Below are 115,343 nucleotides of genomic sequence, written 5' to 3'. Positions count from 1 at the left end.
CCTTCACTGTGCGTTATTTTTAACTTGCGCTATCCGGTGGGGACGTTTTGGAAGAAAGTCGGATGGGTCCTCGGATTTCCGACAATCATGACGTTATTGGAAGTGATCTTTGAGCGTAAAACAGAATTAATAAACTATATTCATTGGACCTGGTATTGGACGTGGATTACGTTATGGTTGACCTTTCTAATATCAAGAACCTATTTTCTTTGGATATATAGAAATAGCGGAAAGGGATACAGTTGGTAAACACCAGTAGGTTAAGCTAACGGGCCTTTAGTTGAATACATATCCTCCTTACCAAAAGGACAACATAATTTTGTGTGGTAATGGTAACATTAGGGAGGAGCTTATGGAAAACTTTAGGAATAAATTTCATAACAGACGTTACTTGGCGCACGTTAGCATACTGGGAACAACGCAACTGCATAAACGTAATCCAAATACAATCGCCTGTTGGTCAATAGCTTTTCCCGGTTTTGGACATCTGCTCTTAAATAAATATCTGCGTGGATATGCTCTGATTCTGTGGGAGATGTTTATTAACCAGAAAATACAATTAAATGCAGCCATGGTTTATACATTTAACGGTCAATTCCAGGCAGCCAGAGATGTATTGGATCCGAAATTCATGGCACTTTATATCCCAGTTTACTTATTTGCAATTTATGATAGTTATCGAACGGCGGTTGATATGAACAAAATATATCTTCTGGCCCAAAGGGAAAAAGGACGCTTTAATGAGTTTAGCATAGGAGCACTGGAGATCAATTACCTCGATAAACGTAAACCATGGTTAGCTGTTGTATGGTCGATGGGAATCCCTAGCGTTGGCCAACTGTATTTACATCGTATTGTTTTGGCTACATTTATTTTATTAAGTACAATTGTAATCGTATGGCAATCAAATATAATCCTGGCGTTACACTATCTAATCTTAGGGGATGTGGCCACCTCTTCTTCGGTCCTTGATAGGCAATGGTTTTTGTATTTCCCCTCCTATTATTTCTTTACAATATATGATTCCTATACGAACACCGTAGAAAATAACAAGCTGTTTGACGAATCTCAAAAACGATACCTTATAGAAAATTACCAGCCAGTTGGGCATCTCATCACAATTGGAGATAAATGACTATGCAAATTTTGGCCACATTTGAGTATTCAACCTTCCTTGAAATAGCCATTACAGAACTTGAGGAGAAGGGAATAACAGCCGTTTATGCAGTTCCGCTTGATTTGCGTAAAAAAGAACCGAGACTTCTTGATAGTATCCACCGAGCTGATGGACTGTCATTTATCGATAAAGGTATGATTTTTGCCTTTATGTTTTCAACCATCGGTGCTAGTAAAGGGTTCGTATGGCAAGGAGGGCCAATAATCTGGGGAATTGTCGGAGCTATTTTAGGATTTCTAATAGGAGTTGCCCTGAATTGGTTAGTTTACCTTTTGAAACGAAACAAAAAGCAACTTCAACTTAAAATGGGCAAAAAGGGAGATGTCATACTAATTGTTACGTGTGAGGACAATCAGGTATCCGTTGTAGAAGATATACTCTGGGATCATAAGGCTCTTGGCTTGGCTATAACAAGATAAGAACACCAAGACTGGCATACTCCACAGTCGGAGCAAACGATGAAGTCGACCATCTCTGCGGTCGACTTCTTATTATTCTATTGAGCGGTCAAGATCTGTGGGCCTTCAGCGGTGATGGCGATAGTATGCTCGTATTGTGCGGCAAGCTTGCGATCCAGTGTCCGTGCGGTCCAGCCATCCGCGTCGATTGTCATGTAGTAGGTGCCTTCGGTGATCATGGGCTCGATCGTGAACACCATGCCTTCCTTGATGCGAGGGCCTTTGCCGGGCTTGCCGACATGTATATAGTTCGGATCTTCGTGCAGGTCCCGGCCAATACCATGCGCGAGAAGGTCGCGCACGACACCGAAGCCGTTCGATTCGGCATGCCGCTGGATCGCGCTCGTCACGTCGCCGAGCCGATTGCCGGGCTGCGCCTGCGCGATACCGAGGTCAAGGCATTCCTTCGTGATGCGCATCAGCTTCTTGGCCGTCGGCGAGATCTCCCCGACCGCATAGCTCCAGGCCGAATCGCCGAGCCAGCCGTCAAGCACTGCGACCGTGTCGATCGTCACAATATCACCTTCCTCAAGTGGCTTATCGCTGGGGAATCCATGCGCGATCACGTCGTTGATGGAGGCGCAGGTCGCATATTCATAGCCCTTGTAGCCCTTCGTGTAGGGCTTGGCGCCGTGCTTCAAAATAATCTCTTCGAAGATGCGCTCAATCTCGTTGGTCGTGATGCCCGGCTGGATGAGCGGTGCGATCGTGCGATGGCATTCGGCCACCACTTGGCATGCCTTGCGGATGGCCTCGATTTCATGTTTGCTTTTTAAGATGATCATGTACGTATCAGGGCTCCTTTGTAATAGCTTGCGCTGCAAGTTGGGCGATTCGATCGATGTCCAGCTCAGTAGTGCCCGCGTAGTAATATAGGCCGCAGCAGCCGACCAGCACGGCAAGCATATGGTCGACGCTATCGTCATGGCGCTGGATGATCGTTTGGAGTGGAACGTACAGCCGTTCCATGAATCGTCTCTTAGCAGGGAGCCGATCCTTCTCGGACAAGCCTACATAATGTTCCGCCGCCATCTTGTAGACGAGATATGCTCGCGCATCCGACTGCCACAGCCGAAGCAGCGTCTTGCAATACGTAGTAACCTGCCTGTCATCCGGACTTACCCCGCGGATGTTTGCCCATTCTTTCAGGGCTAGCTCGCATCGTTCGAAGCCGCTATCGAGCACATCTTGTATCAATAAAAGTCGGTTGGGGTAATAATGGTACACAGTGCCGTAACCGAGCTCGGCCTCGCGGGCGACATCGCGAATATCAAAGCTGCCGCCCGTGCGGAAGTAAGCGCGCGCCGCGGCGTCTAGGATCTGTTCTCTACGCTGCGTGCGGATGAGCTCATTTTGTTCTTTGGTACGGGGACACATAGATGCGTGAACCTCCTTATTTAGACCTGCAAATTTGTCGATATTAAAATATTATCGCATGTGGCAGAGATATGCAAATTTCTCTGTTGGTGAATCTCAATTTGTGTTAAGTCAATTTAACCTATTCCATTTTGTTATAAGCACTATGAAAAACTATCATTCAATATTAGGGATATGATATAGTTATTTATATGATTCTTGTCGATTCGTAGTTGATAAATCGCAGGCGGATCAGCTTTTTCAGTATTTTCTGAATTGATGGAAGGCAATGAGTAATTACCGGGAGAAGGAAGGTAACTATATGAACCACGTTTATCAAAAAGGCAAGGATTTTGCAAAGTCCTACATAGAACCCTACACAGATCGGACAGACAAGGAGTCGAGATTTCCCGAGGAATCCTTTAAGGAGCTAGGGGAACAAGGCTTTTTGAAACTCCTTATACCGGAACAATTCGGCGGATTTGGCAAAGGACTTGAGGAGCACGCACAGGCTTGTCTGGCATTCGCGGAGACCTGCTCGACTACGGCTCTTTGCTATATGATGCATAATGTTGCAGTGATGTGCTTGGTCGCTCATGGTAGCGATGAACTGAAGAAAAAGATTTTTACCGACATTATAGAAAACGGAAAATTCATGGCTTTAGCCTACAGCGAATTCGGTTCAGGCACCCATTTCTATATAACAGAAATGACTGCTGACGTTAACGGGGACCACACAACGTTTAATGGAAAGAAGAGCATGGTAACGTCCGCATCCTATGCATCCTACTATCTCGTTCTTGCACCATCTGTTGAAGAAGGTAAGATCAACAACTGGGTATTCCCTCTGGAATCGAAAGGTCTGTCGTTCGAATTGTCCGAATGGAAAGGAATGGGGATGAGAGGTAATTCGTCATGTCCGATGAATGTTGATCATGTAACGTTGGATTCATCTTACCGCATCGGAGCGGAAGGTTCGGGCCAGGAGCAGGTATTCAATGTAGTCGCTCCATTCTTCATCACAGGGCTTGGAGCTATATACAGCGGTACGGCCATGCATATGTTCGAAATAGCCAGCGGCCATGCTGCGAACAGGAAATATCCGGATGGAAGCACTTTGTCCAATATTGAAACCATCCAAATTCATATAGCGAATATTTACAAACAGGCATCTGCCGCAAAGGCAATCACGATGGAAGCTGCCAGAGCAGGCGCAAATGGAGAGGCTGACGCACTTGCCAAGATTTTGTCGGCCAGAATCTTTGCCTCGGAAGCCGCAATCGAATGCGGAAGGCTTGCTATGAGAGTTGGTGGTGGGAAAGCTTACAATAAGGCTCTTCCGCTCGAAAGGCTGTTGAGAGACGCATTCGCAGGTCAAATTATGGCTCCAAGTGCCGACGTTCTCTCTGTATGGCTTGGAAAAGCATTAACGGGTCAGATGATTCCATAAAGAAACAAAGGAGTGAGCTCTGTTGGGTAACGATAAAATAAAAGTCGGGGCGGTTATTTACGATCCTCGGGTTACTGTAATCTGGGGGATCATTGCTGATTTTTTCAAAGAGGAAGGGCTGGAAATCGAATGTGTCTTCTATAAGGATTATGAAGATCAGGTTGACGGCTTGATGAACCGGGAAATTGACATCGCCTGGAATTCCCCTCTGGCTTGGTTGGATACTTATCTTCGAACAGACGGCAAATGCCAAATGGGTTCCATGAGAGATACGGACAGAGACAGAAAGACCATCTTCGTCGTTCGGAAAGACAGCGGCATTACCAGTCTCGATGGGCTAAAGGGTAAGACGATTGGCTTTGGAGCGATAGATTCTCCTCAAGCAAGATTGATTCCGATCAACCACTTGCACAAGAATGGACTTGAGTATGGGGCGGACTATACGGAGCAAAGGTTTGATATCGGCGTTGGCCTCCATGGAGACCATGTCGGAGGAGAGCTGGATGCCATGAAAGCCTTAATGGCGGGAACGGTTGATGCCTCTGTAACGCTGGACTTGAACTGGGAAGCCTGGAAGAAGGATGGCACCATTGATGAAAATCAGTTGGTATGCCTAGATACAACGGATTTGTTTGATCACTGCATTTTCACCGCGCATCCTGAATTTTCAACGGAAAGGTTCGCGGAATGGCAAAAGGTGCTTCACCGAATGGACTATACCAATGAAGCCCACCAGAAAATGATGGACATGGAAGGCTTGAAGGAATGGGTGGAAGGCAGAATCACGGGATTCCAGCAGCTGCGCGAAGCCAATGACTATCTGAAGTTCTTGAATAAGTAATCCCATCAAAAAAGAGAAGCGTGGATGTTTCCGCTACTTCTCTTTTCACTATTTATATCACTTTGGGAGATCAAACACATGAAAAAGCAGTTACCGTTATTTCCTACCTCCTTAATCGGAAGCATGCCAAGATCAAAAATGGTGCTAAGCGCCTTAAGAATGAAGAGAAGCGGAAGGATGGAAGCAAACGACTTCAACCAGCTTATCGAGGCGGAAACTCACAAAGCCGTCAAGCTGCAGGAGGATTTGGGGATGGATATCATCACAAGCGGCGAGCTGGGACGGGATAATTATGTGTCCTTCGTTTCCGATAAAATAGGCGGCGTTCAAATGATGAGCATGAGTGAAATGCTCGACTATGTTGATGATAAAAAGGCGTTCGAGGACATGCTGACCGCACTTGATGTTCCGGCCGTAAGTATCAAGAATGCGATTTGTACCGGTAAGCTGCAGTACAATGGGGATATAGTCGCGGGTGAGCTTTTGACCCTGAAGAAGTTCACCGACAAACCCGTTAAGGTCACATTGCCGGGTCCTTATTTGCTTACCCGATCAATGTGGCTTCCCAATCTTTCCGGCAAGGTATATGGGAGCAAGGAAGAGCTTGGTCAAGATGTGATAAGGATCTTGAAGGAAGAAATAGATAACCTTGTAAGATTGGGGGTTGATGTGATTCAATTTGATGAACCGGTGCTAACCGAGGTTGTGTTCACAGAGGGAAAGCCAAGATCATTTATGTGCGCGGCTCTCTCCGAGAGAAAGGATCCGAAAGAGGAGCTTGAATTCGCAGGTTCCTTAATTGGACAAATTATGGAGCATATTGACCGAAGCAATACTGTCGCTTCTCTACATGTCTGCAGAGGCAACTGGAGCAAGAAGGAAAGTACATTATTAACCGGACCTTATACACCGCTGCTTGAGTTATTTGCCAAGGTGAATCCGGACCTGCTAACCCTTGAATTCTCCACGCCAAGGGCAGGGGAGCTGAACTCCTTACTGGCCGATCCAAGGATTGCAGAGCATACGGCGCTAGGTTTAGGCGTAATCAACCCGCGTACGGATGAAATAGAGACAATAGACCCTATCGTTTCAAGAGTGCAAGAGGCCATGACCTATCTTCCAATGGACCGAATATGGCTGAATCCGGACTGTGGGTTTGCTACCTTCTCCAATAGTCCTGTCAATGTACTTGAAACGATTTCGGGCAAAATACGTTCGTTAACGGAAGCAGCCTCCATATTAAGGAGCAAATTTCATGAAGCGGGCAAATGAAGAAATAAACACCTTGTATGAGTCCAAAATTTTCGATCTCAACTTTAGAGGAACATCCAATGATCTCACCTCTGTGAAGATTTATACGAATAAAAACAGTGTTCAGATCGATAAGCAAATCAGTTTTGACTCGGAATACAAACCAGTCACCAGTCTTGATTACTTCGCAGGATCCGTGTTAAGCAGCATCCTATTGTCGTTTTTGGAGCAATCCAAAAAAAGGGGCTCCATTATTGAAGAAATGGAAGGCGTTTTGAACCTTTCTCTGGAGAACCCTTTATCATTGATTGGTGTAAAAGGATACGATGAAGAACCGTTTATCTCAAAAATGATAGTGACCGTTTTTTTATATGTTGATCTCGAGGACAAAGCTTTTGATGATTTTTGCTTGGGCGCGCTTGCCAATTCCCCTATTTACAATACGTTAAAAAGATCAATGGAGCTTAAGGTCCTATTTAAAAAGCTGATATGAGGTGCCGCAACGTTGGTTATACCGGGGCCGTTGCCAGTTGCACGAACGCCTCGATAAGGGCCCGGCAGGATGAGTCGCGCATAAACACCAGATAAAATTGCCGCTCGGCCGGCAATTGTTGCACGACCTTAATGCGGCCCTGTTCAATCAGGCTTTCAGCATCCAGACTGGAGACGACGGCAAGTCCCATTCCGACTTCGACTAGCTGTATGATCAGCCCGGTATCGCTAACCTCTGCGGCGCATTTCACTTTGTCCGGCAACAGCCCCATGGCGGATATGGCTTGCTCGAAAGCGGTTCGCGTGCCGGAGCCGGTTTCCCGGAGAATGAACGGACAGTCCGCTAAATCCCTATCCGACCAGTCGGGCCGATTGGAGATGACGACCAGCTTGTCTGCCGTCATAGGGATGTAATGAGCCTCGGGACGCTCGGGTTTGGTACCCACATAGGCGATATCAATCGAGCCGCGATAAAGTGAATCCAGTATTTGCTGCGAATCCGCAACGTTGACGGACAATTCCACATGCGGGTAGGTGGAGTGAACGTTCATCAGGATTCCGGGCAAGAGGTGTTTGGCCGGGATGGTGCTGGCACCGATGCGTAGAAGGCCCGACAGTTGGTTGCTTACACTGTGGCAGGCATCCGACAGCTTGTTCCATATCGCAAGTATATTTTTACCGTTTAAGTATACTTCACGTCCGGCTTCGGTCAGCTTGATCCCATTGTCTTCCCGCCGCAATAAAGTAACGCCGAGGCCCGCCTGCAGTCGCCCAATTTGCTTGCTGACGCCGGGTTGGCTGATATTCATCGCATCGGCTGCGGCCGTATAGCTCCCCAGTTCGCAAACCTTTATGAAGGTCTCCAAATATCTCATGTCCATTCCAATCACCTGCTTCCACATCTTTATAACGAATCATACCTCATTTGAACAAACCATGCCAAGGAACGTTGCACTGTTGGCGAACGTTAGTTCTACTACAACTTTTGGCCCCCCCAATACAACGTGCTTCTTTGCCCATTTGGTCCATTGTGAGACGTTCATCCGCATACTCCTATACAAAACAGCTTTATTCAGAATAAATTACACTATTGTACTAGAAATCCACTCGTACCTTAATGGTAGTACAGATTTCAGAATGGAGGAATGTTTTTTGGGAGACATCCTACCTAAAAATTTCGCGAGAAATAAAGTGTTTGGTCCGTACTCGCATGCTGAAGGATTTCAAACGATCGCAAATGGAGAAGCGTCGCATGTGGAAGGGCTAGATTCCATAGCAACTGGATTGGGTAGCCACGCAGAAGGCTTCGCAACCAACGCGTTTGGAAACTTCTCTCATGCAGAGGGCAATCTTACCAGAAGTACGGGAGTTGCCTCTCATGCTGAAGGTCAAACGACATTTGCCGTAGGCGACTATTCACATGCTGAGGGTTATGAAACGCAAGCAATTGGAGAGAACTCCCATGTGGAGGGCTTTCAAAATCGTGCATTACGCAATAGCTCACATGCCGAAGGCCATGGCAATTATGCGGAAGGTACTGCCTCACATGCAGAAGGAGGGGCTAGTAAAGCACTGGGGGACTTTTCCCATGCAGAAGGCACACTCACCACCGCAAGCGGATTTGCCGCTCACGCGGAAGGCAACCGCTCCAATGCAAACGGATTGGCAGCTCACGCGGAAGGTATTGGAACTATAGCGATAGGGGAAGCAACGCACGCCGAGGGAAAGGAAACAAAGGCTACCGGAAATTTCGCTCATGCTGAAGGGAATAGAACGATTGCAGGTGAGCTGGGGGCTCATGCTGAAGGTTTAGGAACGGAAGCAACCGGCCTTTATTCTCATGCTGAAGGATTACTTGCAAGAGCAAGCGGAGGCGCATCCCATGCGGAGGGAGAAAATACGCTGGCGTTTTCCCATTATGCTCATGCTGAAGGGAGAAATACGGCGGCTGTCCACACCGGCGCCCATATTATGGGGGATAACAGTACATCCAGATTTCCATTCTCCTGGCATTTAGCCAACGGATTGACGAATGGACCTTCACTAAACTCCGCAATCATAGAGGGAGCAACAGGAAATATGTATCTCGACGGAACCATATTCTCACCCAATGCTGCTGACTATGCGGAAATGTTTGAGACCTATGATATGAATCCTATTATGCCGGGGTATTTTGTCACGTTAGAGGGAGATAAGATACGCAAAGCAACTGCAGACGATCATTACATTCTTGGCGTGGTAAGTGCAAGGCCGGCGATTGTCGCGGATGCGAGCGATTTGAGATGGCACAACTTATTTGTTAGAGACGAATGGGGAAATATTCAATACCATGAAGTTGAAATTCAGGAACGTGTGGATCAAGAAGGAAATATTACTCAACTCGGTTATGTGAAGAGAGAGCCTATTCTCAATCCTGAATATGACCAGGCGCAGAAATATATCCCGAGAAACGAACGTCCGGAGTGGGCTGCGGTAGGCGTACTTGGGAAATTGCTGGTGAGGGATGACGGTACTTGCATGGTTGACCAGTATTGCTGGAGTAATAATGAGGGAATTGCAACCGTCTCAAATCAAGGCTATCGGGTGATGAGAAGAATAGGGCCGAATCAAATCCAAATTTTTGTTAAGTAGCCATGTAGATATAAAGATGTGAAACGACACAGCTATTCAAATAGAGAGACCTTTACCGTTACGGCAAAGGTCTCTCATTTTTTGTTATCATGAACTGTGACATGGTATAATTTGTTTGGAAGTAACGTAACTGAATGGTGTTGTACACCAAAGGAGAAAAAAATGGAAAAAAACAAATTACTAAGAATGGACAATGTTGGCATCGTTGTAGAATCCCTTGATAATGCAATCTCTTTCTTCGAGGAAATCGGCTTGAAGCTCGAAGGGCGAGCCACTATCGAAGGCGAATGGGCTGGTCGCGTAACCGGACTGGGTACACAGTGCGTAGAGATTGCTATGATGGTTACCCCTGATGGCCATAGCCGACTTGAACTTTCGCGATTTCTCACCCCAATGGCTATATCAGACCACCGGACTGCTCCTGTAAACGCCCTCGGTTATCTACGCGTCATGTTCACCGTTGAAGACATTGACGAAATGGTAACCAGACTCACTAAGCATGGAGCTCAGCTCGTTGGCGAAGTGGTTCAGTACGGGGACTCGTATCGGCTCTGCTACATTCGTGGAACCGAAGGACTTCTAATCGGTTTAGCGGAACAGCTCGGTAACAAATGAGTACTGACGTTTCCATAAACGAGTTAACACAAAATGATTAACAGACCCCGTCCGATTCCTTACAAGTAATTTAAGCCGCAATATGGATCAATCTTTAGTGATTTTAAATTTTCCATAATCAATAAATACAATTTTGCTCTTTAACTTTCCTATATTATGCCATATCGGTTTTTTTCTGAGGATATCACGGGCAATAATGCCTGCTTTTCGGAACTTCTTTTCTAGACGAGATATTTTTTTGTTATATCGTTTTTTTTTAGAAATTTCTTTTGCTTTTTTCATAATGACCCATCCAAATCCCGACTTTTTGACTTTAGCTAGATGTTTTCGAAGGGATCGAGGAGAGTTTTTATATATTTTTTTCTCTATTTGATTACTTTTTATCCCTTGCTTTGTTGTTGCTACTTTTAGAACGTAGCCATCATCCATATCATAAACAATACGGTAATTTCCGATTCCCAGTGTCTTATAAGGTAAATTCAGTTTTTTTTCCGCTCGTTTTCCGGTTTTTTTTCCTTTGGGGTAATTTTTTTTTTTCATTTTTTTGATCCACTTTCGCACCATTGATTTCGTTTCCCGATCTATTATTTTACTAGCCAAAGTCCCCCTCTCCTTTTCGAAGGATTTGTGTAATTGGTTTATTTTATGTATAAGTTCATATTTCCGACTGTACTGCTCTCACGCGCGGCGAGGATTACAAAGATTTAGGCGGCAACTTTAACAGGTGGCAGCAGGAATATGGTATAAATAATATGGATGTGAACTGTGTCCCGTAAGCCACCTCCGCCGATTATGGCCATTTTTACAAGAGAGGAAATTGATTATGAATCAGCTGGCCATCAGACAAATGAAGAGATTTAGAAACGAAGTTACCCGCTTCATGATGATCTATAAGTTTGCCTTGGATGAAATGGAAACCAAGATTGAAATTTTGCAGGAGGAATTTCAATTTTTGCACGAGTACAACCCAATTGAACATACGAAATCTCGTCTGAAATCTCCTGAAAGCATACTAAATAAGCTGCACCGCAAGAAATGCGAAATTTCTTTTGAAAGCATTCGGGAACATATCAAGGATATCGCCGGTTTGCGGATCACGTGCTCCTTTTTGTCGGATATCTATACGATTAGGGATATGCTGAAGAAACAGACGGATCTTAGAATCCTGGAAGAAAAGGATTATATCCAAAACCCCAAGCCGAACGGGTATCAAAGCCTTCATCTTCTGATTGAGGTTCCCGTATTCATGTCGGACCGAATCGAGAAGGTATGCATTGAAGTGCAGGTCCGAACCATTGCCATGGATTTCTGGGCTAGCCTGGAGCATAAAATCTTTTATAAATACAATCAAGCCGTTCCTGCGAGTTTATTGGGGGAATTGAAGGAGGCGGCTGATGCCGCGGCAGCTTTGGACCGGAAAATGGAGCGACTGCATAAGGAAATAGAGAAGCTGAAAGAAGAGCAGCCGGAATTAACCGAGTTGAACCGCATCATCATCAATAATCAGGAATTTGCGCTTCCGCCCGCTTTGCTGGAGCTGTTGGACAGTGGTAATGAGAAAGACTGACATAAGCGTTATAACGAATTAGTGCCCTGTTGGAAGCGTTTTGTTGCCCTAGAGAGTGGACTCACCCCACTCTCTTTTTGTTGTGCGCAGTCTATAATAAAACTACAGGCAACACAAACAAGCGGAAAAGGGGCAGCATAGATGATGAAAAAAATGGTTGGTCTCGGACTTGGCGTAGCATTGACGGTCAGCTTGACCGGCTGCGGAGGCGCGGACACGGATGCGGGCAAGAGCGGCGGACAAACGCCTCAGCCGGCTCAGAAGAAGATCATCAAATATTGGACGGACGACCGTCACGATCAGGAGTACATTAAGGAACTGATCAATCAGTTTAACGTTTCAAATAAGGACAATATCGAGGTGGAACTGACGGTCATGTCCGAGAACTATAATCAGAGCGTCGATATCGCCTTCTCCAGCAATCAGGCGCCGGACGTGCTTCGTCTGAAAAGCGCCAATACGGAAACCTTCTTCAAAAAAGGTTACCTGGCTCCGATCGATGCATATTTGACCGACGGCATCAAATCGAAGTTCTCGACCGTGCTGATCGACGGGGTTAACCGCTTCGACGGCAAGCTGTACTCGCTTCCGAATACGGGACTTACACTGCGGCTTGTATATAACAAGGATTTGTTCGCCAAGGCGGGCATTCAGAATCCGCCGCAATCGCTTCAGGAAATGGTGGAGGCAGCTAAGAAAATAACGGAAGCGGGTAAAAAGGACGGCGTGTACGGCTTCGCGCTCAACTTCAAAAACCCGAAGAGCGCAATGGATCGCTCCGTACGGGAAATGTTATCGCTTAGCGGTCATCAGGGATTAGGCTTTGATATCAAAACCGGCAAATTTGACTTTGCTCCGTACGCAGAGGTAATCAAATCGTTCAAGCAAATGTATGATGACGGCAGCATTTTGCCGGGGGCGGAGACGCTTGACATTGATCCGATGCGGGCACAGTTCGCGGCAGGCAAGATCGGCATGTACCTGTCCTTCTCGACGGAGCCGGGCGTATATAAAGACCAGTTCCCAACGAAAATCAACTGGGCGGGCGCGCTCCCGCCGACGCTGGACGGCAAGCGCGGCGGCACCTCCGAGATCGTCTCGGCGGGCACGTGGCTCGGGCTGAGCAACAACTCGCAGAACAAGGACGCAGCCTGGAAGTTCATGCAATTCATGTACGGCGACGAGGTATTGACGACCTACCACGAGAAGGGCTTTGGCATCGCGGTCGTACCGAGCATCGCCGAGAAGGCGAAGCAGCCTCAAATTCCGGGTATGGAGGGCTTCCTGGTAGGCAAGCTGGATTCGCTCTGGCCGGTATCGCCGAATGTGTCGCCTGAAGGTATGAATTATGCCGACGCTTTCTTCAAGTACATGCTGGCCGGCGGAGATTTGGCGAAAATCGTTCAAGATTTGAATACCCGTTACAATGCGGCTTTGGATAAAGCAGTCCAGAAGGGCGACGTGAAGGTCGCGCCGAACCCGGGCTTTGACCCGGCCAAGCTGCAGGGAAAATAAACGGCAAGGGCAAGAGTCTTCGCCCGATGGTTCGGCGAAGGCTCTTTGCTGTCCGCATAAGCCCGTATCAGGGCGGAGGCGGTCATTATTATGCAGTAGAGAATTCATGGAGGAGGAGAAGGACGTATGTCCGCATGGAGACGGCTGAGTGAAAACACGCTCTTTCTTTTTCCAAGTGTCATCCTGACCCTCGCCTTGGGCATTTACCCCTTGGTCTGGGTGCTGCGTTACATGTTCTACGAATACCCGGGCTACGGCGAGGAGCTATTCGTCGGGCTCGATAACTTCCGCAGGCTTGCGACCGACGTGCAGTTTTGGGAATCGGTTCAAAATACGTTCATTTACGCAGCAGGCAAGCTGCTCATCACGATTCCGCTTTCGCTGCTGCTCGCGGTCATTCTTAACGGAAAGCTGCGCGGGCGCGGGCTGCTTCGGGCGATTTATTTTATGCCCACGGTCATTAGTACGGCGGTCATTTCCGTCGTGTTCTATATTATTTTTAACTCCTATAACGGCATGGTGAATCAGCTGCTGCTCCAATATTCGATCATTTCTCAGCCGATCGAATGGCTCGGTCCGAAATACGCGATGCTAACAGTCATTATCGTTGCGGCATGGGGGGCGGTCGGAAACTATATGCTGCTGTTCCTGGCGGGACTGCAAAGCATTCCGAACGACCTGTACGAAAGTGCGGCGATCGATGGGGCGAACGCGGGGCAGCGCTTCCGGCACATTACGATTCCAATGCTAGGGCCGGTGATGCAGATGATCATTATGCTTGCGGTCATCGCTTCACTTAAGGGCTATGAGAGCATTATGGTCATGACGGAGGGCGGTCCGATCGGCCGTACGGAAGTGATGTATTTGTATCTCTACAAGCTGCTTTTCCCGGTATCCACGGGGGCGCCTGTCGATCAACAGATCGGCTACGGCAGTGCGGTTGGCTTCGCAACAGCGTTGATCGTCGGAGCCATTACGGCCGTGTACTATTATTTCAGTCGAAAAATGAGCAAGGTGTTCTAGCTCAAGGGGGTGTACGGACATGAACGAATTGACGTTATCGCGAGCTGAGCATCCGGCGTACCTGCGCCTCGTTAAGGTAGCGGGCAGGGTCGTCATGTGGGCGTTCCTGGTTATTACGGCGCTGCTGACGCTGTTTCCCGTGCTGATGACCGTGGCCGGCTCGTTAAAAAGCAACGCCGAGCTCATGAGCGGAGGCGGCTTGCTGCCGGAGGTATGGCAGTTCGCCAATTACGCGGAGGCATGGAGGCAGACGAAATTCGCTCAATATACATGGAACAGCGTGTTTTTGAGCGTGACGGTGACTGTCGGCACCCTGCTCGTGGCGGCGATGGCTGCGTATGTGGTCGATCGCAGAGCTTTTCCAGGGAAGGCGCTGTATGTGGGCATTCAAGCTTCAACGATGTTCATCTCCGTCGGGGCGGTAATGCTACGCCCGCAGTTCGATCTGATGGTCAAGCTGAATTTGAATACGACGCTGTGGGGCGTCATTCTCATTCTCATCAGCGCTCATGCAAGCACGTTCTTTATCTTACTCGGGTTCTTTAAGGCGATCCCGCGGGAGCTGGATGAAGCAGCTATGATTGACGGCTCCAGCTTCTCCCGCAGCTTCTTTACGATCATTCTTCCGCTGCTGACGCCGGGACTCGGGGTTTCCGGACTGTTTGCTTTCCGGCATGCGTGGAACGAGTACATTTTGCCGCTCGTGTTTACGATGACGAATCCGAAGCTGCAGACGCTGACCGTCGGGCTGGCGAATCTGCGTTACGGCTCGTCCGCCGCGATGCAGGTGCATTTGATGATGGCCGGAGCCTGCTTGTCGATTTTGCCGATGCTGCTGGTTTATATCCTAGCGAACAAATCGTTCATGCAGGTGACTGCCGGCTCCATTAAGGGGTAAGGAGACCCTGTAAGCATGTCTGATTGCATTATTAAAAGAGATCAGTCGGAATGGATCAAACGAGGTGGCTTTGTCAGGTTCGGGACATGAAATCCTTGGAACGAATGTGGTTGTACAAATAACTGGGTATCCAATACCAGCGGAGATGCAAGGTGGGATGTATATTATGGCAGATTTGAAGCGATGGCAAGGAAAAAGCTGGGGAACGCTTGGTGACAGTATTACTGAAGCGAACGGATATCAGCCGATAGTAGCAGCGAGACTCGGATTTACTCGTGTGGAGAACTATGGTAAGAGCGGCTGCCCGATGACGGCAGGGGGCGAACGTGACTACGGAGCGACTGTTAATATAGCGCCGAGCACGGATCCATTCTTGGATTGTGTGACTATTCTGGCGGGGATCAACGACTTCCGACTGAATAAGCCGATCGGTTCTATAGACTGCCGAAGTGTTGAGACATTCTACGGGGCTTATCGTGCGACGATTGAAACCATTCTAACACGAAATCCCATCACCCGCCTCAGTCTGTGGACTCCGATGCAGCGTGACAAGGATGGCTATGATAACGAATCCATCAATGCTGCGGGCCACCGACTTCGCGACTATGTTTCGGTAATTCGCACTCTTGGGGAAGAGTATGCGCTGCCGGTGCTGGATCTGTATGCGTTGAGTGGCTTCAACAAATGGACATTATCGTATTTCACATCGGACCGGCTACACCCCAACCAAGCGGGACATGAACGAATTGCCGATCTGGCATCAGCATTCCTTGCACAGATTTGATGAATGGTCAGCTGTAATAAATTCCGTACAATACAATATTATTACAAATAATGGGGACAGCGGATGGCGTGGAATACGTGTTTATCCATCGTGGGAGATACGCCAATAAGCCGTCAGGCTCAAGAAACCGTAAAATGGCTGCTAAACTCTTCTGTGAATTCCACAGATGGTTTTAGGAGCCATTTTTATGTTTGAAGACAAATAAATCAATAGCGAGCAATATCACATACTCCACGATGCCATCAACCGCAGGGCTTGGTATGGAGAATGGTACATGCGTGCGTTGAGCTCGGTGGAGAATTTCGGCTTCCATATTGTCGACATGGCTGAAGCAACAGAATTATTTGAAACAATACTGCAGTATGCAGTAGAGCTTATTCACTACATGCGACCCACCCTCGCTTGTGGTTTTTATTAGTGTTTCTGTTTCGATGAAAACAGTAAGATTCATCAAGTGAAAAAGGTAGATCCATCATTCTCGCCCCATTGGCAAGCGTTTATAATAATGCCTGTAAGCGAAATAGTGATGGGAGAGGAATAGAAATGAACCAAGAGGAACAGTATGATATTCTCATTTACGGAGGGACGGCCGCAGGCATTATGGCAGCTGTGCAGTCCAAAAAAATGGGTAAGAGCGTGGTGGTGATCGAGCCTAGTCAGCGAATCGGGGGCTTGACCACCGGAGGACTGGGAGATACGGATGTAGGGATGAAGGAAGCGATCGGGGGCTTGTCCTTGGAGTTTTACCAGCGGGTAGCCCGGAAATATTCGCAAGATGGCGCCTGTTGGCTGTTTGAACCCAAAGTAGCGCTCGAAGTTTTGCAAGATTTTGTGACGGAGAACAATATCGAGGTCGTATACGGGGAACGGCTTGAACTAAAGGACGGTGTAACCAAGCATGGATCCAAAATCATCTCGATCCGCATGGAATCCGGGAACGTCTATAACGGCAAGGTGTTTATTGACGCTACTTATGAAGGGGATCTGATGGCCAAAGCCGGCGTATCCTATTATGTCGGCCGGGAGTCGAATGCTCAATACGGGGAGACATTAAACGGCATCAGGCCTGGCAATGAGCTGCCCGGGGGAATCGATCCTTATGTGGTGAAAGGGGTGCCGTCCAGCGGCTTGCTGTTGCGTGTCAATCCGGACGCAGGCGGTAATATCGGCGATGGGGACACCAAGCTTCAGGCTTATAACTTCCGTATGTGTTTGACGAATAATCCCGACAACCGCTTGGAGATTGAAAAGCCGGAAGGATATAACGAAGCTGATTATGAAATTTTGTTCCGGGCCATCGAGCAAGGGCAAAACTCGCGTTTCTTTAAATTGAACCGAGTAACCCCGGATAAGACCGATTCCAATAACAACAGTGGCATCTCTACGGATTACAACGGAATGAACCATAGCTATGCAGAGGCGGATTACCCTATCCGGGAACAACTCTGGAATGCCCACCGTCTCTATCAGCAAGGCTATGTTTGGACCATACAGAATCATCAGCGGGTGCCCGAGGAGATACGGGCGGTATACAGACCGTGGGGCCTGCCGCTTGATGAATTTATCGAAAGCGGCCATTGGACACCCCAGTTGTACGTCAGAGAATCCCGCAGAATGATCGGCGATTATGTGGTGACGGAGCATGTAGTCAGACTGAAGGATCAGGTGCCGGATTCCATAGGTATGGCCTCCTTTGCCATGGACTCGCACCACACTCAGTACTATGTTAACGAAGACGGGCATGTAAGCACGGAGGGCGGGTTTTATGTGAAATTGACAGCGCCTTATCCCATTAGCTATCGGGCCATTGTGCCGAAAAAGGTGGAGTGTACCAATCTGATCGTACCGGTATGTGTTTCCGCCACCCATGCTGCTTACGGTTCGATCCGGATGGAGCCCGTATTTATGATCCTGGGTCAATCGGCTGCAGCAGCAGCTGCACTGGCGCTTGATGCGGACGGCATCGTTCAACATGTAGCGTATGAGCGGTTGCATTCTATACTCGTTCAAGAAAATCAGGTTTTGCATGCAGACGTCCAATACTAGAGTCAATCTAGGCTGAAACGGAATCCGAAGCTGCGCCGATATTCTCCCGGGGGATGTCCGAACCGCTCACGGAATACCCGGCAGAAATGCGGGTAGCTCGGGAAACCTGTCTTCTCGGCAACCTGCTCCAGCGTGAGATTGCTGTAGAGCACCTGCTGCTGCGCATGGTTTAGCCTGACGTCAATACAGTAGGCGAACAGCGATTGACCAAAAGCGTTTTTGAACAGATAGCTGCAGCGGGAGACGCTTAATCCGACGGAGGCCGCTATTTGTTCCAAACGGATGGGTTCATGGGCATGGTTTTCTATGAATTGCTTCATCCTGTACGCGGTATCCGATCCCCTGGTACGCTGCTTGACCTGGATCACATGCTCCAGTGTCAAACATAGCGTTCTTAGAAGATAGTCCATGATCTCATCTTGATTTTTCATCATTTTTTTCTTTTCGCTGATAATATGCTTCCATAAGGTGATGACCGTATCGTCAAAGCCGATGTTCGTTTTGGTGGGCAGGCCTTTGGGTTTCCACCACGAATCCAACCATTCTCCGCTGCCGATCAGGAAATAATCGCCGACGGGTTGAACCGCACCCGATTCCGTTGTGCTTCGAGGCTGCACGTTAAGTTCATATGGCTGATCAGGCGGATATATGAGCAGGTCACCTGGGATGATAGTTTCGTATTTCCCGTCAACCAGCGCACGGCAGGTTCCTTCGGCCTGAAGCCGGAACAGGTAGAAGGTCAGCCCGTCTTTATAAGTCACGGAGTGGGGCTTCGTGTGTGTGAAATAATTCGCATAAATGACGCTGGATCGATACGAAACGGAATTCGTCATCGGTGAGGTTCCTCCTCAAATAGCGATTATTCTCAAATTATATCGTTTCATCGGAGACATTGACAAGATTAAGGGAAACCGTAAGAGGGAAGAAGTTCATACTTTAAGATATAAACAGGAGGATCTATGAAACCCCTAAAGATCCGGACACGAATGAAAATCACATGCTTTTCCGGGCAACGGGTCCGTGGCCGCAAAAAAAGAAGAGAGGGATGTCACGATCATTATCCGATTTTTTTGGGTTATGCAAAAAGCTCTGATGACTGAATCCATTTCAGTATTTACAATACCTCTTCGAGCAACTGCCTCAACTGACAGATCCAAATGATCCCGAAGAACTAGACAAGCTGCTTCCGTGGTCGCCGATGCTACCACTCGCTTGTCGAGTATTTAAACAACAATAGCTACAGTATACGACAGCCCTCAACATGAATGCATGGTGGGGGTTGTTTGACGCTCACCTCGAAAAGGGCGATTTCCTTCGCGTTTGCCAACAATTAAGCCGGAATAATACCCAATCATATTGTCGATATCGCAAATATACTATGAGCAAACCAAGAAAAGAGGAATGCTCATGAAGAAAAATCTAACACTAAAGGCTGGAAAATATAAAGGTCTCAATGTTAAAAAAGTCAACGTAACTCCAAAAAATGCCAGAAGAACAGTCGATCTTGGAGATGGCTTTGAACGATTTGAATTTTCCAGAGAAGTTCCAGGAAATACATTTTATACGTTTACCTTTACCGCAGCAGCAAATAAAATAGTTATCAGTGCCGGATGGGGGTGGCCTTTTTCAAGAGCATTTCCAGTTTTAAGCCACCCACAAGGTAACAATAGATGGGTAATCTCGCTCCCACAGACAAATCCAAGTGCTCTCACAGTAACCTTTTATTTCATAACTAAAGCTATAAGCTAAAGCGTGTTCAAATCATGATTCAGCATAGTAAAGCCCACATCTTGATGATAAGGTGTGGGCTATTTGACGCTTACATTAATACGGCCCGCTCCAATGATACGGTTACTGTTCTTTACTGCATCGCCCGATGAATGTCCTTCCTTTTGATGGCGGGGAAAAGGTGGGTAAGCCCTCTATTTATTTAGCGGCAGCAGAATTCATAGAAGATTTTGCTTCGCCCAAAGCGACCCATAAACTATTGGCGTCTCCCGTTTTTGATTGGGAGGAGAATCGTGGGGGTGCGAGTTGGCCCCCGATATCCTTGGGGAACAAGGCATGGCGGATCCCTTATCACGCGAAGAAAAATGTACAGTTTGGATATACACAATCCTTTATGATCATCAGAGAGCAGGAGGACGATTTCCCGGTCGTTATTCACCGTTGCTCCGATCGTCTGATGTTTGCAGAGAGGGAGTAGGAAATGCCGAAGGATTATTACCACACACCTTGTCTGTTTACTACCGGAGGCGTTGTCATGGGCGAAGAATTAGTCATGTCTTATGGTGCGGCAGATCAATAAATCGGTATATCCTAGGTTAACTTCGCTGATTTATTGGTCTATATTCGGAAATATGATGCGAATGGAGCTTTTCATAACCGTTGAAAAGTGTCCTATAAAAGTGGATTTGTAGTGTCAGCAATGATGACCAGGGGACCCCCTCTAGACAAACATTGGGACAGTAATATTGTATCCCTGGAGCATGGGCTTACCCCACTCCTTTCTTAGTAGACAGGAATTATAATAAAAATATGACTCAAATGAGTGAAAATGAAAACGGTTAACCTTGGCTTGGCGGTTACTTTGGCAGTTGCTGACCAGGTGTAATCCACTAGGTTATCAAAAGGAGGAAGAATGGAAGGCGTTACTCGATCGTCAGAAAGTTGGGACAACGGTGAAAAGGAAACACAATGACGATTAAACCGGGTTACCTAGGTAAGATTACGACATTCACGGTCAGACATATCCTATTCTGTTCTCCCGGTCATAACTGGCAGATTAATGATTTTCAGGAGGTATGTATGCTATTAAAAAAAGTATTTATTTTTTCGTTATTGCTTGCCGTAATTATCACAGGAATACTACCACAGACATCGGATGCGACCGAAATCATTCAATACTCCCCTACGTCTTCAATGGATACCTCATCTCTACTACAGACAGCTAATGGAACCGCAATGATTCAGAACTATCCTATGCCATCTATTTATACCGCATCCAGTATGTACTCATTGAAAGCGGATAATGAAGCGGTTCCCGTAATTCAATATTTAGCTGACTATGACTACGCTCAATTTTCTTTTTCCGGAACGGTCAGCATTGAAGTTACGACAGACAAGCCGATTACATCTTATTCGATCAGTCCGCTGGCCAAAAACATCAAGGGCACGGTCGACGGGAACAAGCTGACATTTACGCTTTCTACCTCAACCTATGTGATTGTAGAGATCAATGGTCAGCGAAGAAAGCTCGTCATTGCGGCCGATCCGTTCGAGACGGATATTCCCGCGTCATCAGGTCCCGGAATTTACAATGTGACCGCTGCGCCGTACAATGCGGACAGCACGGGAGCGACGCTTGCATCAGGAGCGATTCAGCAGGCCATTGACGACGCCCATCAAGCCGGGGGAGGCACTGTGTTTATTCCGGCCGGAGTCTACACCTCAAGCAATCTGACTCTAAAAAGCAATGTGACCGTCTACCTGGCCGGAGGCGCAGTCATTGTCGGCACAGGCAGGGGCGAGGACTATAGGAATGACTTCCGCAAGGATTCCCGCAACGCTGACGGAACGTACTTTATCCGCACTGCCATAGACTCCAGCAATATCACGATAAGGGGACGCGGAACCATTGACGGGAAAGGCATAGAGATGCGGGAGCGCAAAATGCCGGCACCACCGGCGACACACAAGCAGGGGGAAGGATTCCTGAATAACCTGCTGGTTCCGATTGCAACCAGCAATTTTACGTTTGACGGGTTGATTTTGCGGGACGCCGGCTTCTGGATGTTCATGGTGGTACGTTCCGATAATGTGAAAATCACGAATTATAAAGGGTTCCAGGATTTATACAAAATTGAGAATGATGCCATGGATATCAATGAGAGTCAGAACGTGCTGGTTCGACATGCCATTGGCATATCGGACGACGACACATTTTCTACCAAAACCTGGCCGCAGAAAGGGATGTCCAAGGACTGGCCTGGAGCGATTGAACATTTGGAAAATGTGGTCTTTGAGGATGTCTTAGCCTGGACTCGTTGTGTGGCTTTCAAGATTGGCATGGGCATATGTACGCTGCAGAACGGCGTAACCATCCGGAATTCGTATGTGTATCAAAGCGCCCGGGCACTGCTTGTTGATCATGGTTATACAGAAAACACTCTCCCGGAGGAAGGCCAGGCCCAGAATATTACGTTTGAGAACATTGATATTGAACGAGTCGGAATTAATCAATTCGGGAATTACTGGTTTGGGGTTTCCACCAGCACGTCCGGCGACGTAAGCAATGTGTTATTCAAAAATATCAATGTTCGTGAAACGGGATCCCAGAAGTCCAGGCTCTCAGGGAATATCACCAGAGGCGGAATGGTTAACGGGGTAACGTTCACTGATATTTATGTTGGAGGCAAGCTCGCAAGAAACCTGAATGACTTGAATGCTTCCGTTGTGAATGATAATGTCAGCAGCGTAGTCATTGCCAATTCTACTCCCGTACTATTCAGCGATAATTTTAATGATGGGGATACCGCAGGGTGGACGGTTGCTACGGGCACCTGGAATGTAGTAACAGATGGTACTAACGTTTTGGCCCAGAAAGCGAACAATACAACGGGCCTTATTACGGCCGGTGATTCATGGACGGATTACGTAGTAGAAGCCAAAATGAAAATGCCAATAACCAATGCCAATGCAGGCATTCTATTCAGAGTAACGGATTCCGGTAATTACTATATGTATCGAATCAACGCAGCGGCCAAAAAGCTGGAGCTTTACAAAAGTGTCAATGGAACCTTGACCAATGTATCCAGCACCTCTTACACAGCCGTTGCGAATCAGTGGTATACGGTTAAAGCCGTCGTAAAAGGGAATACGATTAAAGGTTATGTGGATGGGGAATTGAAGACAGAATGGACGAACCCTGAAACTGAATTAACGGCAGGGAAAATCGGCTTCAGGACAACAACCCTGAGTGCAGTCTTTGATGACGTAGTCGTTACCGCTATCAATGAAGCGCCTACGGACATTGCGCTTTCACATAACATCGTGGCAGAAAATACGACTGTAGGAGGCATCGTCGGAACATTCTCAACCGCCGACCCTGATGAGCAGGATACATTTGCGTATTCGCTGGTAACAGGAGCCGGTGATATGGACAACGGAAGCTTCGCCATAGCCGTATCAGGGAATGCGCTGATTCTCCGTGACACACCGGATTACGAAACAAAAAGCAGCTACAGTATCCGGGTGAGGAGCACAGATTCAGGCGGGCTCTACTATGAGAAAAACTTTACGATCCATATAACGGATGCAGATGAAACACCTACAAATTCAAATCCAAATACCATTCTATACAGCGACGATTTTGAAGATGGAAATTTCACGGGATGGACTACTGCCGGAGGTTCCTGGAGTGTAGCAGCAGATGACACGAAAGCTTTGTTCCAGAAGGCTAGTACCACGGCCCTCATTACAGCCGGTGATTCTTGGACAGATTATGCATATGAAGCCAAAGTAAAAGTCCCGATTACCAATGCAAACGCAGGAATTGTCTTCAGAGTGCAGGACTCTAAAAATTATTATATGTATCGAATGAATTCAGCCGCCCAAAAGCTGGAGTTGTACAAATGTGTAGATGGAATCATGACCATTGTATCCAGCACCCCATACACAACTGTTGCGAAGCAGTGGTATACGCTGAAGGTTGTCGTACAAGGGAATAGGGTGATAGGTTATGTGGATGGGGAACGAAAAGTGGAATGGACAAATCCCGTAGCTGAATTAACTACAGGGAAAATCGGATTCAGGACAACATCTGCGGATGCAGTGTTCGATGATGTTTTCGTCACAGAGTTAAATAAGGCGCCTGCGGACATTTCGCTAACCAGTAACAGCGTAGCCGAAAATATGCCTGCAGGAAGCAGTGTGGGGACCTTTTCAACCACCGACCCGGATACGGGAGACGCCTTTACCTATTCTCTGGCAACAGGTGACGGAGATACCGGCAACGGAAGCTTCGCTATTTCCGGGAATATCTTGCAGACCGTGACAGCGTTCGTTTACGACACACAAGATAGCTACCGCATTCGGGTTAGAAGCACGGACACAGGCGGACTCTATGTTGAAAAGCAGTTTACCATTGCCGTTACCAAAGCCGGTGTTCATAAGGCCAATGCTGCCAACAACATAGTAACCCTCGATAGCAGCAGAGCGGCGTCAGGTGATACAGTAACATTGACCGCCGTGGGAGACAGGCAGTCAGCAAACGGTACTGCTGCAGGAGATGAAAAGTATATACCCATTACCTGGTCATCCACAGAGGAAGGCAAACACGGCAGCTTCCTATGGAACGCGGGTGTGGGAGACTATACGTCAAGCTATGCTGCTTCAGAAGCGGGAACACACGTCATAACGGCTGCTTTCCAGAAGATGAGCTGGAATGGTTCCTCCTGGGTTAGTGGAACAACCGATACAAAAACGGTAACCCTGCAGGTGTACGCTCCGGCTCAAAATGAAGGAAACCGCCTCGTCGTTAGCCCGAGCAGCGCTGTGGTGGGGCAAACCGTCATCATAACGGCGGAGGGCTACAGGCAGAACATTACACCGACCATAATCGGTGACGAAAGATATTACCCGACTACATGGAGCTCCACAGAAGCCGGCAAGTCGGGGGTATTTACGGTAAGCGGACAGGTTTATCAATCCAGCTATACCCCTGCTGCACCAGGAGTATTCACGATAACCGCGACATATCAGAAGCAGGTATGGGATGGAACGTCTTGGGTCAATGGCGTAACGGATACCAATACTGCAGCCGTCACTGTAATTCTGGCGCCTATAGCCAGTGCAGCCAACAACACGCTAGCTCTGAACGTGCCAAGCATCACAGTAGGAGGTACTGTAACTATCACAGCAGCGGGAGACCGGCAGAATGCAATGGGAACCGTTCTAGGAGAAGACCGGTATTATCCGACCACATGGAGCTCCACTGAGTCTGGTAAATCCGGAATATTTACGGTAAACGGACAGGTATATTCTGCGGGCTATAAGACGACATTAGTAGGCGATTACACCATAACGGCTACATTCCAGAAGCAAATCTGGAATGGGACGGCGTGGACCAATAGCACCACCGATACCAAAACCATAAGACTGACCGTAATTGCAGTTACAACGGGAGATAACAGCGGTTCCGACAACGGCGATTCTGACGGCAGCGGTGGAGGTACATCTTCGTCACCGGTAACAGGTAATACAGGCGCAGACATTCCCTTAAATAGTGCAACAGAACAAGTCGGCATGGCAGTAACCACTCAAGAAGGCGATAAAACCGTCACTACCGTTTCCATTGACCGGGGCAAGCTGGAACAAAGGTTATCGCAAGAAGGCAATGGTGTGATCGTGACGATTCCAGTCAATAACGAATCTGACGTGGTAGTCGCTGAATTGACCGGACAGATGATCAAGAGCATGGAAGCCAAAGAAGCAGTGCTGCAGATAAAGACCGGGAATGTAACTTATACGCTGCCCGCAGCACAGATCAATATTGATGTCGTATCGCAGCAGATTGGAGCGCAGGCGGCACTACAGGATATCAAAGTCAACATTACTGTAGCAGCGCTTCCAGCCGATACGGTAAAGGTGGTTCAAGACACTGCAACGCAAAACGGTTACAAGATTGTTGTCAATCCGGTAGAGTTCGATATTACGTGCACCATCGGCAGCAAAACAGTGGATGTTTCAAAATTCAACAGCTATGTGGAAAGGACTATAGCAATTCCGGATGGAATAGATTCGAGCAAGATTACGACAGGCATCGTTCTTAATGCTGACGGAACCTTCTCCCATGTGCCCACGATAATTTCAATCATCGACGGCAAACGCTATGCCAGAATCAATAGCTTGACCAACAGCACCTATTCGGTCATTTACAGCCCCAAAACGTTTGTAGATATTAATACGCATTGGGCAAAAGACGCGGTGAATGACTTGGGGTCCAGACTTGTTATTAATGGCAGCGGAGATGAAAGGTTTGAGCCCGACAGGGACATTACCCGTGCGGAGTTTGCTGCGATCGTAGTAAATGGCCTTGGGGTGACGCGGCCCGGTACCGGTAAGGACATTTTCGGGGATGTAACCAAAGACGACTGGTATTACGATGCCGTATCCATTGCTTATGAATATGGTATCATAGACGGATACGGAAAAAGTACATTAAGGCCGACGGATAAAATTACCCGTGAGCAGGCCATGACCATGACGGCAAGAGCGATGAAATACACCGGATTGAAAGCAGAGTTGATGGAGAATGAAGCTGAAAAGCTGCTTTCAGGGTTTGAGGATGCCGTTTATTCTGCTGACTATGCGAAAAACAGTATTGCATTAAATATTAAGACCGGAATCATTACCGGTAGGGATGGCAATTTAGTGGCGCCAAAAAATAATATTACCCGTGCGGAAGTTGCCGTAATTGTGAGAAGGCTTTTGCAAAAATCAGGATTGATTTAGAGCGCCAATGTTGCAGGTCCCGATTGAACCGGACAACAGGATCTTCACGGCGCGGGCCATCATCGTTTTGTTGCCCTAGAGAGTGGACTCACCCCACTCTCTTTTTGTTGTGCGCAGTCTATAATAAAACTACAGGCAACACAAACAAGCGGAAAAGGGGCAGCATAGATGATGAAAAAAATGGTTGGTCTCGGACTTGGCGTAGCATTGACGGTCAGCTTGACCGGCTGCGGAGGCGCGGACACGGATGCGGGCAAGAGCGGTGGACAAACGCCTCAGCCGGCTCAGAAGAAGATCATCAAATATTGGACGGACGACCGTCACGATCAGGAGTACATTAAGGAGCTGATCAATCAGTTTAACGCTTCAAATAAGGACAATATCGAGGTGGAACTGACGGTCATGTCCGAGAACTATAATCAGAGCGTCGATATCGCCTTCTCCAGCAATCAGGCACCGGACGTGCTTCGTTTGAAAAGCGCCAATACGGAAACCTTCTTCAAAAAAGGTTACCTGGCTCCGATCGATACGTATTTGACCGACAGCATCAAATCGAAGTTCTCGACCGTGCTGATCGACGGAGTCAACCGCTTCGACGGCAAGCTGTACTCGCTTCCGAATACCGGACTTACACTGCGGCTTGTATATAACAAGGATTTGTTCGCCAAGGCGGGCATTCAGAATCCGCCGCAATCGCTTCAGGAAATGGTGGATGCAGCTAAGAAAATAACGGAAGCGGGTAAAAAGGACGGCGTGTACGGCTTCGCGCTCAACTTCAAAAACCCGAAGAGCGCGATGGATCGCTCCGTACGGGAAATGTTATCGCTTAGCGGTCATCAGGGATTAGGCTTTGATATCAAAACCGGCAAATTTGACTTTGCTCCGTACGCTGAGGTAATCAAATCGTTCAAGCAAATGTATGATGACGGCAGCATTTTGCCGGGGGCGGAGACGCTTGACATTGATCCGATGCGGGCACAGTTCGCGGCGGGCAAGATCGGCATGTACCTGTCCTTCTCGACGGAGCCGGGCGTATATAAAGACCAGTTCCCGACGAAAATCAACTGGGCGGGCGCGCTCCCGCCGACGCTGGACGGCAAGCGCGGCGGCACCTCCGAGATCGTCTCGGCGGGCACGTGGCTCGGGCTGAGCAACAACTCGCAGAACAAGGACGCAGCCTGGAAGTTCATGCAATTCATGTACGGCGACGAGGTATTGACGACCTACCACGAGAAGGGCTTTGGCATCGCGGTCGTACCGAGCATCGCCGAGAAAGCGAAGCAGCCTCAAATTCCGGGGATGGAGGGCTTCCTGGTAGGCAAGCTGGATTCGCTCTGGCCGGTATCGCCGAATGTGTCGCCTGAAGGTATGAATTATGCCGACGCTTTCTTCAAGTACATGCTGGCCGGCGGAGATTTGGCGAAAATCGTTCAAGATTTGAATACCCGTTACAATGCGGCTTTGGATAAAGCAGTCCAGAAGGGCGACGTGAAGGTCGCGCCGAACCCGGGCTTTGACCCGGCCAAGCTGCAGGGAAAATAAACGGCAAGGGCAAGAGTCTTCGCCCGATGGATCGGCGAAGGCTCTTTGCCGTCCGCATAAGCCCGTATCAGGGCGGAGGCGGTCATTATTATGCAGTAGAGAATTCATGGAGGAGGAGAAGGACGTATGTCCGCATGGAGACGGCTGAGTGAAAACACGCTCTTTCTTTTTCCAAGTGTCATCCTGACCCTCGCCTTGGGCATTTACCCCTTGGTCTGGGTGCTGCGTTACATGTTCTACGAATACCCGGGCTACGGCGAGGAGCTATTCGTCGGGCTCGATAACTTCCGCAGGCTTGCGACCGACGTACAGTTTTGGGAATCGGTTCAAAATACGTTCATATACGCAGCAGGCAAGCTGCTCATCACGATTCCGCTTTCGCTGCTGCTCGCGGTCATTCTTAACGGAAAGCTGCGCGGGCGCGGGCTGCTTCGGGCGATCTATTTTATGCCCACGGTCATTAGTACCGCGGTCATTTCCGTCGTGTTCTATATTATTTTTAACTCCTATAACGGCATGGTGAATCAGCTGCTGCTCCAATATTCGATCATTTCCCAGCCGATCGAATGGCTCGGTCCGAAATACGCGATGCTGACAGTCATTATCGTTGCGGCATGGGGGGCGGTCGGAAACTATATGCTGCTGTTCCTGGCGGGACTGCAAAGCATTCCCAACGACCTGTACGAAAGTGCGGCGATCGACGGGGCGAATGCGGGGCAGCGCTTCCGGCACATTACGATTCCGATGCTAGGCCCGGTGATGCAGATGATCATTATGCTTGCGGTCATCGCTTCGCTTAAAGGCTATGAGAGCATTATGGTCATGACGGAGGGCGGTCCGATCGGCCGTACGGAAGTGATGTATTTGTATCTCTACAAGCTGCTTTTCCCGGTATCCACGGGGGCGCCTGTCGATCAACAGATCGGCTACGGCAGTGCGGTTGGCTTCGCAACAGCGTTGATCGTCGGAGCCATTACGGCCGTGTACTATTATTTCAGTCGAAAAATGAGCAAGGTGTTCTAGCTCAAGGGGGTGTACGGACATGAACGAATTGACGTTATCGCGAGCTGAGCATCCGGCGTACCTGCGCCTCGTTAAGGTAGCGGGCAGGGTCGTCATGTGGGCGTTCCTGGTTATTACGGCGCTGCTGACGCTGTTTCCCGTGCTGATGACCGTGGCCGGCTCGTTAAAAAGCAACGCCGAGCTCATGAGCGGAGGCGGCCTGCTGCCGGAGGTATGGCAGTTCGCCAATTACGCGGAGGCATGGAAGCAAACGAAGTTCGCTCAATATACATGGAACAGCGTGTTTTTGAGCGTGACGGTGACTGTCGGCACCCTGCTCGTGGCAGCGATGGCTGCGTATGTGGTCGATCGCAGAGCTTTTCGGGGTAAGGCGTTGTACGTGGGCATTCAGGCTTCGACGATGTTCATTTCCGTCGGGGCGGTAGTGCTGCGCCCGCAGTTCGATCTGATGGTCAAGCTGCATTTGAATACGACACTGTGGGGCGTCATCCTCATTTTGATCAGCGCGCATGCTAGCACGTTCTTTATCTTACTTGGATTCTTTAAGGCGATCCCGCGGGATCTGGATGAAGCAGCAATGATTGACGGCTCCAGCTTCTCCCGCAGCTTCTTTACGATCATTCTTCCGCTGCTGACGCCGGGACTCGGGGTTTCCGGACTGTTTGCTTTCCGGCATGCGTGGAACGAGTACATTTTGCCGCTCGTGTTTACAATGACGAATCCGAAGCTGCAGACGCTGACCGTCGGGCTTGCGAATCTGCGTTACGGCTCGTCCGCCGCGATGCAGGTGCATTTGATGATGGCCGGAGCCTGCTTGTCGATTTTGCCGATGCTGCTGGTTTATATCCTAGCGAACAAATCGTTCATGCAGGTGACTGCCGGCTCCATTAAGGGGTAAGGAGAGGTACTCATGACAATCCATTCGTTTCAAACAATAGGGCAGCTGCAGTCGAGTTCGGTGATCCGGAGACATCCGGCCAATCCTCTGTTGGCGCCCAAGGATGTGCCGTACGGTCCTGCGATGGTGTTCAATGCAGGGGTAACCAAGTACGAGGGTAAATACGTAATGGTATTCCGCAACGACTACGGCAACGCGGCGGAGGAGACGATCGAGCCGCACAGCACGACGAATCTCGGGCTTGCCTACAGTGACGACGGGATCAACTGGCAGGTGCAGAACGCTCCCTGCTGGAGCTGGAACGATGAAGAGGTCATTCGCGTCTATGATCCGAGACTGACTGTCATCGAGGGGCGTTGCTACATGTGCTTTGCCGTCGATACGAAGCATGGGCTGAGGGGCGGCATCGCCGTCACGGAGGATTTCAGCAGCTTCGAGGTATTGAGCCTATCGGTGCCGGATAACCGCAACATGGTGTTGTTTCCGGAGCGGATCGGCGGCAAGTACGTACGTCTGGAGCGCCCGTTCCCGGTATACAGCCGCGGCGGGATCGACCGCTTCGATATGTGGATGAGCGATTCGCCGGATCTGGCGTATTGGGGCGGCTCCAAGCTTGTGCTAGGGGTGGAGCAAGTGCCCTTCGCCAACGACAAGGTCGGTCCGGGCGCGCCGCCGGTGAAGACGGAGAAGGGCTGGCTGACGACGTTTCATGCGGTCGACCTGGATCCTTCTCGAGGTAAAAACGGCTGGGAGCCAAGCTGGAAGAAGCGTTATACGGCTGGGATTATGCTGCTTGATTTGGAGGATCCGAGCCGGATCGTCGGCATGGCGGAGTCGCCCCTGCTTGCGCCTGAAGCGGTTTATGAGACATCCGGCGGCTTCCGCAACGATGTTATTTTTCCTGGCGGGATGATTCTGGAGGATTCGGGCGAGGTCAAAATTTATTACGGCGCGGCAGATACGGTCGAATGCTTGGCGTTGGCGCATGTTGGCGATTTGGTGCGGCTGTGTTTGGAAGGACGCTAGGGCGAAAGCATTTATTCGGCGAATGAAAAGCTATAATTTATATGAGAAGTATGAAGGAGGATGGCGATGAGCTACGGTGAGATACGACTTCCGCAGCAAAGCGTGCCGGTGTCTTATGAGGCTGATGTCGTGGTGGTAGGCGGAGGCGCGGCAGGGATCGCCGCTGCCGTCAGCGCGGCAAAGAACGGTGCGCAAACGCTGCTCATCGAGCAGCGGGGATTTCTCGGAGGCATGGGAACGGTGGCACTCGTGCCGGCATTTTGCCCGTTTACGGATAAGCGGAAGCCGATCATTCGAGGAGTCGGAATTGAGCTGATGGAGCGAATGAAGGCGGCCTGCAATGCTGAATACCGCAAGGAGTACGAGCAGACACTGGATTGGGTGCCTATCGATCCCGAGGTGCTGAAGCGGGTCTATGACGACGCTGCGCTTGAAAACGGCGTTTCGCTGCTTTTCCATACGTTCGTTTATGACGTGGTACTCTCGGAGGACCGGAAAACGATCGAGGGCATTATAATCGTTAACAAGACAGGCCGATCCTTCGTGCGATGCCGGTATGTCATTGATGCGACAGGCGACGCCGATATTGCCGCACTTGCAGGGGTTCCCTTTCAGAAGGGCGGGGAGCAGGGAGAGCTGCAGCCGGGAAGTATGTGCTACATGCTGGTCAATGTGGATCGCCCGCGATTCTTGCGCTTTCTCGAGGAGACGGGCGATACCGGGCAGCTGCACAAGACGGTGGAACGGGCCATCGCAGAGGGCGCTTTGCCGGAGGGACGCAAGTCGATTTCGGGGCTCGCATGGGTGAACGACTATTTGGTCGGAGTCAACTTCGGGCATGTGTTCGGCATCGACGGTACGAAGGCCGAGGATTTGACCCGCGGCGCGATCGAAGGGCGGCGATTGGCAGAGCGGCAGACGCAGTTTTTCCGCAAATATGTGCCCGGCTTCGAGTACGCTCATCTGATCGCTAGCGGCGAGCAGGTCGGCATTCGCGAAACCCGGCGCATTCGGGGCGATTACGTGCTGACGGCGGAGGATTTCATGGAAGCTCGCTCCTTCCCTGACGACATCGCACGTAACGCTTACTATATCGATATTCATCTGGCTAACAGTAAAGGCAGTATGACATTCACCCACCTGCCTCCGGGGAAATCGCACGGCGTGCCTTACCGGGTGCTGCTTCCTGAAGGCATCGATAATTTATGGGTGCCGGGCCGCGCGGCTTCGTCGGACCGGGCCGTTCAAGGCTCGCTTCGCGTGATGCCGAACTGCTTCGCCATGGGGCAGGCATCCGGTACGGCGGCGGCGATGGCTTTGACTTGCGGTACGGGCTCGCGCGGCGTTTCGGTGCCCGGGCTGCAGCGGAGGCTTCTGGAGCAAGGGGCATGGCTCGGCGAGGAGCTTGCTGACGGCGCGAATGCAAATGAAAGTGTCGGCTGAAGGTATTGAAGCCGTGGAATCGTCTGGGTGCATCGCCGGTATTGGCGTTGCACCTTTTCGTCGCCGCCAAGAGCATAGTTCGCCTCAGGCACTTTCATCATTTGCGCTGCCTGACCTGCGGTGCGCTTGTATGAGCCATGGCATCATGACATAATCAACCTATACAGCCACCGGGCGAAGCCCGACGAACAGGGGGATTCGGCGATGCTCGACCGAAGCAAGCTATCGTTCCGTAACAAGCTGAGGTTGGCCTTTCTGATCGTCACCATTCTCGCAGTTTTGACGACAGGGGGGCTCTCCTATTCCATTACCTCCAATATTATGGAGAACAACGCGATGAAGATGACGCAGGACTCGGTCGCCCAATCGGCGCAGATTGTGGACGAGAAGCTAAACAAGCTGATGCTGGTCATGATGACGTTTATGATCAGCCAGCCCTTTCGAGCGATGCTCAAGGACGCGAATGCGGGAGATGCTTCCCGCTATTTTACCCGCTTGACCGAGATGGACAATGTATTCTCTCAGGCCCGGATCGCCGAGCCGCTCATTCATTCGATCTACGTTTCGACGCCGATCGGCGAATTTTACCCGCTGTCGATGAATCGCAACCGACAGACGGTATTTGAGAAGACCACGCTTTACGAAAATATCGTTCGGGAGAAGCGAAACGTGTGGATCGAAGGCCATGAGGATGCGCTCTTTTTGGGCGGAAGCCGGGTCGTTTCGCTCATTTTACAGCCTATTTCCGAGGATCCGGTGAAGGATGTTTACGTCGTCGTCAACATTCGCGAGGAGGGGCTCCGCCAGCTGCTGATCACGGGGGCCGAGGGAGGCGCCGCGCGCTTTCTGCTGAACGGGCAGGGGCTGCCTGTCGTTTCGGAATCGGGCACGTTGATTCAGGAAGCGGTGAACAGCGGGGTAATCGCAGCGCTCCTGAACGAGAGTCAGACCGGCTATGCACCCGATAAACTGAACGGCAAAGACTATTTGTTTAACTACGCGCGTCTGCGCCTGAATGACTGGACCGTGGTTGCCATTCAATCCAAGGATGACGTGCTGAAAGACCTTATCTACGTCAAATGGATGATCGCCGCCATTACCGCCGGCTGCTTTTTGCTGGCCTTGCTTGTGGCCGGTGCGTTTACGGGCTATTTGCTTTTACCTCTTAGAGGGCTGCAGCAGGTGATGAAGCGGGTCGAGCTGAACGACCTGACGGCCCGCTTCGAAAGCAAAAGCCAGGACGAGCTGGCCCAGATCGGCTTTCGGTTCAACCGCATGCTCGAGCAGATCGTTAGGCTGATCGAGGAGGTCAAGGAGGCGGAAACGACCAAGCGGACGACCGAGATCAAGGCGCTTTCCGCGCAGATGGATCCGCACTTTTTGTACAACACGCTCAATACAATTTACTGGAAGCTGAAACTCAAGCAGGTGGAGCCCTCGCAGAAAATGGTCGTTGCCTTGTCCCGGCTGTTCCAGCTCGGCTTGAATAAAGGGCAGGAGGTAACGACGCTTGATAAAGAGCTACAGCATGTACGTCAATATTTGGAGCTGCAAACCTTTTGCTACGAAAATTTGTTCACCTTCGAAATCGAAGTGAGCGAGCAAGAGCTGCTAGCGCTCCCCGTTCCCCGAATTATGCTGCAGCCGCTGGTGGAGAACAGCATTTTGCACGGCTTCGATCAGATGGACAGCGGGGGGACGATCGTCATTCGTGTGGAACGAACGTCCGACGGGGAGCACTGCACGATTCGTGTCCGCGATAATGGAGCGGGCCTGGATGCAGGCGGGGGTTCGACAGAAGGGGATCGGCCGAACGAGGGCGGTTACGCGATCGGCAATCTGATCAGCCGGCTGCAGCTGTATTACGGCGATCAGGCTGAGCTGCGGCTGGACAGTCCGCCGGGCCAGGGAGTATCGGCGACGATTACCTTACCGCTGAAAGGAGAGCTGCAGCATGTTAGGTCATGACGAGGTCAGCTTGTGTATCATCGACGACATCAAAAGTGTGGTCAACGGACTGACAATGATCGATTGGGCGAGCGAAGGGGTGACCGTTGCAGGCACTTCATCGAACGGGGAGGACGGGCTCGAGCTGATCCTGCGGGAAAAGCCCGACATCGTTATTACGGATATCCGGATGCCTAGAATGGACGGCTTATCGATGCTTCGGGAGCTGCTGGAAGCGAATGTCGCCTGCAAAGTCATACTGATCAGCAGCTATACCGATTTTGATTACGCGAAGGAAGCCGTTCGGCTCGGAGCCTTCGATTATGTGGTAAAGCCGTTCACCGAGGAGGACATCGTAGAGGCGGTAAGGAAGGCGAAGACGCACATTCTGCAGGAACGGGAGGAGCTGCTGAACGTCAGGGGCATGGAGTCCAAGCTGCGCGAAAGCATGCCCCTGCTCAGGCAGGAATACTTGAGGCTGCTTGTGCAGCACCGTACTTCATGGGAGCAGGCCGCCAAGCGCTGGGATTTTCTCAAGCTGAGGCTGCAGCCCCGGGGGCTGATCGTACTGCTGCTGGAAATCGACGCATTCCAGGAGCGCGCGGAGGAACTGTCCATGCACGAGGTCGAGCTGATCCGCTTCTCGCTGCAAAATATTGCGGAGGAAACTATCCGCGAGCATGCCGACGGTCTGTTGTTCCGTTTGGAGGCGGACCGGTTTGTCGCCGTCCTGAACGATCCTCCGGGCATGAGCGCAATTCAAATTGCAGAGCGCTGCTGCAAAAATATCGAAAGCTTCACCAAATTCACCGTTTCCATCGGTGTCGGCGGCAGGGCGGAGTCGGTCGCCGAGCTTCCGGATTCGTATAAGCAGGCTGATCAAGCCTTGAACTATCACCTATTTACCGGAGGCAACGGTGCGATCAGCTACGATGAGATTCCAAGAAGTAACAAGCAGGGGCCCGTATCGCTGGAGGGTAAGGAGGAGGTGCTGCTCGCGCTTCGTTCGGGCAACGGAGATCGTGCGGCCGTCCTGCTGCTTCAGCTATCGGCGGCGCTGCAGCGGATAAGCCCGCGGCCGAACCCGGAGTACTTACTCAGTCATTATGAGGAGCTCGCCGCTTCCATTATCCGGACCTTATACGAGGTTGTGTCGCCGGAGGAGCTGCAGCCGCTCGTGCAATCGTATAAAGCGAAGACAAGCGGTTCGGGCGTCGCCCTGAACGTACTTGAGCAGCAGCTGGCGGCGTTATGCCGGGATGGCGGGGAGCTCGTTAGGAGAAACACGCTGTCCGAGGGGCAGCGGATCATCTACCATTCGCTTGAATATATCAAGCAGCGGTTGGAGCGGAATGTGACCGTAGGGGAGTGTGCAGCCCACGTGCATTTGAGCGTCAGTTATTTTTCGAGCCTCTTCAAGAAGGTCATGGGCATGACGCTGATCCAGTATATCACGGCCGAGCGTATGCAAAAGGCGAAGTCGCTGCTGATCGCAGGCGTACCCGTTCAGGAGGTCGCCGCCATCGTCGGCTATGAGGAGCGACGGTATTTCAGCGAAATGTTTAAGCGGACGTCGGGTATGACGCCTTCCGAGTTCCGCGCAAGCTATCACCCGGAAACGCCGGGAGGCTAGCCTTGCCTGCGCTATAAGCGTGTCTGATTGCGAGTAAATGCCCGGACCGGTTGGTCGAGCAGACGCAAGCGGAGTACGCTAGCGAAACAAGGAGGGAGCAGACCACGATTGGTGGCTGCTCCCATATTTCATCGAAGTTACGGACAACCGGCGAAAGATTTAGATCCGTAAGGTTCTTTCACTTATATTGCGAGCTTACTATTTTGAAGCGTCTTGATCCATTCATTTGCGATCAGCTCATGTCCTGCAACCGTCGGATGAACCCCGTCATGTGCCCAAAAAGGCGCATCCGCCCTGGAACAAGCATCGTCAAGCGGCTTCTGCAATGCCACGAATAATGCCTCATATTCATCTGCCAGGTTGCGTACGATAGCCTGATATTTTGTAAGTAAGGACTTCCAGTCATTCCAACGCTCGGCTGTCGCTCCACAGTTAAGAATAAAGGGCTCGCACAGAATCAATCCCGTATCGGGCAAATATTCCTTCGTAATATCTAATAAGTGACGGTAAGCGCTCTCGAATCGGTCTGCGGCCCCTTCGGGTAATCCATTCATAATTCTCCAAGCATCATTGACTCCGATCAATATGCTAAGACGCTTGGGCTGAAGATAGATGGCATCTTCGTTCCATCGTGCATACAAATCGGATACTCTGTTCCCGCTAATACCACGATTGACGAATAACGGGGAAGCTTCCGCATTCTGGAGATATAGCTTACCGGCAATACGACTAGCATAACCGGTCCCGAGACTAGATATATCGTTTCGATTCCGTCCCGTGTCCGTAATAGAATCTCCCTGGAATAAGACGTCAATGGTTTTGTCGTACCTCACTTTATACACCGTCCTCTTTACTATATGTAGTATGGCTATGCCTTTTCTCAATTTACCTCTATTTAGAAAAATATACTACCCTTATTTTTTGTGTTTTTAAAAACCCCATTTTATGTCGCATGGATAGCGGCTTTTTTTGTTTTTTTATGAAGAGCTTGCGAGGACCTAAAGATCGTCATATATGAAAACATATCGTCGGATATTGAATTTTCCGGCAAAGGAAGAGAATTTATAATAGAAGGAGTGGAAAGCGCTTCCACAAATGAACAACAGAAGGAGTGAATTGATGTGCTTAAACCATGGATAACCGTAGGGCTTGCGGTTACACTTGCGGTCACCTCTTCGAGCGTGATCTTCCCTTCGGAGGCTGAAGCTGCGATGGCCGTCATTCGTGTGTCTGATTACGGAGCGGTACCGGGTGATGAGAACGCGGACGGACAAGCCATTCGCGCGGCTCTTGATGCCGCCGTTCGAATTGCCGGCGGTGCCGAGGTTGTGTTCGATCCGGGCCGTTATATCGTTGACCCTCCTAAGCGGGAGTGGAACTTTGATGCGGACGGAACAACGGACGGCTGGACGCTAGGCGGCAGCGCGACCGGTACGGCAGGAGGCGGCTCCTTGCAGCTGACTCTGGCGGGGGCGTCCGGTCAACTGACAACGCCCGACGGAGCCGTCACGATTGACGGCAGTCGCTTCGTCAGCTTCAAGGTGCGGATGAGCAACGCTACGACGGCAACTCAAGCAGCGCTGTGGTGGACGACGCAAGAGGATGCTTCGTGGAACACGGCGCGCAGTCAGACGTTTCCGGTTACTGCGAGCAGCACCGGTTTCACGGAATATAAGGTCGATCTGAGTCAACACCCGGAATGGAACGGCAAAATGATCAAAAATTTGCGTATCCTTCCCGCTCAAGGTGCTGCTTCAGGCTCGGTCTCGATTGACAGGATTACCGTCGATACGGCTGCCCCGATCGAATGGGCGTTTCCGACCGGCAATGCCGAAGGCTGGAACTGGTCAGGCCTAACAGGGGGAGCCTCGGGCGGGGTGCTGAAGATGACGGCGAGCGGAGCAAGCCCGAAGCCATACGTCGTATCCGCACCCAATCTGCAAATACCGACATCTCCCTACAATACCGTCACGGTACGCATGAAGAATTACACCGGCTCGACCCAAGCGGAGCTGCGTTACATAACCAATGAGGACACGGTATGGAACGACAAGAAGGCCGTTCCGTTCACCATTACGGCGAACAATGCCGACTTTCAGGAATACAAAATATCACTTAGCAGCTTGCATTACTACGGCACATTGAAGCAGCTTCGCCTGTATCCGATAGGCGAGACGAGCTCCGGGTCGGTGGACATCGATACGGTACGCTTTGAACAGCCCGATTCACTGACTTCGAATTTTTATTTCCATTACAAAGGTGCGACACAAGGTCTCACGGTGACAGGCGGCGGCGCGGAGCTTGAATTTACAGAGCCGTTCTACGGGGCGTTTAAGTTTTTCGAATCGTCGAACATATCGATTTCCGGCTTCGCAATGGATTATAAAAATCCGCCTTTCACGCAAGGTGTCATTGCCGGATGTAATGCCGCTGCCGCGACGATCGATTTCGTTCCGGACACCGGCTACGCCTATATCCTGGACGATCCGCGCACGCCCCTCATGCCGTCCAAGTGGGGTGTCATCCGCGACCCGGCCAACAGCGATCTGCAGAAGGAAAAGGTGCCGAATGTCGTTACTGTCCAATCGTGGCAGAAGCTAAGCGGTACGACGTATCGACTGCAGCTGTCTCCGCACCTTGCTTCCAAAATGTGCATACCCGGGTATATTGAAGTGAATGACAAGTTCGCTTTCAGCTACCGCTCCACGGGCTACAATATGTTCGATCTGCGTAACGATTCCAATGTAGCTTTGAGTGATATTACCGTGTACCGCGGGGCCGGCACGACCGTCACATCGCAAAACCTGGACGGCACAGCACAATTTACGAACATTAACGTTCTCCGCAGAACTCCGGGACAAGTAATGACAACGCCGGCGGACGGGCTGCACATGCAGTTTTCCGTGAACGGTCCGATCGTTCGCAATTCCACATTCGAGGGCATGCTGGACGATGCGATCAACTTCTACCAAGCGCCGACTCACTTAATCGAACCGCTAGCCCCGAACCGTATTTATGTCAAGCTCAACGGCATCTACAGTATAGGCGACACGATCCAGGTACTGGATGCAGATCTCGGCCGTATTCGCGGCACAGCCAAAATCATCGGAATGGATTCGGTCGGCACCTTCCCTTTGAAGTCTAGAGCGATCTGGACGCTTGACCGTGATATCGTCGGAATGATCGGCGGAGATGACTTGTCGACCGCGGATTCAATCTATAATCTGACGAAGAACTTCAATAATTACGAGGTTAGCGGCTCTACGTTTCGGGAGTCCAGACGAAATGGCGTGCTCGTGAGGCCTGGCAGCAACGGCGTGATCAAGAACAACCGGTTTACGGACTTAGGCGGTGCCGGCATAGCCGTGCAGAACGAGCCCGGTACGTTTGCCCACGAAGGTCCTATGGCCGAGCAGCTGCTCATTGAAGGCAATTATTTTGCCCGGAACAATTATTTAACGGACATTAACAGCGCTGCCAAGGGCGGGAAGCTGACTGCCGGCGGGATCCAGATTTTTGCACAGAAGAAGGATAAACAGGTTGCCGATTCCCGTGGTATTAAACAGATTACGCTTAGGGGCAACACGATTGAATCGCCGATTCGCAGCGGCATTCTCATTGCCGGCGTCGACGGCGTTACAATGGAAGGCACGAATACCATTACGGCTGTTTCCGGTGACCCGGTGTTGGATGGAGACATTTCAGCGGTCAGGGTGGAAAATGCGGCGAACGTCACGTTGAACGGTCTTCGCGTGGTCGACCCCCGGCCGGAGCTGAACGCTGGAGTACAATTGGGAACAAGTGTGGATGCTTTACAGCTAGGTACGGCACAATTCCAGCTTGCCGCCGGTGTGCCTGGGGTTCTGAACATGGCTCCGTCAGCCCCCACGGGACTTGTTGCCGACGCAAGCAACGGCAGCGCCGTTCACCTCAATTGGAACGATGCGCCCGGGGCGATTCGCTATAACATTTATCGTAGCACAGCACCATTCAACCCCTCATGGGAAACGAGACTTGATTGCTGCGCCAGATCAAGTGAAGTATGGGATACAGGTCTTTCGGGCAGCAAGACCTATTATTACCGGGTTACGGCGGTGAACGAACAAGGCTACGAGTCCGCTGCAACGCCTGAAGTAACGGCTGTGACGCAATACGCCGATGTTATGGACGGCTTCGACGACGGCAATGCCGCGGGATGGACGCCAAGCGGCGGGACGTGGTCGGTTGTGCAGGACGGAGGGAGTTTTGTGTACCAGCAAAGCTCATTGACAGGGGACATCGTCAACCTCGTCTCCGCTGCGCCTCAGACCGGCGGCAGCGTGGAAGCCCGCATACGTATGACAGCCGAAGGGGCAAGCAGCACAGGCGCAGGCTTGATTGTTCGCTATGTGGATGCGGACAATTACTACTGGGTAAATCTGCGTCGCTCGGCAGGTACCCTTCGATTGATGAAAAAGTCGGGCGGTGTATGGAGCCAGGTAGCCAGCGCTGCTTTGCCGCAGGAGCTGAACCGATGGTACCATCTCCGGGCGGAGCTGCAGGGAGATGCTATTCAGGTGTATGTGGACGGCGAGCTTAAGCTGAACACAAGTGATGCCTCACATCCAGGCGGCGCCTTCGGCTTTCGCGTATACAATACCGCAGTGCAATTCGATGATGTGAAAGCGGTGTACGGCATGCCTTCTCCAGGACCGAAGGCTCCGTACACGGAGACGTTCGAGGACGGGATCGCCGACGGTTGGACAACATACGGCGGTGTTTGGTCGGTGGCAGCGCAAACGGATGGCTCGAAAGCCTACAAGCAAAGTGCGACGGGCGGTGATGTAATGGCGATTCAACCGTCCACCGTCAACGACGGCGACTACACGGTAGAGGCCAAAGTACGGATGGATACATTAGGAACCGGAAGTACAGGCGCAGGGCTGGCCTTTCGGATGAAGGATACGAACAATTTTTACTGGTTGAATCTGCGTCCAAACCAGAACGATATTCGATTGATGAAGAAGGTGGGTGGCGTCTGGTCACAAGTAGGCAGCACCGCACCTCTAACGCAAGCTTTAGGCGTATGGTATACGGTCAAGGTGGCGGTATCCTGCGATGCAATCGTGGCTTACGTGAACGGAACCAAAGTGTTCGAAACAAGCGATGCATCCCTGTTGAATGGAGGCGTCGGCTTCCGGATGTACAATACGTCGGCAAGTGTGGATGACATTTCGGTTACTTACGAGCCATAAAGAAGAAAGGCTTTCAGGCATTCGTAATAGAAGAAAGCCGGGACTGTGGGAGTACCGATAGAGTAAGGAAGCGTCAACTCCAGCAATGGCTCACAGGTCTGCCTACTTACATCAAGGCAGACCTGCCAATTTCAAGCTGCGAAAGTTGAATTCATAATAAACCACGAGGTAAGGGTGCGGTGTCCGTAGGATATCGCACCATTCTGGAACCGATCAAATAAGTGGCAGCAGTTTATTGTGTTACTTTGCTTACTCCCGACGATCACAAAAAAGCGGAATGCGATTTTCGATTTGGCGGATCAAACTACTATTGGTTGTAGGTCAGGTGCAAACATGCCGCTGTTTGGATAACATTTCCATTGTATTAAGTAATAAAACATGATAAATTACTCTTCCGGCCGTTGCGATAGCGACGCGGCAGCAAGATTGAAAGATTATCTGTCCTAACGGGTTCGACCCAGGAATGGAAAAACATCATTCTTGCATCGAGCAATGAAACATGATATATTACTCTTCCACTGTTGCGATAGCGACATGGCTGCAAGTAACAGTAAGAGATTACCACTTGCAATTAAGTGATTAACATGATAAAGTAATTTCTTGTCTGCTTCTTGAGCAGGCGGGTAATACTAACAACATTGTCCTTTGAAAACTGAACAACGAGTGATTGTGCAGAATCTCATTTGAGATTCAAAAGTCAGTAACGAATTGAGCAATCAGCTCATCTATATAAAGTTTACCCTTTATTGGAGAGTTTGATCCTGGCTCAGGACGAACGCTGGCGGCGTGCCTAATACATGCAAGTCGAGCGAGGGTCTTCGGACCCTAGCGGCGGACGGGTGAGTAACACGTAGGCAACCTGCCTGTAAGACTGGGATAACTACCGGAAACGGTAGCTAAGACCGGATAGATGGCTTCTCCGCATGGAGGAACTTGGAAACACGGCGCAAGCTGTGGCTTACAGATGGGCCTGCGGCGCATTAGCTAGTTGGTGGGGTAACGGCTCACCAAGGCGACGATGCGTAGCCGACCTGAGAGGGTGATCGGCCACACTGGGACTGAGACACGGCCCAGACTCCTACGGGAGGCAGCAGTAGGGAATCTTCCGCAATGGACGAAAGTCTGACGGAGCAACGCCGCGTGAGTGATGAAGGTTTTCGGATCGTAAAGCTCTGTTGCCAGGGAAGAACGTTCCGGGGAGTAACTGCCCTGGAAATGACGGTACCTGAGAAGAAAGCCCCGGCTAACTACGTGCCAGCAGCCGCGGTAATACGTAGGGGGCAAGCGTTGTCCGGAATTATTGGGCGTAAAGCGCGCGCAGGCGGTTTCTTAAGTTTGGTGTTTAAGCCCAGGGCTCAACCCTGGTTCGCACTGAAAACTGGGAGACTTGAGTGCAGGAGAGGAAAGTGGAATTCCACGTGTAGCGGTGAAATGCGTAGAGATGTGGAGGAACACCAGTGGCGAAGGCGACTTTCTGGACTGTAACTGACGCTGAGGCGCGAAAGCGTGGGGAGCAAACAGGATTAGATACCCTGGTAGTCCACGCCGTAAACGATGAGTGCTAGGTGTTAGGGGTTTCGATACCCTTGGTGCCGAAGTAAACACAGTAAGCACTCCGCCTGGGGAGTACGCTCGCAAGAGTGAAACTCAAAGGAATTGACGGGGACCCGCACAAGCAGTGGAGTATGTGGTTTAATTCGAAGCAACGCGAAGAACCTTACCAGGTCTTGACATCCCTCTGAATGTCCTAGAGATAGGGCAGGCCTTCGGGACAGAGGAGACAGGTGGTGCATGGTTGTCGTCAGCTCGTGTCGTGAGATGTTGGGTTAAGTCCCGCAACGAGCGCAACCCTTGATTTCAGTTGCCAGCATTCAGTTGGGCACTCTGAAGTGACTGCCGGTGACAAACCGGAGGAAGGTGGGGATGACGTCAAATCATCATGCCCCTTATGACCTGGGCTACACACGTACTACAATGGCCGGTACAACGGGCAGCGAAGGAGCGATCCGGAGCAAATCCTTAGAAGCCGGTCTCAGTTCGGATTGCAGGCTGCAACTCGCCTGCATGAAGTCGGAATTGCTAGTAATCGCGGATCAGCATGCCGCGGTGAATACGTTCCCGGGTCTTGTACACACCGCCCGTCACACCACGAGAGTTTACAACACCCGAAGTCGGTGGGGTAACCGCAAGGGGCCAGCCGCCGAAGGTGGGGTAGATGATTGGGGTGAAGTCGTAACAAGGTAGCCGTATCGGAAGGTGCGGCTGGATCACCTCCTTTCTATGGAGTCCATGATGGCTGCAGGCCATCGGACATAAAAAAGCACATTTACTCGTTGTTCAGTTTTGAAAGGTGCAATGCCTTTCTGTACATAGGATGTTTTGCTTCGCTGAAGGAATAACGGACTTTCGGGACGTTATTCTAATGAAATAACAGCGAGAAGCTGGAATAACGGTTTATCAGACCGCTATTTCGGCGAAAACTAGGCAAAACCGCTCCACAATCGCGTTACAGCAGAAAATAACGGTTCGAAAGTCCGTTATCTGCCTCTGACCGATTCCAAAACCGCAAATAACGTTCTCAAAGTCCGTTATTGTGCGAGCACCCTCTGGTAAATCTTGATGCTTGCATCGAAGATTGCGGACGTGCTAAGATAGCCTTCCTGCCGCGGTAATGCGAGCAGCGAAGAACAATCCTTGTTCCTTGAAAACTGGATATCGAAACAAAGCAAAATGTCGAAACATCTATACGATGGTTTATCGAGCGAATGCGAGATGAACAATCTTTTAGCTGCTAGTGAGAATGTCTTGAGTTTGGAGTGACTTTGTGCGTAGCACAACGGAACGGAGAACCAAGATCATTCGAACGATTGGTTAAGCTAATAAGAGCACACGGAGGATGCCTAGGCACCAGGAGCCGAAGAAGGACGTGGCGAACGACGAAATGCCTCGGGGAGCCGTAAGCAGGCTTTGATCCGGGGATGTCCGAATGGGGAAACCCGCGTGAGGTAATACTCACGTACCATGTAGTGAATACATAGCTACATAGGAGGCAGACGAGGGGAACTGAAACATCTAAGTACCCTCAGGAAAAGAAAACAAAAGTGATTCCGTCAGTAGCGGCGAGCGAAAGCGGAACAGCCCAAACCAAGGGGCTTGCCCCTTGGGGTTGTAGGACGTCAATGTGAGTGCAGGTTGGTAGGCGAACAGGTCTGGAAAGGCCGGCCAAAGTGGGTAACAGCCCCGTAACCGAAAGCAACCGAGACTCTAGACGGATCCTGAGTACGGCGGGACACGTGAAACCCCGTCGGAATCCGGCAGGACCATCTGCCAAGGCTAAATACTCCCTGGTGACCGATAGTGAAGCAGTACCGTGAGGGAAAGGTGAAAAGAACCGCGGGAGCGGAGTGAAAAAGAACCTGAAACCGTGTGCTTACAAGAAGTCAGAGCTCGTTAATGAGTGATGGCGTGCCTTTTGTAGAATGAACCGGCGAGTTACGTTTACGCGCAAGGTTAAGGTGAGAAGCCGGAGCCGCAGCGAAAGCGAGTCTGAATAGGGCGACTAAGTACGTAGACGTAGACCCGAAACCGTGTGATCTACCCCTGTCCAGGGTGAAGGTGCGGTAACACGCACTGGAGGCCCGAACCCACGAATGTTGAAAAATTCGGGGATGAGGTGGGGGTAGCGGAGAAATTCCAATCGAACTCGGAGATAGCTGGTTCTCCCCGAAATAGCTTTAGGGCTAGCCTTGGGATTGAGAGTCGCGGAGGTAAAGCACTGATTGGGTGCGGGGCCCGCCAAGGGTTACCAAGTCCAGTCAAACTCTGAATGCCGCAGACTTATGCCCAGGAGTCAGACAGTGAGTGCTAAGATCCATTGTCAAGAGGGAAACAGCCCAGATCATCAGCTAAGGTCCCCAAGTGTGTGTTAAGTGGGAAAGGATGTGGAGTTGCAAAGACAACCAGGATGTTGGCTTAGAAGCAGCCACCATTGAAAGAGTGCGTAATAGCTCACTGGTCGAGTGACTCTGCGCCGAAAATGTAACGGGGCTAAACACACCACCGAAGCTATGAGTCCAATTATGGGCAGTAGGGGAGCGTTGTAACAGCAGTGAAGGTTGATCGTGAGGACAGCTGGAGCGGTTACAAGTGAGAATGCCGGTATGAGTAACGAAAAGACAAGTGAGAATCTTGTCCGCCGTAAGCCTAAGGGTTCCTGAGGAAGGTTCGTCCGCTCAGGGTAAGTCGGGACCTAAGGCGAGGCCGAAAGGCGTAGTCGAAGGACAACAGGTTGAAATTCCTGTACCACCGTGAACCGTTATGAGCAATGGGGTGACGCAGAAGGATAGTGACGCGGACTGATGGATGTCCGTCCAAGCAGCGAGGCTGGTTAGTAGGCAAATCCGCTAATCGTAAGGCTGGGCTGTGATGGGGAGCGAAATTCAAGTAGCGAAGGTCATGAGTTCAAGCTGCCAAGAAAAGCCTCTAGCCAGGGAGAAGGTGCCCGTACCGCAAACCGACACAGGTAGGCGAGCAGAGCATGCTAAGGCGCTCGGAAGAACTCTCGTTAAGGAACTCGGCAAAATGACCCCGTAACTTCGGGGAGAAGGGGTGCCTCGGTAGGGTGAATAGCCCGAGGGGGCCGCAGTGAAAAGGCCCAAGCGACTGTTTAGCAAAAACACAGGTCTGTGCGAAGCCGCAAGGCGAAGTATACGGGCTGACGCCTGCCCGGTGCTGGAAGGTTAAGGGGAGCGGTTAGGGGTAACCCGAAGCTGTGAACCGAAGCCCCAGTAAACGGCGGCCGTAACTATAACGGTCCTAAGGTAGCGAAATTCCTTGTCAGGTAAATTCTGACCCGCACGAATGGCGTAACGACTTGGGCGCTGTCTCGACGAGAGATCCGGTGAAATTTTAATACCTGTGAAGATGCAGGTTACCCGCGACAAGACGGAAAGACCCCATGGAGCTTTACTGCAGCTTGATATTGGACTTTGGTACGATCTGTACAGGATAGGTGGGAGCCTAGGAAGCCGGAGCGCCAGCTTCGGTGGAGGCGCCGTTGGGATACCACCCTGATCGTATCGGAGTTCTAACCTGGCACCCTGATCGGGTGCGGGGACAGTGTCAGGTAGGCAGTTTGACTGGGGCGGTCGCCTCCTAAAGAGTAACGGAGGCGCCCCAAGGTTCCCTCAGAATGGTTGGAAATCATTCGAAGAGTGCAAAGGCATAAGGGAGCTTGACTGCGAGACAAACAGGTCGAGCAGGGACGAAAGTCGGGCTTAGTGATCCGGTGGTACCGAATGGAAGGGCCATCGCTCAACGGATAAAAGCTACCCTGGGGATAACAGGCTTATCTCCCCCAAGAGTCCACATCGACGGGGAGGTTTGGCACCTCGATGTCGGCTCATCGCATCCTGGGGCTGAAGTAGGTCCCAAGGGTTGGGCTGTTCGCCCATTAAAGCGGTACGCGAGCTGGGTTCAGAACGTCGTGAGACAGTTCGGTCCCTATCTGTCGCGGGCGTAGGAAATTTGAGAGGAGCTGTCCTTAGTACGAGAGGACCGGGATGGACGTACCGCTGGTGTACCAGTTGTCTCGCCAGAGGCACGGCTGGATAGCCAAGTACGGAAGGGATAAGCGCTGAAAGCATCTAAGCGTGAAGCCCCCCTCAAGATGAGATTTCCCAGTATGTAAGACCCCTTGTAGACGACGAGGTAGATAGGTTCGGGGTGGAAGCGCGGCAACGTGTGGAGCTGACGAATACTAATCGGTCGAGGGCTTATCCTACATTAGACAAATTGCTAGCGAAGACATCTCGTTTGGGAGCGACTTTGTGCGAAGCACAACGGAGTGATAAAATGAGATTGTCGGAGCGTTGTTTCGAATCCAGTTTTCAAGGCGCAAGTCGCTTTGAACAACAACCTAGATGTTTCTTGGCAGAAGCATCACGTTTGGTGATGATGGCGGAAGGGAACCACGCGTACCCATACCGAACACGACTGTTAAGCCTTCCAGCGTCGATGGTACTTGGACCGAAGGGTCCTGGGAGAGTAGAACGTCGCCAAGCAAAGAGTCCTTTGGGACACCGGAGGACTCTTTATTATGCCTTACCCGAATGACTCCGGATGGAAGAATTCGGACTTGCAAAGAGAATGACAACATGATATATTATGACTCCGCCGCTTGAGAGAGCGCAGCGGAACGCAACAAACATCGTGGATCTGACCTCGCAGGAATACCTCTTGGGATGGAAAAACAAAGAGTTGCAAAACATAATGAAATGTGCTACATTCCTTAAGCAGTGAAATTGCCCTTTGAAAACTGAACAACGAGAGAGTGAAATACAACGAATCGAAAGATTCGTGCTAGCTTTGAACATGAGCAAGTCAAACTACTTTAATGGAGAGTTTGATCCTGGCTCAGGACGAACGCTGGCGGCGTGCCTAATACATGCAAGTCGAGCGAGGGTCTTCGGACCCTAGCGGCGGACGGGTGAGTAACACGTAGGCAACCTGCCTGTAAGACTGGGATAACTACCGGAAACGGTAGCTAAGACCGGATAGATGGCTTCTCCGCATGGAGAAGCTTGGAAACACGGCGCAAGCTGTGGCTTACAGATGGGCCTGCGGCGCATTAGCTAGTTGGTGAGGTAACGGCTCACCAAGGCGACGATGCGTAGCCGACCTGAGAGGGTGATCGGCCACACTGGGACTGAGACACGGCCCAGACTCCTACGGGAGGCAGCAGTAGGGAATCTTCCGCAATGGACGAAAGTCTGACGGAGCAACGCCGCGTGAGTGATGAAGGTTTTCGGATCGTAAAGCTCTGTTGCCAGGGAAGAACGTTCCGGGGAGTAACTGCCCTGGAAATGACGGTACCTGAGAAGAAAGCCCCGGCTAACTACGTGCCAGCAGCCGCGGTAATACGTAGGGGGCAAGCGTTGTCCGGAATTATTGGGCGTAAAGCGCGCGCAGGCGGTCTTTTAAGTTTGGTGTTTAAGCCCAGGGCTCAACCCTGGTTCGCACTGAAAACTGGGAGACTTGAGTGCAGGAGAGGAAAGTGGAATTCCACGTGTAGCGGTGAAATGCGTAGAGATGTGGAGGAACACCAGTGGCGAAGGCGACTTTCTGGACTGTAACTGACGCTGAGGCGCGAAAGCGTGGGGAGCAAACAGGATTAGATACCCTGGTAGTCCACGCCGTAAACGATGAGTGCTAGGTGTTAGGGGTTTCGATACCCTTGGTGCCGAAGTAAACACAGTAAGCACTCCGCCTGGGGAGTACGCTCGCAAGAGTGAAACTCAAAGGAATTGACGGGGACCCGCACAAGCAGTGGAGTATGTGGTTTAATTCGAAGCAACGCGAAGAACCTTACCAGGTCTTGACATCCCTCTGAATGTCCTAGAGATAGGGCAGGCCTTCGGGACAGAGGAGACAGGTGGTGCATGGTTGTCGTCAGCTCGTGTCGTGAGATGTTGGGTTAAGTCCCGCAACGAGCGCAACCCTTGATTTCAGTTGCCAGCATTGAGTTGGGCACTCTGAAGTGACTGCCGGTGACAAACCGGAGGAAGGTGGGGATGACGTCAAATCATCATGCCCCTTATGACCTGGGCTACACACGTACTACAATGGCCGGTACAATGGGCAGCGAAGGAGCGATCCGGAGCGAATCCTTAGAAGCCGGTCTCAGTTCGGATTGCAGGCTGCAACTCGCCTGCATGAAGTCGGAATTGCTAGTAATCGCGGATCAGCATGCCGCGGTGAATACGTTCCCGGGTCTTGTACACACCGCCCGTCACACCACGAGAGTTTACAACACCCGAAGTCGGTGGGGTAACCGCAAGGAGCCAGCCGCCGAAGGTGGGGTAGATGATTGGGGTGAAGTCGTAACAAGGTAGCCGTATCGGAAGGTGCGGCTGGATCACCTCCTTTCTATGGAGTCCATGATGGCTGCAGGCCATCGGACATAATAGCTGACAACTGACATCGTTCCACGATGTAACAGCTGCAGCGAACTCACTCTCCTCGTTGTTCAGTTTTGAAAGGTGCAATGCCTTTCAGAACTCTTGTTCCTTGAAAACTGGATATCGAAACAAAGCAAAATGTCGAAACATCTATACGATGTGATGATTGAGCGCATGCGAGATCATCAATCTTTTAGCTGAGGTTAAGCTAATAAGAGCACACGGAGGATGCCTAGGCACCAGGAGCCGAAGAAGGACGTGGCGAACGACGAAATGCCTCGGGGAGCCGTAAGCAGGCTTTGATCCGGGGATGTCCGAATGGGGAAACCCGCGTGAGGTAATACTCACGTACCATGTAGTGAATACATAGCTACATAGGAGGCAGACGAGGGGAACTGAAACATCTAAGTACCCTCAGGAAAAGAAAACAAAAGTGATTCCGTCAGTAGCGGCGAGCGAAAGCGGAACAGCCCAAACCAAGGGGCTTGCCCCTTGGGGTTGTAGGACGTCAATGTGAGTGCAGGTTGGTAGGCGAACAGGTCTGGAAAGGCCGGCCAAAGTGGGTAACAGCCCCGTAACCGAAAGCAACCGAGACTCTAGACGGATCCTGAGTACGGCGGGACACGTGAAACCCCGTCGGAATCCGGCAGGACCATCTGCCAAGGCTAAATACTCCCTGGTGACCGATAGTGAAGCAGTACCGTGAGGGAAAGGTGAAAAGAACCGCGGGAGCGGAGTGAAAAAGAACCTGAAACCGTGTGCTTACAAGAAGTCAGAGCTCGTTAATGAGTGATGGCGTGCCTTTTGTAGAATGAACCGGCGAGTTACGTTTACGCGCAAGGTTAAGGTGAGAAGCCGGAGCCGCAGCGAAAGCGAGTCTGAATAGGGCGACTAAGTACGTAGACGTAGACCCGAAACCGTGTGATCTACCCCTGTCCAGGGTGAAGGTGCGGTAACACGCACTGGAGGCCCGAACCCACGAATGTTGAAAAATTCGGGGATGAGGTGGGGGTAGCGGAGAAATTCCAATCGAACTCGGAGATAGCTGGTTCTCCCCGAAATAGCTTTAGGGCTAGCCTTGGGATTGAGAGTCGCGGAGGTAAAGCACTGATTGGGTGCGGGGCCCGCCAAGGGTTACCAAGTCCAGTCAAACTCTGAATGCCGCAGACTTATGCCCAGGAGTCAGACAGTGAGTGCTAAGATCCATTGTCAAGAGGGAAACAGCCCAGATCATCAGCTAAGGTCCCCAAGTGTGTGTTAAGTGGGAAAGGATGTGGAGTTGCAAAGACAACCAGGATGTTGGCTTAGAAGCAGCCACCATTGAAAGAGTGCGTAATAGCTCACTGGTCGAGTGACTCTGCGCCGAAAATGTAACGGGGCTAAACACACCACCGAAGCTATGAGTCCATTTATGGGCAGTAGGGGAGCGTTGTAACAGCAGTGAAGGTTGATCGTGAGGACAGCTGGGAGCGGTTACAAGTGAGAATGCCGGTATGAGTAACGAAAAGACAAGTGAGAATCTTGTCCGCCGTAAGCCTAAGGGTTCCTGAGGAAGGTTCGTCCGCTCAGGGTAAGTCGGGACCTAAGGCGAGGCCGAAAGGCGTAGTCGAAGGACAACAGGTTGAAATTCCTGTACCACCGTGAACCGTTATGAGCAATGGGGTGACGCAGAAGGATAGTGACGCGGACTGATGGATGTCCGTCCAAGCAGCGAGGCTGGTTAGTAGGCAAATCCGCTAACTGTTAAGGCTGGGCTGTGATGGGGAGCGAAATTTAAGTAGCGAAGGTCATGAGTTCAAGCTGCCAAGAAAAGCCTCTAGCCAGGGAGAAGGTGCCCGTACCGCAAACCGACACAGGTAGGCGAGCAGAGCATGCTAAGGCGCTCGGAAGAACTCTCGTTAAGGAACTCGGCAAAATGACCCCGTAACTTCGGGAGAAGGGGTGCCTCGGTAGGGTGAATAGCCCGAGGGGGCCGCAGTGAAAAGGCCCAAGCGACTGTTTAGCAAAAACACAGGTCTGTGCGAAGCCGCAAGGCGAAGTATACGGGCTGACGCCTGCCCGGTGCTGGAAGGTTAAGGGGAGCGGTTAGGGGTAACCCGAAGCTGTGAACCGAAGCCCCAGTAAACGGCGGCCGTAACTATAACGGTCCTAAGGTAGCGAAATTCCTTGTCAGGTAAATTCTGACCCGCACGAATGGCGTAACGACTTGGGCGCTGTCTCGACGAGAGATCCGGTGAAATTTTAATACCTGTGAAGATGCAGGTTACCCGCGACAAGACGGAAAGACCCCATGGAGCTTTACTGCAGCTTGATATTGGACTTTGGTACGATCTGTACAGGATAGGTGGGAGCCTAGGAAGCCGGAGCGCCAGCTTCGGTGGAGGCGCCGTTGGGATACCACCCTGATCGTATCGGAGTTCTAACCTGGCACCCTGATCGGGTGCGGGGACAGTGTCAGGTAGGCAGTTTGACTGGGGCGGTCGCCTCCTAAAGAGTAACGGAGGCGCCCCAAGGTTCCCTCAGAATGGTTGGAAATCATTCGAAGAGTGCAAAGGCATAAGGGAGCTTGACTGCGAGACAAACAGGTCGAGCAGGGACGAAAGTCGGGCTTAGTGATCCGGTGGTACCGAATGGAAGGGCCATCGCTCAACGGATAAAAGCTACCCTGGGGATAACAGGCTTATCTCCCCCAAGAGTCCACATCGACGGGGAGGTTTGGCACCTCGATGTCGGCTCATCGCATCCTGGGGCTGAAGTAGGTCCCAAGGGTTGGGCTGTTCGCCCATTAAAGCGGTACGCGAGCTGGGTTCAGAACGTCGTGAGACAGTTCGGTCCCTATCTGTCGCGGGCGTAGGAAATTTGAGAGGAGCTGTCCTTAGTACGAGAGGACCGGGATGGACGTACCGCTGGTGTACCAGTTGTCTCGCCAGAGGCACGGCTGGATAGCCAAGTACGGAAGGGATAAGCGCTGAAAGCATCTAAGCGTGAAGCCCCCCTCAAGATGAGATTTCCCAGTATGTAAGACCCCTTGTAGACGACGAGGTAGATAGGTTCGGGGTGGAAGCGCGGCAACGTGTGGAGCTGACGAATACTAATCGGTCGAGGGCTTATCCTACATTAGACAAATTGCTAGCGAAGACATCTCGTTTGGGAGCGACTTTGTGCGAAGCACAACGGAGTGATAAAATGAGATTGTCGGAGCGTTGTTTCGAATCCAGTTTTCAAGGTGCAAGCCACTTTGAACAACAACCTAGATGTTTCTTGGCAGAAGCATCACGTTTGGTGATGATGGCGGAAGGGAACCACGCGTACCCATACCGAACACGACTGTTAAGCCTTCCAGCGTCGATGGTACTTGGACCGAAGGGTCCTGGGAGAGTAGAACGTCGCCAAGCACGAGCTCCCACGTTTGTGGGAGTTTTTAGTTTCAAGGGCCCTTAGCTCAGCTGGTTAGAGCGCACCCCTGATAAGGGTGAGGTCGGTGGTTCGAGTCCACTAGGGCCCACCAAACACTCGACTAATTATCGAGCTGTAACAAGTTCGAGTTCTGTTCGGGAAGCCATATATGGAGAAGTGTCCGAGCTGGCCGAAGGAGCACGATTGGAAATCGTGTAGGCGTCACAAGCGTCTCGAGGGTTCGAATCCCTCCTTCTCCGTTGGAAGACCCGTTGGTCAAGGGATTAAGAAGCTTCGATAGCGATACTTCGCATCTCATCAGGCATTGATGAGTATCCCCCACGGGCCACCACATATCTGGAGGCTTAGCTCAGCTGGGAGAGCATCTGCCTTACAAGCAGAGGGTCGGCGGTTCGATCCCGTCAGCCTCCACCATATAAGAAATACACGACGCGGGGTGGAGCAGCCCGGTAGCTCGTCGGGCTCATAACCCGAAGGCCGCAGGTTCAAATCCTGCCCCCGCAACCAATTATCACGGAGCCGTGGTGTAGAGGCCTAACATGCCTGCCTGTCACGCAGGAGACCGCGGGTTCGAATCCCGTCGGCTCCGCCATTTCACACGGAGGCTTAGCGAAGTGGCCAAACGCAGCAGACTGTAAATCTGTTCTCGTACGAGTTCGGTGGTTCGAATCCATCAGCCTCCACCAGTTAGTTTTTGACTCCCTTACTTTTATGGCGGTCGTGGCGAAGTGGCTAACGCACCGGATTGTGGCTCCGGCATTCGAGGGTTCAATTCCCTTCGATCGCCCTTTCTATTGATGGGGATTAGCCAAGCGGTAAGGCAACGGACTTTGACTCCGTCATGCCTAGGTTCGAATCCTAGATCCCCAGTTTATCTTATGAGTCATTAGCTCAGTCGGTAGAGCACCTGACTTTTAATCAGGGTGTCGTAGGTTCGAGTCCTACATGACTCACTTTTTATGCGGTTGTGGTGGAATGGCAGACACGCTATCTTGAGGGGGTAGTGGGCGTATGCTCGTGGAGGTTCGAGTCCTCTCAACCGCACCATCAACTATATATGCAGTCGTGGCGGAATTGGCAGACGCGCTAGATTCAGGTTCTAGTGGTGTAACAGCCGTGGAGGTTCGAGTCCTCTCGACTGCATCTTTGCGGAAGTGGCTCAGTGGTAGAGCATCGCCTTGCCAAGGCGAGGGTCGCGGGTTCGAGTCCCGTCTTCCGCTTTGGTTTTTCTTTTGGCACCATAGCCAAGTGGTAAGGCAGAGCTCTGCAAAAGCTTTACCCCCAGTTCGAATCTGGGTGGTGCCTTTCTTTCAAGTGCCCTTAGCTCAGCCGGATAGAGCGTTTGACTACGAATCAAAAGGTCGGGAGTTCGAATCTCTCAGGGCACGCCATAAATAAGCCGGTATGGCGGAATTGGCAGACGCGCGCGACTCAAAATCGTGAGGGAAACCGTGGGGGTTCAAGTCCCTCTACCGGCATATATTTCGGGACGTAGCTCAGCTTGGTAGAGCACCTGGTTTGGGACCAGGGGGTCGCATGTTCAAATCGTGTCGTCCCGACCATGTGCGGATGTAGTTCAATGGTAGAACTCCAGCCTTCCAAGCTGGTAGCGTGGGTTCGATTCCCATCATCCGCTCCAATACATACAAAAAATACAGCCGCGGAGGTTATCCGCGGCTTTTTTGATTTTCTGCGCGTCTACCCGGTCGGAGTCTGGTCAGAACCAGGAAACTCGGGAATAACGTTACATTCTTACTGTTTACATGCTGCAGCGGCTTTCAATCGTACAAAACGGCAATGTCGATTTGACGAAGCCGTTCTTGATCGGCAGTCAAGTCGATCTCGGTGAGCTTGCCATCCGCTGTTTTCCAGCCCACTTCCGAAAAAATCATCGGTATCCCGGTTAATAATATGTAAACTAAGGAGATGGTTGTTGTGAGTACGAGTTTGATCCCTTTTCTTGAAATGAACGGCAGCGCTAATGAGGCTAACGATTTTTACGTGAATACGCTGGATGCCAAGGTTGTATATGCACTGCGATTTGGCGATATGCCGGGAAATCCGGACGCTCCGCTGCCTCCTGAAAACAAAGACTTGATCAACTTCGCCATCTTAAAGATCGGCGATTCGGAGCTTCAGCTCACCGACCACTATACCGGAAGAAGCTAGCGGAAGGGAACGCAAGTGACCATCGTTGTTCAAACCAACGACAAAGAGGAAGCTACCCAATATTTTGAGGCATAGAAAGAGGGCGGTCAAGTCAACGAACCTCTGCAAGCAAGTTTCTTCAGCCCCGCTTATGGCAATGTAACTGATAAATTCGGTGTCACCTTCCGGATCCTAGCCAAAGGTCGCCAGTGAACATTCCCCTCAAAGTTCTTTTGACTTCCGGCGCCGCCAACAAATGATTACCAAGGGCATGGCAACTACTGTGAGGATCATCCCAAGCACCCGAAATCCCCCGAAGCTGAACTTATCTCCCATTACGATGCCAATCAGCAACGAAGAGAGAATGGTTCCCAGGTATCTTGATGTATTGAATAATCCGGAGGCTACACCGATTAATTCCTTTGGGGCACTTTGGAACAAAGCCGCTTGCATACCGACATTGTTCAACCCGTTGCTGACACCGAATGCAGCTAAAGCCAAACACACACTGATAACCGATGAAGCTTGATTCAATGTCACGATCCATACTGACCCCAAGGTCATCAGGATTGCCGATACGAGCAATGCCGGACGGGGTCCTGACTTATCGATCCATCGTCCTGCCAGCGGAGAAGCAATGAGCGAGCACAAGCCCAAGTTTAACATGAGAATCCCTGTATGGAGCTCGCTGACGTGACGTACTATTTGCAAATAAGAGGGAAGCCCGAAAAAGACCGTGTAAAAAAGTACATTAACAAGCATGAATTCGGCATTGATCCAAGTCATCGCTGGATAGTTTGCAAATGTGCGCAAAGGAATAAAGGGCGAAGCCGTTTGAAGCTCATGCCGAATGAAAGCTCCCAGTAGAGCAAGCCCTATCATTCCGATAACGACACTTGTTAATGAAACTTGTTCGGATGATTTTACCGACAATAGTCCAATGAGCAGGGCAACCAGCCCTAAAGTGAAGAGCAGGATTCCAGAAGCGTCAATGAGTTCAAGCCATTTATGCAAGGGCTTGTTACGTGCAGTGGATGTTGTCGGTTCGTCCTTAGGAATTGTAATGGAAGCGAATAGAAAGCTTGCCGCCACGAAAGGAATATTGACGAAAAAAATAGCAGACCAGTCCCACCAGTGGATCAACATCCCGCCAACAAAGGGTCCGATAGCTGCCGCTCCGGATAGGAATACGGATAAAACCGACAGCGCAGTCGCTTGGTTCTCTTGAATATGAATTCGTACAATTGCCATTCCAACCGCAACCATCATACTTGTCCCGATGGATTGTACAATACGAAAAACGATGAGCCACCCAAAGCTTGGCGATAGCGGTGCTAATAATGAAGCAACAAAGGCTACAACAAGTCCGGTAAGAAATATTTTCTTGCGGCCGAATAAGTCGCTGGCCTTTCCCATGACGGGCTGCGCGACAGCGCTTGCGATGTAGAAAGAAAAAATAATCCAGGAAACAACAGTGAAGTCAAGCTGGTACACATTCTGCAGCCTTGGAATAGCAACGGAAACCATTGAAGAATTTAATGGATTGAGCAGTATCCCCAGTCCGACGGAAATCATTAGCTTTCTGCTGCGAGCATTCATTTTGAGTCCCCCCTAATGTCCTGATGACATCGTACTTGAAACGGAATATTTATTCCAACGCATTTCATGTTATAATTTCATAGACTTGAAGGAATAAGCGGGGAGACCAAATGGAACTTCTTCAATTGCAGTATTTTCTCACAGTTGCACGATTGGAGCATGTCACTGAAGCGGCTCGAAGTCTGCACGTTACTCAATCGTCGCTAAGCAAAACGATTCAACGTCTGGAGGAGGATCTAGGGGTCCCTCTATTCGATCGGACAGGGAGGAAGCTGCGGCTTAATGAGTTCGGAAGCAAATTCCTTCGCCGCGCGGAAAGAGCTTTGTTTGAATTGGAGCAGGGGAAGCAGGAAATTAGCGATTTGTCGAGCCCGGAATACGGCACAATTGAGCTGGCGGTAACAAGCGCAAGCGCGCTGCCCAATATCCTTCGAGAGTTTCGGAATAAGCATCCCCAAATCCAATTTCACGTGCAAATGCTGACCACACAAGAAATGGTTACGCTTCTTCATCGAGGAGAGGTCGATTTCTGCTTATCTTCACCCCCGATACAAGGGGAAGACATTGAATGCCAGATCGTGTTCATCGCCCCTATTCTTGTAGCTGTACCCAATGGGCACCGACTGTCAGACCGAAGCAGCGTTTCCCTGGCGGAACTTAAGGATGAATGGTTTGTCGGCGTAAAGAGAGGCTACCGTGTCCGCGATTTAGTAGACTCCGTATGCCAATCAGCTGGGTTTACTCCTAACTATGTGTACGAGGGAAATGAACCTGCCAGGCTAACAACTCTTGTGGAAGCCGGGATTGGCATAGCCTTCATACCAGGTACGGCAATGAATTCGAGGGAACCTATCCGCTATCTTCGAGTTGAGGAGCATGAATTGGCGCTTGAAATTGCTTTATTATGGAACAAAAATCGGTATATTTCACGGGCAGCTCTGGAATTCCGTGACGTAGTTTTGGGGTATTTTGGGCGGATGTCCAAATCGGATCATATTGACTAAGACATACATATGAAAAAAATGCAGCCCGTTCTGTTCCTGAGGGGAGCTGCATTTTTCGTTATGGCCTTACTTTAAGAAATCTCCTTCGCTGCGGCGGAGGAGTAGAGCGGCGTAGGCTGTCTCAGTCTGGAGAGCCAAGCGACAAGCACGGCCAGCTCTGCCAGAATGCCAGCTGATTGCGCTAGCGCACCAATGACGCCATTCCAACCCGGGGTAACCCAGACGCCGAGTAGAAGCACAATGACGGTAATGGTAATGTTGGAGCCTTGAGACCAGACCATGATAGAGGTTTGGCCGCGCAGCAAGACGATTCCGTTGCAAAAGTCGACCCAAGGAAATACCAGTGCGAACAGAGCAAATATACGGAGCGCCTCATGGGTTGCGTCCAGCAGCTCCCCGTTAACTCCTACGAGGTTTTGCAACGCCCACGGTCCGGCGGGTGTAAAGCCCAGCAAGATCAGCGCACAAACGGGAATAAGTCCGACTATGAGACAAAAACGGTAGACAAGACGGGAAGACTTATTGAAAAAATTCAGCACTATCTGATGCATATACGTCTGGAAGCTGATCGCGAGCCAGGTTATGCTGAAGGCCAAAGAATAGGAGGCGACGGCCAGCTCCATGTTCGACGTTTGTCCAAGGAGTACATGAATTGCCGGTGTTACGCTAACCGCGAAGAACACGGAAATGAGCATGGGACGGTAAAAGGTAAAAACACCCCGGAGATCACGAGATTCCCCCTCCGTTGCATGCAGAGGGAGCTTCTTGACGAGCAAACGCCCTTCACCGTAGCTTACAGCCGCTTCGATCATCATCCCCGCCAAGAATATGAATGCCCCTGATCTTCCGTCGATAGCCTGCGGATTGTGAATATATAGCAGCGATAAGCCGTACATGACGGATAGCCGGACAACCATAGCGATCGTAAGCCATTTGGTCCGCATATGTGAAATAAGGATTCCTTGGTATATACAGCGAATTACGGAGAATATCGTTACGAACAGCAGGATGCGGTAGGTGCTGAGAATATCCTTTTGAAGCTCGACATCCACCCCGAACACATAGCTGAACAGATAAGCTCCAACCGGAGTGTAAGCGACCGTGAAGGAGATAACAAGAATAAACATGATCAAGAAGAAAGCGAGAAGCAGGAGCGCCCGGAAGGTTCTCCTGTCTCTGACTAATGCGGTACATGTTTGCCTCATCAATACAGCGGCTTCTTCCGTCAAGCCAAATATACTAAAGGCCATGGCATAGCCTGTAATGACAAGCTCCGGACGTGTAGCTGCGTGGGCCAATGTACTATTGATAATGACATGCGATAAGGAGATGAGCAGCGCGGAAAACCCTAGCGGCAAAAAAAACAGAAGCATTCCGCTTAAGCGAACCGATTGGTTTTGTTCGACCATGACCCTTCCTCCCTGCAGATGCTGTACATTTACCGGTGTCCGGCGAGCGCCTTGTCCTTAGGCAGGAAGATTGTCAGTAATCCGATCAAAGGCAGATACGCGCACAGCTTCATAATGAACGCGATGCTTGTAACATCCGCAAGCATGCCTAGCAGCGCAGATCCCAATCCCCCTAATCCAAACGCCAATCCGAAAAAGAGCCCCGACACAAGTCCAACCTTCCCGGGAAGCAATTCATGAGCATAGACGACGATTATCGAGAAAGCGGAAGATAAGACAAGGCCCGCAAAAACACATAGTACACCCGACCAGAATAAATCCGCAAAAGGTAAAAGGATAGAGAATGGCGCCGTTCCCAGTATTGAGAGCCAAATAATATTTTTGCGCCCGAAGCGGTCGGCTAGCGGCCCGCCCAGGAAGGTTCCGGCTGCGGCAGCCGCCAGGAACGCAAACAGGTACATTTGAGACTGCTCTACGCTGACTCCGTAATCCTTGATCAGGTAAAAGGTATAGAAGCTGGTTATGCTCGAGATGTACACGTTTTTGGAAAATACGAGCGCGATTAAGATGGCCATAGCCAGCCTAATCTGCTGTTTGGATAACAACCCCGACTTCCGTTCGACGGTTTGTTTAGAGACCGGAGATCGCGGCCGGACTTTTTGTCCGCTATACCATCTAGCCACGTAGAATTGTATTCCGATAGCCGCCAGCGCAGCGATGGAAAACCAAATGACGCCAAATTGACCAAGCGGTACGAAAATAAGGGCAGTCATAATCGGGCCCAAGGAACTGCCGATATTTCCTCCAACCTGAAAAATGGATTGAGCCAACCCCCGTCTATCTCCAGCAGCCAAGTAAGCGACGCGGGAAGATTCCGGGTGAAACACGGCCGAGCCGATGCCGATGCAAATAACCGCAAGCACAATGTAGACAAAACTGGGTGCTATCGATAAGCCCACAACTCCTGCTAACGTGAAGCAAACGCCGAAAGGAAGAATATACGGCTTTGGTCTGGCATCGGCATAAATGCCGATGAAAGGCTGGAGCAGCGATGCGGTGATGTTCATAGCAAAAGCAATGAAACCAATTTGGGTGTAGCTGAGCTGAAGAGATTTCTCGAGAATCGGAAATAAGGCGGAAATGGCGGACTGCATGGAATCATTCAATAAATGCACGATGCTGACGGCAAACAAGATAGGATAAACGGTAGCAGCTGCCCCTAACCCTGGTTGACGAATAGTATTTGCTTGTGCTTGCACGCGGCTCCCTCCATATTCGTATTAAAAGTTATCCAAGCTATGGTAATTTCCGGCTTCATCCAAGCTTACAACGGAATAACGGGAGAATCAATAAAATAAGTGTTTTTATGATGGAGTCCAGGTTTCGGCACAATTACCAATGGGTCGTACAGCGGTATCCTTTGTGCTTGAACTATCCCTTACTTGACAAGACACCATTTAGTGTCTTATAGTTAAGACACTAAATGGTGTCTAATGATGATCTAAAGGGGAGGCTGATGATGAACGCAAGCGCACCAACGCATGATATTTACGATGCTATTGCTGATCCGACCCGTCGCAAGCTCATTCGTCTATTGGCGGATGCGGATGAACTGCCGCTCAACCAGCTGACAGCCCATTTCTCAATGGGCCGCACCGCGGTTGCCAAGCATTTAACGATTTTGAAGGAAGCTGGCCTCGTGATCGATCGCAAAGTCGGCCGGGAAACGCGCAACCGCCTGAATCCCACACCGCTGAGAGAAATTCAGGATTGGCTATCGTACTACGAAAAGTTCTGGACAACCAATCTGCAAAAATTGGATTATTTATTGAGGGAGGGACAATCATGAGCAAGAATCTTTCACTGGAGTATCAATTTAACAGTCCCATAGAAAAAGTATGGACCGCCCTTACCGATTCAGATACATTGGCCAAATGGGTTATGGACAACGATTTCAAACCGATCGTAGGCTATCGTTTTCAGTTCCGCCAGCAACCGTATGGCGACTGGGACGGCATCATCCATTGCGAAGTGTTGGAGGTTGACGAGCCGCACCGTTTGTCTTATACCTGGGTCAGCGGCGGAGAAAATACCACGATCACCTGGACATTACAAGAAGATCAAGACGGAACCGTTCATTTGCATCTTAATCAAACTGGCTTCAGCAAAGACCAAGCGCTTGGAGGCGCAAAATATGGTTGGACGAGCATGTGTGGAAAGCTTGAAAATGTGTTGACCGAATTGTAATCCAATTTTGATGAATTGAACCGAAGAGGTAAATGGAGGAATGGAAATGTCCTATATCGTTGATTTTAAAACCGTGTCTACGGTTGGTCTGGAGTCTTCACCTGTAGTAGATGCGCTTGCTGGGTTGCGTGCTAATGAAGCTCGTTACTTTATGAACAAATACAAGCATGAATTTACGGTAGTACCGGCTAGCGAGAGCCAAGAGACCCTAGATTATGTAAACCGGATTTTGAAAGAAGAACGTGGTATTGAGTTTGCGGCCAAACCTCTAGAAACATCGCGTTTTCAGGTGGAAAATATCAAATGGGCCTTCGTCTTTTATGAGGATGGTCTAGGGGTTAACGTCATGTATACGGTTGATGACCCTAAGAAACGGGCCGTTGGTTTTAAGCTTTCGGAGGGTATGGAGGTACCGAAGGAGTTAGAAGAGAAGTTTAAGTTTGCTAGACAGAAGTCTAAACTAGCTGGAACCATTCGAGGTTCGTTTTTTGTAATTAAAGGAGAATATTAAAATAAGCCAAAGGCGCTCTTCAAAAATGTCCAATTTCTCATTGTTCCTACAGAGAAGTTGGACTTTTTAATATCTGTCCGTTGGAAGGAATATCCTTTTCGTTCGAGAACTATAATAATTTGATTCATTCAATCTGTAAATGGTGGTGATTTGATGATTTCCCATAAGCTAAAAGTTATTGAACAAATGGTCGAAGGAAATGGGTTATCTGGTGAGTATGAGGAACTATTGATTCTAGGAGTGTCTATTGATTCCAGATCAGTACAATCAGGTAATCTCTTTATCCCGATCATAAGGCAATTAGAAGGTCACGATTATGTGGAAGAGGCAATAACCAAAGGGGCAATGGCGTCTTTATGGCAAAAGGATCATCCAAACCCACCGGTTCATTTACCTCTAATCTATGTAGACGATTGCTTAGAATCACTTCAAATGCTAGCAGCAAATTATCGCAAAGAGCTGCCGATCAAAGTAATTGGTATCACGGGCAGCAATGGTAAAACAACTACAAAGGATATGATCAGTTCAGTCCTAGAGACTAAATATCGGGTTCATAAGACCGTAGGTAATTTAAACAGCCAAATAGGCTTACCATTAACGATTTTAGAAATAGATAAGAGTACTGAGGTTGCCGTCGTTGAAATGGGAATGAGCGAACGTGGTCAAATGGGTCGACTCTCCCTTATTGCCAAACCGGACATAGCTGTCATTACCATGATTGGCGTTTCTCATTTATCAAGTCTTGGGTCCCGGGAAGAAATTGCTGCCGCGAAATTAGAGATTATTGATGGTTTGCAAGATAACGGAATATTGATATACAACGGAGATGAACCCCTCTTAACGAATCGGGTTAAAAGTACTAAAAACGAAAAACCGATTTGTACGACCACTTTTGGCCATGGGGAGGATAATGACTTTTATTTTACAAACAAAGTAACGCAGCAGGAGGGTTCCTTATTTACGGTTGAAGATAATAATTTCTTCATACCTCTTCTGGGCGCGCACAACGTTATAAATGCAGTGGCCACAATTGCTGTTGCAACAAAAATGGGATTGAGTCCAACTGAAATAGATATGGGTTTTCAATCCTTGAGAGTAACTAGCATGAGAATGGAGAAGATTCTGTCCACTTTGGGGTTTACCATTATTAATGATGCTTGGAACGCAAGTCCAATTTCAATGAGCGCGGCTATAAAAACGTTTGAAGAATTAACAGGCTACTCAAGAAAACATTTGGTCTTAGGTGACATGCTGGAACTTGGTGAACAAGAGCAGGAGTTTCATCGTGACATTGGGCGAATGATTGATCCGGTTAAAATAGATTTTGTCTATACAGTCGGGAAACTCAGTAAATATATTGCTTCTGAAGCGGAGAAGCGATTTCCTGTTGGCGGTGTCCAAGCATTTAACGACAAGAAGGAGTTAGCGCAAGTACTGAAAAATAGGGTGCTGCCAAACGATGCGATAATGCTGAAGGGATCAAGGGGAGTACAATTGGAGTCAGTGCTGCCGAATTTATTGTAAACGGAAAATGATACTGGAAAAGAGGAAAATTAAAAGCCGCGTCGTAATTTACTTGTATTAACATACGAAGGCGAGCGAATTCAGATGAGGGCATGGGTAAAGCACCAAGATCCGAACAACAAATATGGCGCAGCATTTACACTTGGCGACAGAAGTTGTAAAATTCCTCCAGGAGCGGTCATTTCCGTTACCCTTGGCGAAAGGTTTAACATCCCAAGGTTAATGTTAAACGGGATATTGAATCAATTTATTATGAAGGCGATGAAAAAAAACGACGATTTGCTCTATGCCGAATTAACCGGTCAGATGCAGGGCGGGATCGGTCAAACGATGACCGTTTGGCGGGATGGCAAGCGAATGCACAAGTTTCGTACGAGTGGTTCCCATAACTTTGCTCGTAAATTTTTCAGCTGGGTCTTTTACAGCGGGGAAGTACAGTCTTACTTTTTAACGTGGCAGCATAGCGGCGAGTTGCCATCTACGGAGAAAATCACCTCTTTTGTCAAGACATACGGGCGCCATTTCGATGGAGGCAAGCTTGTGAAGAGTGCGAATCCTCCCAAAGCATCCGAGAATATGTACGACGCAATTTGAATCATTTTTGACTGTACCGGCGATTCAAAGTAAATGCTTTCAAAAACGAGAACGATAGCTGAATACGGTTACACTATGGAGCTGCGGCGGAACGATGCTGGCAGCCCCATAAAGCGATTGGGGAGTTTAGACGAATAGCTGGGTCTGAAAATGGAATTGAAGCGGTTGTGTGGTATGCGTATTTTTGTGCAATATAAATTTTATTCAACTAAAGGAGTGTGAAACCATGGAGCGCACACAGATTCCTGTTAGATCGTTTAACCCGAAACGTCCGGGGACCCTTGTCGGCATCATGATGACCGTATCGGAATATCTTGGCGCCCTTTACGGAAGTATAGCGGAGACAAGGATCGCCGATTCTTACGGTCCTTGTGCCGATTGTAGTGGAACCGTTGCACCGACTGAGATCGACCACGGTCGAATGATTGCCCCCGAGCTGTCGCTCAAGAATGGTGCCGTCCTCTTATGGGCCGGTACGCATTGTGCGCCGGTTCCCAGAATCAAGCAGCTGGCGGCGATGCTTGGAATCGATTATGTGAGGCCGCTCGAAGAGCAGGATCCGGGGTTTATTTCCGTCCTACTGTATGGATATGACAAGGAACCTGTTTCGTTTGTGTATAATCAAAGGCTTCGTAGGGACTATTACCGCGGCTGCGTATCCGATCTTCAATCCATGATCAATAAACGCACGACCAGCAAAGGCAATCTGAAGATGATATCGTTTTTCTCCAAACAACCAGAGTGTTCGGCGTGCCGGGGAACTGGGTTGAGCAAAGGCGTGTCGGATATATACGCCGGCGGCCTCACACTTGCTGAGGTCAATAAATTACCGATCGACGAAATGCTCTTCTTTATTAATGGCCTACGGCAGTCAATAGAAGGGCATGAAGCCGAAATCGCCGAACCCATTTTCATCCATCTTGCCCCAATGCTTCTCTATTTGAGCAAAATCGGACTCCGGACGCTGCCTCCGGTCGTAGCGTGGCGCGGTCTTCCTTAATAGTTTTGGTGCATATGGTTATAATTGGTGAATCCTATCTGTGGAGGACGACGGTATGGACAAAAATTCTGATTATAGAACAAACATGATAGGCGGTCGCGAGGTTGGAGCCGTTTCGGTAGACATGGATAAGAGTATTATTCATGAAATAAATAGCTTATTTTGGAATACAACAGGAAATGATGTTTTAGGAGCAACCGCACTTCCGTTTTATGGAGCCTTTGTCTCGGAAGAAAAGTGCCGGCTTTTTGGCGATGTCTCAGGGAAAAAAATGCTAGAAATAGGCTGTGGAAGCGGTCAATCCTTGCAGTATCTTGGGGAACGCAAAGCATCTGAACTATGGGGGATGGATATATCGGAAAACCAAATCGAAAAGACAAAGCAGCATTTGACAGCGTGCGGTCTTTCAGCAACATTAATCTGTTCTCCCATGGAAGAAGAATGCGGCATACCAAAGGATTATTTTGACTTTGTTTATTCGATTTATGCCATAGGCTGGACAACCGACCTTGAGGGGACTTTTCGCGGTATTGCTTCTTACCTTAAAAAAGACGGGATATTTATTTTCAGCTGGTCTCACCCGATACACAAATGTGTTGCTGTAGACAATGATAGTCTTGTTTTTAAGAAATGTTATTTCGATGAATCTTGGTATTCGGTAACTCTTGGGGAAAGTACACTCACATTATCGGACCGTAAACTATCAACCTATGTAAATGCGTTAGCAAAAGAGGGGTTTGTCATTGAACAAATGATTGAGGAATCTGATGATGAAATTATGCAATCGAGAAAAAACGGCGATTTTTCAAAAAAAGCAAAGATGCTTCCTGTAACCTTTGTAATCAAGGCACGAAAACTATAAAATGCGAAAAACCACCCACTCCGTCTAAGCAGTGGGCTGTGATGATTTGCCGTGCTTACCTTAGTCTCGCTGCCCATGCTGTCACAATTGAGAATGTATCCGTAGAGCAAAGGCATTATTCATTTACTCTGCGGATCCGGATGGCCATTTGATCGATTTTATTCTCGCGAAGAACGATTTGAGGGAGGAATACTTTGTGGCAGTCAATGTAAAAAATTATGCGGTTGTCCAATTGCCGGTTCGTGATTTGGAAGCTTCCGTGAGGTGGTACAAGGAGATGCTTGGCATTCCGTTCACGTTCGAATATACCCCGGGCGACCAAGAGGCGTGGCTCAACGTCGGAGGTGTCGGTTTAGGGCTTATTCGCTGCCCGGAGGTGCCGAAATTAGACTTTACGAACAGCCGGGGGCAGCTTCAGCCGATTATCTCGCTTCAGGTGGACGACATTCATGAAGCGTATGAAGCGTTAAAGAAGAAGGATGCCGCAGTTGGCGAAATGGTGTACAAGCCCCAAGGTGGTTACAGTTTTACCTTCCGCGACCCGGACGGACATATGGGCAATATGTGGGGCGGATGGCCAAAGGAAGAAGGCTAGTTATTACAGGACAGCCTAAGAATGGGTGGTTCCCGTCATCTGAGAATGAAAGGGACCACCCCTTCTTGACGTTGCGAAGCATCTTCTCTTGAATTATTCTGAGCTAGGCGGTATAAGGGGTGATGAAGTGCGTAGAAAAGAAGTTCTGTTTTTCGTTCTCATTCTGATCGGTCTGCTTCTCATATCCAACACCCACCTTGGCTATTCTTTCGGAGACAGTATATTCAGAATGGCTGGAGTACCACCGTGGACCAATGCTGAGTACGATTCGGGGCTGCATATCTCGGTTACTGTCGGAATGCTTGTCATTATTACTGGTTACATTGGTGCGGTGAAATATTATCAAGTACGGTTTCCCAAAATTCGAAGCCGGATCGTACTGAGCTGTATCGCATTCCCGTGTCTGTTTCCGATCGTGATCGAGCATGCCATGCTTCTTCTGCATTATCATTCCGATTCCGTTGCTTCCGTCGATTTTTCCAAAAATAACAGCCAGTGCAGCTATCGATCGGAGAAAGCGAGTACGAAAGCTGAATGCACCCTTACGCTGGTCAACTTTGGGAAGGAAAAGGATGTAACGCTTAGGCTTTATCTCATACGAAGTTCATCGAAGGTCAAGTTCGAACCGATAACGATTAAGCTTCCGGCTCATCAGAAAGTCAGTGTCGGCACGGCATTTGAAGGCAAGCTGCTGGAAGGAACAGGCTTTTCCGGTTGGTCGAACGATATCGGTATTGAAATTGAAGTCGATGGCTTGAAGAAAAGGTACGGCAAAGAATAACTAGTTGTGTGGGGAACCGAATCGAAGGAGCAAATTAGAGAAAGGAACGGTTCGTCCCTGGCGGAAATGAGCTGTTTTTTTGCATTATTTCGCGGGCAGCGAGTCGGGCGAGAGTAGCGAATAGGCTGAATCCGCGGCTTGTACTATTATCGTATAATGACTTTTTCGTCCTTTTTTTAAACGATATTTAAACTGTTTTGTGTCACAGCTCGTAAAAAGAAACATTTTGTGTAGAGAGACGTATAAGTCATTGTGGTATTTTTTGGAACATGTGGTAGATTGCATAAAATACTACACTAGCTCGATCCTTAATCGATAGCGCTATACACAGAGAGCAGTTCGGCGCGTGCAGCTTCATCGTTAGGAGGAGGAGAAGTGAACAAGTTTGTGTTTTATATAGTTGCAAGTGTCGTTTGCATACTAACACCCTTTTTGGGTCTACTGTATGGTTTGTGGGATAGCCATCAACCCAAAATTGGACCTGTAGGAGATGGAAAAGCAATTTACCCTACTCTGCCGCAATTGATACCTCTTATATGTTGTTTTCTTACTGGAGTGTTAAACTTACCTATTGCCATTATGCGATACAGACAAAACAAAAAGAATCAAGAAGATAATAATAATTAGGGCATTTGCTACGCTATCAGAGAACGATAGCAACTTCTGATAACAGGAGCCATGATATCTTTAGCTATTTTAATCGTCGCTGCTTTATATGTACCCAATATCACTGTATGGAGAGGCTCTAAGTTATGGTTCGCTGTTTTTGGTACAAAAGATATGGGCAACGAAGTTGTACAAAGTTTTTTTAGGTTTTCCATTTATAGTGGGTGTTGTCCTTTCAGTTCTTGGCTTACTTGTGTTGGTAATTGAATATTTCAAACATGAATAATGGCATCAAACAAATCAATGAAATATGCTCGCTCCAACTGGATTTTGCGCGGCTGCTTTTTAGTGAATATGTTAACTCGGAGCATAACTTAAGAAAAACTTGATTATAAAATTCCATATATTTTAATTTTCAATATTGTAAATAAAATTATTCTAGGTTTACATTACAGTTATTATGTTCGTCGAAATAGCAAACTTACTGAAAAGTAAGGACGCAAAGCTACGGGCCTATCCACGGCAGCCGGGTTGCCGACAGCAACCTCTTGTATAAGGTGATGACTGCGACAATGAGTGAAAAAAAAGGTTTATCGGATCTAGATGAAGATTTATTGATCAAGGCTTATAGAGATGCTGTAAGATTGAAATTACATAAAGATTTTATTTCTTTACTCCTGGAAGAGATAGTTCGACGGAACATTGAACTAAAAAGCATAAGGGAAAGGAGATAGCTCAAACATAACACGACGGCAGCCGACTAAACGACGGCTGCCGTCGTATTTTATACATATATATTGACAGTCGATATATCGTTAGTTATTATATCAACATACGATATAGTTGTGGAGAACGGAGGCGACACGTTGGAGAACACTAGGGATATGCTGCCCTTGACCGAAGCGTTTTACTACATTTTGGTTTCGCTGTATGCATCTCCTGCACATGGATACGGCATGATGCAGGACGTGGAGAGAATGAGCGGGGGCCGCGTCAGAATCGGGGCGGGAACATTGTACACGGCGCTCAATAATCTGATGAAAAAAGGACTGATCGTCCCTTCAGACGAAGTTGAGGTGGATTCGCGCCGCAAAACCTATGCGATTACCCCTCTTGGCAAGAAAGTCGTGATGGCGGAAATGGAGCGAATGGAAGAACTGTTACGCAACGGACGAAAGGTCACAGAATTAGGGAGGAATGGTACATGAGTAAGGTTGCTCGGCTCGCCAAATCGATATACAAAAACCGATTTTCTTTCGTTTGGAACTATAAGCGCGACGAAGTTTGGTTGACCGGCTTGTCGGCACAGGGGCTTCATCTGAACCGTCCGGGAGTTATTCGTTACCGCTTCGATTACGATCCGAGCGTTCGGTATGAGTATCGGATGGATTATCAGGATACGATGAACGTTAAGCAGTTGGAAGAATATTGCGAGCTTTATGCGGATGCCGGCTGGGAGTATGTGGGGACTTGTGTCAATTGGCGGTATTTCCGGAGGCCCTATCTAGAGGGGGAGACGATCGAACTGTACAGCGACAAGGAATCGATTCGATCGTTTTACCGAAAAGTCCAGAAGACGCTTGGAGTCGTAGCTTTAGCGAACTTGGCGCTATTGCTAGTGAATTCCACACACTGGATCAGCGGCTGGTCGGGGGAAGGTCGGATTTCAACCTTCATAGGCGCGTTGAACGTAATTCAATTGCTCTGTACGTTGCTGCTCGGCTATGGGGTGCTGAGATTTCAGAAGCTGATCAAGCTGCATACCGACTAAGGCAACATTTTTATTAAAGACGGAGTTGCCCATAATTTCATTGAAGTAAAGAACGATTTACATCGAACAGGTACAAGGAAAGGGCAGTACTGACATGGAAAAATTAACAGATGTAGATAAGTTGGAATCATTGAAATCTTTGCAATCGACGATCAGTAAACTCGAGAATGCGATTTCCCAAATGACGGATAATGGTACAAATACGACCCTAGCGAAGAAACGACTCAAGGCTGTTTGCATCGGCTTAGCCGCGCTGGAAAATATTTGGAATCAAAGCTCCCATCAATATACTCAGGAAGATGTAAGAGCTGCCCGCAATGTTATTACTGGTTTATTACCATCCATTAATAATAGTTTTACTAAGTCAAAGACAGGCAGTCCCCAAAGAACACTTTTAGCAAGAAGAATAAAAGCGTTGGAACTAGCTGTTCAAGCGATTGACGTGCTTTCCGTTGAATAACATGTATGCTTTGTCACTAAAAAGGGTACGCAGGAGTTGAAAGGCTGCAGCAAGAGAATGATCGAGTCAGCCTGTTTTTATAGTAGTTCTTGAGGCTACTTGCCGGAACTATGCATGGCTGTATCAGGCCGAGCCGAGGTTGGAGATAAATTTTGCGTAAATTTTCTGAGTAAACCATTTACAGAAAAGTGTTAACAGAAATAATCCTACAAACGAGTATGAATGTGTCCAGGGCTTATTGATTACAAACATATCACTTGAAATAAAAAGTGGCTCTACGATATAGGCAAAAAAGGCGGAGCATAACAGGGTCGCCAATGCATACCTCTTCCAATCTCTAAATGCCGAATAGATTAACATGAAGCTTACAGGTATGACGCTTAAATCTGCAGGGAATAACGGAGGAACCATAGGAACTAATTTAGTGGGATAAGCCCATAACAAAAGATCTACACCTATAACATCCCAGAACGTTGCCATTACGCCCAAAATCAAACCATACGTATAGACCAAAGATGGCTCTTTTCTTGGCAGGAAATACTTGTACCAAAAGACCCATGGAAGTATGGAGGCAGCAAAGAGAAGCCACCACTGCCATGAGAATAAATCATCACCATACCAGTGTGCAATGCTGATGTCCCTAAGAACCTTTCTAAGTTCCTGTATTTGGTCGAAAGAAGGAATGGATTCCAAAGTAGTCACTCCGCATAAATGAGAATAAATGTAGTGTTGGATATAAATGGTTTTTTTATTCTCAAGTATTTGAGGATCAATGGTTTCCGAATTTTCCACTATCAAAGAAGCCGCTAATTGATATGTAAATGACAATACTAAAACTTATGATCCCAAATGCATTCCAGAGTAAATGTACCATGGGAACCACTCCGCTCTAAGTTTATTAGTACTATTATACTATATAACTAGAGACAATGTCGAATTATAGGTGATTCATCCTGGCGTTAGAGACGGTATCCGGCATTATGGAGAAATGGAACAACGGTGCATTTTTGAGGTTCAAAGTATGTAAGCTTTGTGAAGGGGGTACTTCTACAAGGAGCACCCCCTGTTGTTCCGTGTTATTCCTTCCGGTAGAAGAATCGGGAAAGCAAAACGCCAATGCCTCCAAGCCCGATAAATAGAACGGCTTTGACCACCACGGAAACTGTTGGGAGGTCGAAGAAGATGACTTTCATCAAAGTTAAAAATAACAAAGCGATACCGGCAAGCCGAACTTGTTTGATTCCCTTCTTGAGACCATAGGCTATGACGGAAATGGCATACGCCACCCAAGCGGATGAAATAAGTAAATGCTGCGTATTTTCGCTTACATTTCGCGTTACTGCAGTGGTTACATCCGTAATGAAGAACAAGAATAACAGGCCCAAACCGTAGTAAAGGATTTTGGTCAGGCTCCTTTGGCTTCCGGAAGGATATCGCCTTAAAAGTGCTGTGATGCCTGCTAAGGTAAGCAGCAAAACAACCCATATAAAGGTATTCGCTGAAGCCAGGGAGTTCATGCCATCGGATAAGATTTGTAGTCCGGCGATGCACCCCAAGAGATAAATGAGAAGCCCGTTGATTTTTTGAAATGCGGATGTAATGACAAAACCAAGAGCAAGAGCGATAAAGCCTTCAAGAATGAAAAATCCGACAACCGCTTCACTTTCAAAACGATTCATCATGAAGAAAAGTAAGGCGTACGAAGCAATCGCAAGTGTAAAGGGTAATGCCTGCCCATCATTCTTTTTCCACAAATAACCAGATAACGCACTATAGAAAAGAGTGAACGTTAATAAGACAGTGTCGACTTCCGAGGAATCCATGTTTACTTTAAACCAGAGAGCTGTAAGGACAAAGCTAGTTACCAGCATACGAAGTTGATGCTTCAGGATTCCCGCTTTGAGTAATATCGAGCCTAAGATAAGGATATGCTGGACCAAGACGCCATAGGCGAGCCATTCGTCAGATGAATCCGATCCAAAGCTAAATATCATAAAGGCAAGGTGCATGAAGATAAATGACGCGTAGAACAAAGCTGCATATCGCTGTTTCATGGCAAATATCATAAAGCTGGCGTAGAGCAGCACTTCGTACGATACAAAGAAGATGGTAGACGGATGGTTGCTATCGACCAAGAAGGGAGCTAGAATTCCCGTGATGCTTGCCAGTACACCCAATGCTTGTGATTTGTATTGATAAGAGAACCAAAGTCCCAGCATCGTCCAAAGCACGTTGAGAAGTAAAGCCGTAGGTCCATTGATGAAGCCATATAAGTAATGCGCCGCGAAAGTGGTTAGCATGAAAATCCCTATAGAGCCTGCGAAGAGCACTTGGGATAATAAAGCGCGTTGCTGCCGGTGTTGTCTGATGCCAAGGTAAACGAAAGCACCGCCGGCAAGGAGACCGAGAAGGCATCGCATTTCCTCAGTGATCCAACCGCCGTCTACCGCTGCTTTAAAGCCCCAGATCAGACCGATGAAAAGGACAAACATGAACACGCGGGGGAGCCATACTCTGGCAATGAGATGTTCCCAATCCGTTTCTTTCTTCTTGATGGTCTCCTTTTGGGTTTCCTTTTTCGTTTCACCGTACGGAGAGACGGAGGAGGAGACCCCTTCACCCACTGGGCGAGAATGTACTTTTGTATCCATCCTATCGGGTCGTTTATTATACTTTAATTCGTTGACTTCTGTTTCAAGCTCCTCGATTCGCTTTTCTAAGCTATTCAAGCGATCATCATAGTTCAACGGCAACACCCCCTTTAAGTATGTTTACTCTAAATGCTACCTTCACATGAAACAACTCCTTTATGATTACAAATTATACAAGGTCATTCTTATGGAAAGAAGTACTAAGTTTATATAGTACTATATTGGGAATGGAAGCTGACCGGCTTGCAAAGATATCACTTATCCCCTATACTGAATGAATATTCAGTGTTACAGGCCGATTTTCATTTTAATACATCTGTCAGCCGGAAAGCGGTGAAGTATGCGTGAATAAAAAGAAACAGCAAACGGAGCAAACGAAGAAGAAAATTGCCGATGCAGCCAAAGCTTTATTTGCTCAAAAAGGCTATAAAGCCACGTCCATTGAAGACATTGTTAAAGCTGCCGGATGTAGTGCAGGTAACATATATTATCATTTCAAGAACAAGGAAGGGCTTTTTTTGTATTTACTTGAAGATTGGAATAGGGAATGGGATGAGAGATGGCTGGCCAAGGAAAAGCTGTACTCCACCACAATCGAGAAATTATATGGCATGGCCGATTTCTTGGCGTTCGATCAATTGAGTCATCCGTTGACGAAGGCAGCCGATGAGTTTTTCAACAATTCAGAGAAAGCCCCTGACGTGGAAGAGAGAATCAACGAAATGGTCAAAGGGTACATTGACTTTAATCGGAAGCTGCTTCAGAGGGGCATTGATAACGATGAATTCGCAATCACGAATGTGAACGGACTCGCCATAATATTGGATGGTTTGATGCTCGGATTAAATCAGCATTGCCGGAGAATGGAACGAGAGGAAGCGCTGGCAGCGTATCGGTTGGCTATGGATGTGTTTCTGCACGGCATAGCCAAACCGAGCCGCTAGCCCCTTTTTTTTGCTATAATCCTGAATAAAAATTCAGTATTTTTCATCATGATGGAGGAATTTCGAATGGCGCTATTGACAAAACACCGGGGAGCCTTGCTGGTTCTCATGCTCAATCTACTTTTAGTCTTCTCCGGGATCGGCCTTGTCATCCCCATTATGCCTAAGTTTATGGAGAGTCTGGGTATTACCGGAGGGGTCATTGGTCTGCTGGTTGCCGCTTTTTCGCTGACGCAGCTTCTTTGTTCGCCGCTCGCAGGCAGGTTGGCCGATTCCTACGGCAGAAAAAGAATGATTGTCATCGGCATGATCGTGTTCGCTTTTTCCGAGGGGCTGTTTGGGTTAGCCGGCTCACCTGCCCTGCTCTTTGTTTCGCGGCTGCTCGGCGGCATCAGTGCGGCAATGATAATGCCGGCCATTATGGCTTATGCGGCAGATATCACGACGCAAGAAGAACGCGCGGCGGGGATGGGGTACATTACCGCAGCCATTACAACAGGCTTTATTATTGGTCCGGGCATTGGCGGGTATATTGCGGAAATGGGTATCCGCGTGCCCTTCTACGCAGCGGCGGCTGCGGGGTTTCTCGCTGCATGTATGACATTGCTGATACTTCGGGAATCGCGCCCTTCAAAAGAAAATATATCTGATCCCCAGCCTAGTGCAGTTGAACGAAGTAGTCTTCTTATGCAACTGAGGTACTCCTATAGAGAACCCTATTTTTTAAGCTTGATCATTGTTTTTGTCATGTCGTTCGGGCTTGCTAACTTTGAAACCATCTTCGGGCTGTTTGTCGATCAAAAGTTTGGGTTTGAGCCCAAGGATATCGCGTTTATCATAACGTTCGGGTCCATAGCAGGCGCTGTGGTCCAGGTTACGGCCTTCAGCTGGATATTAAAGAGGGTAGGGGAGCGGCGTGTCATATCCCTCTGCCTTTTCTTTGCAGGTTTGTTTATTCTGCTGACGCTTTTCGTTCACCGATTCTGGATGATATTCGCCGTAACTTTTATTGTATTTTTGGCAATTGATATCCTACGACCAGCCATCAGTACACAGATGTCAATGGTGGCTAAGGATCAGCAAGGCTATGTCGCGGGCTTGAACTCTGCCTTTACCAGTCTTGGCAATATTGCAGGGCCTATTGCAGCCGGTTATTTATTCGACTTGGATGTTAATTATCCGTATATGCTGGCGTGCCTAATCTTGTTTATTTGCTTCGTCTTATCGCTCAAAGGGAAAAGGCACAGACTGGAGAATGTCCACGCGGCTTCATGACGTTATGGGACATTCGTCGCTCCGAGAAGGGGGGCAGTTATCCGTCAATGCTCTGTTCTTGTATGCCTATTCGCCCCGCGCAGCTCCTGAACATCCAGCATCGGTGGTCGTCCGTACATGCGGGCATATTCCCTGCTGAATTGAGAGGGGCTCTCGTAGCCTACACGGAAGGCCGCATCGGAGGCCGGCACAGCTTCCGTCAGAAGTAAGCGGCGGGCTTCTTGTAAACGCACCGTTTTCTGATATTGTAATGGGCTCATCGCCGTGACGCGCTTGAAATGTTTATGAAACGCAGACGTGCTCATGTTCACGGATTTTGCAAGGTGCTCGATCAGGAGCGGACGGTCGTATTGCCGGTTAATCAACCGGATGGCTTGAGCGATGTTGTTCGCATGGCTGCCGATGATCGCAAATTGATGGATGAGCGAGCCTTGTTCGCCTTGAAGCACCCGATACAGAATTTCGCGAATGACGAGCGGTGCCAGAACCGCAATATCCTCAGGTGTATCGAGCAGCTGCATGAGCCGCACGATGGCTTCGAGCAGTGCAGGAGAGGTGCGGTTCACGGTTATGCCGCGGGAGGCTTCCGCAGGAATATCAATAGGGCGGTTTGTTTCTTTCATGATGTCCAGGATGATGTCGGCGTCAAAGCTCAGCTTCAAGCTTAAATAAGGGACCTCGGGTGCCGCTTCAATGATTCTGCCGATGATCGGCAACTCGACGGATGTAACTAAATAAGTGGAAGGATCGTACCGGTAGGTTTCATCGGCTAGTGTAGCTGTTTTCGCCCCTTGTGCCACGACGCAAATGGATGGTTTATATACGGATTCCAGCGGTTCTGACGTTTGTGTGGCATGCATCAGCGTCAAAGAAGGAACAGCTGTCCTATGTGTACCGCTCGACGGAGCATGGCGCTGTATCAAGAGCGCCAGTTGTTGCAAGGCTTGATCTATGCGCGGTGAATCATTCTTTGTTTCCATGTTTGCGTCGTCCCCTCCGGCAAGGATGTAATATACTTTAATCATATCAGAAAGTAGGAGTCAAGAGCGAAGCTCAGCTTTCCAATAGAGCGAAACCGAAGAGAATTAGGCAAGGATTGAACAGGTATGTTCTAACGGGCTTTCGCAAATATTTTCTATAATGAATTGGCAAGGCCGAGCACGGCGAATCATCGCTTGGCCAAATCAGGATAGAAGGAGAGAACGGAAATGGTCTTGAATGGAAAAGTTGCAGTGATTACAGGAGCGTCGCGGGGAATCGGACGGCAGGTTGCCCTCCAATTGGCTCAAGCCGGTGCGAAGGTGGTCGTTAATTATTCCTCGAATTCGGAGAAAGCGGGTGAAGTCGTAAAGAGGATTGAGCAATCCGGCGGCGAAGCGATTGCCATCCGCGCCGATGTAAGCAAGGTGAGCGAGGTGGAAGCCTTATTCTCGGAGACACTCGAGCGATTCGCGAGTGTGGACATTCTCGTCAATAATGCCGGCACGATGGAATGTACGGCCATCGCGGACGTGACGGAGGAGATGTTTGACCGGCAGTTCGCTATCAACGTGAAAGGCACGTATTTTGCTTGCCAACAAGCGATGAAGCATATGGCCAAAGGCGGGACGATCATCAACTTCTCGACCTCCATATCGGGCGCTATGCTCCCGACGTACAGCGTTTACGCCGCAACTAAGGGTGCCGTCGAGCAGTTGACTCGCCAATTGGCAAAGGAATTCGGTCCTAAGGACATCGTTGTCAATTGCATTGCACCCGGGCAAGTGTCGACCGAGCTATTCTTGAATGGCAAATCCGAGGAGTTGATTGATTCGTACCGCCGCATGAATGCATTTGGACGGCTTGGCGAGCCGGAGGACATTGCGAATGTGATTGAGCTGCTCGTCAGCGACAAAGCACGCTGGATAACGGGACAGACGATTCGCGTAAACGGCGGGTTCAACTGAATAGTGCGGACAGAGAATAGGTGAATTACCGTAAGGGGCGCAGATCAGCATATCAGCGCTCCTTTTGATTTTGATTGGAGGAAGACAGGGAACGGCGGAATATACTTCAACTGGCCGGTCATGTTGGCGGCACCTCTGCCTCCCGCGAAGGCGGCGACGCAGTCCATTTATTACGCTGGTTTTTTATTATCAAAAATGATAACATAAGCGTAGGGCATGCACACTCGCATACATGGCACTCATTTTAGTCAATAATGCATATGCATCTTAATGAAAAGAGGGGGAGATTGTGATGAAAGCATACTTGAAACCGGCATTTGTTCTTACACTGCTAGGCTTGATTGGTATTATAACTATTATCCCTTATCAGCTTGATTTGCTGAGTGAAACGATCGGAAATCAAGACGGGCTACCGGTAGGGGTGGCTGCAGCGCTTGGCGCTTTGCAGCAAACCGTAATGCTGTTTGCGTTATGCCTGATAGGTTTGAGGTTACAACTGCGCACCGGCTTGTCCTTTCCCCACATAGAAGCGTGGATCCAAAAGAAAAGCCAGCCTAGATTTGATCTGACGTGGTTCTTTATTGGAATTGCGGTCAGTTTCGGTGGTTCGCTCTTGAACCTGATGTTGGATAAATTTGTTTTTATGCCAAACCTAAATCTGCCTAATCCGGTGGGAAAGGTAGAATGGTGGAAAGCGCTTCTTGCTATGTTCTACGGAGGTATTACCGAGGAACTGATGCTTCGTTTGTTTGTAATGAATTTGTTGATCTGGGTACTCGCGCTGGTTTTCCGCAAATCCCAAGATCATATTCCAAGCTTTTTCTACTTGGCTGGGATCATAGGCGCTTCTATCCTTTTCGGAGCACTTCACCTGCCTGCTGTCGATCAGATTTTTGGCGGGCTTACTCCTCTGCTGATCGTAAGGACTCTCGTGCTCAATGGTCTTCTCGGCGTTTGGTTTGGGTACGTATATTGGAAAAAAGGCTTGGAGCAGGCCATGCTGTCTCACATGGCGGCTGATGTTTTCCTGCACGTTATACTTATCAATGTTATTTAGTGAAGTACCGAGCTCCCCATTATATAGTAGATTTAACTAGCACACCTTTCTGTTTGGAATCGCAAAAGCGACACATCCACCAAACATGAAAGGTGTTTTTCTATCAAGTTTCCTGCTTAGCCGATGGTCTGTTTTCATTTTGCCTATCTATTTGAATTATTAACGGCTGGAAAGTCTCAATTTTGATGATGATGTTCAGGTTTTGATGGGTATGCAGGCTATAGAGAATTACTACATAATAAAGCTATATAGCTGAGATATGCATCCTTTGAAACCGGGGGCAAGCGAATGGCCAGAATCGTTATTGTTGACGATGAACCTATCATTGGGATGGGTCTCAAAACGTTGATTGGAGAATATAAACGGTTTCATGAGATCGATACGTTTACAGACGGAGTGTCAGCATTATCGGGTATCATGGCTAACCCTCCCGATGTTGTGTTGACGGATATTCGGATGCCTCGTATGGACGGTCTGGAGCTATGCCGAAATATACAGCAGCTAAAGCTTTTTACCAAAGTCGCTGTGCTTTCAGGCTACGGTGATTTTGCGTATGCACAAAAATGTATGTCGTACGGCGTACAGGAATATTTGCTGAAACCAATTACGGAAATCGAGCTTTATCCAGTGCTGGATAAATTGCTCGCCATACGGGAGCCGGCGCTTATGTCCTTCACTCATTTTGAACAGTGGATCGATCAATTGGAGGAAGCGGTTTGGATGATGGACAAAGCTCGGGCCGATGAACTGCTTGAGGAGGGAAAGAGGGAGCTGTTCACCGTGGATACGGACACCCAGCAGCACCAGAGGGTATACGACGCTGTCAGGCTGCTTAACAAGAAACTGAATGCCAGAGGGGCGTACGGTATGGAGTTGGGGCCGCTTATCGAGGATGCGGTCGCTACGATTACGTTCGAATGGTTTAAGGCCGAAATCGGCATATGGATACAGCGGCTGAACGAATATCGCAATCATGAAAGAATCAATGTTCTGGAGGCAGCTTTCCGTTACATCGACGAGCATCTTTGTGAGGAGGAGCTTTCACTGGACATGGTTGCAGGGAAGCTGGGCGTGACGCCGACCTATTTCAGCCATTTTTTTAAGAAGCATACAAATGAAACCTTCGTGCAGTACCGTATGCGCAAACGAATAGAGAAAGCTAAGCAGCTGCTTGCCGTACCGCACTACAAAATCATCGACATTGTAGCCGAGATCGGCTACGAAAGCTACCCTCACTTTTCCAGAGTGTTTAAAAAAGCAACGGGATATTCCCCTACCGAATATCGCGCGCTGCTCGGGATCAAATAATGAATAACAGCTTGGTACGTAAGGTTTACATTTACTTTGTCATTATTATCGCGCTGACCTTGGTGACGGTGGGGGTTACCGGTTATTGGCGGTCGTCCAGTGAATTGGAGAATCAGTATGAAGGACTGTTGACTCAAATCGTTGATAATGTATTGCATGAAACTGATTTATTTTTGAAAAATTACGAGAGGGCAACGGTTTCTATTCTGATTTCACCTATAGTGAAAGAGGCTCTCGATCTTCCACGCAATTCCACTCCCGGCTTTTATACATCCGAAATGGCCATGAAGGGGGTATTTCAACCGGTTCTCATTAACAACCCCGAAATCTCAATGACGTACATTATCGGTTATAACGGGTTCCAGGCAACGGATTTCAATATCCACATTGTTCCTTTTAATTACAAGGGGTTTGAAGAATATGTCGAACAAATGAAGGAAAACGATGATCTAAACGGGAAGCTGACGATTCAGGATTCCGGGTTTCTGGACGGACATCTCTCCCTTATTCGCAAATTGGCAGACCGAACTTCATCCAAATCATTTAAAGGCATTATGGGCTTCGAGTTAAAGATAGGGGAATTGAACACGCTCTGGAAGGGCATAAAACTCGGGCAATCCGGTTATTTTTTTATCGTCAACGATCGCGGAAAAATATTATACCATCCGGATCCGAGCCGGATCGGCAAACAGCTTGACGGTATGCAGTTTAATACCGTTGAAGCCAATAAAGACCAAATATTTGAGTTGCCCGGAGAACCGGGACGGGTTTTCTTTAGCCGAAAGTCCGACTACTCCGGATGGACGCTGGTAGCAAGCATGTCGGTTGCAGAACAAAGCAAGCCGATTTCAGACTTGAGGCAAACAACACTAATCGTTGGTATCGTCACTTTGATTTTGGCATTATTTCTAGCTTATCGGTTCGGCCAATCTATCGTTCGTCCCATTCGACTACTGGAAAACGGGATGCGTCAGACGGCAAAGGGTCAATGGACCCGAGTGCCATTAACCGGAAGCCGTGATGAGATGGATCAGCTTATTACCGGCTACAATACGATGGTCACCCGGCTGGAAGAGCTTGTCGACCGGATTTACGAGACCGAGCTGCGTAATCAAGACAATGTAATGAAACGGCAGCTAGCCGAATTTCAAGCGCTCCAATTACAGATTAATCCGCACTTCTTGTACAACACTTTGGAAATAATTATTTGTTACGCCGTCATCCAGAAGTCAAGCGAAATTAAAGACATCGTTCGTTCTCTGTCGTATATGCTGCGCTATTCCATACGCACCGATTTGGAGAAAATTACGGTAGCCAACGAACTGAAACACATTCTGTATTTTATGTCTATTATGAAATACCGCAACCAGCGCGAGTTTGAAATCGATGTTCGCATCAGTGCGGATTATTTGCTTGACAGCATGGTTCGCTTGACGCTGCAGCCCTTGGTCGAAAATGTGTTTAAGCATGCGTTTCCTTATGGAATCGAGGATACTCACACGATTATTATTGACGCATGGAAAGATGATGCGGATTTTTATGTCATCGTTGAGGATAATGGCTGCGGTATTGAAGCGGAAGCACTTCTGAAATTAAACACACGACTCATGGACAGCCAGGAGGAAAGGGTGATGGATACGCAGCGAGCATTCGAGGGCAGCATCGGTCTGCTTAATGTGCATAACCGGATTCAGATGGTGTTCGGACCGCAATATGGGCTTTCCGTGCAAAGCGAGCTGGGAGCGGGCACGAAGGTTACGATTCACATGCCGTCATCCAGCGCAAAAAAAGTCATACCGGTGTAAAACAGCACAATGCTCGGCGCCCCCTCTTTTTGTATCCTAAATATAGAAAGACATGAAACATACCGAGTCATGGTCATCGAAATAGGGAGGGATTTATGGAAGTCTCGGCTAGCAAGGGCAAAACATGGTCTGCAATTGTCGGTAAAAAGGAAAATTACTTCACCAGGCTGAAGAAGAACGCATCCAGCCATTGGCAGCTCTATCTGCTTATGCTGCTGCCGATTATTTATTTGCTCATATTCAAGTACGTGCCGATGTATGGAGCTTTGATTGCGTTCAAGAATTATATTCCGACGAAAGGAGTATGGGGCAGCGAATGGGTAGGAATGAAGCATTTCGATCGTTTTTTCCATTCATATGAGTTTGTTCGGATTATGAAAAATACGATCCTGCTCAGCATGTATAGTTTATTCGCGGGGTTTCCGTTCCCCATCATTCTTGCGCTTTCCTTGAATTACGTCAACGCTCGTTTCTTTAAGAAAACGGTACAAATGATCACTTACGCACCACATTTTATTTCTACAGTCGTGATGGTTGGCATCATTTTGCAAATGATGGATCCACGAGTGGGTCTGATTCAGACAATTATGAAATATTTCGGATTGCCCACAATCAATTTCATGGGCATACCGGAATGGTTTTCACACGTTTTTGTCTGGTCAGGGATTTGGCAGAACGTTGGTTTTTCCTGCATCATTTATCTAGCGGCCCTTGCAGCTGTGGATCCTTCGCTTCACGAGGCTGCGGTTATGGATGGAGCCAATAAAATACGGCGAATGTGGCATGTCGACTTGCCGGGCATTATGCCGGTTGCCGTTATCCTGCTGATCATGAACACCGGCCATGTACTGGACATAGGCTTCGAAAAGGTATTGCTGATGCAGAATCCGCTGAATATGAGCGCTTCCGAGGTGATCGATACTTTTGTGTACAAGGTCGGCTTGGCATCAACAGCGATCAACTATTCCTACTCGTCTGCCATTGGATTGTTTAAATCAGTCATTAATTTGATCCTGCTGGTTCTCGTCAATCGTTTAGCCAGAAAGTTGGGGCAAACCAGTCTATGGTAATAAGGGGGTACGTCTATGACGGGAAGCATAAGAGAAAGTGCGGATGACAGGCTGTTTACAATTCTGAATTACATCATCCTATTCATTTTTACAATTACGATCTTATATCCTCTGGTTTACATTGTCAGCGCTTCCTTCAGCTCATCCACAGCGGTGGTTTCCGGCAGAGTCTGGTTATATCCGGTGGAACCGACGCTAGCGGGTTATGAAGCGGTATTTAAGCATCGTTTAATTATGTCGAGCTTTTTGAATTCGGTCTATTATACCGTAGTGGGAACGGCGATCAATGTGCTCTTTACACTCATTGCGGCATATCCGCTTTCAAGAAAAGATTTTATGCCACGTAATGGCATTATGGCTTTGTTTGTATTTACAATGATGTTCTCAGGCGGACTGATCCCGTCTTACCTGGTTGTGAAAGAGCTGGGTATGATCGACACAAGGTGGTCTTTACTTATTCCGGGAGCGCTTTCTGTAATGAATATGATCATTGCCCGTACGTATTTCCAAACAACCATTCCGGATGAATTGCTTGAAGCCGCTCAAATGGATGGATGCAGTGATTTTACATTTGTTCGGAAGATCGTGCTTCCTTTATCAGGTCCAATCATCGCCGTAATCTCTTTGTTTTACGCAGTGGGCCATTGGAATCAGTATTTTAGCGCGCTGCTTTATTTAAAGCATCAGGAGTTGTATCCGCTTCAATTGGTTTTAAGGGATATTTTGGTGCAAAACGAGGTCGATGCATCGATGATAACTGACGTTGCCGATCAAGCGGCAAGGGATGGTCTGCGAGAGCTGTTGAAGTTCTCCCTTATCGTCGTGTCTACGCTGCCCGTGCTCATCATCTATCCATTTATACAAAGGCATTTTGTCAAAGGCATGATGATTGGATCATTAAAAGGCTAAAGGGAGGTTTTTACATGAAAAAAGCTCTAACCGCTGCAATCGCGATTACAACGTCTGTAGCTCTTCTGGGCGCATGTGCGGACAGCGGACAAAAGGAAGCATCCAAAAACGCGGAAGCAAGCAGGGACGATCTAGTAACGGCAGCAGGTGAATTCCCGATTACGAAAGAAAAGACGACACTCAGGGTCATGGTCAAAGGCTCCAGCATAGTCGAAAATTTTGCAACGAACGAGTTCACCAAGTGGCTGGAGGAGAAAACGAACATTCATATCGATTGGGAGGTCGCTCCGGAAAAAACATTTGCAGAGAAGCTTAACGTTTCACTCGCAAGCGGCGACTATCCGGACGTGCTGCTTAATATGAGCGTATCGCCGATTCAGCAGTCGATTTACGGTAAGGATGGCGTATTTATTCCGCTGAACCCGTATATTGATAAATACGGCATTGAAATGAAAAAGATGTTCGAGCAGGTTTCCTATGTCAAAGACTTGATTACCATGCCTGACGGCAAAATTTACTCGGTCCCTCAGGTGAATGATTGCTACCACTGCTCACTTGGACAAAAGATGTGGATTTATCAACCATGGCTGGATAAGCTCGGTTTAAAAATGCCGGAAACGACGGATGAGTTTTATCAAGTGTTAAAAGCATTTAAAGAAAAAGATCCGAACGGAAACGGGAAGGCGGATGAGATCCCGCTTGTCGGCGCTACGAATGGCCCATCATCTACTTTGGATCTTTTTCTGACCAGCGCGTTTATCGAGAAGGATTTCAACCTGCGTTTTATTAGGGATGGAAAGGTTCAAGTTGCCTTTAATCAACCGGAGTGGAAGGAAGCTTTGACCTATATGCGTAAACTGTTTGCTGAAGGATTAATTTCCCCGCAAACGTTTACACAGGACAGAAACCAGCTGAAACAAATGGGTATGAACCCGGAAATCCCGATCGTCGGAGCGATTGTCTCGCAAAACCAAACGGTATTTGTCGAAGTCGATAATCCAAGATTCAAAGATTACGTATCCGTTCCTCCGCTCAAAGGACCGTCAGGTATACGTTCAACTGCATATAATCCTTACGCGGTATCTGCAGGTCAATTTGTCATTACCAATAAGGCCAAAAATCCCGCTGCCGCATTCCGTATGGCTGACCTGCTGCTTTCGGAGGAAGCGACACTTCGCAGCACGCAAGGCCGTCCCGGTCAGGAATGGGTGCGTCCGGAGCAAGGAGAGCTTGGCGTTAACGGGAAGCAAGCGAAATGGAAACCGATCGCCACATTTGGCAAGCTTCAAAATGTTCACTGGGCGCAGGCGGGGCCTTCGCTGCGAACAAACGACTTGCGATTAAGCGTGGCAGCGGATCCGAAAAATTCGCTGGAGCTTATTTTGTATAAAGAAACGAAAAAATACGAGCCTTACGCAATCGATGCGAGTAAAATTGTGCCGCCATTGTTCTTCACCAATGAACAAGCGGAGGAGCTGTCAACGCTTGAGAAGACGCTTACGGACTACAGAGCTGAATTTTTTGCGAAAACGGTTACGGGCTCGCTGGACATTGACAAGGAGTGGAACAACTATTTAAGCACTTTGGATAAAATGAACATTAAGCGCTACCTTGAAATTTATCAACAGGCCTATACCCAGTTTAAATCGAAAAAGTAGCCGCATCGGGAAGAATTCCTGTCCCGTGAAAGTGAGGTACAAGATGAAAGAGAAGAACTTAAGGAAGCGTTCAGCCGAAAGACCTAATGTCGTATTTCTAATAGCGGACGATCATCGTGGTGACGCCATTCGAGCATTCGGCGATGAAACCGTGCATACGCCGGTATTGGATTCCTTGGCTGCCAGCGGGACATCGTGTCGTAACGTCCATATATTCGGGGGCTTAACCGGGGCGGTTTGTGCACCAAGCAGAGCGTGCGTCCATACGGGTATTCCTATCTTTCGAGCGACGATCGGCAAGGATATGTTGATCCGGGAGCATTCGAGCGTCATTCGTCCGGATGTTCGGCTCATGCCGCAAACGATGCAGGGTGCCGGATATCGAACTCATGCCATCGGCAAATGGCATAATGACAAGGCAAGCTTTGCCCGAAGCTTCGAAGGAGGGGATAAGCTGCTTTTCCACGGAATGAGTGAGCATACCAAGGTTCCTGTGTACGATTATGACCCGAGTGGGGCTTATCCGAAGGAACACGAATATATTGAACGGACGTTCTCGACGGAGCTGTTTACGAACGCCGCCGTCCAATTTATTGAGGATTACCGGGAGGAGCGGCCGTTTTTCCTGTATGTGGCTTATACAGCGCCGCATGATCCCCGAACCGCGCCGGAGCCGTATGCAAGCATGTACGACAAATCCGATGTTCCGCTGCCACCGAACTTTATGAAGGAGCATCCATTCGATACTGGCGATATGACGTGTCGGGACGAGAAGCTTGCGCAATGGCCGAGGGACGAGGGCGAAATTCGTGAACATATTGCCGATTACTATGCGATGATAAGCCATATGGACGCGCAAATCGGCAGAGTCGTCGAAGCGCTGAAGGCTAAGGGCATTTATGACGATACACTCATCGTGTATACGGCGGATCATGGGTTGGCGGTCGGACAACACGGACTGATGGGCAAACAGAGCCTTTACGAGCACAGCGTACGCATACCGCTAATATTCCGGGGGCCAGGCGTGCCGGAGGGCAAGCAGGAGTTCGCGCTGGCAAGTAATATCGATATCTTTCCTACCGTTGCAGGACTATGTGACGTCGGTCTGCCGGAGGAGACGGAAGGCGTAAGTCTATATCCCGTCTTTGCAGGAGAAAGCGGTGGCGTTCGCGGTATCGTGTGCTCGGTTTATCGAGATGTACAGCGGATGGTAACGGACGGCCGATGGAAGCTGATCCGTTATTATCGCTCGCCGGTTTCGAACACAGGAACGGAACGAATCCAGTTGTTCGATCTGCTAAACGATCCATGGGAAACGCAGGATTTGTCGGCAGATCCGGCAAATGCCGGGCACATCGAACGGCTTGCCTCCGAGTTGGCTTCGTGGATGCGGGCTTGCAGTGATATTTTGCAGGATAAGCCGGTGATTCCTGTTACATCGAGTGCCGGCTCGTGAAAACTGAATCATGCTTGATCCGACGCGTGAACCGACCGATAGCTTTGATAGCTGCGGTCGGTTTTTTTTCATCATGGTTGGTTATTGTTGGATACGGAGTTCAATGGTACACTAGCTACAATCATTATTTATTCTCTGCGATATTTTTTATAAAGCAACCGTCATGGTACGGTGGAAAGGGAGTAACCAATGGCGAACCTATTGAAATTTGTCAATTATGAAAATTTCGGAGCCCTGGGAGATGGCGAGACAGACGATATGGAGGCTATCTGTGCTGCACATGCCTATGCTAATAAACATGGGTTGCCGGTTAAGACGAAGCCCGATGCAACCTATTATATTGGAGCAAAAGCCTTGACAGCCGTGATCGAAACCGATGTCGATTGGAGCACGTCCAGATTTACCATAGACGATACGGTTGTAGAGAACAATAAAATGCCTTGCTTTCATGTAAAGTCCCTGCATCAACCCTTCGAGCTGGAGATATCGTCTTTGACCAGAGACCAGAAACATTTGGAGCTAACCTTGGAGGAAGATTGTTATGTCATTGTAGCCAATGCCAATGTGAAGAGGTTTATCCGATACGGGTTAAACCAGAATAACGGGACTGCTCAAACAGACTGCTTTATTTTGAAACAAGACGGATCCGTAGATGCACCGATTGATTGGGATTACGAGGAAATTACTCAGGCAGAAGCACGGCCCATCGATAAGACCGTATTGAAAATCAGCGGCGGTATCTTTACCACGATAGCCAATCGGGGAGAATCCAAATATGATTATTATGGTCGAGGGATCGATATCACTCGTTCCAATACATGGATAGACGGAGTGGTCCATTATATTGCAGGTGAAGTAGGTCACGGCTCGCCCTATAGAGGATTTTTAAATGCCATGTGCTGTGCCAATGTGACCATTCAGAACTGCTTTGTCAGCGGCCATAAGATCTATACTACCATTGGTGCTGCAGGTGAGCCCGTCATGATGGGATCCTATGATGTTCACGCGAATAGTGTAGTTAATTTTGCGTTAGTCAACTGCAGAATGAACAACATTACAGACCGAACTCGCTGGGGTGTTGTGGCATCCAATTTCTGTAAAAATATTGCGGTAGAGAACTGTGTCATTTCAAGAATTGATGCCCATATGGGGGTCTCCGGTATTTATACCATTAAAGATAGTTCTATCGGATGGCAGGGCATCAAAGCGATTGGCAGAGGGCTGTTAACAATTGATAATGTTATATCCTATGGGAATTCGCTGGTGGAGCTTCGGGCTGATTACGGCAGCACGTGGGAGGGCGATGTCATCATCCGGGACACCAAGTGGATTCCATCGGAAGGGGATGTGGGAACGCCTGCGCTTATCAGCGCTAGAAATCATGGCATGCATGATTTTGGATATACGTGCTACATGCCCGGGAATGTGGAAATTTCTAACCTCCACGTAGATGATTCCATCATCCCGGAAGACAGCAAAGGCCTTTATCTGTTTTCCGATCCATGTGACAATCAGAGCTATGAGGGCAGGCCCTATCCTTATGTAACCTGTAAAAAAGTAGTATCCCGAAACCTCACTACTGCGAGCGGCAAGCGACCGGAAATCAGTCGAAATCCGACGCCTTTTTCACAGACCGACTACATGATATCGGAGTAAGAGTGATTTTAGCAGAAGGCAGCCAATTGGAAATTGGTTGTCTTTTTGCCATTTGCACGCGATCCAATAGTATATAAATTGATACTATATCACATGAATGTGCGTACTATTAAAAATTCTGCATATCCTCTATACTGCGAGTAACAACAGAACAACACCGTAAACAAATAAAGGAGAGAAGAACAATGACAAGAGAAACCATGAGAGCGATTGGTCTTTACAAGTATTTGCCCATTGAGAATCCGGAAAGTCTAATGGACGTGGAAGTGGAGAAGCCGACGGCTGCGGGCAGGGATTTGCTGGTTAAGGTTAAGGCGGTTTCTGTGAATCCGGTGGACTACAAAGTCCGTTCCCCCAAAAGCCGTGAGGAAAGCGAACCCAGAATATTGGGCTGGGATGTTGCGGGGGTGGTCGAACAGGTAGGTCCGGACTGCACATTGTTCCGTCCCGGAGACGAGGTTTTCTATGCTGGCAGCATTATGCGTCCCGGAGGGAATAGCGAGTTTCATCTCGTGGACGAACGGATCGTCGGTACGAAGCCGTCCAAACTGGATTTTGCGCAAGCCGCGGCATTGCCTTTAACCTCGATTACAGCTTGGGAAAGCTTGTACGACCGTATGGGCATATCACATAGGAAAGCCGACAACGCAGGCAAGTCCATCTTGATTATCGGTGCTGCGGGGGGCGTTGGCTCGATTGCGACACAATTAGCCAAGTACTCCGGTCTGACGGTCATCGGTACGGCTTCCCGACCGGAATCGACCGGGTGGGTGAAGGAACTTGGCGCGGACTACGTCATTAACCATTTTGAAGCCTTTGTACCGCAATTGCAGGCGATCGGATTCAACCAGGTCGACTATATTCTCTGCTTAAACAGCACGGAAAAGCACTGGACGAACATGGCGGAGGCGATCGCGCCGCAGGGCAAAATTTGCTCGATCGTCGAAACCAATGAATTGTTGAACCTGACCTTGCTGAAGAACAAAAGCGTCACGTTTGTATGGGAGTTGATGTTTACCAGATCCATGTACCAAACGCCGGACATGATAGAGCAGCACAAGCTGTTGAATGAAATCGCTCGTCTCGTGGACGAAGGTGTGGTCCGGACGACCACAAGCGAAACACTGACGCCGATCAACGCTGCGAACCTGCGCAAAGCGCATGCCATGCTGGAAACGGGCCGGACGGTCGGAAAAGTGGTTTTAGAAGGATTTTCATTATAATATAGAGGGAGGTAATTTGAAAGAAGGAGCGGGGAAAACATGCGAGACCGAAAAAGCGGGTACGGATTTTGCCCGAACGACGAAGGTTGTCCTGTTGAGTTCACGTTGGACGTTATTGGCGGCAAATGGAAGGGCGTGCTGCTTTATCATCTGATGGAGGGGCCCAAACGCTTTAATGAATTTCGTAAGATTTGCCCGGCCATAACCCAGCGAATGCTCACTCTGCAGCTTAGGGAGCTGGAGGAAGACGGAGTCGTACACCGCGAAGTGTTTCATCAGGTTCCGCCCAAGGTAGAGTACTCTCTTACGAATTTCGGTCAAACCTTAATTCCGATAATCACCGCGATGAAGGAATGGGGAGATAGCTACAAGAAGACCGTTCGAAATCCGTCGGACCTTCAACCGACCGAACATAACAAGTAACGATGCATCAGATTCAAACGAAGACGAAACCACTCCTAAACATACTAGGAGTGGTTTTTTAACGATAAAGAATGTTTAAGTTGGCTAAAGCTTTAAAGCACTGCAACATTCTTTACCAAGAAAGCCTACCTTTGAAACGCGGTCGCTCATCTTTGAAAGGCCTCGATAAAGGTTTTCTTATTAATCTTAAATACAGACAATGCACATTGAAAACAATGAATCAGATCCCATTTTTATGTATGGTATAATTGCTTTCAAGAAATGCTTAGGGAGGGTGAACAGGATGAACAGGATGAACAGGGAATCCAAGATTTTCGGCAAGTGGAAAAAGAGAAAAAGTGTGTTCGTCACCCTCCTCGTTTCCTTTATTTTCGTCTTCATGGTGCCTGTCATAATCGGAAGCATCGTCTACCTTAAAATTGAAGACATTATGGTGAACAATGCTTATCGCTCTAACTCCGTTATGTTAGAGCAGCTGAAATATGTGGTGAATAGCCGCACGCAGGAAGTGGATTTCCTCATGAGGCAAATTGCTTTTCATCCGAAGCAGCAATTACTGATGCAGCAGGGAGAGGGAAGGGCAGCCTCCGACGAGTACGCCTTTATCGAGTTTATGAAAGAACTGACCCGTTATAAGGCTTACAATACGTTCATTGAGGATATCTACGTGTATTTTGGAAATACGGATACGATTGTCACTCCCTCGATGAAGACGGATGCCCGTATGTTCTTCCATAATATCTATAAATACCATGATATGAGCTTCGACGATTACCGGGCGAACATACTGATGGGCAATCATAATAAAACCTACATCCACACTGTACTCTCAACCAGTAATCTTAAAGAAGATAATATTATTGCTTTCATACAGTCGCTCCCTTTCGGAGAGTATAACCGGCAAGCCGGTAGCTTGGTAATCCACATTAAAGAAGATGAGATCCGTAATCTTTTGAAAGAGGTGGAGGGTTTACATCAAGGTGCGATCTATGTGCTGAATAAGGACAAGGAGCTTTTGGTTGGACCGGAGGACGGCCGCATCCCCCTCAATCAGATAAAGGAGCTAATCGGTGGTGGCCATGGGGAGCTGCTCACGATAGCTAATCAGAAGGAGATGTATATTTCCTACACGACAAGCCAGGAGAATGGGTGGACCTATTTGTCGGCCTTTCCCAAGAGCTTGGTGCTGAAGCAGGTGCATCAAGTTAAAGCCTGGAGTCTTGTTGCGGTAGCGGTCTGTCTGATGCTAAGCACCTTTTTATGTGTTTATTTGACTCGAAGACACTACTCGCCTATTCGCGAGCTAGTTGCAATGATCGCCCAAGGTCGCACGAAATACACTGGGGGGACGGACAACGAGCTGAAGCTCATTAGGGAGACTATGCAATCCTTGTTCGGTAAGGAGCATGAGCTGGAGAACAAGCTGGCGCACCAGCTGCCGATGATCCGTTCGCATTTTTTGTCCAGATTAATTCGAGGACAGGTGGATACTTCGGTCATATCAGAACAGGATATGGATGTAATGCATCTGAGCTTTCCGCATGACTGGTTTGCAACCATGATAATCGAAATTGATGACAGTACCCGGTTCATGAAGGAAGATTCGGAAAGGGAGTGGATTTTGCTCCGTTTCATCGTAATGAACTTGAGTAATGAGATGCTTAGCACCAGCGGGTACGTATTTGAAGAGGACAAGAACCGCATCGTTGTCCTGTTTAATCTCGATAAGGAATCGGCAGAGGGGCGATCTGTGATTCATGAGTTCGGTACGGGTCTCCTTGAAGTGATGAGGGATCGGTTTAAGACAGCCCTATCCTTGGGTATTAGCGGCTGCCATAAGGGCGTCGGCTCGGTGACGAAGAGTTATGACGAAGCAATGATTGCCATGAGCTATAAAATCATTAGAGGCTCCGAAGAGATTCTCTACTACGATGAGGTCCGAACGAAGGAACCGGCGTTCTATCGATTTCCTAAGGATTTGGAAGTGCAGCTGACGAATTATACCAAGCATGGTGACTATCTAAATGCTGAACGGCTCCTGAACAGCTTATATGAACTGAATTTCAGCCATAAGCAGTTATCCCCTGAGATTGGGAAGTGGTTCTTGCTTGACTTGCAGAGTAGTCTGTTAAAGCTGATGGAAGCCTTACGCATTGATTACGACCAAATCTCCAATTGGCATATGGATCCGGAAAAGGTGTGGGCAGAGTCCGGCACCATGGAGCAGGCATTTGAAAGGATAAAGTCAACCTACTTGGAGGTCTGTTCACTGCTTAAAGAGGAAAAGACCGATCATGGCGAGACGCTTTACCGTAAAATAAATGCACTGATTGAACGACTTTATGGCGATAACAACCTGGGCTTGGCTATGATCGCCGACCAGCTTGATCTGAATCCCATCTACATCTCTTCGTTCTATAAAAAGTACAGTGGCGAAAACATCACCGATGCCATTACGCGAACCCGCATGACGCATGCCAAACGTTTGCTGGCTGAGGGGCTGACGGTCCAGGAGGTTGCTTTGCGGGTCGGCTATGCCAGCAACATTGTGCTGACGAAGGTTTTTAAGAAAAGCGAAGGGATCACCCCAGGGAGATACAAGGAACAACTGGAGCACATAAAGGAAAGATAAGCGATATAAAGAATGGATAATGCCCTATCTTAAGGTCGGTTAACAGAAGTGAAATCTGAATTCTTTCATCGGCAGGCCGGTTCGGATACAGTTACAGCAAGAGCCCCCACCGCTTGGTATATAAGGCTCCCAAACATAGATTACCGAGGAGGGTTTAGCGAGTGAAAATAAATCATGGCAAGAAGGCTACGTTCATTGCGCTGTCCACTGTATTAACGGCAACCGTAATGGCCGGTTGTTCCACGGATTCATCTCAAAAAGGAAGTCCGACCACGCAACCGGGTAATTCCAATTCCGCATCAGAATATCCGAAGGCCTTCAGCTATTGGGTAGAGCTGGACGGGGACTCCGCTATTTCCATGAAGAGCTTTAGTGAAAATGCGGCTTATAAGGAAATGGAAAAAATTACGGGTACCAAGGTTGAATTTAAACACCCCACCGGCGGCGGTACTCAAATTCAGGAGCAATTCAATCTGATGGTCGCATCCAGAAACTTAACGGATGTGATCCAAACCAACTGGTTCAACGTTGCTCGCGGCCCGCAAAACGCCATTGATGAGGGAACGATCATCCGCTTGAATGATCTCATCGACAAGCACGCGCCTAACTTTAAAAAGTACTTGGCCGAGCATCCGGAAATCGCGAGTATGATCAAGACCGATAAGGGAGATATTTATGCCTTCCCGTTCATTCGCGGCGATAATAAAATTAAGATTTATTATGGTCCTGTTATCCGCAAGGACTGGTTGGATAAGGTCGGGATGGAGGCGCCGACCACGATCGACGAGTGGGAGAAGGTGCTCATTGCCTTTCGTGACAAGGACCCGAACGGAAACGGCAAGAAGGACGAAATCCCATTTTTGTTGGAGGTATCGACGGTTCGGAATGATCTGCTGAATGCAATGATCGGTGCATGGGGGATTTTGGATAAATTTTACCAGAAGGATGGTAAAATCTACTATGGCGAAATGCAGCCAGAGTTTAAGGATTTTCTTGCGACCATGCATCGTTGGTATAAGGATGGACTGATCGATAAGGACTTTGCAGCAGTAGACGGGAAATTGAAGGATGCCAAAACGTCCAATAACCAGCTAGGCGTCATGTACGGTTATTCCAGCGGCACGATCGGGAAGTTCACAGATCTGATGAAGGACACTGTTCCCGGCTTCAAGATGACGGCGCTGCAGCATCCGACGCTGAAGAAGGGAGATACACCGGCTGCAGGTATGATTAGCCCGACGTACCCAGGGGAGCATTCCGTCGCGATTACGACCGCTGCGAAGGAACCGGAGAAAATCGTTAAATGGCTCGACTATGCTTATGGTCCTGAGGGACACATGTTATTTAACTTCGGCATCAAAGGTCAAAGCTATGACTTGGTAAACGGAAAACCGGTGTATACAGATACCATTAAGGCGAATCCGAACAAGCTTACCTTTAAGCAGGCACAGGCTCAATTCATGCGTTCTCAATATGGCGGGCCATTCGTACAGGATGTGGAATCCTTCCTTCAGCAAATGAAATATCAGGAGCAGCTCGACTCCCTGGAGATATGGTCCAAGGCGAAGAATCAGCTGCAGCTGCCGCTCATGACTCTGACAGCCGATGAAAGCAAGAAGCTTGCATCTGTCATGAATGACATTAATACATTCTCTGATGAAATGATTGTGAAGTTTATCATGGGCACGGAGCCTCTCGATAACTTCCCGCAGTATGTAGATAAATTAAAGAAGTTCGGAATAGAAGAAGCCATTAAAATTCAGCAAACCGCCTTTGAACGTTACTCCAAAAGGTAAGAGCCGCATGGACAGCGAGCCGGAATTGAGTTATTCCGGCTTTCTTTGGCATACCTTTTTTTTCAACAATGATGGGAACAGGGAGGTTATAACGTGAGAACATACATGATCCGTCTGCAAAAGGATCTGCTTAAGAATAAAACGATTTACTTCATGCTGACGCCTGTGTTGGCATATTATCTGATTTTCCAATACGGGCCGATGTACGGCCTACAAATTGCATTCAAGGATTTCATTCCTACCAAGGGATTCCTGGGAAGCCCTTGGGTCGGACTTAAGCACTTCGAGGATTTCTTCGGGAGCGTTTATTTCGGACGGATTCTAAAAAATACGTTACTGCTTAGCCTTTACAGTCTGGTCTTTTTTTTCCCAGCCGGCATTATCTTCGCCCTGCTCCTCAATGAGATTAAAAGCCATATATTCCGTAGGGCGATACAGACGATTTCTTATATGCCACACTTCATCTCCATGGTAGTCATTGTGGGCATGATGTTTGACTTCCTCGCACGAGACGGGCTGGTAAACCACATCATAGCGATGTTCGGTCTGGAGCCGATCTCCTTCATGCGAATGGCTGGTTGGTTCCGAACCACCTACATTTCCTCGGAAATATGGCAAAACATTGGATGGAGCTCGATTGTTTACCTTGCAGCCATCAGCACCATTAATCCGTCGCTTTATGAGGCGGCAAGAATGGATGGCGCCAGCCGTTGGAAGCAAATGTGGCATGTCACCTTACCTGGAATCATGCCAACCGTGACGATTATGTTCATCCTCTTTATCGGCAAGTTCATGACCGTCGGTTTTGAGAAGATTATTCTAATGTATAATCCCGTGATCTATGAGACGGCCGACGTGATCCAAACCTTCGTTTACCGAAAGGGAATTCTGGAGGCAAATTACAGTTATAGTGCAGCCGTCGGATTGTTCAATGCAGTGATAAGCTTCACCTTGCTCGTACTAGCCAACATGACTGCTAAGCGACTGGGGGAAACGAAACTATGGTAGGGAGGAAACGGACTTGTTAATGAAACGTTCTTTAGGAGAGCAAGCCTTCGATTTAGGCAATGCCATACTGATGGTGATTATCTCCTTAGTGACATTATATCCGCTGCTGTATGTTCTGTTCTCTTCGTTAAGCGATCCGCAATATGTGGTACAGAATCGCGGCCTGTTGCTTTATCCGCAGGGGCTGAATTTCGATGCTTATCGGATGGTGCTCCGCAACCCGAACATATTGACCGGCTTTGGCAATACGCTGTTCTATGTAACTGTAGGCACGGGCTTGAATATAGTGCTAACGGCGCTTGGGGCATATGCCTTGTCCCGAAAAAATGTGATGCTGACCAATCCGGTGATGTTCCTCATCGTGTTCACCATGTTTTTTGAAGGTGGTTTAATTCCACTTTATTTATTGATGCGCAATTTGGAATTGCTCGACACCCGGCTTGCGGTTATATTGCCATCTGCGGTCAGTGCTTTCAATCTCATTATTATGCGTACTGCGTTTCAGTCGGTACCGGAAAGTCTGGAGGAATCTGCAAGAATCGACGGTGCGGGGGACTGGACTATTCTGTTTCGAATCGTGCTGCCGCTCTCTATGCCGGTAGTGGCCGTAATGGTTTTGTTCTACGGGGTATCGCATTGGAATTCATGGTTTTTTGCAACGATATTCCTGCAAACGAGAGATTACTTCCCTCTGCAAGTTATCCTAAGAGAGATCCTGATCAGTAATGACACGAACTCCATGTCGGTAGGGGTGGGGACTTCCGATCAAATGGCTATTGGCGAGACTATCAAATACGCGACAATCATCATTGCCACGGTGCCCATCTTATTTCTATACCCCTTTCTACAAAAGTATTTCGTGAAAGGTGTTATGATCGGTGCAATCAAGGAATAAGCGAAACGATCAGATCGGGCGAATCACCCCTTTCCGCACCCGCGGGCATGTAGCCATGTCCGGAAACTTCGGCTACGAGCTCGTTTTAACGAAGCTGTCTGATGGAGAGAGAGAGCAGCAGTAAGGCGATTACCAAAGCGTACTGCTGCACTGGCGGAAGTCGTCGGATTTAACATTATAAAGAGGAGGATGAAACATGCTGCGTTTATTTTCAACCAATCAGATTCGTAAAGTAATTGAAATCGAGGGAGATTGGGATTTTAGCCCGGTTCAACCGGGAGAAGCGATTCCCCAAGCCTACAACCATCGTCTTCCTGTTCCGGGCTGCTGGGAGATGCATCCGGCCTTTCGAACTTACCGGGGGAAGGGTGTCTACCGGCGGTTCATTGAGATTACAGAACCAGCGTCGCTCCGATTTAATTTTAAAGGCATTAGTCATACGGCAACCATCATTTTCGACGGGGTAGAGGTGGGCTCACATTATAATGCATACACTCCATTTCATACACGGGTAATCCATGACGTGATGCCCGGTAGCCATGAGCTCATTATTATTGTTGACAACTCATTCCATGAGCAGTCCAAGCTGCACTTCGCGAACGATTATTACACATACGGCGGCATTATCCGACCGGTCGGTTTGGAAATCATATCACCAATCTTTATTGAACGTATCCAGTTCACCCCGCATTTGCGGGATAGTGCCTGGGGAGGAGAGGTGGTTGTCCGCGTTACAAACAGCAGTGATATGGATGTTTTCGTATCGACTGAGATCAGCCTGGCAGGGATCTCATTGGCATTACCGGAATGTTCGGTCCACGCCGGTGCCACTGTCGAGATCAAGGGCAGTACCGAGTGTCCTGATGCGAAGCCTTGGTCGCATGAGAATCCGCACTTGTATTTGCTGGATACTAAATTGTATGTAGACGGAGCCGCGGTTCCTTCGGACGACTTGATCGAACGGGTAGGATTCCGTACGGTAACCACATATAACGGAAGGATTCAGGTGAATGGTCAAGACATTGTCCTTAAGGGATTTAACCGGCATGAGGACCATCCGATGGTAGGGGCGGCGTTCCCATACCCGTTGATGGTACAGGATATGGAGCTCATGATTGAAGCCGGCTCCAATGCAGTACGAACAAGCCATTATCCCAACGACGAGCGTTTCTTGGATTTGTGTGATGAACGGGGGATTCTAGTCTGGGAGGAAAATCACGCCAGAGGCTTTCAGCTCGATCATATGCTGAGTCCTGGATGTCAGGAGCAGTGTCTGGCTTGTAATGAGGAAATGGTCATCAGTCACTATAACCATCCGAGCATCATCATTTGGGGTATTCTGAACGAATGCGCTTCCCACACGCCGGAGGGCAGGGAGCTGTATAAGGAGCAGCTGGCGCAAATACGTCAAATGGACAGCTCTCGCCCCTTAACTTATGCGACACACCACCGTGATAAGGACCTATGCTTAGACTTGGTTGACATTGTCTCATACAATCTGTACCCCGGCTGGTATACGAACGAGGATCCGTCGACGCTATGTGATCAGGCTCGTAGCTGGGCCGATCAAGGAGGAGGACTTGGCAAGCCAATGATCTTAAGCGAGTTCGGCGGCGACGGCTATTATGGGCTGCGCGATGCGACAAGAGTCAGAGGCACCGAGGAAAGGCAAGCCGACATCATTGAGAGCAATCTATCGGCCTACATGCAGAAGCCCTATGTCACCGGTATGTTTATCTGGCAGTTCTGTGATTGTCGTGTGGTCGAGGATACGGGATGGCTCCTGTCCCGGGCAGGGACGCAAAATAGCAAGGGCATCGTGGATAAATACCGGAGACCGAAGCTTGCCTTTGAAGTGGTTAAGAAACATTTTAGGAAGATCAGTACGTTCAGTTACGAAGGAGGCACACACTCACGCTAAGGAGTGGCTGTTATGTATCGGGCATGTACATATGACAGTTTTGCGACTGTCGTGTGAGCGAAGAAAAAGTAGGACTTTTATGGCGCGTAACTACCCGGAACATGAAAGGAGTCGTGGACACATACCGGCGGCCAAAACTGCGTACGAAATCGTGAAGAGGCACTTCCGCGATATTTTATAGGCGCTGTCGAAGAAGCGGAATCAGATCAGCACAGGGAACTATGAAGTTCGTTGTGCTTCGCACAAAGTCACTCCCAAACAGCATATTTCGCTAGTAGCTATTGTAAGATCGGATGATCTTCGACATCTGCTCGCATAACCGCGGCAGGAAGACTATCTTAGCACACCCGCAATCTTCGATGAAGCAACAAGATTATCCAAAGGTGCTCGCACAATAACGGACTTTGAGAACGTTATTTGCGGTTTTGGAATCGGTCAGAGGCAAATAACGGTCTTTCGAACCGTTATTTTCTGCTGTAACGCGATTGTGGAGCGGGTTGCCTTGTTTTCGCCGAAATAGCGGTTTGAAAAACCGTTATTCCAGCTTCTCGCCGTTGTTTCATAAGAATAACGTCCTGAATGTCCGTTATTCCTTCAGCGAAGCAAAACATACTATGATAGTAAGGCATTGCACCTTTCAAAACTGAACAACGATGAGAGTCCTTCGGCGGCTGGCTCCCAATCCAGGGTCCCCGAAAAGTACTCGGAATACGCTGCAAAGCATAATCTTCACTTTTTGAGCGGCTCAGATTACCCGTGTGACACTGCAAAGCGAGCTGCCAATCAAAGGGTGGCAGGAGTGCGACCTGCTCGAGCGGCCGATGGAAGAGCTCCATTTAGAGCGGAAGCTAACTTTTGAGATCAAGCCTTATGAGATACGCACGTTTCTTCTCAATTACTAGAATGAGATCTCGTATGGAATAGGGGGGTAGAACGCTTTTATCTGACCCGTGATCCCATAATGAAAAAACAAACTGAACCTAATCTTTACGATATAGGTTCAGTTTGTTCTTCTTCCCGGCTCGAAGGTCGAATTGACGGCTCCACCGACATGTGTCATGCCCTCCGCATCGTACTCACGATTTCAAGAAGGCGTTCCCGGATGTTCCCGGTGCAGACCCCGCCGTGGTACGCGATCACCGTCTCAATCTTAAGATCCAACAGCTTCTCGATCGAGCGTATTGCTTCATCCTTATCCGAGGTGAAGTTCGGGTTAAACGGCAGTAAGACTTGATCCTGAGCAGTTAACGCGTCGCCGGAGATTAGTGTTCGGCTCGGCTCGTGGTAGAAGCTCGTATGATCCGGCGTATGTCCCGGAGTATAGACGACACTTAGGCCTCCCGCGATCGGCAGGATCTCCCCGTCCCGAAACGTGCCGGTTACCTTAACGGGGGCGGCGAGCATTCCGTTCTTAACGAGCGGCGTCTCCCCTTCGAGATACGGTCTGCCGGCCTCGTGGCACAACACCTCGATGCGTCCTCCGCCGGCCGCGACGAGTTCCGGTAAGCTGCCGATATGGTCGCGGTCTTGATGCGTGATCAGGATACGGGTCACCCGCTCGAGCGGAATATGATGCTCTTCCAGCGCGGACCGGATCACCTCAAACTGCCCCGGAATACCGGTATCGACGAGAGTCGCTTCTTCCCCGTCCCAAAGCGTTGCCGCATGGACCGTGAAAGGCCTGCCGCCTGCATCCATCTTAAGAAGCAACGGAATGATTTCTTGTTTCTTCGTCACTCTAAACTCGCCTCTCCTTCGCATATGTTCGCACAATAGGTTGTTCTTCTGTTAATTCAGATGATTTTTACGATACTGAATTGGAGTAACAATAGGCTACAATAAATTTAACGGATGATCTAATTATACACAATTGTGGCTTTGTTGGAGGAGGGCATAAGAAGAAGTTGGCCAATCTCGATCAAAGGGAATGCTCCGAACTAGTGGATGAAATTAAATATTTATTGAAAGATAAGTAACAGGATATTCCAAGTCCTTTATAGAAGTAGTTATTAGCTAATTTTACGGAGGAGAGAAGCTTGACTATAGAGGGGCCTGTGCTCCTCAAAATGGTTGACAGAATTTGCTGCACCGAACCGGGTGATGAGGTGTTAGTCAACAATGCACATTCACATCCAGTGCTTTAGACTTAAAATATTATACCCATTTCTGTTAGGAAGGAATCGTTCTATGATAAGGTCGTTCCAGTTTGGGGAAGAAGAATATCTCATTAAATCTCACTATTCTTACTAAAGTATCGAACATAATTTTGACCTTAGTTTTAAAAAATTTATCACTTAAGGAGTAGAACAATTTATTAAGAATTTCAATAAAGAGAAAGACAATTTGTGGTTAGTTGAGATGGATAAAGAACTGAAAGGTTCAATAGCTATTAGTCACATGAATGATTCTGAAGCCCAACTAAGATGGTTCCTTGTTGAATCCGACTTAAACGGGAAGGGTTATGGTAAGAAACTGCTGGAGACAGCAATTAATTTTTGCATTGAAAAGCAGTATGAAACTATAATTCTATGGACGAATGATAAGCTTACTCGTGCAAGGGAGCTATACTCCAGATATGGATTCAACATCATTGATAAGCAAGAACAGTTTCTATCGAATCAATTACTAGTCACTGAATGTTGGCGTATGACTTTAAGAACTTTATAATTGTATGTAGGAATAAACCAAAGGGGGATGTTATGAAACCAATTATGATTGATTTTCCAGATGAGTTTCATACTGAACGATTAGTAATTAGAATGCCGAAACCAGGGGATGGTAAGGTTGTTTTTGAAGCCGTTAATGCTTCGATAGATGAGTTGAAACCTTGGTTAAAGTTTTCTCAAAATGAACAAAACGAATATGATATCGAACTTGAAGTTAGAGAGGCACATGTAAGATTTTTAAGTCGTGAAAACCTAAGATTCTTTGTTTTTTTGAAAGAAACTGGGCAATTCGTTGCTACGTCAAGCTTACATAACATTACTAAAAATACTAGAAGTAAGTTAATACCTGAGCGATTACAATTTGAACTTGAGAGTATTATCAAGAACGAAGATTTATCGGTTGATGGAAGCGAATTGAGGGACACGTACATTTTTGCAAAGATACAACGATGACATGTTGTATTAAACTGACGGAGGAATGTTAGTGCAATAATCCGGAAGCGGAACGTTGAATTTAGGCGATAGTGACGAGCCAGCCGCAGTGCACAGACTTTTTCATGCCGACGCTTCACAGAAGTCGAAGGCTGTAGTATAGTATGGTTGTAATAGCAGAATATGGTTTTATAATGTAAAACAAAGGGAGGGTAGGGCAATTCCTATCATTCAATCCGTAGAAAGAGCATTGCAAATTCTTGATTTGTTTGACGAGTTTCATCCTGAGCTCAAGATTTCTGAGATCAGCACCCGGATGGATCTTCATAAGAGCACCGTGCACTCACTGCTGAAGACGCTTCAGGCTTACAACTACATTCAACAAAATCCGGACAACGGGAAGTATCGTTTAGGTTTGAAGCTGCTCGAGCGAAGCGGGCAATTAACGGATAATCTTGACATTCGCCAAGTGGCCAAAAGAGAACTCGAACAGCTATGCCATACTACCGGGCAGACTGTACATCTTGTGGTGCTGGACGGTAAGGAAGGGGTATATATCGATAAAGTAGACGGCCCCAAAGCAGTCATCCGTTACTCCCGAATCGGTAGAAGGATCCCCTTGCATTGCAGTGCGGTTGGTAAAGCGCTGATCGCTTTTGCACCGTCGGAGAAGCTGCAATCCATATTAAAAAATTATTCCTACGTTTCTCATACGGAGCATACGATAGCATCAGAGGAGCGTTTTCTTGAAGAGCTGGCTAAGGTTCGGGATAAGGGCTACGCCGTGGATAATCAAGAAAACGAGCCGGGTGTTTATTGTATCGCAGTCCCTCTAATGAACCATACGGGGGATGTCGTTGCAGCAATGAGCATTTCCATGCTTGTGTCGAGGGTAACGGAACAAGAACGTTACAGCTACACGAAGCTGCTGCTGGAAACCGGAGAATTATTATCGCATCAGCTTGGGAATGGATGGACGAACAGAAGATAGAGCTCAGTGAAGAGGACTTATAAGGTAAGTCCTTCTTACTTAAATGAATTATAAAACATCGTTTTATAATATAAAACAAACGCGGAGGGGAATTATGAGAATCATTCGTTATGTGCCCGTCGAGAAGGAGCCGGTACTTGCGGCATGCACGGAGGAAGGCCGCGTCTATCCGCTGCCGCAGAAGCATCTGCAAGAGCTGATCCGACAAGCGGAGGACGAAGGACTAAGTCCGCTTACGTGGGTGAAATCATGGATGGAAGAAACAGAACCTATTGAGGAAAGTGTAGAGAGTTTGAGGCTTACAGTCCCCGTGGTAGCTCCTGAGGTTTGGGCTGCGGGCGTAACCTATGAGCGAAGCCGGGAAGCCCGCAATTATGAAGCAACCGGAGGCAAACTCGATGCAACCACCTTCTATGACAAGGTCTATGATGCCGTGAGGCCGGAGTTATTCATGAAATCAACAGCGGCACGTACCGTAGGGCCTGGAGATGAGATGTGCCTTCGGAGTGACTCGACGTGGCAGATACCCGAACCGGAGCTAGGGTTGGTGCTCGACAGCAAAGGGCGAATCGTCGGATATACCGCAGGTAACGACCTCAGCTGTCGGGATATCGAGGGGGAGAACCCACTTTATTTGCCGCAGGCTAAGATGTGGAGACGCTCATGTTCCTTAGGGCCTTCCGTCCTGTTGGCCGATGTTGTTGATAACCCGTATCAATTTGCAATCGCTTGCAGGATCTATAGAAACGGCAGCTTGGTTACTGAGGGAACGGCCAGTACATCCCAGCTTAAGCGAAAGCTGGAGGAGCTTGTCTCTTTTCTAACGAGAGATAACGAAGTGTTCGATGGCACCGTACTGCTGACGGGAACCTGCATCGTACCTCCTAACGAGTTTACCTTAGCGGATGGAGATGTGGTTGAGATCGAAATTTCAGGAATCGGTACACTTCTCAATACCATGAGGACGGCTTAGGAGGCGGTAAGCATGGTAAAGCGTGCGAAGGTAGTGATGATTAAGCCTCAGGATCATGTTGCGATATCGCTGGTGAACCTTGAACCGGGCGAGACGCTGGCCATTACGTGCCAAGATCAAAGCTTCACTGTCACCGTGAAGGAAGGCATCGAGTTTGGACACAAGTTTGCGGTGAGAGATATTGCGCAAGGCGAGGATATCCTGAAATATGGCGAGGTTATCGGCATGGCGTTATGTGACATTCCTTCCGGGGCACATGTTCATGTCCACAATCTGGAGGGAAAAAGGGGAAGGGGTGACCGGCAATGACAAGGGGACAATTCTGGGGGTATCGCAGAAGTGACGGGACCGTGGGGATCCGCAATCATATTCTGATCCTGCCGACGATCACCTGTGCAGCCCAAGCGGCAAAGCAAATCACCGAGCTGGTGCAGGGAACGGTGTCCTTCATTCATCAGCACGGCTGCGCCCAAGTAGGAATCGATTACGACCAAACCTTTCGGACTTATGTCGGAATGGGGCTGAACCCCAATGTCTATGGCGTGGTGGTGCTTGGGCTGGGATGCGAGACGCATCAAGCGAGGAGTGTTGCCAGTGAGATTGCGAAGAGCGGCAAGCCGGTGGAGGTTGTGTCCATTCAGGATCACGGCGGTACTCTTATGGCTATCGCCGAGGGAGCGAGGGCAGCGGCACGCATGGTGCAGGAGGCGAGCAGGCTTCGCCGTGAGCTTTGCTCCCTTAGCGAGCTGATTGTCGGTACCGAGTGCGGCGGGTCGGATGCCTGCTCCGGATTATCGGCCAATCCGGCGGTCGGCGTTGTCAGCGATAAGATCGTCGACGAGGGGGGCACCTCCATTCTGGCCGAGACAACGGAGCTCATCGGCGCGGAGCACCTGCTGGCTCGGAGGGCTGCGAATGATCAGGTTGCGAAGCGGGTCTACGAAGTCATCGAAGCGATGGAGCAGCGGGCATTTGCCATGGGAATCGACATTCGTACGGGCAACCCGAGTCCGGGGAATATCAAGGGCGGGCTCAGCTCGCTTGAGGAGAAGTCGCTGGGCGCGGCGAACAAGGCTGGCAGCCGTCCGCTCGAAGAGCTGATCCAATACGCGGAGAAGCCTTCCAAGAAGGGCTTGGTATGGATGGATACCCCGGGGCACGATATCGAGCAAATGACAGGAATGACAGCCGGCGGCGCCCAGATCGTATTGTTCACCACCGGAAGAGGGACTCCTACAGGCTCGCCTATTGCTCCTGTGATCAAGATTGCAACCAATACCCCTATCTTTGAACGGATGAACGACAATATCGACTTCAACGCGGGAACCATTATTGAGGGAACAGAATCCATTGAGGCCGTGGGCGAGCGCTTGTTTGAAGAGCTGCTGGAGGTTTGCTCCGGCAAGCTGACCAAGGCGGAGATTCTGAAGCAGTATGACTTTGGCTTATGGCGAATCGGGCCGACATTCTAAGAATCATGAGGAGGAAGTGAACTGATGCAAGCATTGGAGAAAGCAGCTACGTATCTTAATTATATTCGAGGAGAATGGACGGTATCCGCTACGGGACAGACCGAGTCCAGTATCAATCCCGCCAATCGCAACGAGGTGGTCGGAAGGTTCCAGAGCTCGGACGCTCGGGATGTGGACCTTGCGGTAGCGGCTGCCAAAGCGGTGCAGCAGGCTTGGAGGAGACTGCCGGCGCCCGCGCGAGGGGAGTTTTTGTACAAGGCTGCGAATGCTATCGAGCGCCGCTTGGACGAGATTGCGTTGACTATGACCCGGGAAATGGGGAAGACACTGCCCGAGGCCAAGGGCGAAACGGCCCGAGGCGTTGCACTGCTACGCTACTACGCAGGTGAAGGGATGCGGAAGGTGGGCGATGTGATCCCTTCCACCGACGGTGAAGCGCTGATGTATACGACTAGAGTCCCCCTTGGAGTCGTAGGCGTGATTACTCCGTGGAACTTTCCTGTTGCCATCCCGATATGGAAGATGGCGCCGGCCTTAGTGTACGGCAACACCGTAGTGCTTAAGCCTGCTCAAGAAACCTCGATCACGGCAGCGTTAGTTGTGGAGTGCTTCGCCGAGGCGGGGTTTCCAGCCGGTGTCGTCAACCTTGTAACGGGAAGGGGCTCCTTAATCGGTCCCGCTTTGACGGACCATCCCGATGTCCAGGCGATCACCTTCACCGGCTCCAATGAGGTAGGCAAGCTGATCGGACGGAAGGCGCTGGAACGCGGCGCTAAATATCAATTGGAGATGGGCGGCAAAAATCCGGTGATCGTTCTTCCGGACGCGGACCTTCAGCTGGCTGTGGAAGCTACGATTAGCGGAGGCCTGCGCTCTACCGGACAGAAGTGTACGGCTACGAGCCGGGTTTTCGTTCATAAGGGGATCTACGAGCGGTTCAAGGCGCTTCTGGTAGAGAAAACGATGCAGCTTAAGCTGGGAAACGGCCTTGAGCCGGGAGTTTGGATGGGGCCATGCTCAAGCGAGAGACAGCTCGATACCGTCTTGTCCTATATTGATAAAGGGATTGCGGAAGGGGCCGAGCTCTTATGCGGCGGCAAGCGCCCGACGGAGGACGGATTAGCCGATGGCTTCTATGTCGAACCGACGATCTTTGACAAGGTCGATCCGGCCTCGACGATAGCACAAGAAGAGATCTTCGGACCTGTACTGGCGCTGATCGAAGTAGGAAGCCTGCAGGAAGCTTTGGATAAAGCGAACGACATCCATTTGGGTCTCAGCGCCTCGATATTCACCAAGGATATCGGCAGCATGCTGTCCTTTATCAACGAAATGGATGCCGGCTTGGTTCGCGTCAACGCGGAAACAGCCGGAGTAGAGCTGCAGGCGCCATTTGGCGGTATGAAGCAATCCAGCTCCCATTCCAGAGAGCAGGGCCAAGCGGCCATGGAGTTTTTTACAGCGGTAAAAACCGTGTTCGTAAAAGCATAAGCTAAGGAGGCGATGTCTTGACTGATGTGATCCGGCTCATCATGGAAAGTCAGGAGGAGGGCTTGTATTCCTTTCAGACGGCAGCGCAAGGTCCGGCAGGCTCGCTCCCTCTGACACATGAGATGTTATTGAACGCGCCAAGCGGAGAACTGTTCGGTTTGACTCAGAACGTTGGGATGGGCTGGGCGCCCACTCGATTGAATGGAAAACAGGTTTTGCTCCTCAGCACTCAAGGGGGCATAAGGGCTGAGGATGGATCGCCGATTGCTCTAGGCTATCATACAGGGCATTGGGAGGTGGGCCTCCTGATGCAAGCCGCAGCGAAGGAGATCACAGCAATGGGGGGAATTCCGTTCGCGGGCTATGTCAGCGATCCGTGCGACGGCCGAAGTCAGGGGACGACAGGGATGTTCGATTCATTGCCTTACCGCAATGATGCAGCCATGGTGTTCCGCCGCCTCATCCGGTCCTTGCCTACGCGCGCCGCAGTGATTGGTGTCGCCACCTGCGATAAGGGGATGCCGGCAATGCTGATGGCCGTGGCCGGCTCCGGTGATTTGCCGGGCATCATCGTTCCGGGAGGCGTTACCCTGCCTCCGGTCCACGGAGAGGACGCCGGCAAAATTCAGACGATCGGGGCACGCTATGCGAATGGGGAGCTTTCCCTTCAGGATGCCTCCGATCTCGGATGCAGGGCATGTGCGACCCCCGGGGGCGGCTGTCAGTTCCTTGGCACCGCCGCCACATCGCAAGTGGTGGCGGAGGCGCTGGGCTTAACGGTACCGCATGCGGCTTTGTCCCCCTCCGGGCAGACGATCTGGCAAGAGACGGCCCGTCAGTCCGCCCGAGCCGTCATGACGCTGATTGAGAAAGGAATTCGGATACGCGATATTCTTACAGACGGGGCCATCCGAAACGCCATGGTCGTGCATGCGGCCTTTGGCGGGTCGACGAACCTGCTGCTGCACATCCCGGCGATTGCCCATGCAGCGGGCTTAAAGATCCCCGATGTGTCGGACTGGATTGAAGTCAATCGCAGCGTACCACGGCTTGTCAGTGTCCTTCCGAACGGACCCGAGCCGCATCCGACGGTTCGTGCCTACCTGGCGGGAGGGGTGCCCGAGGTGATGCTCCACCTTCGTCGTATGGGGCTATTGGATGAGTCTGTAGTCACAGTAACAGGGGAAAAGCTTGGCGCTGTGCTTGACTGGTGGGAGCATTCGGAGCGACGGGCTAAAGTAAGGGAAGCACTCCTGAGGTGCGACGGAGTAGAGGCGGATCAGGTGATTATGAGCCCGGAGCAGGCACGAGCACGGGGATTGACATCCACGGTTACGTTCCCTACGGGTAATTTAGCTCCCGAAGGGTCGGTGATCAAGTCAACCTCGATTGATCCATCGGTCATCGATGCGGACGGAGTATTTCGGCATCGTGGACGAGCAAAGGTCTATGTCTCGGAGCGTGATGCCATCCGGGCTATCAAGACAGGCGGAATCGAAGCCGGAGACATCCTGGTACTGATCGGAAGAGGTCCTTCCGGCACGGGGATGGAGGAGACGTATCAGTTGACGTCGGCGTTGAAGCATCTGTCCTTCGGCAAGCGGGTAACGCTGATCACGGATGCCAGATTCTCGGGCGTATCCACGGGGGCCTGTATCGGCCATGTGGGCCCGGAGGCGCTGGCAGGCGGACCGATCGGCAAGCTGAGGAACGGGGATTGGATTGAGGCCATCATAGATCCGGTCAACCTTAGCGGCAGCCTGCATTTCGTTGGAGAGGCGGACCGGAACTATACGCCGGAGGAGGGCGCACAGGTGCTTGCCGGCCGAAAGCTTCATCCGGATGTTGCACCGGATCCGTCTCTTCCGGACGACACGAGGCTTTGGGCTGCGCTTCAAGCTGCCAGCGGCGGAACCTGGCGCGGAAGCGTGTATGATGTCGACCGAATCATTGAAGCGCTTCAAGGGAGGAACAACTAAATCATACCGGTTCGCGGCCCATACTTTGGGAGACGAACCGGTTTTTTATTATCGAGCCGATTCTGCAGACGAATTCCTACTATCGGTTATAATTTATCCTATTTTTAGTACATTCGACATGTTTTTCAGTTGGGGGCGATTCTAAAGAAAAGCGGTGCGTATATGTATAGTAGTGTACATAGGTGATCTTAATGAAGACAATATAAGCGAAGTCGGTGAAGACATGGGAGATTTGCAGGGAAAACCAAGTTATTACGATGGGAGTGGTAGATTCTTGCCGCAGGCTCGAAACCTGGGGAAGGACATTGTAATAAAACCGAACGAAACTCAGCCACCGGTAATTACGGACATCGCGAAAAAGCCATCGTACTACGATGGCAGCGGATCATTAGAAGCGATTGTCAAGAAGTAAACAACATGTAACGAAGGAGAGCTGCGCGTATGGAGAAGATTTTTCTTAAGCTTGCTGCAGTGTATTTTTGTGTAGGCGTTATCTTAGGCATAACGATGGGCATTATGCACAACTTTAGTTTAACCTCGGTGCATGCACACATTAACCTCTTAGGCTGGGTGTCCATGGCGTTGTTCGGACTTATCTACCACTTCTACCCGAAAGCATCCGGAACCAAATTAGCTAAGACTCATTTTTGGTTATACAATATCGGATTCCCCATTATGCAGCTTGGCATCGCTATGCAAATCACCGTACCGACAGTCCCCGCGTTTCTACCGATAACGATTGTCAGTTCCTTATTAGTAGTCATTAGTGTGCTTCTCTTTGCCATGAATTTGTTCAAACAACTGCAGCCCCGACAATAAGTCACGGGAAGGGGCTGACATAAGCAACCTGCGCTACTTAAGTTCGACGTAGTGCAGGTTGTCTGTTTTTCGTAGCCCTCTGCTTGCGGCTTCAAGCATCAAGTAGATCCGGGCATGCTGATTTCACCTAATGCGGCCTTAGTCCTGGATTCTTAGGACCGGGGCCGTTTCTTTTTTTGAAATCTCTCAATAGGAATAAGAAGGCAATCAGAAAACAAAAAGTTTTTTTGTAAAAATCATCTAAAACAGACTTTCCCCTTGATCGAAACTAAAAAATGGAAAATAATGAAGAGGTTGAAAACATTCGGAGGGAGCAATGTATGATGTTTACTTCTAGACAAATATGTCTTCTTACTATGTCTAACAACAGTATACATAAAATAACTTCCTGCTTCGGTGGTAGGACGCATTAATACCATATCATGCGTCTTATGAATAACGAGCCCAAAAAGCGCAGGTTGCGATTCATTCGTGGCATGCGCTTTTGTTAATGTAGAGGGGAGAGTCGGATGACTTGCTGTCGGTATTAGGGAAATTGGGTTGGTTTTTTCGTTTAGAGTGGAAAAGGTACAGCATTGCGATTCCCCTGCTCATTGTAGCTGGGTTGATTGAAATTATTCCGCCGAAATTGGTGGGAGATATGATTGATCACATGCAGCAAGGAAGCCTTCATTGGGGTTTGGTGACACAGACGGTACTTTTGCTGGGTGGTCTGGCGGTAATCATTTATGCGATTACTTACATTTGGATGTACCAACTGTTCGGAGGCGCTTTTGTCGTGGAACGGCTGCTGAGATCAAAGCTCATGCGGCATTTGCTTAAGATGACTCCATCCTTTTATGAGAAGCATCGTACGGGTGATTTAATGGCAAGGGCAACAAACGATCTAAAGGATGTTTCTATGACAGCAGGCTTTGGGATATTAACTCTTATTGACGCAACGGTGTGGATGATGACGTTAATCGGCGCCATGATGTTTTTTATTTCTTGGAAGCTAACGCTGGCCGCGATTGTTCCTCTGCCGATTCTTGCTCTCACTATTCAGTTTTTTGGAAAGTGGATTCATGTACGGTTTAAAGAAGCACAAGACGCATTTGGCGTAATGAACGACGGAGTGCTTGAGACGATATCAGGAACTCGTGTGATCCGTGCATTCGTCCAAGAACGCGCGGCCGAAGCTAAATTCAGCAGCGTTACGGCAGACGTATTAGAGAAGAACATCGCCGTTGCGAAAATCGATGCTTTATTCGACCCCACGATTAAGATCATCGTCGGGGCCAGCTATATCGTTGGTCTTGCTTACGGAGCAAATCTTGTGTTCCATAGCGAGCTGACCGTCGGCACGCTGGTTACCTTTAACGTGTATCTTGGGATGCTGATCTGGCCTATGTTCGCCATCGGGGAGCTCATTAATATTATGCAGCGTGGAAATGCATCGTTGGATCGGGTGAACGAAACCTTGTCCTATCCTGCGGATGTTGTGGAATCGCCTCATGCGATCAGGATAAAAGAACCAGATGCCATTGAATTTAAAGGAGTGTCGTTCCAATATCCTTTGTCGGCCGAAACCAATCTTCATGAAATGAAGTTTCGGATAGAACGGGGCCAAACATTAGGCATCGTTGGTCGAACGGGGAGCGGCAAAACGACCTTGATCAGGCAGTTGCTTCGCGAGTACCCAAAAGGGCAAGGTCAACTGACGGTCACGGAGAAGCCTCTAGAGCAAATTGCGTTCGATGATTTGAAGGGGTGGCTGGGCTATGTGCAGCAAAGTCCTTTCTTATTCTCGCGAACGGTTCGGGATAATATTTTATTCGGCCAGAAGGGGCTGGGTGAAAACCATGACCAGTTGGAAGAAGCCATTGAGCTGTCCGCTTTAAAGAAGGACCTAGAATTTCTACCGAAAGGCTTGGATACGCTTGTGGGCGAGAAAGGCGTTGCCCTCTCCGGCGGCCAAAAACAACGCGTATCCATTGCACGTGCTTTGATCGGCAATCCGCAGATTTTGATACTGGATGATGCATTATCTGCCGTGGATGCCAAGACAGAGGCCGAAATCATCGCGAACATTCGGCGATCGCGTGCCGGTAAAACAACACTGATCGTCACTCATCGTTTATCGGCTGTTCAGCATGCAGAGCAGATCATTGTACTGGAAAACGGACGAATCGTAGAAATGGGTACACATGAGGAGCTTCTTGCGGTTGGAGGATGGTATTGGGAACAATGGGAGCGGCAGCAGGCTGCTGAAGAAATGCAGACTTAGGAAAGGTGTGGGAAACAGCGGATGAGTGAAGATTTCGAATGGGAGATAGACAGCGAAGCGGTGCGAAGAGCCCGACCGATCAAGCGATTGTTTACCTATGCTCTATTATACAAAAAGACGATCATTATGGCTCTCGTCATGCTAGTCATTGCTATTGCAGCGGAACTCACGGGACCTTTTATCGCGAAGAGGATAATTGATGAGCATATAGCGGGTATTGAGAAACCGTGGTATCAGGTGAAAGAGGGTACGGCGGCCGCGATTTTTTATGACGGTGTCTATTGGAAGCGAGGCGACCGGGTTCCGGAGCATGAACGAGGCGGCGAAGGTCGGGTACGGCAGGAGGGGGGTACATTTTATTTTGCCCGAATGAATTCGGATATGCAGGAGAAGGAGCAGCCTCTATCAAAGGAACAATTGTTTGATTTCTATAAACCGGAGTTTACAAGCATTTATCGCCTGGTTTTGATTTTTGGAGCGATGACGGTCATTTCAGCACTCTTTAGCTACGGGCAACGATACTGGCTGCAAACCTCGGCCAACCGGATTATACGTAGGATGCGTGATGATGTGTTCGCTCATATCAATCGCCTGCCGATTCGGTTCTTTGATAATTTACCGGCGGGAAAAGTGGTGTCCCGAATCACAAACGATACGGACGCCATCAAGGATTTGTACGTAACCGTCTTGGCCAACTTTTTCTCAGGGATATTGTACATTGTTGCCATACTAGGAGCGATGCTTTTACTCGATTATCGGTTGGCTCTGATTTGCCTGCTTGTCATTCCCGTACTCGCATTGTGGATCGTTATCTACCGCAAGTTTGCTTCGCATTACAATCGCGTCATACGTTCTACCCTTTCCGAAATGAACGGCATGATCAACGAATCTATCCAAGGGATGCCGATCATACAGGCTTTCCGCAAGGAAAAGATGCAGGAAGAGGAGTTCGAAGCGTTTAATCAGCGGTATTATCAGTTTCGAAATAAGCTGCTGCATCTGAACTCCTTGACCTCCCATAACCTTGTTGGGGCCCTACGAAATATGGCATTTGTCGCAATGATCTGGTATTTCTCCGGGGTTTCACTTGGCACGGTAACAGGCGGTATTTCGCTGGGCGTACTCTATGCGTTTGTTGATCTCATGAATCGTATGTTTCAGCCTGTCGTCAATATTGTGAATCAGTTGCCCAACCTGGAGCAGGCGCTTGTCAGCGCCGATCGTGTATTTGTCCTCATGAATGAGGAGGGAGAGGATGTATCCGACAGAAATATACCGCGATACCGAGGGAATGTTACGTTTGACAAGGTTTGGTTCTCTTATGCCAAGGGTGAACCGGTACTGAAGGGAATCTCGTTCGAAGCAAAGCAAGGCCAAACGATTGCTCTTGTCGGGCATACGGGTTCAGGTAAGAGCTCGATTCTGAATTTGCTTTTCCGGTTCTACGATGTAGATAAGGGAAGTATTACGATTGATGGTTACCCAATCGAAAGTTTACCTCGCCAAACGCTTCGTAAGCATATGGGTATTGTGCTGCAGGATCCATTTTTATTTACAGGGACGATTGCCTCCAATGTATCGCTTGATAATCCGTCCATTTCGACCGAACAAATCGTGAAGGCGCTGCATGATGTGGGCGCGGCTGAATTGCTCACACAGCTGCCACGTGGAATTAATGAACCTGTTATCGAGAAGGGGAGCACGCTTTCTGCGGGACAGAGGCAGTTGATTTCGTTTGCGAGGGCGCTTGCTTTCGATCCGGCGATTCTTATCCTTGACGAAGCGACCTCGAACATTGATTCCGAGACGGAAGCGATCATACAGAAGGCGCTGGACGTTGTGAAAAAGGGGCGTACAACGTTCGTCATAGCGCATCGGCTATCGACGGTTAAAGCCGCGGATCTTATTCTCGTGCTGGATCGCGGTGAAATTATTGAACGAGGCACACACAATCAGCTCATGGCGCAGCAAGGTCAATATTATCAAATGTACGAGTTGCAACAGGGAAATGGGAAAGCTGTTGCTGTCATATAGGGATGTAACTTAGTCCGCAACTTAAACAGCAACAAGGAGCTGCTCCTTGTTGCTGTTTAAGTTAGGTCCTTTACGGCTAAAGTGTTATCTGTAAATGTGTTTCAAGTAGGAGGACGGTGCTTCTCCCATTACCTTCTTAAATACTCTTGTGAAATAAAACGGATTCTGGTACCCGAGACGTTCACTGATCTCCGATATATTAAGCGAAGTGGTACGCATCAGGTGAAGCGCGCGATTCATTCGCAGTCGGGTGTGAACCTCTATGATGGTTTGTCCGGTGCGTTTGGCGAACAGGGAGGACAGATGGCTGTAATTAAGCCCCATGAACTTCGCCAGTTGTTTGGAGTCGAATTCCTCTTCGGCGTGAAGGGTTACATAGTCCAGGATGCGTGCCACATGCGCTTCAGCTTTGCCAGACGGTGCAGCTTCTTGCTGCTGAACCTTTGATTGTTGCTGCAGCTCCTGAAGGCCGATAAACAGCCGATAAGCATTCATACTAACTTCCGTCATCCAGTAGGGCCGCGGATCAGGATGAATATAGGCTTCATAGATCGAGCTCAGCCGCGCTTCTGTCTCCTTATGTAAGGAGGATGAACCGAATTTCGGCAGCGGAATCCGGAATTGATAATGGTCGGGAGCAACATGTCCAATCTTTGGTACGATGGTGGGATTCTTATACGTCGTGTCATCATCCCTTAGCGTGTTAAAATGGATCCACCACCAGGAGGTTCCGGGCAGCGTCAATTTTTTTCCCCAATGATGTCGTCCTTTTCTTAAAAATAAATGCTCCCGCTCCCCGACAAAATATTCGGTTCCCTCCTCAATGACCTGCATCCTTCCCTCTGTAACATATAGAAATACATCGTAATCCACCACCCGGTCCGGATGTGTATACCATTCTTGTGTACGGTTATGGCCCATATCCCGGACGAGGGGAAAGCGGTCCGCTGTCAAATAAATATCATTGTCCAACGATGACTCCCCTTTATTCCAATATTCCAAAATAAATGTAGGTAAATAATAAAAAGTGCATTTTAATCTTCTTTTATGAAGGATAATATCAATTATATAACAAAAAAAGTTCAGGTGTAGCGAATGTTTCAACTTGCAGGTCGCATGCGACTGGCGCTTTGCAATATTTCAGGAATAGAAGCATAGAGGTGGTAAAGATGGATCGAGCCTACATCGATCGGATGATGAAGAGAATGGACGAGAAGGTCATGAGACTATTGGAACAGAACGGCGATGCATGGCTTGACCATGCCGGAGAGGATGGCATTTACCAGAGCCGCCGTCCCGACTGGTGGACGTCCGGTTTTTGGCCGGGCATATTATGGATCCTCTATGACGTTACAGGCAAGGAGCGGTATAAGCAAGCGGTTTGGCAGCGGGATGAGGAGCTTGGGGAATGGCTGCGAATACCTGCCGATGAATTCAATCACGATGTGGGCTTTCAATTTCTGCCTACTGCGGTGATAAAGTACAAGTTGACCGGAGATCCGGATGCTAAGGAGCGCGGACTTGAAGCGGCAAACTTCCTGGCAAACCGGTTCAATTCCGCCGGTGGCTTTATTCGTGCATGGGACCGTGGGCCGGATGGCTCGGAGGTTCCCGGCTGGGCGATTATTGACTGCATGATGAATATTCCTCTACTTTTCTGGGCCTACCGTGTGTCGGGAGAGGAACGGTATAGGCATATCGCCGTACGTCATGCTGATACGGTACTCCAATATGCGATTCGCGAAGACGGCTCGGTGAACCATATTATCTCGTTCGATCCCGTGACGGGGGCGTACCTGGGGGCGCTGGGCGGACAAGGGCACACAAAGGATTCTGCTTGGAGCCGAGGTACGGCTTGGGCGTTGTACGGCTTTGCTTTAGCTTACCGGGACACAGACGATGTGAGATATTTGAACGCTGCCAAGCGAGTTGCGCATTTCTTCATCGCCTCCTTGCCGGAGGATGACGTACCTTATTGGGATTTCCGACTACCGGACCCTGCTGGGGAACCGCGGGACAGCTCCGCAGGTGCGATTGCCGCTTCGGGTTTACTTGAGATCGCGGAACGGGTGCCGGATGCGGAGAAGCCGCTGTACGAAAATGCCGCAAAACGTATTCTCTATTCGCTCTCTGAGCAGTATGCGATTTGGGAATGCCCTGAAGTTCAGCCTATATTAACGAAGGCCACCGGCAACCGGCCGCTGAATCATCACGTTAATTATTCCTTGATTTTCGGTGACTATTATTTCATTGAGGCGTTCGCCAAGCTGAACGGATGGCGCACCCGGATTTTTTAAACTTCGTATCGATGGGACAAGCGGGACATTGGAGGTAACGAGATGCGGGATGTATTTGATGTGAGAGAATACGGCGCCAAAGGGGACGGCGTCACGGTTGACACGAAAGCCATTCAAAAAGCGATTGATGACTGTTTTGAGGCTGGCGGCGGATATGTCGTATTGGCTGGGGGCACGTTTGTCTCAGGCACGATTTTTTTGAAAACGAATGTTTATTTACATGTGAATCCGTCTGCAACGCTGCTTGCAAACCCGGATATTCGTGATTATCCGGACGGTACTCATTATAATCGTTATATTAACGAGAAGGATATGGATAAATGCTTTATTTATGCTGAAGACGCTACGAACATCGGCGTCATCGGACAGGGTGAGATTAATGGCAACGCCGAGAGCTTTCCGAATGAAGGCAGTATTTATCGCCCGATGATGATGCGGTT

Annotated in this window: 88 protein-coding genes, 17 tRNA genes, 6 rRNA genes, 2 pseudogenes and 1 riboswitch (2 of these 114 only partly in view); of the genes and pseudogenes, 99 read left to right on the top strand and 14 right to left on the bottom strand. The window is 49.1% G+C overall.

Annotated features, from left to right (window positions below):
- The 3 genes from QMO62_RS30535 to QMO62_RS30525 all read left to right on the top strand — a co-directional run.
- Nucleotides 1-249, top strand: partial view of a CBO0543 family protein gene (locus QMO62_RS30535; protein ID WP_284646222.1) — the 3' portion only. 240 nt of this gene lie to the left of the window's left edge; 249 of the gene's 489 nt are visible here — the last part of the coding sequence; the start codon falls outside the window, past its left edge; it ends in the stop codon at nucleotides 247-249.
- A 103-nt stretch (nucleotides 250-352) separates the two neighbouring features.
- Entirely contained in the window at nucleotides 353-1,135 is a 783-nt protein-coding gene (locus QMO62_RS30530) for a hypothetical protein (RefSeq protein WP_284646221.1), read from the top strand.
- A 2-nt stretch (nucleotides 1,136-1,137) separates the two neighbouring features.
- Nucleotides 1,138-1,596 (top strand): hypothetical protein, encoded by a 459-nt coding sequence (locus QMO62_RS30525; RefSeq protein WP_284646220.1) that lies wholly within the window; start codon nucleotides 1,138-1,140, stop codon nucleotides 1,594-1,596.
- Between the two features lie 77 nt (nucleotides 1,597-1,673).
- Here the strand turns inward: QMO62_RS30525 and map are convergent, their stop codons facing one another.
- On the bottom strand, nucleotides 1,674-2,420 hold the full coding sequence (gene map / locus QMO62_RS30520; protein ID WP_284646219.1) for a type I methionyl aminopeptidase: 747 nt from the start codon (nucleotides 2,418-2,420) through the stop codon (nucleotides 1,674-1,676).
- Nucleotides 2,421-2,427: 7 nt separating this feature from the next.
- A complete protein-coding gene (locus QMO62_RS30515; RefSeq protein ID WP_284646218.1) occupies nucleotides 2,428-3,012 on the bottom strand; it encodes a TetR/AcrR family transcriptional regulator in 585 nt (194 codons plus the stop codon).
- A 301-nt stretch (nucleotides 3,013-3,313) separates the two neighbouring features.
- On the opposite strand from QMO62_RS30515, the gene QMO62_RS30510 reads away from it, so the two are divergent.
- The 4 genes from QMO62_RS30510 to QMO62_RS30495 all read left to right on the top strand — a co-directional run bounded on the left by QMO62_RS30510 (nucleotide 3,314) and on the right by QMO62_RS30495 (nucleotide 7,026).
- Entirely contained in the window at nucleotides 3,314-4,441 is a 1,128-nt protein-coding gene (locus QMO62_RS30510; protein WP_284646217.1) for an acyl-CoA dehydrogenase family protein, read from the top strand.
- A gap of 22 nt (nucleotides 4,442-4,463) precedes the next feature.
- A complete protein-coding gene (locus QMO62_RS30505; protein WP_284646216.1) occupies nucleotides 4,464-5,282 on the top strand; it encodes a phosphate/phosphite/phosphonate ABC transporter substrate-binding protein in 819 nt (272 codons plus the stop codon).
- Between the two features lie 78 nt (nucleotides 5,283-5,360).
- The gene (locus QMO62_RS30500; protein WP_284646215.1) at nucleotides 5,361-6,554 is read left to right on the top strand and encodes a cobalamin-independent methionine synthase II family protein; all 1,194 of its coding nucleotides are present in this window, start codon (nucleotides 5,361-5,363) and stop codon (nucleotides 6,552-6,554) included.
- Nucleotides 6,538-7,026 (top strand): hypothetical protein, encoded by a 489-nt coding sequence (locus QMO62_RS30495; protein ID WP_284646214.1) that lies wholly within the window; start codon nucleotides 6,538-6,540, stop codon nucleotides 7,024-7,026. The genes QMO62_RS30500 and QMO62_RS30495 overlap by 17 nt, the downstream gene beginning before the upstream one ends.
- Nucleotides 7,027-7,042: 16 nt before the next feature.
- Here QMO62_RS30495 and QMO62_RS30490 read toward each other — a convergent pair whose 3' ends face one another.
- Entirely contained in the window at nucleotides 7,043-7,906 is an 864-nt protein-coding gene (locus QMO62_RS30490; protein WP_284646213.1) for a selenium metabolism-associated LysR family transcriptional regulator, read from the bottom strand.
- Here QMO62_RS30490 and QMO62_RS30485 point away from each other — a divergent pair.
- Both QMO62_RS30485 and QMO62_RS30480 read left to right on the top strand, forming a co-directional pair.
- Nucleotides 7,899-9,656, top strand: a complete 1,758-nt coding sequence (locus QMO62_RS30485; RefSeq protein WP_284646212.1) for a peptidase G2 autoproteolytic cleavage domain-containing protein — start codon at nucleotides 7,899-7,901, stop codon at nucleotides 9,654-9,656. The two genes, QMO62_RS30490 and QMO62_RS30485, sit on opposite strands and share 8 nt — an antisense overlap.
- 162 nt (nucleotides 9,657-9,818) lie before the next feature.
- Nucleotides 9,819-10,271: a VOC family protein gene (locus tag QMO62_RS30480; RefSeq protein WP_284646211.1), complete on the top strand. Its 453-nt coding sequence runs from the start codon at nucleotides 9,819-9,821 to the stop codon at nucleotides 10,269-10,271.
- A gap of 87 nt (nucleotides 10,272-10,358) precedes the next feature.
- On the opposite strand, the gene QMO62_RS30475 is transcribed toward QMO62_RS30480, so the two are convergent.
- Entirely contained in the window at nucleotides 10,359-10,871 is a 513-nt protein-coding gene (locus tag QMO62_RS30475; RefSeq protein ID WP_284646210.1) for a hypothetical protein, read from the bottom strand.
- A 223-nt stretch (nucleotides 10,872-11,094) separates the two neighbouring features.
- Here QMO62_RS30475 and QMO62_RS30470 point away from each other — a divergent pair, with 223 nt between their 5' ends.
- The 6 genes from QMO62_RS30470 (at nucleotide 11,095) to QMO62_RS30445 (ending at nucleotide 18,104) form a co-directional block, all read left to right on the top strand.
- A complete protein-coding gene (locus QMO62_RS30470) occupies nucleotides 11,095-11,838 on the top strand; it encodes a GTP pyrophosphokinase (RefSeq protein WP_284646209.1) in 744 nt (247 codons plus the stop codon).
- 141 nt (nucleotides 11,839-11,979) lie between these two features.
- Nucleotides 11,980-13,353 (top strand): ABC transporter substrate-binding protein, encoded by a 1,374-nt coding sequence (locus QMO62_RS30465; protein WP_284646208.1) that lies wholly within the window; start codon nucleotides 11,980-11,982, stop codon nucleotides 13,351-13,353.
- A 126-nt stretch (nucleotides 13,354-13,479) separates the two neighbouring features.
- A complete protein-coding gene (locus tag QMO62_RS30460; RefSeq protein WP_284646199.1) occupies nucleotides 13,480-14,376 on the top strand; it encodes a carbohydrate ABC transporter permease in 897 nt (298 codons plus the stop codon).
- Nucleotides 14,377-14,395: 19 nt separating this feature from the next.
- The gene (locus QMO62_RS30455; RefSeq protein ID WP_284646207.1) at nucleotides 14,396-15,274 is read left to right on the top strand and encodes a carbohydrate ABC transporter permease; all 879 of its coding nucleotides are present in this window, start codon (nucleotides 14,396-14,398) and stop codon (nucleotides 15,272-15,274) included.
- A 166-nt stretch (nucleotides 15,275-15,440) separates the two neighbouring features.
- Nucleotides 15,441-16,058 carry an SGNH/GDSL hydrolase family protein gene (locus QMO62_RS30450; RefSeq protein WP_284646206.1) on the top strand — a complete coding sequence of 206 codons (618 nt, stop codon included), beginning with the start codon at nucleotides 15,441-15,443 and terminating at the stop codon, nucleotides 16,056-16,058.
- A gap of 543 nt (nucleotides 16,059-16,601) precedes the next feature.
- Nucleotides 16,602-18,104 (top strand): FAD-dependent oxidoreductase, encoded by a 1,503-nt coding sequence (locus QMO62_RS30445; protein ID WP_284646205.1) that lies wholly within the window; start codon nucleotides 16,602-16,604, stop codon nucleotides 18,102-18,104.
- Between the two features lie 2 nt (nucleotides 18,105-18,106).
- Here QMO62_RS30445 and QMO62_RS30440 read toward each other — a convergent pair whose 3' ends face one another.
- Entirely contained in the window at nucleotides 18,107-18,937 is an 831-nt protein-coding gene (locus tag QMO62_RS30440) for a helix-turn-helix domain-containing protein (protein ID WP_284646204.1), read from the bottom strand.
- 263 nt (nucleotides 18,938-19,200) lie between these two features.
- Between QMO62_RS30440 and QMO62_RS30435 the strand changes: the two are divergent.
- The 11 genes and pseudogenes from QMO62_RS30435 to QMO62_RS30385 all read left to right on the top strand — a co-directional run.
- Nucleotides 19,201-19,341, top strand: a pseudogene (locus tag QMO62_RS30435) (transposase domain-containing protein); the annotation flags it as partial.
- 170 nt (nucleotides 19,342-19,511) lie between these two features.
- Nucleotides 19,512-19,853 carry a hypothetical protein gene (locus QMO62_RS30430; RefSeq protein WP_284646203.1) on the top strand — a complete coding sequence of 114 codons (342 nt, stop codon included), beginning with the start codon at nucleotides 19,512-19,514 and terminating at the stop codon, nucleotides 19,851-19,853.
- A gap of 127 nt (nucleotides 19,854-19,980) precedes the next feature.
- Complete coding sequence (locus tag QMO62_RS30425) at nucleotides 19,981-20,310, top strand: hypothetical protein (RefSeq protein WP_284646202.1); 330 nt, start codon at nucleotides 19,981-19,983, stop codon at nucleotides 20,308-20,310.
- Nucleotides 20,311-21,086: 776 nt separating this feature from the next.
- Nucleotides 21,087-26,618, top strand: coding sequence for a 3-keto-alpha-glucoside-1,2-lyase-like domain-containing protein (locus tag QMO62_RS30420; protein ID WP_284646201.1), 5,532 nt, complete (start codon nucleotides 21,087-21,089; stop codon nucleotides 26,616-26,618).
- A 168-nt stretch (nucleotides 26,619-26,786) separates the two neighbouring features.
- A complete protein-coding gene (locus QMO62_RS30415) occupies nucleotides 26,787-28,160 on the top strand; it encodes an ABC transporter substrate-binding protein (RefSeq protein ID WP_284646200.1) in 1,374 nt (457 codons plus the stop codon).
- A 126-nt stretch (nucleotides 28,161-28,286) separates the two neighbouring features.
- The gene (locus tag QMO62_RS30410; protein ID WP_284646199.1) at nucleotides 28,287-29,183 is read left to right on the top strand and encodes a carbohydrate ABC transporter permease; all 897 of its coding nucleotides are present in this window, start codon (nucleotides 28,287-28,289) and stop codon (nucleotides 29,181-29,183) included.
- A 19-nt stretch (nucleotides 29,184-29,202) separates the two neighbouring features.
- Nucleotides 29,203-30,081 (top strand): carbohydrate ABC transporter permease, encoded by an 879-nt coding sequence (locus QMO62_RS30405; protein ID WP_284646198.1) that lies wholly within the window; start codon nucleotides 29,203-29,205, stop codon nucleotides 30,079-30,081.
- Nucleotides 30,082-30,093: 12 nt separating this feature from the next.
- Nucleotides 30,094-31,107 (top strand): glycoside hydrolase family 130 protein, encoded by a 1,014-nt coding sequence (locus QMO62_RS30400; RefSeq protein WP_284646197.1) that lies wholly within the window; start codon nucleotides 30,094-30,096, stop codon nucleotides 31,105-31,107.
- Nucleotides 31,108-31,173: 66 nt separating this feature from the next.
- Nucleotides 31,174-32,550 carry an FAD-dependent oxidoreductase gene (locus QMO62_RS30395; protein ID WP_284646196.1) on the top strand — a complete coding sequence of 459 codons (1,377 nt, stop codon included), beginning with the start codon at nucleotides 31,174-31,176 and terminating at the stop codon, nucleotides 32,548-32,550.
- A gap of 204 nt (nucleotides 32,551-32,754) precedes the next feature.
- On the top strand, nucleotides 32,755-34,518 hold the full coding sequence (locus QMO62_RS30390; protein WP_284646195.1) for a sensor histidine kinase: 1,764 nt from the start codon (nucleotides 32,755-32,757) through the stop codon (nucleotides 34,516-34,518).
- A complete protein-coding gene (locus tag QMO62_RS30385; protein ID WP_284646194.1) occupies nucleotides 34,505-36,130 on the top strand; it encodes a response regulator transcription factor in 1,626 nt (541 codons plus the stop codon). Before QMO62_RS30390 ends, QMO62_RS30385 begins: the two co-directional genes overlap by 14 nt.
- 182 nt (nucleotides 36,131-36,312) lie before the next feature.
- On the opposite strand, the gene QMO62_RS30380 is transcribed toward QMO62_RS30385, so the two are convergent.
- Entirely contained in the window at nucleotides 36,313-36,963 is a 651-nt protein-coding gene (locus QMO62_RS30380) for an SGNH/GDSL hydrolase family protein (RefSeq protein ID WP_284646193.1), read from the bottom strand.
- A gap of 288 nt (nucleotides 36,964-37,251) precedes the next feature.
- On the opposite strand from QMO62_RS30380, the gene QMO62_RS30375 reads away from it, so the two are divergent.
- The 25 genes from QMO62_RS30375 (at nucleotide 37,252) to QMO62_RS33290 (ending at nucleotide 54,908) form a co-directional block, all read left to right on the top strand.
- Complete coding sequence (locus tag QMO62_RS30375) at nucleotides 37,252-41,364, top strand: 3-keto-alpha-glucoside-1,2-lyase-like domain-containing protein (protein ID WP_284646192.1); 4,113 nt, start codon at nucleotides 37,252-37,254, stop codon at nucleotides 41,362-41,364.
- Nucleotides 41,365-42,107: 743 nt separating this feature from the next.
- A 16S ribosomal RNA gene (locus tag QMO62_RS30370) occupies nucleotides 42,108-43,642 on the top strand.
- A gap of 591 nt (nucleotides 43,643-44,233) precedes the next feature.
- Nucleotides 44,234-47,146 (top strand): 23S ribosomal RNA (locus QMO62_RS30365).
- 163 nt (nucleotides 47,147-47,309) lie between these two features.
- Nucleotides 47,310-47,426, top strand: a 5S ribosomal RNA gene (gene rrf, locus QMO62_RS30360).
- 329 nt (nucleotides 47,427-47,755) lie between these two features.
- A 16S ribosomal RNA gene (locus QMO62_RS30355) occupies nucleotides 47,756-49,290 on the top strand.
- Nucleotides 49,291-49,523: 233 nt separating this feature from the next.
- Nucleotides 49,524-52,437, top strand: a 23S ribosomal RNA gene (locus QMO62_RS30350).
- Nucleotides 52,438-52,600: 163 nt separating this feature from the next.
- Nucleotides 52,601-52,717 (top strand): 5S ribosomal RNA (gene rrf, locus QMO62_RS30345).
- The 16S, 23S and 5S rRNA genes sit together here with 17 tRNA genes alongside, the layout of an rRNA operon.
- A 36-nt stretch (nucleotides 52,718-52,753) precedes the next feature.
- A tRNA-Ile gene (locus QMO62_RS30340) sits at nucleotides 52,754-52,830 on the top strand.
- A gap of 59 nt (nucleotides 52,831-52,889) precedes the next feature.
- A tRNA-Ser gene (locus tag QMO62_RS30335) sits at nucleotides 52,890-52,978 on the top strand.
- Nucleotides 52,979-53,077: 99 nt separating this feature from the next.
- Nucleotides 53,078-53,153 (top strand) — tRNA-Val (locus QMO62_RS30330).
- Nucleotides 53,154-53,169: 16 nt separating this feature from the next.
- Nucleotides 53,170-53,246 (top strand) — tRNA-Met (locus QMO62_RS30325).
- 8 nt (nucleotides 53,247-53,254) lie between these two features.
- Nucleotides 53,255-53,331, top strand: a tRNA-Asp gene (locus QMO62_RS30320).
- Nucleotides 53,332-53,339: 8 nt separating this feature from the next.
- Nucleotides 53,340-53,425 (top strand) — tRNA-Tyr (locus tag QMO62_RS30315).
- 28 nt (nucleotides 53,426-53,453) lie between these two features.
- Nucleotides 53,454-53,526 (top strand) — tRNA-His (locus QMO62_RS30310).
- Between the two features lie 11 nt (nucleotides 53,527-53,537).
- Nucleotides 53,538-53,609: transfer RNA gene (locus QMO62_RS30305), tRNA-Gln, on the top strand.
- A 10-nt stretch (nucleotides 53,610-53,619) separates the two neighbouring features.
- Nucleotides 53,620-53,692 (top strand) — tRNA-Lys (locus QMO62_RS30300).
- Between the two features lie 8 nt (nucleotides 53,693-53,700).
- A tRNA-Leu gene (locus QMO62_RS30295) sits at nucleotides 53,701-53,786 on the top strand.
- A 12-nt stretch (nucleotides 53,787-53,798) separates the two neighbouring features.
- Nucleotides 53,799-53,882, top strand: a tRNA-Leu gene (locus QMO62_RS30290).
- A 5-nt stretch (nucleotides 53,883-53,887) separates the two neighbouring features.
- Nucleotides 53,888-53,959: transfer RNA gene (locus QMO62_RS30285), tRNA-Gly, on the top strand.
- Nucleotides 53,960-53,973: 14 nt separating this feature from the next.
- A tRNA-Cys gene (locus tag QMO62_RS30280) sits at nucleotides 53,974-54,044 on the top strand.
- A gap of 9 nt (nucleotides 54,045-54,053) precedes the next feature.
- Nucleotides 54,054-54,130: transfer RNA gene (locus tag QMO62_RS30275), tRNA-Arg, on the top strand.
- Nucleotides 54,131-54,137: 7 nt separating this feature from the next.
- Nucleotides 54,138-54,217: transfer RNA gene (locus QMO62_RS30270), tRNA-Leu, on the top strand.
- 7 nt (nucleotides 54,218-54,224) lie between these two features.
- A tRNA-Pro gene (locus tag QMO62_RS30265) sits at nucleotides 54,225-54,301 on the top strand.
- A gap of 3 nt (nucleotides 54,302-54,304) precedes the next feature.
- Nucleotides 54,305-54,378 (top strand) — tRNA-Gly (locus QMO62_RS30260).
- Between the two features lie 296 nt (nucleotides 54,379-54,674).
- On the top strand, nucleotides 54,675-54,908 hold the full coding sequence (locus tag QMO62_RS33290; RefSeq protein ID WP_348651740.1) for a VOC family protein: 234 nt from the start codon (nucleotides 54,675-54,677) through the stop codon (nucleotides 54,906-54,908).
- Between the two features lie 201 nt (nucleotides 54,909-55,109).
- On the opposite strand, the gene QMO62_RS30250 is transcribed toward QMO62_RS33290, so the two are convergent.
- Nucleotides 55,110-56,486, bottom strand: a complete 1,377-nt coding sequence (locus tag QMO62_RS30250) for an MFS transporter (RefSeq protein WP_284646191.1) — start codon at nucleotides 56,484-56,486, stop codon at nucleotides 55,110-55,112.
- 110 nt (nucleotides 56,487-56,596) lie between these two features.
- Here QMO62_RS30250 and QMO62_RS30245 point away from each other — a divergent pair, with 110 nt between their 5' ends.
- A complete protein-coding gene (locus QMO62_RS30245) occupies nucleotides 56,597-57,490 on the top strand; it encodes a LysR family transcriptional regulator (protein ID WP_284646190.1) in 894 nt (297 codons plus the stop codon).
- Between the two features lie 71 nt (nucleotides 57,491-57,561).
- Here QMO62_RS30245 and QMO62_RS30240 read toward each other — a convergent pair whose 3' ends face one another.
- Entirely contained in the window at nucleotides 57,562-58,899 is a 1,338-nt protein-coding gene (locus QMO62_RS30240; protein WP_284646189.1) for a multi antimicrobial extrusion protein MatE, read from the bottom strand.
- Between the two features lie 29 nt (nucleotides 58,900-58,928).
- The gene (locus tag QMO62_RS30235) at nucleotides 58,929-60,158 is read right to left on the bottom strand and encodes an MFS transporter (RefSeq protein ID WP_284646188.1); all 1,230 of its coding nucleotides are present in this window, start codon (nucleotides 60,156-60,158) and stop codon (nucleotides 58,929-58,931) included.
- A gap of 260 nt (nucleotides 60,159-60,418) precedes the next feature.
- Between QMO62_RS30235 and QMO62_RS30230 the strand changes: the two genes are divergently transcribed.
- From QMO62_RS30230 to QMO62_RS30165, 14 genes are all read left to right on the top strand, one after another.
- Complete coding sequence (locus QMO62_RS30230) at nucleotides 60,419-60,748, top strand: ArsR/SmtB family transcription factor (RefSeq protein ID WP_284646187.1); 330 nt, start codon at nucleotides 60,419-60,421, stop codon at nucleotides 60,746-60,748.
- Nucleotides 60,745-61,146: an SRPBCC family protein gene (locus QMO62_RS30225; RefSeq protein WP_284646186.1), complete on the top strand. Its 402-nt coding sequence runs from the start codon at nucleotides 60,745-60,747 to the stop codon at nucleotides 61,144-61,146. Before QMO62_RS30230 ends, QMO62_RS30225 begins: the two co-directional genes overlap by 4 nt.
- Nucleotides 61,147-61,192: 46 nt before the next feature.
- Nucleotides 61,193-61,657, top strand: a complete 465-nt coding sequence (locus tag QMO62_RS30220; protein ID WP_284646185.1) for a DUF8821 family protein — start codon at nucleotides 61,193-61,195, stop codon at nucleotides 61,655-61,657.
- Nucleotides 61,658-61,810: 153 nt separating this feature from the next.
- The gene (locus tag QMO62_RS30215; protein WP_284646184.1) at nucleotides 61,811-63,181 is read left to right on the top strand and encodes a UDP-N-acetylmuramoyl-tripeptide--D-alanyl-D-alanine ligase; all 1,371 of its coding nucleotides are present in this window, start codon (nucleotides 61,811-61,813) and stop codon (nucleotides 63,179-63,181) included.
- 222 nt (nucleotides 63,182-63,403) lie between these two features.
- The gene (locus QMO62_RS30210; RefSeq protein ID WP_284646183.1) at nucleotides 63,404-63,775 is read left to right on the top strand and encodes a hypothetical protein; all 372 of its coding nucleotides are present in this window, start codon (nucleotides 63,404-63,406) and stop codon (nucleotides 63,773-63,775) included.
- Nucleotides 63,776-64,001: 226 nt separating this feature from the next.
- Nucleotides 64,002-64,775, top strand: coding sequence for an excinuclease ABC subunit UvrA (locus QMO62_RS30205; RefSeq protein WP_284646182.1), 774 nt, complete (start codon nucleotides 64,002-64,004; stop codon nucleotides 64,773-64,775).
- A gap of 55 nt (nucleotides 64,776-64,830) precedes the next feature.
- Complete coding sequence (locus tag QMO62_RS30200; protein ID WP_284646181.1) at nucleotides 64,831-65,637, top strand: class I SAM-dependent methyltransferase; 807 nt, start codon at nucleotides 64,831-64,833, stop codon at nucleotides 65,635-65,637.
- Between the two features lie 196 nt (nucleotides 65,638-65,833).
- Nucleotides 65,834-66,232, top strand: coding sequence for a VOC family protein (locus tag QMO62_RS30195; protein ID WP_284646180.1), 399 nt, complete (start codon nucleotides 65,834-65,836; stop codon nucleotides 66,230-66,232).
- A gap of 127 nt (nucleotides 66,233-66,359) precedes the next feature.
- Nucleotides 66,360-67,013, top strand: coding sequence for a hypothetical protein (locus QMO62_RS30190; RefSeq protein WP_284646179.1), 654 nt, complete (start codon nucleotides 66,360-66,362; stop codon nucleotides 67,011-67,013).
- Between the two features lie 375 nt (nucleotides 67,014-67,388).
- On the top strand, nucleotides 67,389-67,640 hold the full coding sequence (locus tag QMO62_RS30185) for a hypothetical protein (RefSeq protein ID WP_284646178.1): 252 nt from the start codon (nucleotides 67,389-67,391) through the stop codon (nucleotides 67,638-67,640).
- Between the two features lie 443 nt (nucleotides 67,641-68,083).
- Nucleotides 68,084-68,158, top strand: a riboswitch (cyclic di-GMP riboswitch).
- A 21-nt stretch (nucleotides 68,159-68,179) separates the two neighbouring features.
- Nucleotides 68,180-68,353 carry a sporulation histidine kinase inhibitor Sda gene (gene sda, locus QMO62_RS30180; protein WP_348651745.1) on the top strand — a complete coding sequence of 58 codons (174 nt, stop codon included), beginning with the start codon at nucleotides 68,180-68,182 and terminating at the stop codon, nucleotides 68,351-68,353.
- Nucleotides 68,354-68,485: 132 nt separating this feature from the next.
- On the top strand, nucleotides 68,486-68,827 hold the full coding sequence (locus QMO62_RS30175; RefSeq protein WP_372516748.1) for a PadR family transcriptional regulator: 342 nt from the start codon (nucleotides 68,486-68,488) through the stop codon (nucleotides 68,825-68,827).
- The gene (locus QMO62_RS30170; RefSeq protein ID WP_284646176.1) at nucleotides 68,824-69,390 is read left to right on the top strand and encodes a DUF2812 domain-containing protein; all 567 of its coding nucleotides are present in this window, start codon (nucleotides 68,824-68,826) and stop codon (nucleotides 69,388-69,390) included. Before QMO62_RS30175 ends, QMO62_RS30170 begins: the two co-directional genes overlap by 4 nt.
- A 94-nt stretch (nucleotides 69,391-69,484) precedes the next feature.
- Complete coding sequence (locus QMO62_RS30165; RefSeq protein ID WP_284646175.1) at nucleotides 69,485-69,850, top strand: hypothetical protein; 366 nt, start codon at nucleotides 69,485-69,487, stop codon at nucleotides 69,848-69,850.
- A gap of 123 nt (nucleotides 69,851-69,973) precedes the next feature.
- On the opposite strand, the gene QMO62_RS30160 is transcribed toward QMO62_RS30165, so the two are convergent.
- Complete coding sequence (locus QMO62_RS30160; protein ID WP_284646174.1) at nucleotides 69,974-70,678, bottom strand: CBO0543 family protein; 705 nt, start codon at nucleotides 70,676-70,678, stop codon at nucleotides 69,974-69,976.
- A 248-nt stretch (nucleotides 70,679-70,926) separates the two neighbouring features.
- On the bottom strand, nucleotides 70,927-72,597 hold the full coding sequence (locus QMO62_RS30155; protein WP_284646173.1) for a DUF2339 domain-containing protein: 1,671 nt from the start codon (nucleotides 72,595-72,597) through the stop codon (nucleotides 70,927-70,929).
- 248 nt (nucleotides 72,598-72,845) lie between these two features.
- Between QMO62_RS30155 and QMO62_RS30150 the strand changes: the two genes are divergently transcribed.
- Both QMO62_RS30150 and QMO62_RS30145 read left to right on the top strand, forming a co-directional pair.
- Nucleotides 72,846-73,445, top strand: coding sequence for a TetR/AcrR family transcriptional regulator (locus QMO62_RS30150; RefSeq protein WP_284646172.1), 600 nt, complete (start codon nucleotides 72,846-72,848; stop codon nucleotides 73,443-73,445).
- 66 nt (nucleotides 73,446-73,511) lie between these two features.
- The gene (locus tag QMO62_RS30145) at nucleotides 73,512-74,720 is read left to right on the top strand and encodes an MFS transporter (protein WP_284646739.1); all 1,209 of its coding nucleotides are present in this window, start codon (nucleotides 73,512-73,514) and stop codon (nucleotides 74,718-74,720) included.
- Nucleotides 74,721-74,764: 44 nt separating this feature from the next.
- Here the strand turns inward: QMO62_RS30145 and QMO62_RS30140 are convergent, their stop codons facing one another.
- The gene (locus QMO62_RS30140; RefSeq protein ID WP_284646171.1) at nucleotides 74,765-75,700 is read right to left on the bottom strand and encodes an AraC family transcriptional regulator; all 936 of its coding nucleotides are present in this window, start codon (nucleotides 75,698-75,700) and stop codon (nucleotides 74,765-74,767) included.
- 228 nt (nucleotides 75,701-75,928) lie between these two features.
- Between QMO62_RS30140 and QMO62_RS30135 the strand changes: the two genes are divergently transcribed.
- From QMO62_RS30135 to QMO62_RS33475, 18 genes and pseudogenes are all read left to right on the top strand, one after another.
- On the top strand, nucleotides 75,929-76,666 hold the full coding sequence (locus QMO62_RS30135; RefSeq protein WP_284646170.1) for an SDR family oxidoreductase: 738 nt from the start codon (nucleotides 75,929-75,931) through the stop codon (nucleotides 76,664-76,666).
- Nucleotides 76,667-76,958: 292 nt separating this feature from the next.
- Nucleotides 76,959-77,723, top strand: a complete 765-nt coding sequence (locus tag QMO62_RS30130) for a CPBP family intramembrane glutamic endopeptidase (RefSeq protein WP_284646169.1) — start codon at nucleotides 76,959-76,961, stop codon at nucleotides 77,721-77,723.
- Between the two features lie 288 nt (nucleotides 77,724-78,011).
- The gene (locus QMO62_RS30125) at nucleotides 78,012-79,031 is read left to right on the top strand and encodes a response regulator (RefSeq protein ID WP_284646168.1); all 1,020 of its coding nucleotides are present in this window, start codon (nucleotides 78,012-78,014) and stop codon (nucleotides 79,029-79,031) included.
- The gene (locus QMO62_RS30120; protein WP_284646167.1) at nucleotides 79,031-80,836 is read left to right on the top strand and encodes a sensor histidine kinase; all 1,806 of its coding nucleotides are present in this window, start codon (nucleotides 79,031-79,033) and stop codon (nucleotides 80,834-80,836) included. The genes QMO62_RS30125 and QMO62_RS30120 overlap by 1 nt, the downstream gene beginning before the upstream one ends.
- Nucleotides 80,837-80,931: 95 nt before the next feature.
- Nucleotides 80,932-81,906 carry an ABC transporter permease gene (locus QMO62_RS30115; RefSeq protein WP_284646166.1) on the top strand — a complete coding sequence of 325 codons (975 nt, stop codon included), beginning with the start codon at nucleotides 80,932-80,934 and terminating at the stop codon, nucleotides 81,904-81,906.
- A 15-nt stretch (nucleotides 81,907-81,921) separates the two neighbouring features.
- Nucleotides 81,922-82,815 (top strand): carbohydrate ABC transporter permease, encoded by an 894-nt coding sequence (locus QMO62_RS30110; RefSeq protein ID WP_284646165.1) that lies wholly within the window; start codon nucleotides 81,922-81,924, stop codon nucleotides 82,813-82,815.
- A gap of 14 nt (nucleotides 82,816-82,829) precedes the next feature.
- Nucleotides 82,830-84,473: an ABC transporter substrate-binding protein gene (locus tag QMO62_RS30105; protein ID WP_284646164.1), complete on the top strand. Its 1,644-nt coding sequence runs from the start codon at nucleotides 82,830-82,832 to the stop codon at nucleotides 84,471-84,473.
- A gap of 43 nt (nucleotides 84,474-84,516) precedes the next feature.
- The gene (locus QMO62_RS30100; RefSeq protein ID WP_284646163.1) at nucleotides 84,517-85,929 is read left to right on the top strand and encodes a sulfatase family protein; all 1,413 of its coding nucleotides are present in this window, start codon (nucleotides 84,517-84,519) and stop codon (nucleotides 85,927-85,929) included.
- A 189-nt stretch (nucleotides 85,930-86,118) separates the two neighbouring features.
- Nucleotides 86,119-87,585 carry a hypothetical protein gene (locus QMO62_RS30095; RefSeq protein WP_284646162.1) on the top strand — a complete coding sequence of 489 codons (1,467 nt, stop codon included), beginning with the start codon at nucleotides 86,119-86,121 and terminating at the stop codon, nucleotides 87,583-87,585.
- A 185-nt stretch (nucleotides 87,586-87,770) separates the two neighbouring features.
- Nucleotides 87,771-88,808, top strand: a complete 1,038-nt coding sequence (locus QMO62_RS30090) for a zinc-binding alcohol dehydrogenase family protein (RefSeq protein ID WP_284646161.1) — start codon at nucleotides 87,771-87,773, stop codon at nucleotides 88,806-88,808.
- Between the two features lie 39 nt (nucleotides 88,809-88,847).
- On the top strand, nucleotides 88,848-89,231 hold the full coding sequence (locus QMO62_RS30085; protein ID WP_284646160.1) for a winged helix-turn-helix transcriptional regulator: 384 nt from the start codon (nucleotides 88,848-88,850) through the stop codon (nucleotides 89,229-89,231).
- A 283-nt stretch (nucleotides 89,232-89,514) separates the two neighbouring features.
- Nucleotides 89,515-91,863, top strand: a complete 2,349-nt coding sequence (locus QMO62_RS30080) for a helix-turn-helix domain-containing protein (RefSeq protein ID WP_284646159.1) — start codon at nucleotides 89,515-89,517, stop codon at nucleotides 91,861-91,863.
- A gap of 161 nt (nucleotides 91,864-92,024) precedes the next feature.
- Complete coding sequence (locus QMO62_RS30075; RefSeq protein ID WP_284646158.1) at nucleotides 92,025-93,659, top strand: extracellular solute-binding protein; 1,635 nt, start codon at nucleotides 92,025-92,027, stop codon at nucleotides 93,657-93,659.
- A 93-nt stretch (nucleotides 93,660-93,752) separates the two neighbouring features.
- A complete protein-coding gene (locus QMO62_RS30070) occupies nucleotides 93,753-94,667 on the top strand; it encodes an ABC transporter permease (protein ID WP_284646157.1) in 915 nt (304 codons plus the stop codon).
- Between the two features lie 13 nt (nucleotides 94,668-94,680).
- Nucleotides 94,681-95,562 carry a carbohydrate ABC transporter permease gene (locus QMO62_RS30065; RefSeq protein ID WP_284646156.1) on the top strand — a complete coding sequence of 294 codons (882 nt, stop codon included), beginning with the start codon at nucleotides 94,681-94,683 and terminating at the stop codon, nucleotides 95,560-95,562.
- A gap of 4 nt (nucleotides 95,563-95,566) precedes the next feature.
- Nucleotides 95,567-95,677, top strand: a pseudogene (locus tag QMO62_RS30060) (alpha-galactosidase); the annotation flags it as partial.
- Between the two features lie 81 nt (nucleotides 95,678-95,758).
- Nucleotides 95,759-97,483: a glycoside hydrolase family 2 protein gene (locus tag QMO62_RS30055; RefSeq protein WP_284646155.1), complete on the top strand. Its 1,725-nt coding sequence runs from the start codon at nucleotides 95,759-95,761 to the stop codon at nucleotides 97,481-97,483.
- A 758-nt stretch (nucleotides 97,484-98,241) separates the two neighbouring features.
- Complete coding sequence (locus tag QMO62_RS33475) at nucleotides 98,242-98,385, top strand: glycosyl hydrolase-related protein (RefSeq protein ID WP_369699118.1); 144 nt, start codon at nucleotides 98,242-98,244, stop codon at nucleotides 98,383-98,385.
- Nucleotides 98,386-98,539: 154 nt separating this feature from the next.
- Here the strand turns inward: QMO62_RS33475 and QMO62_RS30050 are convergent, their stop codons facing one another.
- Nucleotides 98,540-99,220 (bottom strand): MBL fold metallo-hydrolase, encoded by a 681-nt coding sequence (locus tag QMO62_RS30050; RefSeq protein WP_284646154.1) that lies wholly within the window; start codon nucleotides 99,218-99,220, stop codon nucleotides 98,540-98,542.
- Between the two features lie 576 nt (nucleotides 99,221-99,796).
- Between QMO62_RS30050 and QMO62_RS30045 the strand changes: the two genes are divergently transcribed.
- The 11 genes from QMO62_RS30045 (at nucleotide 99,797) to QMO62_RS29995 (ending at nucleotide 112,606) form a co-directional block, all read left to right on the top strand.
- On the top strand, nucleotides 99,797-100,150 hold the full coding sequence (locus tag QMO62_RS30045) for a GNAT family N-acetyltransferase (protein WP_284646738.1): 354 nt from the start codon (nucleotides 99,797-99,799) through the stop codon (nucleotides 100,148-100,150).
- A 32-nt stretch (nucleotides 100,151-100,182) separates the two neighbouring features.
- Entirely contained in the window at nucleotides 100,183-100,602 is a 420-nt protein-coding gene (locus QMO62_RS30040) for a GNAT family N-acetyltransferase (RefSeq protein WP_284646153.1), read from the top strand.
- 199 nt (nucleotides 100,603-100,801) lie between these two features.
- Nucleotides 100,802-101,572, top strand: coding sequence for an IclR family transcriptional regulator (locus QMO62_RS30035; protein ID WP_284646737.1), 771 nt, complete (start codon nucleotides 100,802-100,804; stop codon nucleotides 101,570-101,572).
- Between the two features lie 94 nt (nucleotides 101,573-101,666).
- Nucleotides 101,667-102,545: a fumarylacetoacetate hydrolase family protein gene (locus QMO62_RS30030; protein WP_284646152.1), complete on the top strand. Its 879-nt coding sequence runs from the start codon at nucleotides 101,667-101,669 to the stop codon at nucleotides 102,543-102,545.
- 12 nt (nucleotides 102,546-102,557) lie between these two features.
- On the top strand, nucleotides 102,558-102,854 hold the full coding sequence (locus QMO62_RS30025; RefSeq protein WP_284646151.1) for a UxaA family hydrolase: 297 nt from the start codon (nucleotides 102,558-102,560) through the stop codon (nucleotides 102,852-102,854).
- A complete protein-coding gene (locus QMO62_RS30020) occupies nucleotides 102,851-104,017 on the top strand; it encodes a UxaA family hydrolase (protein WP_284646150.1) in 1,167 nt (388 codons plus the stop codon). The genes QMO62_RS30025 and QMO62_RS30020 overlap by 4 nt, the downstream gene beginning before the upstream one ends.
- Nucleotides 104,018-104,041: 24 nt before the next feature.
- Nucleotides 104,042-105,508, top strand: coding sequence for an alpha-ketoglutaric semialdehyde dehydrogenase GucD (gucD, locus tag QMO62_RS30015; RefSeq protein WP_284646149.1), 1,467 nt, complete (start codon nucleotides 104,042-104,044; stop codon nucleotides 105,506-105,508).
- Nucleotides 105,509-105,549: 41 nt separating this feature from the next.
- Nucleotides 105,550-107,487, top strand: coding sequence for a YjhG/YagF family D-xylonate dehydratase (locus tag QMO62_RS30010; protein ID WP_284646736.1), 1,938 nt, complete (start codon nucleotides 105,550-105,552; stop codon nucleotides 107,485-107,487).
- Nucleotides 107,488-107,928: 441 nt separating this feature from the next.
- Nucleotides 107,929-108,306 (top strand): cbb3-type cytochrome c oxidase subunit I, encoded by a 378-nt coding sequence (locus tag QMO62_RS30005; RefSeq protein ID WP_284646148.1) that lies wholly within the window; start codon nucleotides 107,929-107,931, stop codon nucleotides 108,304-108,306.
- Between the two features lie 514 nt (nucleotides 108,307-108,820).
- Nucleotides 108,821-110,572: an ABC transporter ATP-binding protein gene (locus QMO62_RS30000; protein ID WP_284646147.1), complete on the top strand. Its 1,752-nt coding sequence runs from the start codon at nucleotides 108,821-108,823 to the stop codon at nucleotides 110,570-110,572.
- A 21-nt stretch (nucleotides 110,573-110,593) separates the two neighbouring features.
- Nucleotides 110,594-112,606 (top strand): ABC transporter transmembrane domain-containing protein, encoded by a 2,013-nt coding sequence (locus QMO62_RS29995; RefSeq protein ID WP_284646146.1) that lies wholly within the window; start codon nucleotides 110,594-110,596, stop codon nucleotides 112,604-112,606.
- A gap of 84 nt (nucleotides 112,607-112,690) precedes the next feature.
- Here the strand turns inward: QMO62_RS29995 and QMO62_RS29990 are convergent, their stop codons facing one another.
- A complete protein-coding gene (locus QMO62_RS29990; protein WP_284646145.1) occupies nucleotides 112,691-113,578 on the bottom strand; it encodes an AraC family transcriptional regulator in 888 nt (295 codons plus the stop codon).
- A gap of 197 nt (nucleotides 113,579-113,775) precedes the next feature.
- On the opposite strand from QMO62_RS29990, the gene QMO62_RS29985 reads away from it, so the two are divergent.
- Entirely contained in the window at nucleotides 113,776-114,903 is a 1,128-nt protein-coding gene (locus QMO62_RS29985; protein WP_284646144.1) for a glycoside hydrolase family 88 protein, read from the top strand.
- Between the two features lie 42 nt (nucleotides 114,904-114,945).
- Nucleotides 114,946-115,343: the start of a glycoside hydrolase family 28 protein gene (locus QMO62_RS29980; RefSeq protein WP_284646143.1), read on the top strand. 985 nt of this gene lie beyond the right edge of the window; only the first 398 of its 1,383 coding nucleotides appear in the window; the start codon lies at nucleotides 114,946-114,948; the stop codon falls past the right edge of the window.

The sequence above is a fragment of the Paenibacillus silviterrae genome (assembly GCF_030167925.1).
Classification (GTDB): domain Bacteria; phylum Bacillota; class Bacilli; order Paenibacillales; family NBRC-103111; genus Paenibacillus_G; species Paenibacillus_G silviterrae.
The sequence above is the reverse complement of the archived record's forward strand: the minus strand, read 5'-3'. Positions and strand labels throughout refer to the sequence as shown.

What these genes read in the sequence shown, in the direction of transcription:
- QMO62_RS30470 (WP_284646209.1), top strand. Translation starts at nt 11,095, where the DNA reads ATGAATCAGCTGGCCATCAGACAAATGAAGAGATTTAGAAACGAAGTT.
- QMO62_RS30225 (WP_284646186.1), top strand. Translation starts at nt 60,745, where the DNA reads ATGAGCAAGAATCTTTCACTGGAGTATCAATTTAACAGTCCCATAGAA.
- QMO62_RS30090 (WP_284646161.1), top strand. Translation starts at nt 87,771, where the DNA reads ATGACAAGAGAAACCATGAGAGCGATTGGTCTTTACAAGTATTTGCCC.
- map (WP_284646219.1), bottom strand. Translation starts at nt 2,420, where the DNA reads ATGATCATCTTAAAAAGCAAACATGAAATCGAGGCCATCCGCAAGGCA.
- QMO62_RS30455 (WP_284646207.1), top strand. Translation starts at nt 14,396, where the DNA reads ATGAACGAATTGACGTTATCGCGAGCTGAGCATCCGGCGTACCTGCGC.
- QMO62_RS30135 (WP_284646170.1), top strand. Translation starts at nt 75,929, where the DNA reads ATGGTCTTGAATGGAAAAGTTGCAGTGATTACAGGAGCGTCGCGGGGA.
- QMO62_RS30250 (WP_284646191.1), bottom strand. Translation starts at nt 56,486, where the DNA reads ATGAATGCTCGCAGCAGAAAGCTAATGATTTCCGTCGGACTGGGGATA.
- QMO62_RS30390 (WP_284646195.1), top strand. Translation starts at nt 32,755, where the DNA reads ATGCTCGACCGAAGCAAGCTATCGTTCCGTAACAAGCTGAGGTTGGCC.
- QMO62_RS30430 (WP_284646203.1), top strand. Translation starts at nt 19,512, where the DNA reads ATGAAGAAAAATCTAACACTAAAGGCTGGAAAATATAAAGGTCTCAAT.
- QMO62_RS30170 (WP_284646176.1), top strand. Translation starts at nt 68,824, where the DNA reads ATGAGTAAGGTTGCTCGGCTCGCCAAATCGATATACAAAAACCGATTT.
- QMO62_RS30220 (WP_284646185.1), top strand. Translation starts at nt 61,193, where the DNA reads ATGTCCTATATCGTTGATTTTAAAACCGTGTCTACGGTTGGTCTGGAG.
- QMO62_RS30030 (WP_284646152.1), top strand. Translation starts at nt 101,667, where the DNA reads ATGAGAATCATTCGTTATGTGCCCGTCGAGAAGGAGCCGGTACTTGCG.
- QMO62_RS30440 (WP_284646204.1), bottom strand. Translation starts at nt 18,937, where the DNA reads ATGACGAATTCCGTTTCGTATCGATCCAGCGTCATTTATGCGAATTAT.
- QMO62_RS30490 (WP_284646213.1), bottom strand. Translation starts at nt 7,906, where the DNA reads ATGGACATGAGATATTTGGAGACCTTCATAAAGGTTTGCGAACTGGGG.
- QMO62_RS30140 (WP_284646171.1), bottom strand. Translation starts at nt 75,700, where the DNA reads ATGGAAACAAAGAATGATTCACCGCGCATAGATCAAGCCTTGCAACAA.
- QMO62_RS30005 (WP_284646148.1), top strand. Translation starts at nt 107,929, where the DNA reads ATGGAGAAGATTTTTCTTAAGCTTGCTGCAGTGTATTTTTGTGTAGGC.
- QMO62_RS30145 (WP_284646739.1), top strand. Translation starts at nt 73,512, where the DNA reads ATGGCGCTATTGACAAAACACCGGGGAGCCTTGCTGGTTCTCATGCTC.
- QMO62_RS30395 (WP_284646196.1), top strand. Translation starts at nt 31,174, where the DNA reads ATGAGCTACGGTGAGATACGACTTCCGCAGCAAAGCGTGCCGGTGTCT.
- QMO62_RS30120 (WP_284646167.1), top strand. Translation starts at nt 79,031, where the DNA reads ATGAATAACAGCTTGGTACGTAAGGTTTACATTTACTTTGTCATTATT.
- QMO62_RS30485 (WP_284646212.1), top strand. Translation starts at nt 7,899, where the DNA reads ATGTCCATTCCAATCACCTGCTTCCACATCTTTATAACGAATCATACC.
- QMO62_RS30415 (WP_284646200.1), top strand. Translation starts at nt 26,787, where the DNA reads ATGATGAAAAAAATGGTTGGTCTCGGACTTGGCGTAGCATTGACGGTC.
- QMO62_RS30515 (WP_284646218.1), bottom strand. Translation starts at nt 3,012, where the DNA reads ATGTGTCCCCGTACCAAAGAACAAAATGAGCTCATCCGCACGCAGCGT.
- QMO62_RS30420 (WP_284646201.1), top strand. Translation starts at nt 21,087, where the DNA reads ATGCCATCTATTTATACCGCATCCAGTATGTACTCATTGAAAGCGGAT.
- QMO62_RS30210 (WP_284646183.1), top strand. Translation starts at nt 63,404, where the DNA reads ATGTTAAACGGGATATTGAATCAATTTATTATGAAGGCGATGAAAAAA.
- QMO62_RS30385 (WP_284646194.1), top strand. Translation starts at nt 34,505, where the DNA reads ATGTTAGGTCATGACGAGGTCAGCTTGTGTATCATCGACGACATCAAA.
- QMO62_RS30525 (WP_284646220.1), top strand. Translation starts at nt 1,138, where the DNA reads ATGCAAATTTTGGCCACATTTGAGTATTCAACCTTCCTTGAAATAGCC.
- QMO62_RS30245 (WP_284646190.1), top strand. Translation starts at nt 56,597, where the DNA reads ATGGAACTTCTTCAATTGCAGTATTTTCTCACAGTTGCACGATTGGAG.
- QMO62_RS30530 (WP_284646221.1), top strand. Translation starts at nt 353, where the DNA reads ATGGAAAACTTTAGGAATAAATTTCATAACAGACGTTACTTGGCGCAC.
- QMO62_RS30445 (WP_284646205.1), top strand. Translation starts at nt 16,602, where the DNA reads ATGAACCAAGAGGAACAGTATGATATTCTCATTTACGGAGGGACGGCC.
- QMO62_RS30400 (WP_284646197.1), top strand. Translation starts at nt 30,094, where the DNA reads ATGACAATCCATTCGTTTCAAACAATAGGGCAGCTGCAGTCGAGTTCG.
- sda (WP_348651745.1), top strand. Translation starts at nt 68,180, where the DNA reads ATGACTGCGACAATGAGTGAAAAAAAAGGTTTATCGGATCTAGATGAA.
- QMO62_RS30095 (WP_284646162.1), top strand. Translation starts at nt 86,119, where the DNA reads ATGGCGAACCTATTGAAATTTGTCAATTATGAAAATTTCGGAGCCCTG.
- QMO62_RS30010 (WP_284646736.1), top strand. Translation starts at nt 105,550, where the DNA reads ATGGAAAGTCAGGAGGAGGGCTTGTATTCCTTTCAGACGGCAGCGCAA.
- QMO62_RS30465 (WP_284646208.1), top strand. Translation starts at nt 11,980, where the DNA reads ATGATGAAAAAAATGGTTGGTCTCGGACTTGGCGTAGCATTGACGGTC.
- QMO62_RS30500 (WP_284646215.1), top strand. Translation starts at nt 5,361, where the DNA reads ATGAAAAAGCAGTTACCGTTATTTCCTACCTCCTTAATCGGAAGCATG.
- QMO62_RS30080 (WP_284646159.1), top strand. Translation starts at nt 89,515, where the DNA reads ATGAACAGGATGAACAGGGAATCCAAGATTTTCGGCAAGTGGAAAAAG.
- QMO62_RS29995 (WP_284646146.1), top strand. Translation starts at nt 110,594, where the DNA reads ATGAGTGAAGATTTCGAATGGGAGATAGACAGCGAAGCGGTGCGAAGA.
- QMO62_RS30020 (WP_284646150.1), top strand. Translation starts at nt 102,851, where the DNA reads ATGACAAGGGGACAATTCTGGGGGTATCGCAGAAGTGACGGGACCGTG.
- gucD (WP_284646149.1), top strand. Translation starts at nt 104,042, where the DNA reads ATGCAAGCATTGGAGAAAGCAGCTACGTATCTTAATTATATTCGAGGA.
- QMO62_RS30410 (WP_284646199.1), top strand. Translation starts at nt 28,287, where the DNA reads ATGTCCGCATGGAGACGGCTGAGTGAAAACACGCTCTTTCTTTTTCCA.
- QMO62_RS30200 (WP_284646181.1), top strand. Translation starts at nt 64,831, where the DNA reads ATGGACAAAAATTCTGATTATAGAACAAACATGATAGGCGGTCGCGAG.
- QMO62_RS30040 (WP_284646153.1), top strand. Translation starts at nt 100,183, where the DNA reads ATGAAACCAATTATGATTGATTTTCCAGATGAGTTTCATACTGAACGA.
- QMO62_RS30495 (WP_284646214.1), top strand. Translation starts at nt 6,538, where the DNA reads ATGAAGCGGGCAAATGAAGAAATAAACACCTTGTATGAGTCCAAAATT.
- QMO62_RS30405 (WP_284646198.1), top strand. Translation starts at nt 29,203, where the DNA reads ATGAACGAATTGACGTTATCGCGAGCTGAGCATCCGGCGTACCTGCGC.
- QMO62_RS30425 (WP_284646202.1), top strand. Translation starts at nt 19,981, where the DNA reads ATGAATGTCCTTCCTTTTGATGGCGGGGAAAAGGTGGGTAAGCCCTCT.
- QMO62_RS29985 (WP_284646144.1), top strand. Translation starts at nt 113,776, where the DNA reads ATGGATCGAGCCTACATCGATCGGATGATGAAGAGAATGGACGAGAAG.
- QMO62_RS30480 (WP_284646211.1), top strand. Translation starts at nt 9,819, where the DNA reads ATGGAAAAAAACAAATTACTAAGAATGGACAATGTTGGCATCGTTGTA.
- QMO62_RS30130 (WP_284646169.1), top strand. Translation starts at nt 76,959, where the DNA reads ATGAAAGCATACTTGAAACCGGCATTTGTTCTTACACTGCTAGGCTTG.
- QMO62_RS30450 (WP_284646206.1), top strand. Translation starts at nt 15,441, where the DNA reads ATGGCAGATTTGAAGCGATGGCAAGGAAAAAGCTGGGGAACGCTTGGT.
- QMO62_RS30205 (WP_284646182.1), top strand. Translation starts at nt 64,002, where the DNA reads ATGGAGCGCACACAGATTCCTGTTAGATCGTTTAACCCGAAACGTCCG.
- QMO62_RS30240 (WP_284646189.1), bottom strand. Translation starts at nt 58,899, where the DNA reads ATGGTCGAACAAAACCAATCGGTTCGCTTAAGCGGAATGCTTCTGTTT.
- QMO62_RS30105 (WP_284646164.1), top strand. Translation starts at nt 82,830, where the DNA reads ATGAAAAAAGCTCTAACCGCTGCAATCGCGATTACAACGTCTGTAGCT.
- QMO62_RS30165 (WP_284646175.1), top strand. Translation starts at nt 69,485, where the DNA reads ATGGAAAAATTAACAGATGTAGATAAGTTGGAATCATTGAAATCTTTG.
- QMO62_RS30215 (WP_284646184.1), top strand. Translation starts at nt 61,811, where the DNA reads ATGATTTCCCATAAGCTAAAAGTTATTGAACAAATGGTCGAAGGAAAT.
- QMO62_RS30025 (WP_284646151.1), top strand. Translation starts at nt 102,558, where the DNA reads ATGGTAAAGCGTGCGAAGGTAGTGATGATTAAGCCTCAGGATCATGTT.
- QMO62_RS30115 (WP_284646166.1), top strand. Translation starts at nt 80,932, where the DNA reads ATGGAAGTCTCGGCTAGCAAGGGCAAAACATGGTCTGCAATTGTCGGT.
- QMO62_RS30110 (WP_284646165.1), top strand. Translation starts at nt 81,922, where the DNA reads ATGACGGGAAGCATAAGAGAAAGTGCGGATGACAGGCTGTTTACAATT.
- QMO62_RS30085 (WP_284646160.1), top strand. Translation starts at nt 88,848, where the DNA reads ATGCGAGACCGAAAAAGCGGGTACGGATTTTGCCCGAACGACGAAGGT.
- QMO62_RS30055 (WP_284646155.1), top strand. Translation starts at nt 95,759, where the DNA reads ATGCTGCGTTTATTTTCAACCAATCAGATTCGTAAAGTAATTGAAATC.
- QMO62_RS30460 (WP_284646199.1), top strand. Translation starts at nt 13,480, where the DNA reads ATGTCCGCATGGAGACGGCTGAGTGAAAACACGCTCTTTCTTTTTCCA.
- QMO62_RS30510 (WP_284646217.1), top strand. Translation starts at nt 3,314, where the DNA reads ATGAACCACGTTTATCAAAAAGGCAAGGATTTTGCAAAGTCCTACATA.
- QMO62_RS30100 (WP_284646163.1), top strand. Translation starts at nt 84,517, where the DNA reads ATGAAAGAGAAGAACTTAAGGAAGCGTTCAGCCGAAAGACCTAATGTC.
- QMO62_RS30125 (WP_284646168.1), top strand. Translation starts at nt 78,012, where the DNA reads ATGGCCAGAATCGTTATTGTTGACGATGAACCTATCATTGGGATGGGT.
- QMO62_RS30230 (WP_284646187.1), top strand. Translation starts at nt 60,419, where the DNA reads ATGAACGCAAGCGCACCAACGCATGATATTTACGATGCTATTGCTGAT.